Raw genomic sequence first — 108,802 nt, forward strand, 5'->3', positions numbered from 1 at the left:
GTCGACCTCGAGCCGCTCGACGCCGACGGCGTGCACGACCACGAAGTAGCGGTGCGCGCCGTGCCCGGCGGGTGGGAACGCACCGGTGTACTCGTGCAGGCCCGCGTCATTGCGCAGGTGGATGGCGCCGGCGGGCAGGGCGCCGCCCTTGCTGGCCTGCCCGCCGGCGAGGCTGGTGGTGGTCACGGGGACATTGGCGAGGACCCAGTGCCAGAAGCCCGAGGCGGTCGGCGCGTCCGGGTCGTACATGGTGATGGCGAAACTCTTGGTCTCGGCCGGGAAACCCGACCAGCTCAGCTGCGGGGAGATGTCCCGTCCGCCCGCGCCGCCCAGCGCGCTGACCTGATCCAGGTGCAGGGGCTTGCCGTCGCTGATATCGGTGGAGGTCAGGGTGAACTCGGGCAGCTGCGGCAGCGGCGCGTAGGGGTTGTAGGAGTAGTCGGGCACGGGTAGTCCTTTCGAATCGTCAGCTGTGCAACAGGAAGTGTTCCAGCACGCGGGTGCCGAATTCGAGCGATTCCACCGGAACCCTCTCGTCGACCCCGTGGAACAGGGCGGAGAAGTCCAGTTCGGGCGGCAGTCGCAGCGGCGCGAAACCGAAGCAGCGAATCCCCAACTTGGCGAAGGCTTTCGCGTCGGTGCCGCCGGAGAGCATGTAGGGCACGGTGCGCCCGTTCGGATCGTGGGCCAGGATGGCGTCGTTCATGGCGTCGACGAGGTGCCCGTCGAAGGTGGTCTCGTAGGAGTCGAGCTTGGTGATCCACTCTCGCTCCACATCCGGGCCGATGAGCGCGTCCACCTCCCGCTCGAATTCGGCCTGCCGTCCCGGCACCACCCGGCAGTCGACGACGGCCTCGGCGGTCTGCGGAATCACATTGGCCTTGTAGCCTGCCCGCAGCATGGTCGGGTTGGCGGTATCGCGCAGGGTCGCACCGATGATGCGGGAGATGGTGCCCAGTTTGGCCAGCTGACCCTCGATATCCGGTGAGCCGGGATCGAATTCGAGCCCGGACTCCTCGGCGACGGCGGCCAGGAACTCCGCGACCGAATCGGAGACCACCAACGGGAAGGTGTGGGTGCCCAGCCGCGCCACCGCCTGCGACAGGATCGTCACGGCGTTGTCCTCGTGCAGGAACGAGCCGTGCCCGGCACGGGCCTTGGCGCGCAACCGCATCCAGCCCAGGCCCTTCTCCGCGGTCTCGACCAGATACAGCCGCCGCTCGCTGCCGTCGGGCCGCGGCACGGTCAGCGAGAATCCGCCGACCTCGCCGACCGCCTCGGTGACGCCCTCGAACAGGTCGGGCCGGTGCTCGACCAGCCACTGGCAGCCCCAGCGCCCGCCGTTCTCCTCGTCGGCCACGAACGCCCACACGATGTCGCGCGGCGGCACCGTGCCCTCGATCTTGAACTGGCGGGCCACCGCCAGCATCATGCCGACCATGTCCTTCATGTCGATGGCCCCGCGTCCCCACACGTAGCCGTCACGCACCGCACCCGAGAACGGGTGCACGCTCCAGTCGGCGGCCTCGGCGGGTACCACGTCCAGATGCCCGTGGATCATCAGCGCCCCACGCGAGGAGTCCGCGCCCTGCAGCCGCGCGAACACATTGCCGCGCCCCGGCGCACCCGATTCGACGTATTCGGTGGTGTACCCGGCCTCCTCGAGCTGTGCGGCCACCCACTGCGCGCACTCGCGCTCGCCCTTGGTGGTTTCCAGTTCGCCGGTATTGGAGGTGTCGAACCGGATCAGCGTGCTGACCAGGTCCACCACTTCCGACACGGCGCGAGGGGTGCGGGTTTCGGCGGTTTCGGACACGCCACCTTTCCTACCACCTCCCCGGCACACCGTCGCCCACCGCCGCCCGCGCGATCCGGCTCGCCGCAGGTCGGCAGCCGACGACGAGTTGGAATCATCCGTGGCACAAGGGTTCCCGTACCCCGCGGGAATGTCAGCGCCCCGTGCGAATTCGATCGACGATGGCGACGCGCTCAGCGCAGGAAACGGATCGTGTTGGTCAGCGTGGCCAGCAGCGAATCCAGGTGCTGGTCGGCGATGCGGCGTTCGAGGACCTGGAGGTCGAGGCGGGTGGCGGTGGCCCACAGCTCGCCCACGTGGGCCTGGACATCGACATCGGTCGCGGCCAGCACCCACAGCAGCGGCGGCCACAATCGGGCGGCCTGGGCCAGCGCGGGCAGCATGAGCAGGGTCGGGGCGTCGAGGGTGGCCAGGCGCAGGCCCGCACGGCGGCGCACCTCGGTGGGAGTGCGCGCGAGGGGTTCGAGGACCCCGCGCCACACGGCCAGGTCGCTGTTGCCGTCGACGGCGTCGACGAGGGTCTCGGCGATCTCCGTCAGCACCGGGTTGAGGGCCAGCCGGGTCAGGGCGGTCGGGCTCAGTCGCCCGAAGAAGCGCAGCATGTCGTCGGTGGCGTCGGCGGCGAAATAGGTGGCGATCAGGTCCGCGACCGCCGAGGGCGGGGCCACGTCGAAGAGGATGTCGCCCACCGCGGCGATCACATCGGGGGCGCAGCGTGCGAACACCGACAGCGCCGCGAGCCGTAATTCCTTGGAACCATTGATGACCGTGCCCAGCAGCCGCGGCAGCCGCTGACTGCTGCCCGCGAGCAGCTGCCGCATCACCGCACTGAGGGACTCGCCCGAATACGCGTAGGCGGCCGAGCGGATGAGGCCCTCGTCATCGGAGACCCCCTCCTCGACCGCCTGGATCAATTCCGGTGTCGCATAGGCCAGGAACGGCCCCGCGGTGATGTAGTCGCGCCGGACGAGCAGCTCGTTCAGGATCGCCACCACCGGCGCGGGCGGCGCGTCGTCGGCGAGCTGGCCGACCGTGCGCGGATCCAGATACGGCGCACAGTCCGCGGCATACCCGACATCGAGCCGCAGCAGCGCCTCGATCGCCTTGGCGGGATACTTCACCCCGATCGCGCCGGCCGCGCGCCCGGTCATGGTGGGCGGCACCAGCCGCTGTACGATCGGCAGCGAGATGCTCAGGGGGATGACGGGGACCAGCTTGGCGATGCGCTCGAACACCGGTGCATGCTGGTCGAAGAGGTTGCCCGCCATGCGTTGTTGCAGCTCGTGCAGCCGATGCGGGCCGAGCCGTTCGAGGTGGGCGAGCCGTTCCACCGGCACGTGCAGGGTCCGGGCCAGCAGGACGAGCTGGGCTCGCGTCACCAGTTCGGTCATAAGCCCGGCCGCACCGTGTACGCGTGGCAACCCGCGAATTCGACTGTGGCGGACATACTTTCCCCGTTTCCCCGGGTGACCCGAGCTGGTCCTCCGGATGTCGACCGCCCATCATAGAGGTGACGAGCGGGCGAAAAGTGCAAAAAGTGCAGAGTCCCTGTACACCATTGGGATGCGGCCATGAGGGTGGTACCCCGAGCGCCCCGGATCCCCGGTGATCCGCTGGTGAGATGGCAGCCTCCGGCCTGGCCATCGACAGCGCCCTGAAACAGGATTCGCGCGGCTGGAACTGACCGCGCAAGCGGTGCGCAAGCCGACGCAAGCGCCCGGTAATCGGCCACCACCACAGTGATTCTCATGAACGAGACACGAGATGTGGTGGTGGCCGGGGCCGGACCGGTCGGGCTGATGCTGGCCTGCGAGCTGCGGCTGGCGGGGGTGGACGTGCTGGTGGTCGAGCGTCTCGCCGAACCGGATATGACGATCAAGGCGGGCGCGATCAATGTGCCCACCGCCCAGGCGCTGGGCCGGCGCGGCCTGGTGCCGGAGCTGCGGGCGGCCCACGAGGCGGCGCTGGCCCGCATGGGCCAGATGTTCGCGGGCGCAGCGGTTCCCACCGCGCCGCGGCGTAAACCGGCCGGTGCGCACTTCGCCGGGATCATGCTGTGGGCCGACAATATCGACGGCGAGGATCCGGCCTTCGCCGATCTGGGCCCGGCGGCCGAATACCGCTTTCTCGATCAGCAGACCATCGAGGCCGTCCTTGCCCGCCGCGCCGCGGACCTCGGAGTACCGGTGCGCCGCGGGGTCGAGGTGACCGGATTCGACGACGACGGAGTCGGTGTCACCGTCGACTGCGGCGGGCGGACCGTGCGCACGGGCTGGCTCGTCGGCTGCGACGGCGGCCGCAGCACCGTGCGCAAGCTGGCCGGATTCGACTTCCCCGGCCTGGACCCCGAAATCACCGGCCGCCAGGCGCTGGTCGAGATGACCGGCGCGGAGGCCGTACCCCTGGGCTGGCACACCACCCCCACCGGCATCTTCGTCCACGGCCCCCAACCCGGCCGCATCCTGACCGTGGAACTCGACGGCCCACCCGCCGACCGCGCCAACCCGGTCACCGCCCAGGAACTCGAGGACAGCTTCGAACGCGTCACCGGCGTGAGAGTGCAGATCTCCACGGTGGTTTCGGCCACCCGCTTCACCGACAACACCCGCCAGGTTCCCGACTACCGCAGGGGCCGGGTCCTGCTGGCCGGTGACGCCGCCCACGTGCACTCCCCGTTCGGTGGCCAGGGCCTGAACCTGGGAGTCGGCGATGCGGTCAACCTGGGCTGGAAGCTGGCCGCCGTGATCCGCGGCCGGTCCCCGGAGGCGTTGCTGGACACCTACACTCGCGAACGCCACCCGATCGGAGCCTGGGTGCTGGACTGGACGCGCGCGCAGATCGCACTCATGCGCACCGATCCGCGCAGCCGCGCGCTGCGGGCGGTCACCACCGATCTGCTCGACACCCCGGCGGCCACCACCCGGGTCGTGAAGCAGCTCTCGGGCGTGCTGCACCGTTACGACCTGGGCAGCGGTGACCCGCTGGTCGGTGCGGCCACACCCGATTTCGAACTGTCCGACGGCACGAGCGTGTCCTGCCACTTCGCCGACGGCCGTGGCCTGCTGCTGGATCCGTTCGACTCCCCCGCCCTGCGCGCCCAGGTCGAGCCGTGGGCGGATCGCATCCGGATCGTCACCGCCAAGTCCACCCGGCCGCACGAGCCGCTGTCGCTGCTGATCCGCCCCGACGGCATCGTCGCCTGGACCTCCGCCGAGCCGCATGCACTCGAAGAGGCCCTGGCCACCTGGTTCGGCAGCCCTGCGTGACCGCTCCCCCGGCACCGGCCCGCAGTGGGCAGCCCGCCGCACCACCGGAGCCGATGCCGGCAGCTCCCATGGCCGCGCCGGTGGTATCCGGTGAGTGAGACAGGCGTTTTCGGTCGGCGCGACGGACTGGGACCGTTCGCGGTGAACGAGATGGAAGGACGGTGCGGTCGTGGGCAACTCGGGTGTGGCGTGGGATGTCGAGGCCGATGTGGTCGTCGTGGGATTCGGCGGGGCGGGCTGCGCGGCCGCCGTCGCGGCCCACGATGCCGGGGCGCGAGTACTGGTGCTGGACAAGGAATCCGGTGGCCGGGCCGGTGGCAGCACACGGGTGTCGGGCGCGGTGTGGTTCGACAACCGGGATCCCGAGCGGGCCGCGGTCTACCTGCGCAACCTCAGCGCCGGACGGCCGATCCCGGAACCCGTGGTGGGGGTGTGGGCGCAGGAGACCGCCCGCAACAGCGCGTGGATGGAAAGCCTCGGCATCCCGGTCGGTTTGGCGGTGCCCGCGCCACCGGAATTCCCCGACCTCGACGGCAGCGATGTCATGCGCGGGTGGATCGGCGTCGAGGGCCGCATGGGTGACGGACTGCTGTGGGCGGCCCTGTCGGACGCGGTCCGCGCTCGCGGCATCGAGGTCCGGTTGCAGACGCCCGCACACGAATTGATCACCGGCGACGGCACGGTGCTCGGCGTCCTGGCCGCCGCGCCGGACGGGACCGCCCTGCGGATCCGCGCCCACCGCGGAGTCGTGCTGGCCACCGGCGGATTCGAGGCGAACCCGGAGATGGTGCGCGATCACCTGCGCCTGACCGACCCGGTGGTCTGGGGCACGCCCGCCGCCACCGGCGACGGTCTGCGCATGGCCGTCAAGGCCGGAGCCGACCTGTGGCACATGTCCAACATGATGACCCTGCCCGGATTGCGTGCTCCCGGTTACGAAGCCGGTTTCTACACCGCGTTCCCCAACACCAACAGCTTCGTCTACCTCGGCCTCGACGGTCGCCGCTACTGCAACGAACGGGTCGCCCTGAGCCACGGCCATGCCCGCATCAACGGCAGCTACCAGCTGTTCCCCACCGCCCCGATGCACATCGTCTTCGACGAATCCGCCCGCCGCGCAGGCCCGATCGTGCCCGGACGTGAGCGCCTCGCCGTCGGCTGGGCCAGCCTGATCGAAGGCTACGAGTGGAGCGCCGACAACAGCGCCGAGATCGGCAAGGGCTGGATCCACCGCGCCGACGCCCTCACCGAACTCGCCGGCATCCTGCACGTGGACGTGGACGTCCTGCAGCAGACCGTCGACCGCTACAACGCCGCCTGCGCCGCCGGCCACGACGACCAGTTCGGCCGCCCCGCAAAGACTCTCGCACCGCTGTCCGAGCCGCCCTACTACGCTTTCACCGCCGCCCCCATCCTGGCCTGGAGCAATGGCGGCCCCCGTCGCAACGAAAACGCCGAAGTGCTCGATCCTTTCGGCGTGGTCATCCCCGGCCTCTACGCCGCAGGCAATGTCAGCTCTACCTATTCCTGGTGCAAGGACGGCGGTTTCCACATCGCCGACGCCCTCGCCTTCGGCCGCATCGCCGGCCGGCACGCAGCCCACCGCGGCGGGCTCGCGTAGCTCGGATCCAGCGAGGAGTGCGGTCCGTTGCAGCCGTTTCGCCCCGCGCGGGGAACTCGTCCAAATCCGGCACGCCGTCCGGCTGACCTGAACACTCACGTTCGGGTTAGTAGCTGAGCAATTTGTGCGTACTTGTGGGACGCCTCCGTAACCGGCAGCCTCGAATTCAGCGCGCGCCGGAAACACTCGCCAACGAGCGACAAGGAGTTGTCCTGCAATGACGAACATCCAGCACAGCCCGGTGACCGTACTCGGTCTCGGTGCGATGGGGCGGGCGCTGGCGGCAGCGTTCCTGAAGGCCGGGGTGGCGACCACGGTGTGGAATCGCACACCCGGCAAGGACGTCGAACTGGTTGCCGCGGGCGCGGTTTCAGCGGAGACGGTCCGGCGGGCGGTAGGCGGCGGTGAGCTGGTCGTCACCGTGCTGCTCGATCACGCGTCCGTACACGAGACCCTCGATCCGATCGCGGCCGAGCTCCGCGGTAGACAGTGGCTCAATCTGACCAGCACCTCGCCGGAGCAGTCGCGGGAACTGGCGGCCTGGGCGGCCGGGCACGACATCGATTTCCTCGACGGCGGGATCATGGCGGTCCCGGACATGATCGGCGCGGCAGGCTCGAGCATTCTCTACAGCGGGTCGAAGACGATCTTCGACGCCCAGCGCCCCACCCTCGAATTACTGGGCTCGGCCGAGTATTTCGGCACCGACGCGGGTCTGGCCGCACTGTGGGATTTCGCGCTGCTGTCGACCATGTACGCCATGTTCGGCGGTTTCTTCCAGGGCGCGGCCCTGGTCGGTTCGGCCGGAATTCCGGCCTCGGAGTTCGCGATTCGCGCGGCGGGGTGGGTGGCCGTCATGTCCCAGACGCTGCCCGCCTACGGCCGCGTCATCGACACCGGCGACTACACCAGCCATGTCTTCCAGGACCTGGTCTTCACCAAAACCGCACTGGACACGTTGCGTCGAGCTGCATTCGATGCCGGAATCACCGCCGAACCGCTCGACGGGATCGCCGCCCTGGTGGACCGTCAGGTCGCCGACGGACATGGCGCGGCCGCTTTCGAACGCAGCATCGAGGCCCTGCGCGGGCAATGATGGACCGTGCGCCCGGGCGGTGACCGCGCCATCACCGAGTATCGAGGCCCGCCTGCGGGAACGGGCAGGTGCGGTGGGCGCTCGGCACTGTGCGCGCCGAAACCCGCTGCGGCCCTCGTGACTCGACTATCGCCGAGGGCCGCAGGGTCGGTGACATTACTGCGTGAGCTGCAAGGTTGCGATCAATGCCGTCAACTGCTCGCCCAGACCGAGATCGGCGATGCGCTGCTCGATCTCGTTGCGCTCCAAGGCCGGCAGCGGCGACCACAGCTCCCCGATCCGCGACTGCGCGTCCGGCTCGGCGGTGGCGAGGACCTTCAGCAGCGGCGGCCACAGGTGCGTGGTCGACGCCAGCCCCGGGAGCCCGGTCAGCGTCGCGGTGTCGAAATGCGAGATGGCCGCGCCGATCCGGCGTGAGATTCCCGGCTCGGTGCGCTCGGCCAGCTCCAGCAGACCCCGCCAGAGCGAGGCCTCGCTGCTGCCGTCGGCCGCGCCCGCGACGGCGTCGATGGACTCCGATTCGGCGAGAATCGGATTGGCCGCGAGCAGGTCCAGCGCCGCGGGGCTGAGCTGCCCGGCGAATCGCAGCGTCTCCGGGATCGCCCCGGCGGAAATGAAGGTCTCGACGAGGTCGGCGATCTCGTCGGCCGACCCCACATCGAAGAGGATGTCGCCGACCGCCACGATCACATCGGTGTCGCAGCGCGCGAACACCGACAGCGCCGCCAGCCGCAACTCCTTGGAGCCCTGCAGGATGGTGCGGGCCAGCTTCGGAATCCGCCGCCCCTCGCCGATCAGCAGGTGCCGGATGATCACGCTGATGTTCTCGCCGGAGAACGAGTACGACGCCGACCGGATCAGGCCCTCGTCGTCGTGGACGTCCCGCTCGACCGCTTGCACCAGATCCGGTGTCGCATAGGCCAGGAACGGTCCCGCCGTGATGTAGTCCCCGCGCCGCAGCAGCTCGTTGATGATCCGCATGACCGGCCCGGCCGGCGCGATATCGGCCAGCTGCCCGACGCTGTGCGGATCCATGTAGGGCGCGGCCTCGGCCGCGTAGCCCGGATCGAGCATGCCCACCGCCTCGGCTGCCTTCCTGGGGTGATCCACCCCGATAGCACCCGCGGCGCGACCGGCCATCACCGGCGGCACCAGCTTCTGCACCAGCGGCAGCGAGATGCTCAGCGGGATGATCGGCACCAGCAGCGACAGCCGCGAGAAGATCGCATTGTGCTCGGCGAACATGACCTGCGCCATGCGCTCCTGCAGTTCGTGCAGGTTGGCGGCGCCGAGCTTCTCGAGATGGGCGAGCTTGTCCTCGGAGACGTGCAGCGTCCGCGACAGCAGGGTGATCTGCGCGCGGGTGACCAGGTCGCTCATCGGCCCTACCCGAGCTTGTTGCCGAACATGATCTTCTTGGCGGCCGTGCGCAACGGCCACGGCAGCGCGCCGACGGTCTTGTCGACGGCCTCGACCATGGCGATGTTCTCGGTGCGCTGCGCCTGCTGGAAGATCGCCAGCAGATCGGCGGTCTCGGCCTCGGTCAGCAGATCGAGCGCGGCCAGCGACCCACCCAGTTCCCGTTCCAGTTCGGCTCTGGCACCCATTGATTCGTCCCCATCCTCCGGAATGATCCGGATCACCCCTTTTGTACTTATATCAATCTCTACCAAGATCACAGGTGGTGCGCCAGAGGGGTGACGGGGCGAATCCGGTCAATTGAGGTCGGCTGCAATCAGATCGGCGGCGCGCAGGGCGAAGGCCATGATGGTGACCTGCGGATTGACCCCCAGCGACGTCGGGACGACCGAACCGTCGGCGACATACAGACCGGTCGTGCCGAATACCCGATGGCCGAAATCCACCACCGCCGTCCGGGCATCGGGGCCCATCCGGGCGGTGCCCAGCGGATGCGGGCCCATCATGCGGAATTGCCGCGGACTCAACCGGATCGCCGCGACGGTGCGAGCCTGATCGAGGGTGCGGATCGGCGGGGTCCCCGCGATCGGCAACGCCACCGCCTCCGCTCCGCCGCGCAGGAACAGCTCGGCCAGGCTCGCGCAGGCGTGCTGCAACGCGGCCTGGACGCGCGGGGTCAGGTGATAGCGGATCAGGGTCCGCCCGCCCGGACCGTGATGCACGCTGCCGGTGCCGGTGTCACGCACCATCGCGCCGAACTGCTCGGTGTGGGTCCAATGGTTCATCCAGTCGGTGAGCCGCGCGCCGTGGAACGGCAGCGTGCCGGCCGCGAACTGCGGTGGGATGGCGACGCCTTCGAAGGTGACCAGCGGGTCGCCCAGTCCTTCCACCCGATAGCCCTGCGGGATCCCCGACCACGGTGTTCCGGGCGTCGGCATCATGGCCACCGCGCCCAGGGACGGATGCACCGACAGGTGGCGTCCCAGCGCGGGCAGGGTCAGGCCATTGCGGCGCAGCAGCAGCGGCGTCATGAGCGCGCCGGCCGCGACCACTACCGCGCGGGCGCGGATCTCCACCGTCCGCGGCGCGCCGTGCATGTCCTGGCCCTCGGCGAGCACACCGGTGGCGCGGCTGCCCGACAGCAGGATTCGGGTCACGGTCAGATTCGTGAACAGCTGCGCACCGCCCCGCAATGCCCGCGGCACCCAGCTGACATTGCTCGAGCGTTTGGCCTCGGTCGGGCAGCCGTGCACGCACTGGCCCTGCCCGTCGCAGCCCACCGCACTGCGCGGCAGCGGACCGTGCGCCGCACCCAGGGCGTCCGCGCCCGCGCCGATGATTTCCGCGACCCGGCCCAGATAGCGGGGATCGGCGGGGCCGATACCCAGTTCGGCGGCGACCTCGTCCAGATAGGGTGTGAACGCCTCGGGGGCGAAGTCACCGGGGAAGCCCAGGTCCAGCCATTCCCGCAGCACCGCGTCCGGAGTGCGGAAGGCGGTGCCGGAATTGATGGCGGTCGTCCCGCCCACCAGCCGTCCCGTGCTGACGCCGAGCACCGAATTGCCGAGCGCGAGGTTGTATCCGCCATCGCGCCAATACTTTTGGGTGCGCTCCCCCAGATCCCCGCGGAACTGTGCGCGACCGGCGTACTCGCCCTCCTCGACCATCACCACGCCGAGGCCGTGCTCGGTGAGCCGGGCGGCCGCGGCCGCACCGCCCGCGCCGGTGCCGATCACCACGACATCGCAGTCGATCGTCTCCCGCCGCGACAGCTCGGTCGGGGTGGTGACATTGGCCATCCAGCCCGGGCGCTGCTCGAGCACGGGTTCGTCATAGCGTGGCGCGCCGATCGCATCCAGATAGCGGCGGTCACCGAAATGCGCGATCCGCAACGGAGTCTCGACGGCATCGACCGCGTGGCGCAGGGTGCTGCCGCGCCGGGCCTCCTCCACCAGGGTGCGGCGTTGCGGAACCGTCAGCGCCGCAGCACGTTTGCCGTGCCTGGCGCGCGCCGCCGCATCGAGCCCGCGTAGGGCCGCCCGCAGTCCGGATTGCATGAGCGGGGTCATATTACCGATATAGGCGTCGACCCGATCGATGGTGGCGGCGTCGACGGCCGGCACCGACCCGCCCGGCTCGATCAGCACCTCGGCCAGCGCCGCGAGGGTCTCACGATGCCCCGGCGCGAGTATCCCCTCCGGACGGCGACCCTCGGGCAGGTCGGCGCGCAGCGACACCCACGGCTGAAACGAGCGCAGAAAACTCGGATAGTCATTGGCGAAGAACTGGATTCGTCCCTGCGCGACCTGCTCGCCCTCGCACGCCAGGGTGGTGGCGAGGTTGGTCAGGCCGGCATGCGCGCCGCGCAGCCAGCGCACATCCTTGCGGCCGCTGAGGTGCCAGGCGCGGCCCTCATCGTCGCGGAACTCGAGTTCGTAGCTCATCAGCCGCTTGGTCACCGGTAGCGCGATGAGGGTGCCGAGCACCGCCGCGCCGTCGGCCCACGGCAGGGCCCTGATGGTGCCGGTGATGCGGGCGCGCCCATTGGTGACGAATCCGCGCGCGTGTCCGGATTCGCAGCGCAGATCCATGGCCACGTGATGAGCCAGCCCGTCGGCGTCGTAGAGCTCGCCGCGCATGGTCTCGAAGAAGGTCAAAGGCATAGCGGGCTCTCTCAGACGGTCGGGGACACCGACGCAACCGGGTGCGGGACAAGGAATTCCAGCGCACCGCCGTGCGGGCTGCGCAGCTCGAAGGCATTGCCATTGATCGGGGCGACATGCACGGCGACGTCGGCCGTCTTGGAATTGAGGCAGTAGCTGGTGTCCCGCGCGGGGTTCCGGTAGGCCAGGCACACCATCTGCTCGGGCTCGGCGTGCATGCGCAGTTCCGCGGTGCCGTGGCGGCCGCGCATGCGCAGGGTCCAGGCGGGGAAGTCGAGCAGGGGGCGCTGCCGCCACAGGTCGACGATCCGGTCGAACCGGAATTCCTCGTCGCCGCGGCGGATGACCAGCATGGACAGCAGCGGCGAGGTGCGGCCCGCGATACGGGTGCGGCCCGAGGCCGCTTCCATCACGGCGAAGGGTTCGCCGCCCCGGGCATCGGTGAAAACGCACTGGCCCCAGGCGTATTCGGGGCTGTGTTCCCGGCCCCAGTTGTGGCCCTGCATCCCGTGCCAGCCGCTCAGGTCCCAGCGGTCGCCCTGCCACTCCAGCCGGCCCGTGCAGGTCAGCACCGGAAACGGGGTCACCAGTTTGTTGTTCGGGACCGGAGTATCGAGCAACCGGTTGCTGGGCAGCAGCGACATCGGCTCACCCAGGCCCGGCACCGTGCTGAAGCCCAGATCCCAGGCGACGGTCTGCGCGGCATCGGACAACGTGCCGGCGGTCGTACCGCCGCTCCCGGTCAACGACAGGGTCAACGGACCGACGGTGAGGTCCTGCCCGATCGAGTGCGCCTCGAATCGTGCCGCCGCCAATGGAATATCGAGACACCACGCGTGCGTGCGCCGCCCGTCGAAGACGCTGCACCACGCCTGCGCCAGCGCGGTCCCGCCGCGCGAGGTGAGCACGGTCGCCTTGATCCACACCGCGCGCGGCGATTGCGGGTCATTGGCGCGCACGAACCACGATTCGACGTGATCGGCCCCGGCCCGTAGCCGCAGAGCGTTCTGGGCGATGGCGGTCATGACCTGGTTGTTCACCGATTCCCGTCCTTCAGAGTTTCGGCTGCCGGCTGAGCATGCCCAGCAGCACGTGACCGGCCCGCCCGTATCCTCGCAGCCGAGCCGCCGCCCGCGGCGTGACCGCGCCGGAGGCCAGCGCCCGCATGGCGTCCTCGAGTTCGGGCCCGTACGGATACCACCAGGGCCGCTTCGGCCCGAACGCCGGGCCGCGCGGCAGATCCACGACCTGCACCCAGCTCGCATCCAGCAGCGCATCGACCCCGTGCGAGCGACCGAAGCCCGACCGGCCGACCCCACCCCACGGCAGCTCCGGCGTCGAATACATCGTCGCCGCAACATCATTGATCGACACCGCGCCCGCCCGCAGCCGCTGCGCCAGCGCGCGGGCGCGCCCGACATCGGCGGAGAACACACTGGCGGTGAGTCCGTACTCGGTCGCATTGTGCAGCGCCACGGCCTCGTCATCGGACCCGAACCGCGCGATCGCCGCCACCGGCCCGAACGTCTCCTCCCGCCACACCTCGGCCGCGGTGACACCCACACCGCTCACCAGTGCGGGCGAGAGGTGGCGGTCCCGCAACGGTTCTCCGCCGCGCACCTGCACGCCGCTCTGCCGCGCCGCCGCGAGATGGCGCTCCCACACCCGCTGCTGGCGGTCATCGACGGCCGGCGCCAGATCCCGCCCGGTGTCGATGCGCCGCACCTTGTCTTCGAGCCGGACCAGGAACGCGTCGTGCAGCGATTCGTGCACCAGCACCCGCTCGATCGAGCAACAGGCCTGTCCCCCATTGAAGTTCGCGCCCCAGGCCACCGCCGAGGTGGTGAACTCCAGGTCGGCATCGTCGAGCACGATCGCGGCGTCGATCCCGCCCAGTTCCAGCCCGACCGGAATCGGGAATCGCGCGGCCGCCGCCATCACCGTCCGCCCGGTGGCCACCGAACCGGTGAACAGCACCTTGTCGGGCCGCCCGGCGATCAACTCGGCCCCGACCGCCCCGTCCCCGAGCGCCAGTTGCAGCACCCCGGCGGGCACTCCGCAGTCGGAGATCAGCTCGACGAGCGCTTCGGCCACCCGCGGCGTGAGCTCGGAAGGCTTGAGCACCACCGCATTCCCCGCGATCAACGCGGGCAGCACCTGACTGAAAGGAATCAGGAACGGCAAGTTCCAGGGCGCGATGGCGACCACGACCCCGTAGGGCCGATGCGTGCGAATCGCCGTCCGATGCGGCACGGTCGCGGAGCTTATCCGGGTCGCGCCCAGGGTGGCGACGGCACTGTCGAGATGATGGCGCGCCAGGGCGATCGCCGGGACGACCTCGTGGGCCAGCGCTTCAGCGAGCGGCTTGCCGTTCTCGGTGACGATCTCCGCCGCCATCCGGTCCATCCGGTCGAACAGCAGCTGCGGCAGCGACCCCAGCGCCTGGACCCGTTCGGCGACCGTCAGCGCAGCCCACTCCGGCTGCACCTCCCGCGCCCACTCGAGCAGCACGGCCGGGGCAACCACGTCCGGCCGCTCGGCGCGAGCCTCGCGTTGCGATGGCACAGGGGGCGTCATGCACGTACCGCCTTGTCCAGACAGACGATCTTGGCCTGATGGCCAAGTGGTCAGACCAATATATCGATCCGGTGTCGAAACACAAGACCGCCGTCCGGATCCGTCAGCTGTGCCCAGCGGTCCCCCAGGTAAGGCTCGGCGAGCGCGGCGGTCTACCTGCCGCGGCCAGGCCAGTGCGGGCCGGGGGCGTCCTATGCGCCGGGTCGGGCCTGCCCCAGAAATGCGTCGAACGACTCCGCCGCGATCGCCAGCAGGGCATCCGCCGCTGCCCGCGCCTCCTGGATGTTGCCGGCGATGACCGCCTCGGCCAGCGCGCGATAGCGATCGATACTGCCCACCTCGCCGGCCATCACCCCCGCCAGTGCCTCCACCGCGGGTTCGTAGACCGCGCGCAGATCGTTGTAGAGCAGCCGGTACACGATGGAATCCGCACCGTCGACCAGGTGATCCCAGAAGGTGATCGCGGACATTTGCTGTGTCACCGGATTATGTTCCGCCGCAAGCGCTTCCACCGCCGCGTGCAGCGACTCGGCCAGCCCGGCCCCGGTGCGCTCGGCGGCCAGCCCCGCCACCTCCCGCCCGAGCACCCGCCGTGTCTCCAGGATCGACCGCACCACTGCGTGGTCCAGCTCCCCCTGCCGAATCAGCAACCGCGGCAACATCTCCAGCCCCGCGTGCCGCCGGAAGTCCTGCACCGTCGTCGACCCGCCCTGCCGCACCTCGACCAGCCCGGTGTGCGCCAACCTTTGCAGCGCCTCCCGCACCGTCGGCCGCGATACCCCCAGCGTCTCCGCCAAGGCCCGCTCCGCCGGCAGCGCCGCCCCCGGCGTCAACTCTCCATCCAGTACCTCACCCACGAGCTGCTCGAACACGGTGTCCGGTACCGTCCGCCGATCGATCCGCTTGAACGCCATCCCCGAACGCTAAATGCGCCCATCCAGCAGGTCAAGCGGCCAGACCAGTAGCCGCGCGCTACCCACACCCGAACCGCCCGCGGCGGCGGCCGAGGTCCTGAACAGCAAGGGAACCCTCGGGGATCAGGCGCTGCGCATGCGTCCGGCGGGCTGGACTTCGTCCTTGTCCTCGGCTGGTGTGTTGCCGGCCCCCGCCTTGATCTGGGCGATTTGCTTGGCGGCGTCTGCGGTGAAGTACCCGCCGACGACAACGCCTGTGAGCACGGTGAAGTTCGCAGTCAACGGATCCAGGGCATTCCCGTCTCGACCACCGATCAGATTCAAGAAGGCCGCCCAGGCGACGAGAACCAGATAGGTCACGACGAATCCGGCGGCGATGGCATCACGCATCGAGTTCCGGTTCGCCCGCCCCTGTGCGTGCTTGCGTTGGATGAGCCAGACCCCGAAAAAGGTCGCCGCCGCTATCACGCCGGCGCCGCCCGCGAGCGGGGCATGCTTCGTGCTGAAGTAGTAGTCCCATAGTGGGGCAGCAGCCGCGACCACGATGACCGAGGTCACGAGAACCATTGCGCCGACCGCGGTCGCGCTGAGTTTGGAAAGCTTGGGCATGGGTGTTCTCCCGAGGGTAGGTTCGCCCGGCTCGCTGTCAGCCACCGGTTCCGTTGAGGGCGTTGATGTCGGCGCGGAGGGCGGCGATGTCGATGAGGTGCGTGTTGGTGTCCTCCTGGGTGATCACGACCCAGGCCTCGTCCAGGCAGACCGCCGTCCAGGCGGTGGTGGACTGCTGCTGCGCGCCCCAGGTGACCCAGGTGTCGGTGCCGTTACCGTCGGCGGCCACCTTGAGGATGCAGTGGCCTTCGCTCGGGTCGGGCTGTTCACCATTGGCGACGGTCCACGGTCTTTGTCGGCTGAACAGCTGGTCGGCATCGTCGGTGAGGGAGACGCCGCAGTAGGTGCCGGTGAAGGCGGCCATTGCGGCGTCGACGGCAGCCGGGTCGGTGTGGTCGACGGGGGCGAAAGCGAGGATCTTGCCAGCCCGGTACCACGTGAGCAGCAGATGGGCGATGTTGGCCCCCTTGTCCACCCCATGGTCGTATGTCAGATATTCCGCGACGAGATCGTTGGAGCTTTCCCAGCTTTCGCTTTCCTGGCCGCGGGCCGCCTTGGCCATCCGATAGTGCTGGCGGCCGGCGAAGGTGCAGTCGCCGACCCCGTTCGGGTGACTGCTGCAGGCCGGGTCGGGTCCGTTGCCGAGCATGCCCCAGTCGGTGATGCCTTGACTGACATCGACCGGGTATTGGGGTGTGGGCAACGGTTGGCCCGGCCGGGTGTATTCGTGAAGATATTTCAGCGGGAACCGGTCGGCGGCTGCCAGTGCGGGGAGCCGGCCGCGTTTGCCGGGGGTGCGATGGTCAGACATGTGCTTCTGCCTTTTCGGTGACGAGTCTCGTGAAAGCCGGTGCGACGCCGTTGCCCGGGCCGCCTGCGAAGAAGTAGCTGCCCCAGCCGGCGCCGCTCTGCATGGTCTGGGCGATGTCGTAGTAGGTGGAATCCTCTTGGGAGGCACTGCCATTGAGGTCCGACATGGTGCCGTCGGTGACGGTTTGGACCTGAATGCCGTTCTGGAAGCAGGCATTCGGCCAGCCGGCCTCGGCGAATTCGCCGCTGCCCATCTGCGTCGTGGTCTGGGTGGGGTCGGCCAACGCGGAATACACCTCACCCCAGAACCCGGCCCAACCGGCGTGGTCGGCCAGGGCGGCGGTCCCGAACAGCGAAGCCGGATAGTAGCCGAGCCAGACGCCTTGCACCTGGAACCACCAATTGCCCTGCCACAGCTGGAATTTGATGCTCACGCCGATCTGCTGGCCGCCGATGATGCTGATGCCGTTGATCGCCGCGCCCGGGTGGGCGGTGGCGTCGTATTGGATCCAGCCCTGCACGGTCTCGTTGTAGCCGCCGAGGTTGTCGCCGTCCTTGGTGTAGCCGTTGGTGGTGTAGTAGGTGAAGATGTGTGGGTTGGCGTCGCCGTTGAGGCCCTGGTCGACGGTCCAGCCCGCCTCGAGCGACTGCGGCTGCGGATTGTCGTAATTCTGCAATCCGAATTGATTGATCGAGTGATCACTGCCGTTTTCGACCGATGGGTCGTATACCGCGAGGAAGGACTGGCAACCGTAGAACGTGCCCGACTGGCCGCTGGTGGCGTGGTAGTAACCGAACGGATTCGGGTCGGCGGCACCGGCATTCTGCCCTGCGCCGCGACGGTCGATCCCCTTTTTGTCAGCGCCGCGCCGGGCGACGCGACGAGCGTGGACGGCCAGGTCCCGCAGGATCGGCACGGTGCCCTCGGGTCCGCGTTCGGCGTTCGGGTCCTGCAACTCGAACGCGACCGCACCGAGTTCGCCGGGAAACGGGGCGGTCGTTCGCCGCGAACCGGAATATTCCGGGGCGGGCGGCGGTGTCGCGACCTGTCCGCCGGGAACCTGGGATTCGATCGGTACCCAGTCGATGAGCCGCCCGCCTGCGGTGGTGGTTGTCGCCACGGCCGCGGGATGCGGTGCCACATGCCGAGCGGCGATCGCCTCGGCGTCCTTGTTCGAACCTGTCTCGTTGTGCATGTCTTCTCCAGTGGGGAATCGGGTGCCCTCCACTACAGCCGCATACCGGACCTGCGGAAACGATCAAATCGAGCCAAGGTTTTCGCCAATTGCGATCACCACCGGAAAACGGCACGGCCGCCGGGAACGATGCCTGCCTCAGGCCACGTCGTCGGCTGGGGCCATCCACCCGCACCTGCCTGATACCGACTCCACGCAGCACAGACCGGGTGATGGAGAGTTTGCCCGGAATTGCGCGCTGCGGGCCTTCCGATCTTGGTGGTCCGGGTCGGGCGGGATTCGGGATGCGAGGTTCGGGTGGGCGGGTGCGAGGTGCCGACTACGCCGGGTTCGCTGGGTCTTTCGCGGGTGTTCATGTGGTGTTGGCGCCGGGGGTGCCGACGGTAACCCGTTGCCCTGCACGATCGGCCACGTGCGCATCGTTCAGCTGGCGAACTTCTATGGTCCGCGGTCGGGTGGATTGCGTACCGCGTTGCATCACCTGGGTGAGGGATACGCGGCCGCCGGGCACGAGGTGGTGCTGGTCGTGCCGGGGCCGAAGCGGGCCGAGGAGGTGCTGCCGACCGGGGTACTGCGGATCACGGTGCCCGCGCCGCAGATTCCGTGGACCGGGGGCTACCGGGCAGCGCACCCGCGCCGGGTCGCCGACACCCTGGCCGGGCTGCGGCCCGATGTGCTGGAGGTGTCGGACCGGTTGACACTGCGTGGCTTCGGCCGCTGGGCGCGCCGCCGCGACATCGCGGGCGTGATGATCTCCCACGAGCGCCTCGACCGGTTGCTGGGCCAGATCCTGCCCGGTCCGATCGCCCGCCGCGCCGCCGACGCCGCCAACCGCCGCACCGCCGAGGACTACGACGTGGTCGTCTGCACCACCCAGTTCGCGCGCGAGGAGTTCCACCGCATCGACGTCGAGAACGTCGAGCTCGTCCCGCTCGGAGTCGATCTGGACATGTTCCGGCCGGACCGCCACGACCACCGCCTGCGCACCGATCTCGGCGCCGACGACTACCCGTTGCTGGTGCACTGCGGCCGCCTCTCGGTCGAGAAACGGGTCGACCGCAGCATCGCCGCGGTGAGCGCACTGCGCCGCCGCGGACTCGAGGCCCGTCTGGTCGTCGCGGGTGACGGCCCCCGCCGTGACGCCCTCGAACGCCGCGCCCGCACGATCCCACCGCTCCCGGACGGCCGCCCCACTGTCCACTTCGCCGGATTCATCGACGATAGAACCGCTTTGGCCACCCTGCTGGCCACCGCCGACGTCTCGCTGGCCCCCGGCCCGCACGAGACCTTCGGCCTGGCCGCGCTGGAAGCCCTCGCCGCCGGCACCCCGGTGGTGGTCAGCCGCTCCTCCGCGCTGGCCGACATCATCACCGCCGAAGCGGGTGCGGTCGCCGCAGACCATCCGAGGGCTTTCGCCGAGGCCGTCACCGACGTGCTGTCCCGCCCGGCCGCCGAACGCCGCCGGGCCGCCCGCAGCCGCGCCGAGGAATTCACCTGGCCCGCAGCCGTTTCCGGCATGCTCGGCCTGCTCGGGCAGAGCTGACCGCTCACCTCGGGGTCGGGTGGTCAACGTGCCGGATGAGCAAGGCGCTCGCGCCGCTCACCCGGACCTCCGGGCACAACCCTCGTACAGCAGACCTGACTTTCGCTGAAGCCGGTCAGTCGCGCGACGGGTCGGGCTGCCAGGGCACGTAGGGCCGTCCCGACGCCTCCGCAGCATTTTTCGAGGAGTTCAGCTGATATGGCGTGATCCCGCCGGGCTGCCACGGTCCGGCCGAGCCCGCAGCGAGTGCCGACCCGGCCTTGGGGGCCAGGCCGATCTCATTGCGCACCACCGTGATCGGGCGGTCGGCGAGCGAGAACCAGTCCAGGTCGAGGAAGTCGTGGCTGCCCCGGGTGAGTGCGCCGCGCCGCATGGCGTCGCCGAGCCGTTCGGCCATGCCCCGGGTGCTGAGGTGGCCTTCGTCGGCCTCGAACAGGCCCGCTCCCGCACGCAGGTACCCGGTCTCGAACAGCGAAATCACCATGGCCAGCAGGCTGAACGCGCGCGGATCGTCATTGGCGCGGGCCATGAAGGCGAAGACCTCGATCTCGTTCTCGAGGGTGGTCCCGTACCCGGCGAGCACGTGCACCCAGTCGTGCTGGGCCAGCAGCGGCGGGGCGGAACCGGGCAGGCCGGGGGTGACGAAGCCGCGGTCGCGGTAGAAGTCGGCGACGCCGCGTCCCAGCGTGCCGATGGGCAGATCCCACAGTTCGGCCCAGCGCCCGGCCAGCACCGGATCGTCGGTGACCGCGCTCCACGAGCTGTCCAGGCCCTCGGTGTGCAGCGCGTCCAGCCGCAGCGTGTTCGTATTGCCCAGATAGCCGTTGCGGGTGAAGTCGACCGCGGCCAGATCCACCGCGCCCTCGGCGTAGCGCTGCGCGACGGCGATCATGTCGTCGTCGACGCCCAGCGCATCGGCGAACTCCCGCAGCCGGTTTCCCACTTCCGCCGGCAGCGGCCGCACCACCAGCGCCGCGAGCAGCATGGTCTGCACGATGCGTTCCCGGAAAACCCGATTGCGCCGCGCCATGCCGTCCGAGAACTCCGCCGCCCCGATCGGGCGCACCTCGGCCAGTTCCACCGGATGCCCGGTCATCGACAGGAACAGCGCCGGAATCAGCAACTCCTGCAGCGGTGTCAGCCCCGTCTCCCCCGCCGCCGCACTGACCACACCCCGCGCCAGGAACCGCACCTCGGCGGCATCCGGCGGCGTGAGCAGCACCTCGTCCATCTCCACCCTCCAGAACCTCGGGCCCCAGCGGCCCGCCTCATTCTCACCGCGAAACACCACCGCCGCGCGTTCATTTCACTGATGGCGTAGTCCACCCACCTCCGGCTCCCGCACGATTCCGAATCCTGCGAGAGGAGGTGATCCCGAATGAGCCTGCTGCAGATGCTGTGCAACTGGATGTGCGTCCGCGCTCAGCTGCGGGCGGGCGGCTGGCCGATCGACGACAGCTGGCCGGAGCTGTTGCGATAGCGCCGCAAACGCCGAAGATGCTTCGGTGTGACCCAGCTCGCACTCATGGATTTCGAGTATTCGGATAGTAGAGGTTGTATTCAGAGAATCTTATTCACCTCTATAGCGCTGATACCGCATAATCTTCATACTAACTCTCTGGCGGCGATCCCGCCGAAACCCCAGTCGAGAGAGTCAGGAGTGCGGATGAAGATCGGAATTCCCCGCGAGGTCAAGAACCACGAGTACCGGGTGGCCTGCACGCCCGCCGGCGTGCACGAGCTGGTGGCCCGCGGCCACGAGGTGGTCGTCGAGGCCGGTGCGGGCGTCGGCTCGACGTTCGAGGACGACGCTTACCGCTTCGCGGGTGCGCAGGTGCTCGACACCGCCGACGAGGTCTGGGGCATCGCCGATCTGGTGCTCAAGGTGAAAGAACCCGTCGCCGAGGAGTATTCGCGCCTGCGTCAGGATCAGGTGCTGTTCACCTACCTGCACCTGGCCGCCTCCCGGGAGTGCACCGACGCCCTGCTGTCCTCGGGCATCACCTCCCTCGCCTACGAAACCGTCACCGCCCCCGACGGTTCCCTGCCGCTGCTGGCCCCGATGAGCGAGGTCGCGGGCCGGCTGGCGCCGCAGGCGGGCGCGTATCACCTGATGCGCAGCGGCGGCGGCCGCGGCGTGCTCATGGGCGGTGTGCCGGGTGTGCGCCCGGCCCGCGTGGTGGTGATCGGTGCGGGCGTGTCCGGGCGCAATGCCATTGCCGTCGCGCACGGCATGCATGCCGAGGTCACGGTGCTGGACTTGAACATTCAGCGCCTGCGCGAGATCGACGATCTGTACCACGGCCAGGTGCGCACCGTCATGTCCAACCGGCTCGAGGTCGAGAACCTGGTGCGCGAGGCCGACCTGGTCATCGGCGCGGTGCTGGTGCCCGGCGCGAAGGCCCCCACCCTGGTCTCCAATGAACTTGTCGCCCAGATGAAGCCGGGTTCGGTGCTGGTCGACATCGCCATCGACCAGGGTGGCTGCTTCGCCGACTCCCGTCCCACCACGCACGCCGAGCCCACCTACCGAGTGCACGACTCGATCTTCTACTGCGTGGCCAATATGCCCGGCGCGGTGCCGCACACCTCGACGGTGGCCCTCACCAACGCCACCCTCCCCTATGCGGTCGCCCTGGCCGACAAGGGCTGGCGCGCCGCCGTCGCCGCCGACCCGGGCCTGGCCGCGGGCCTGAGCACCCACAAGGGCGAACTACTCTCGGAATCGGTTGCGGCAGCGCACGGTTACGCCGCGCACTCCCTGGCCGTCTGAGACGTCATCCGGAAAGGTTGACACGGTAATGCCCGGTGATGGTGACCGGCCATGACCACCGAACGATGGTTCCCGCCCGAAGGTGATGTTCACGTACGGATCTGGCTGGCCGGCGTGGTCTTCGATTACACGGTCACTGCGGCGGCAGTGCGTAACTTGATCCACGATTGGAGGCAAAAGCATTGGTTCACAATCGAATTCATACGCGACGCCATCGACGACTATCGGCTGCTGCCGCGCCTGCCGTGCGAACGACTGTTCCTCGGACCGTGACCGGCAGCACCAAGATGACGGTGGGTCGGGTTGATCAGCGCTGTACCCGGGCTGTTCCGTCGCACGCGGCTCCGCAGCGTGGCGCCGAGGGTTCCGCTTACTGAACCAACCTTTCCGGACATGGCACCAGCCCCCCGCCGCCGATCAGGAGGCGGAGCGATGCCCAGGGCGCACGTGCTCGAAGATGAGGATCGTCTCCGTGGACGCGACGGCGGGGTGCGCGCTCAGATGCTCGAGCACGAAGGTGCGTAGTTCGCCGGAGTCGGCGGTGGCGACATGGATCAGGTAATCGTCCGCCCCGGCAATGAAATACACGTTCTCGACCTCCGGCAGCGCGGCCATCTGCTCACCGAATTCGGCCAGCTGGCCGCGCGCCGACGCACGTACCCGCACCGCGATCATGGCCTGCAGATCGCGACCCAGCGCGGCCGGGTCGATGTCGGCGTGGAACCCGCGGATCACCCCGTGTTCCACCAGCGCCCGCACCCGCCCCAGGCAGGTCGAGGGTGCGATCCCCGCCGCCGCGGCCAGCGCATTGTTGGTCATTCGCCCGTCGCGGGCCAGCTCATCGAGCAGCAGCCGGTCGATGGCATCCAGCGGAACCGCCCCGCCCGACACATTCGATCCTGAAGAAACCTTCTTCATGGAGGAACTGTATCGAACTTCCTTCACGTGGAAGGGCGGATCACCCGAATATTCGTCCCTGAGCGGTCACGAGCCGACCCAGATGTTCCAGCTGGTGGCGCCGCGCTCCCGGTGCCCGCTCCGCTCCAGGTAGGGCACCTGCCGGCTGAAGTACCGCTTCGCCTCGCACTCCTCGCCGCACCGTGCGTGCTGCGTCAAGGCTCGTTGTGCCACTTCCAGATTCAGCACCGGGTGATCCGGCATGCTGTGCGTAACAGGTCGATTCACCGCATCAACTCCCTACGTGTGGAGCGTCGGCGGGCACCGGCGCCCCGCACGCGATGAGCCGACGCTTGGCCTGGTTCTTCACCGGACACACCGAAACCGGACAATTCCGGTGTGTCTGCATGGTCAGATGTGCGTATTCGATTGTCATCATTGGCAATTCGCTATGGTCGGTGACGGATGGGTTGGACACGAACTCAGATTTACTCCGATGCCAACGGATTTGGGACCGCCATGGGTGGCCGGTCGCGGCTATTGCGCCGAACTTCCACCACGGTGGGTTCCAAATTTCAGTGCCTTCGATAGAAAGGCTAGGAAAATGTCTGGCTCCACCCTCGCCGCCCGTGCCCTCGGTCGACTCTTGGCCGAATACCGCCAACGGGCGCAATTGACCAGATCCGCCGCGGCGCGGGTCGTGGACACCTCGATACAGACCATCGGCCGCCTGGAGGACGGACTCAAGACCAAGGTGTCCCGGGTCTGGATCAACGCGCTCGCCGACGCTTACGGGTGCAGCGACGACGAGCGCCGTCTATTGCTCGGTCTCGCCCAGGAAATGGCCTCGGCACAGCAGAATTGGTGGCGGCCGTACGAGGATACGATGAAACCTCGTTTCGATTACTACCTCGGATTGGAAGCTTCCGCCCGCCGCGTATCCTTCTGGCGACAGGCGGACGTGCCCGGGCTCTTCCAGACTCCTGAGTATCGTCGCGCGATCGAATGGACCGAGCACCCCACGATGCCACCGGAACAGGTGGAAAGGCGCGTTGAAATGGCCATGAGACGAAAGAACCGATTGGAAGACAAAGGGTTCGAGATCGATGTCGTCTTGTCGGAAGCTGCCCTGCGCGGTCAGATCGGCGGACCGGCAGTTCTGGCCGAGCAGCTCCGATACCTCGCCGATCTGAGCGAGCTGCCGAACGTGTCGATTCGGTATGTTCCCCACGACGCTCCGGGCCATCTTGGTTCGGTGGTGGAATCCTTTGTCCTGCTGGAGTTTCCCAAGCTTCCCGCTACCGGGATGGTTGAACCGCCTGTGGTCTACATCGAAGGTTTTGTAGGAGACCTCTACCTGGAACGAGAGCCCGAGGTGCGGCGGTATCGGCACGCGTTCGGCGAGATCGGCCGAGTAGCATTGGATCCGGCCACAACCAGGCAGATCATGTTGTCGAGAGCTAAGGAGTGTGGCGAATGAACATCGAACTGTCCGAAGCCGATTGGTTCAAATCCAGCTACAGCCATTCGGGCGGAGAATGCCTGGAAGCCGCCCACCTCAGCCACGCGAGGGTCGGAGTACGGGATTCGAAACTGGGAGACTCGACCCCGGTGCTCGTGTTCTCCCCGGCGGACTGGGACGTGTTCAACGCTGCCGTGCAGGCCGGGAAGTTCGATCTCGGCTGATGCCCGGGGAAGGTCGAGGGCTCGGTCCGTGGCATTTCGATGCCCATGCAGAGATCTACGACCGCGCTCGACCTGATTACCCGGCCGCACTGTGGAAACGGTTGTGGGAGTTCGGGTTGTTGCGGTGCGGCGTGCGGGTGGTCGAGCTCGGCGCCGGGACCGGATTGGCGACGGGTCCGATGCTGCAGGCCGGTGCCGCTGTCACCGCGGTGGAGCCGGGGCAGGGCCTGGCCGGCCGTCTGCAGCGTCGATGGCCGGAAGCGTCCGTGATCATCGACCGCGCCGAAACAGCGCCTTTGCCGTCCGCCGCCTTCGATCTGGCCGTCGCGGCGACGGCCATCCACTGGTTCGATCTCGACGTGGTGTTGCCGAGAATTCACCGCGCGCTGGTCACTGATGGTCATTTCGCGGTGTGGCGTCACGTCTTCGGCGACCCGTCGGCCGTTGCGACGCCATTTCGGCAGCGAATAGCCGAGATCGTCGCGCGTCGCGGCGACCTCACCCCGCCGCGCCGACCGGCGGACTTCGATACCGAGGCATGGGTGCGCCGCCTGACCGGCAGTGGGCACTTCGTCGCCGCCCATGTCGAACGGTTCTCCTGGACAATCGAACTGAGTGCCGACCAGATCCACGATCTGTTCACCACCTTCAGCGACTGGACGGCCGCCGAAGTCGACGAGGCGGCCCGCGCGGTTCACACCCTCGGCGGGCACATACTCGAGCACTACGTCACCCCGCTGATCATCCTGAAGCGCGCCGCAGCCCCCGGAACGGCCACCACCTGACGGACCGGGTGCGAGGCTGTTGGATAGTCTCGATCCATGGGTACGTTCTGGCACTCTGTCACGCCGCCGCCGGCCGCCTGATCGGGCGCAGCGGCAGACTTGCGTTTCGCGTTCCGGCTGACCTCCGACGGCAGCCCGGATTCGTCGTGCGCCCGTTTCGATTCCTTCCCCCTTCGGAATTCGACGACGGAGTACTCGACAGTGTCCGAACGCATGTCCACGCTGACCCCTGAACACACCCCTTCGACCTCCTGGCGCGGTAGTGCGCCGATCCTCGCCGCATCGGTGCTGTGGGGCACCACCGGTACCGCGGCATCGCTGGCTCCGGCCGGAACATCCGCTGCCGCAATCGGTTCGGCCGGCTTGACCCTCGGCGGACTGCTGCTGTTCGTCACCGGCCGCGGGCATCGGATGCGCGCAGCCGTGTCGGAACGGTGGCTGCTGCTACTCGGCGCGGGTGCCGTGGCGGGGTACCCGGTCACCTTCTATCCGGCCGTGGCCCGCACCGGCGTGGCCGTGGCCACGGTCATCGCCCTCGGGAGCGCCCCGGTCTTCGCGGGCCTGCTGGCCTGGCTCACCGGCCGAGGGCGACCGCCCGCGAGATGGTGTGCCGCTACCGGGCTGGCCGTAATCGGTTGCGCCGTACTGGTTATGGGGCCGCGATTCGGCAATGCGACCCCGATCGACCTGCTCGGCATTCTGCTCGCAGCTTGCGCGGGCCTGACCTACGCCGTCTACTCGCTGATCGGCGGCACCCTCATTACCCGCGGCCACACCTCCGGCTCGGTCATGGGCGTCATGTTCGGTCTCGCCGCCGTCCTGGTCCTGCCCGTGGTCGCAACCTCCGGCCCGATCTGGCTGACCACTCCGCGTGGCCTGGCGGTCGCCCTGCACCTCGCGTTCTTCACGACGTTCCTTGCGTACCGCCTGTTCGGGTACGGCCTGCGCCACACCACCGTCGAGTCCGCCACCACCCTCACGCTCGCCGAGCCTGCCGTCGCCGCCCTGCTCGGCGTCACCATCGTCGGCGAGCGCCTGCCCCTGCCGTCCTGGTGCGGCCTGATCGTCCTCGGTGCCGGTCTGGCCGTCCTGACATTCCCCGCAAGAAGGTGAAAGCCACCGCTCCCCAATCACTTCCGTCGCCTGTAACCGGGGCGGGGCAACTGCTGTCGGAGGTGCGGCGGGTCAGTCCTTGAAGTACACGAGCTGGTGACTGGTGGCCAGCGCGGTGCCTTCCTCGGTCCACAGGTGGGCCGACTGGTCGAAGAAGCCATTGCCGAAGTGTTGTGCCCGGGCGGTCGCGAGAACGAACCGTCCGGGATCGGCGAGCGGGTCGAGCTCGGCGTGGAAGTAGACGGTGAGCGAGACGGTGCCCGCGGGGACCATCCGGCCCAGGCGCAGTATGACGCGCGGGAAGAAGATATCGCTCATCGCCGCCACGGCCGGAAAGTCCAGCGAGCGTGCAGGCGTGTCCCGAACCCACAGGGTGGAGGTGGATGTCGGGGCCGGTGCGCCGTCATCGCCCCCGGCGAACGGCCCGCGGCCCGCCACGAAGCGCATCTCGTAATTCCGCAGCCATGCAGGCGATTCGGGTAGTTCCGCCACCTCGAGGGAGCGGGGCGCGGGCGCGGCGGGCGGGCTGATCTCGGTGTCGGACCAGGTCGGACGACGCAGCGCGGACACCACGGTCGCGGTGGTGGCCACGGTGTCGTCCTGCCGCATGGTCACGACCCAGTGCTGAGTGGTGCGATTGGTCCGCACGGGCTCGGCGTCGATGGTGAACGGTCCCGTGGCGATGGGCCCGGCGTAGTTGACCGTGAGCGACAGCGGACTGCCCGCGCAGCGCGGGTCGTCGAGAACGGCCCGCAGCATGGTGGCGGCCGTGATCCCGCCGAAGGGGCCCACCATGTTCGAGTAGTCGGCCGCGGTGTGGCCGAGAAAGCGGCCCTCCCCATCCGGCGTCAGCGCCGTGGCGGTATCGAACGGGTGCTCGAGGGTTGTGGTCGACCCCAAGACGAATTCTCCTTCGAACAGGTGCAGATTCGTGCGCGCGAGCGCGTGGCCCTCCGTCTCGTCGGAGAATAGCCTCCGTCGACTATAACGACCGTTATAGAGCGATCCGACAGGGGTCCTGCGGCTTGTGCGGCGAGCTCCGAGGTGCGGGAATTCCTTGCCCGCGACACGGATTCGAGGCATATTGCATGCCCGGCGTCTTGTGGTTATAACCAGCGTATGACGGTTGACGCCACGCTTGCCGCCCGCGGCCTCCTGCTCGATATGGACAGCACGCTCGTGAATTCCGAAGCCGTAGTGGAGTTGCTGTGGCGACGCTGGGCCGCCGAGCACGGCCTGGCGGCGGCCGATGTGCTGGCCGTCGCGCACGGCCGCCAGGGCTGGGCGACCATGGCCGAACTCCTGCCGGACCGCCCCGCCGAGCTCAACCGCGCCGACAACGACCGCATGCTCGCCGAGGAAGCCACCATCGTCGACGGCGTCGTACCCATCGCCGGTGCCCCGGAATTCATGGCCGCCCTCGCCGCCCTACCCCACGCCCTCGTGACCTCCGCCAACCACGTCCTCACCGAAACTCGGATGACCGCCGCCGGCCTCCCCATCCCCCGGATCCGCATCACCGCCGAATCGGTGACGGTGAGCAAGCCCGACCCGGAAGGCTTCCTGAAAGCCGCCGCCGAACTGGGCCTTTCAGCCGACGACTGCCTGGTCTTCGAGGACTCGCAAGCAGGCATCACCGCCGCCAAGGCAGCACGCATGCGTGTCATCGGCGTCGGCCCCCGCGCCGCCACCCTCGAGCCGACCGCCCACGTCCCCGACCTCACCCACATTCGAATCGAGCCGCTCCCCGGCGGCTCGATCGCTGTTCACGTATCAGCCTGACCCAGAAATGGTTTCACCGCAGGATCTCCACGCCTCCCCCAGTCCTTCATCGCACTCAGCGGTTGGTGTCGTCGGTGCCGAGGAGGACGGCGGAGCGGATACACGGGGTCGCCGTAGTACTCGCCGAGAATCGGGCGGATATCGAAGTAACCGCAGTTGAGGGTGCTATCGGTCGTGACGCCGGGTCCAAGGAGGCGCGACCGCTGGATGACCCCTACCAGGGGGTATTCCCGAACTTCGTTGAATTCTCGGCGATTGCTACCGGAACCACAGATAAAGGCAGCGATCAATTGCTCGGAAGAATCTGGCGGAGTTATGGTTGTGGCGCTGCCAGTGCTATTCGCCGTGCCGCGGATGTATCGGCCCGTATTTCCACCGCTGATTCGGTAGCAGTCGACCGAGTAGTCTTCCACGCACGTTGCACGCGGATAGCCTGGTGCAATCGAGTTGAATGGATCATCAGAAGGATCAGCAATGTTCGCAATGACCAGGCAAACGGTGGCTCGGGCCGTCCTCGCCGGTGCGATTGCGGTGGCTCCGGTCACCGCCGTGACCGTGCCTGCCCAGGCCGATGTGGTCACCAACTACACCCCCACCCCCGTCGATCAGCACTGGGACCACGGCTGGGACAGTAAGCATTTCTTCCCTGGCTGGAAATTCTTCCCTCCGGGCTGGGGGATCCCTCCGGGATGGTTCCACCATCTGCTGCCGTTCGAGCCGTTCGATTTCTTCGATTGGGACTAGGTTGTGGCTCCCAATGATTTGAGCCAGTCGATGATGAGGGCCAGGAAGAATCCGGCGCGGTAGGTGGTCGCGAGCTCGTCGTAGCTGGCGACCGCCCGCCGGCGCTCGGCCTTGTTGAAGGCGCGTTCGATGACGTTGCGCGTAGAGCTGCGCGTCGAGGCTCAGCGCCCGGCCACCCGCGCTGCCTTGTGGCCGGCATCGAGGCGTCGCAGACACTCCGGCTTGTCTGGGCCTGACAGCGAGGCGAACCCGCCGCCAAGTCCCGTCGCCACCCATCACCGCTTTTCCGCGAAAGCTACCGGGACCCCTACACGGCGCAACGAGGTCTGAGCCGGGGTCCGGGCGGCGCTGGCGTCGGGGCGCCGCCCGGAGTTTTTGCGGCTCAGGCGTTTTCGATCGCGGTCGGGTGGCCCAGGCGGGAATTGAAGCGGGAGTAGCCGAAGTACACGATGAGTCCGACCACCAGCCATGCCACGAAGCGCACCCAGGTTTCCCAGGGCAGCGACCAGATCAGATAGATGGAGAAGCCGATGCCTACGACGGGCACCACCGGCATGAGCGGCAGCCGGAATTCGCGCGGCTCGTCGGGCCGGGTGTAGCGGAGCACGATCACCGACACGCTGACCACGATGAACGCCATCAGGATGCCGATATTGGTCAGCTCCGCAACGGTATTGATGGGCAGCAGCCCGGCCAGGATCGCCGAGCCGGCGCCCACGATCCAGGTCACCCGGGTGGGCACCTTGCGGGTGGGATGGGTCTTGGCGAACCATTCCGGCAGCAGCCCGTCGCGGCTCATGGCGTACCAGACGCGGGTCACGCCCAGCATGAAGGTGAGCACCACGGTGATGATGCCGACGATGGCGCCGATCGCGATGATGTTCGCGATGCCCGGCATCCCCACGGATTTGAACGCGGTCGAGAACCCGGAGGTCGGGCTGATCTCGGTGTACTTCTGCATGCCGGTGAGCACCAGCGTGGCCAGCACGTACAGCACCATGGCGATGGCCAGCGAGTAGATGATCGCCTTGGGCAGATGCTTTTTCGCCTCGGTGGACTCCTCGGCCGCGGTGCTCATGGCGTCGTAGCCGAAGACGGCGAAGAACACGGTGGCCGCGCCCGTCCATACCGCGCCGGTGCCGAACGGGAAGTACGGGTGGTAGTTCGCGCTGTCGATCTTGAACAGGCCGAGCACGATGATCAGCAGCACGATCGCCACCTTGATCCCCACCGCGACGGTCTCGAACCGTCCCACGCTCTTGATACCGCGCGACAGCACCCACGCGCTGCCCAGACAGAACAGGATCGCGAACACGTCCACCACATGCCCGTCCCCGGTGCCGGAAGCCCCGAGCATCCAGTGCGGCAAGGTGATTCCGATCTGATCGAGCAGGAAGTTGAAGTACCCGGACACGCCGATGGCGACCACCGCCGCCACCGCCACGTACTCGAGCAGCAGATCCCACCCGATGAACCAGCCCGCCAGCTCACCCAGCGACACATACCCGTAGGTGTAGGCCGACCCCGCCCTGGGCACCATGCCCGCGAATTCCGCGTAGCAGAGTGCCGCACACGCACTGGCCACTCCCGCGATCAGGAAGGAGATGAGGACCGAGGGCCCGGTCGTATTGTGTGCGACCGACCCGGCCAGGGCGAAGATGCCAGCGCCGATGATGCCGCCCACCCCGATGGCCGTCAGCTGCCATAACCCGAGCTGCTTGGACAGCCGCTCGTCCGCGGGTGTGTCGTCCTCCACCTCAGAGATCGGTTTGCGACGCAAGATCTGGCCGCGTAACTCCGCAATGGACATGCGGGATCCTTTCGTTCCGCCGCGCCCCGCTCCGATGCGGTGGCGCAGGTCACACAAGAGCTAGATCAGCTAATCCGACCACGGCCCACGCTGTGATCGGGCTGTTGGTTAAATAAAGTTCAGAATCGTCGTCTGATCGGCCGAAGCGAAATCCTCAGCGTCCTGCGCCCGGTCCGAACGAGCGCAGGAAGAACGCGAGATTGGCCGGGCGCTCGGCCAGTCGGCGCATGAAGTAGCCGTACCACTGGTCGCCGTAGGGCACATAGGTGCGCAGGTGCGCGCCCGTGGCGACCAGCCGCTGCTGCTCGTCGTCGCGGATGCCGTAGAGCATCTGGAATTCGAAGCGGTCCGGCGCCCGCTGCGCCGCGCGCAGGTAGTGGGCGGCGGCGTCGAGCATGACCGGGTCGTGGGTGGCCACCATGGGATAGCCCAGGCCGCGCATGAGGATGTCGAGGCAGCGCAGATAGGACGCGTCCACCTCGTCGCGGCCCTGGTACGCGACCCCGGCGGGTTCGCGATAGGCGCCTTTGCACAGGCGGATTCGCGATCCGGGACCGGACAGGTCGCGGCAGTCGCCCTCGGTACGCAGCAGATACGCCTGCAGAACCGTGCCCACCCAGGGGAAGTCCGCCCGTAGCGCGTGCACGACGGACAGGGTGGAATCGGTGGTGGTGTGGTCCTCGGCGTCCACGGTGACCCAGACCCCCGCCGTCGCGGCCGCGGTGCAGATCTTGTGGGCGTGTTCGAGAGCGATGGCGTGACCGTCCCTCGGTAGCGCCTGTCCGAGCGCCGAGAGCTTGAGCGAAACCTCCAACGGCCGCACCTCTCCCGTGGAACCGGGCAGATCGCCCAGGGTTGCGAGCAGGGCGAGGTAGTGCGCGACGGTGGCACGCGCCTGCGCGAGGTCGGTGGTGTCCTCGCCCAGATAGTCGAGGCTGACGTACTGCCCGGAGTCGAGCAGCGTCCCGGTGGCCGCCGCGGCATCCGCCTCGGATTCCCCGGCGACGAAGCGCCGCACCATCTTCCGGGTCGACGGCAGCCCGGTCACCGTCCGTTCCACCCGCGGCGACCGCGAGGCCGCCAGCAGCGCCGGGCGCAGCACGGTCGTGAACATCAGTGCTCCCCCGCTTCCGTCGCCACGGTCTGATGCGGATACCGGTGATCGGTCGGCGGCACGAACGTCTCCTTGATCGTGCGCGCCGAGGTCCAGCGCAGCAGGTTCTGCGCCGACCCGGCCTTGTCGTTCGTGCCGGAGCCCCGCGAGCCGCCGAACGGCTGCTGGCCGACCACCGCGCCGGTCGGCTTGTCATTGATGTAGAAATTGCCCGCCGCGTACCGAAGTCGCTCGGACGCCTTCGCGACCGCCGTCCGGTCGTCGGCGATCACCGCGCCGGTGAGTCCGTACGACGACCCGCGATCGACCAGATCCAGCACCGCGTCGAACCCGTCCGGTGTCGCGTCGTCGTAGATGTGCACGGCCAGAATCGGCCCGAAGTACTCGGTCCGGAACGCCTCGTCACCCGGATCCTCGCCCAGCAGGACGGTCGGCTCGACGAAGTAACCCACACTGTCGTCGGCGCGACCGCCGGTGAGCACGGTCAGAGTGGGTGTCGCCTTGGCCCGGGCGAGGGCGTCCACATTGCGGTCGAAGGCGCGCCGATCGATCAGCGCCCCACCGAAATTCGTGAAATCGGTGACGTCGCCGTAGGTCAGCTCCGACACCTTGCCCAGGAAGTCCCCGGACATGCGCGACCACACCGATTTCGGGATGAACGCGCGCGACGCCGCCGAACACTTCTGCCCCTGGTAGTCGAACGCCCCGCGAATCAGCGCCGTACTCAACACATCCGGATCCGCCGAACTGTGGGCGATCACGAAATCCTTGCCACCGGTCTCGCCGACCAGCCGCGGATAAGTGTCGTACCCGGCGATGTTCTCCCCCACCGTGCGCCACAGCCGCTGGAACGTCCCCGTCGAACCCGTGAAGTGAATGCCCGCCAGCCGCCGATCCGCCAGCGCCACGGCCGATACCTCCGGACCGTGCCCGTGCACCAGATTGATCACGCCCGGCGGCAGGCCCGCTGCCTCCAGCAGCCGCATTGTCCAATACGCCGAAAACGCCTGTGTGGGCGAGGGTTTCCACACCACGGTGTTGCCCATCAGCGCCGGCGCGGTCGGCAGATTGGCCGCGATGGCGGTGAAATTGAACGGCGTGACCGCGTACACGAACCCTTCCAGCGGCCGGTACTCCACCCGATTCCACACCCCCGGCGTCGAGATCGGCTGCCCGGCCAGGATTCCGCGCGCGAAGTGCACATTGAACCGCCAGAAATCCACCAGCTCACACGGCGCGTCGATCTCGGCCTGATACGCGGTCTTCGACTGCCCCAGCATGGTTGCCGCCGACACCGTCTCCCGCCACGGTCCCGCCAGCAGATCCGCGGCGCGCAGGAATACCGCCGCCCGCTCGTCGAACGACAGCGTCCGCCACTCCGGAGCCGCAGCGGCAGCTGCCTCGATGGCGTCGGCCGCATCGTGCGCCTCGGCGACCGTGATGGTCCCGAGCACCGCCGAATGCCGGTGCGGCTGCACGACATCCACCACCTCCCCGGCACTCCGCCGCTCCCGTCCACCGATCACATGTGGAATCTCGAGCGGCGTCGCGGCGAGTTCGGTGAGCTCGGCCTGCAATCGCGCGCGCTCCGGGGTGCCGGGCGCGAAGGTCCCCACCGGTTCGTTCACCGGCGACGGAGTGACTGTGATGGCGTCCATGACAACCTCCTGGCGGATTGTGGCCCGTATCACCGGGCGAGTACGCCGAGTCAACCCCGAATCGCCCCACGGATATTGAGCCGATCGGCCAAAGAACCATCGAGCCTGTTGTACGTTCGGCTGAACATCGCTGACGCCCTCGTGCCCGGTCGATGGTGCTGTTCCGGCCCACGACCCCGCCTGGCCGAGCGTGTCGGTGCGGCAGTACCCAGGCTCGAGCACCGGAGACAGCATGACCGCAGATGAACGCCGCACCTCCACCGGTCTGCGGGCCGCCGAGTTCGACCGAACCGGAGTAGCGCTGCGGGAATTGCTCGGGGCACTGGGCACGACGCTCGTCGAACTGGTCGACGCACCGCTCGGGGACGAGGTGGCCATCCGGTCGGTGGCGCTGGTCGACAGTTCGGACCTGAGCTCGGAAACCGTTGCGCACGCCCCCATGTCGGACATGTACCTGCACGTGGGGATCGCCGAGGCCGAGGCCGTGCGGTGGCTCGAGGAGGTCGCCCAGTGGGCACCGGCGCAGCGACCCCGCGCGGTGCTGTCCAAGTCGGCGTCCGCGGCGGCCGGGTTGCGGCGGGCCGCGCTGCGGGCGGGGGTGGCGGTGGTCGGGGTGCATCCGCAGGCCCGGTGGGATCACGTCTACCCGCTGATCCGGCGGATGCTGGATCGCACCGGCCCGGCCCGCGACAGCGCGGACCAGGATCTGCTGGCTGCGGACACCGACCTGTTCGGGCTGGCGCAGATCATCGCGCAGAACGCGGGCGGCATGGTCACCATCGAGGACGCGCACTCGCACGTCCTCGCCTACTCGGCCTCCAACGATGCGGCGGACCGGCTGCGGGTCCAATCCATCCTGGGTCGGGAGGGGCCGCGCGAGTATCTGCGGATCCTGCAGCAGTGGGGTGTCTTCGACCGGCTGCGCCACACCGACGAGGTGGTCGACCTGCCCGCGCATGCCGAGCTCGACATCAAACACCGTCTGGCCGTGGGGATTCGGCGGCCGGGCGAGGGCAGCGCCGCCACCGTGCTCGGATCGATCTGGCTGCAGGAGGGCGAGCGGCCGTTCAAGTCCGACGCGGACGAGGTGTTGCGGGGCGCGTCGGCCATTGCCGCGCGGATCATCTCGCGCAGCCTGGACGCACCGTCCACCGAGGCCCTGCTGATCCAGCGTCTGTTCGGTGCGCGCGGCGGCGGGGTCGATGTGCCGTCGGTGGCGAGTGCACTGGGGATCCCGGTGACCGGCCCGGCCGCCCTCATCGGTTTCGCATCCACCGGCGCGACCCCCGCCGCCGCGGAGCTGTCGGCGCTGGGCAGCACACTTCGCTTGCGCGCCAGTGCCTTCCGTCGCGATTCGCTGGCGACTCTCATCGGCGACCGCGCCTACATCCTGCTCCCCCGCTACCACTCGGCCCGCGCGGTCACCGCCTGGACCCGACAGCTGGTCGACCAGTTGGAATCCACCGGCGCCCCGATCCTGCGCGCCTCCATCGCCGTTCCCGTCGCCGAGCTGACCGACGTCGCCCGGGCCCGCCTCGAGGTGGACCGCGTCCTGGACAGCACCGCGGCGGGCTTTCCGAAGGATCGGGTCACCACCCTCGCCGAATCCCGTACAGCCGTACTGCTCGGCGAGATCCTCGATCTCATCGCCGCCCGCCCCGAACTCGAGGACCCGCGCCTGACCGCCCTGTTCGACTACGACCGCGGGCACGCCGCGCAACTCGAGGCCAGCGTCGACCACTACCTGCGCCATCACGGCGACGTGCGGGCCGCGGCCACCGCGTTGCGTATCCACCCGAACACGCTGCGCTACCGCCTGCGCCGCGCCCAGGACATCACCGGCATCGACCTCGACGACCCGGCCGATCGCCTACTGCTCGAACTGCAACTGGCCCACCACCGCCTCGGCGTGGACCGGATTCGGCACCGGCCGCCCCAGCACTGAGCAACCATCCAGCGAAGTACGGCCTATTCCGTCAGCGCCGCTTCCGGAATCGGCCACGATTCATGGAGATCCTCTGGCCTCGAGGAGAAATCGTCACGCGCCGTCTGGTGCGCGGGCCGGATTTGCCTCGGCGCGGCGGTTCGGGACCGCGGGAAACGCGCGCAACCGACACATCGCAGGGTCGTTCTGGCACCCTGTCCCAATGAGGTGGTCAATCGTCCTGGTTGCTGTGCTCGTGCTGGCAGCCGGGTGTGCTGCGCGGCAATCGGATTCACCCTGGCGCGAGGTATCGCTGCCGCAACATGGGGCGCGGGTGCTGGAGTTTGCGCCGATCGCGGGCGGCGTGCTCGCACTGGGCTCGATTCCGGCCGGCGACGGTCGCGCCCCGGCCGCCTGGTCCTCCCCCGACGGCACTCGCTGGACATCGGTCCCCGTACGGCCCGACAGCCCGTACGGCGCACTGGCAGAACTGATTTCGGCGGGCACCGGCACGCACACCGTGGTGCTGGGTGAGGCTTTCGGTGGCGCGCACAGCAATCCGCGCATGACCATCTGGAGCGGCGACGGCCGGGGCCTCGCCGAACACGCTCAGGCCATGGAGATGTTCGGCGGCCCCCACGCCATTGCGGTGACCGCGGCGGCCGCGCGCGGCAGCACCGATCTGCTGGTGGGCGGCTGGGACGGCGACAACGGCCGCTACGGCGCCGCGTTCTGGACCTCCGCCGACGGCGCCGACTGGCAGCGGCACGCGGGCGATCCGGCGCTGTCGTCCGCACCCGGCGAACAGACCGGCGTGGCCGGGGTCGGTACCGGCACGCAGGGCTTCGTCATCGTCGGGGAAACCCTGCGCGACAACATCCTTCGGCCACTCGAATGGACCTCACCCGACGGCTTCGGATGGCAGCGTCACGAGCTGCCCGGCGCGAATGCCGTCGCCGCGCGCGTCGGCTGTGGCGATACCGGTTGCACGGTGCTCGGCCAATCCATCGGCGCCACACCGCATGTGCTGTGCTGGCCGTCGGCCGACGCCGATCCCGTACCCGTCCCGGGCACGGGATCGGTCGACGTTCTGCAGGTACTGGCGACCGCGTCACGCGTATTGAGTCTCGTGGCGCTCGACCACGTCGTGCAGTTGGCCTCGATGACGCCGAATTGCACTGGATGGCAACAGATTTACCTACCCGAGAGCGCTCCGGTCGCCCGCATGATCGCGCTGCCCACCGGCCTGCTGCTGGCCACCACCGAGGCCGACCGCAGCAGGCTCTGGCTGCATGCCCTGCCCTGACGGCAGGGCATCGGTCACCGCGTCACGAGGCGACGGGCAGCGACCGCACCCCGTACATCATGGCGTCGTAGTCGAAGACGACGTCGCCCATAGCCCTCGGGAATATGCAATCCGCGCTCCGACCACGCGCCACGGCTCCCGAGTCGAGTAATACCCTTGCCGCACAAGAGCTACAGGTCGGCCGACCTCAGACCGCGGCGAGTTCGTGCTGCAGCACTTCGCTCGCGGCACGTTCACCCGAGCGAATGGCTCCGTCGACCCAACCGCACATGACGGCCGAGCTCTCGGTTCCGGCCCAGTGGATCCGGCCGCACGGTTCGCGCAGCGTACGGCCGAACTGGGTGAGCACACCGGTCGGTGTGTGACTGAGCATCCCGCCACCGGAATAGCGCTCGGTACTCCAGTCCTGCTCGATGTAGTCGACCGGGAGACCGGCCTTTTCGCCGAATCGCGTGACCAATTCGTGGAGTATCGCCGTTCTGCGTTCGGCGGCATCGAGTCGACCGATCTGTCGTGCGATGGGCCCCTCGGAAATGACGCACAGGACCCCGGGCCGCCCGGTGTCGGTGCAGCCGTCGATGGTGACGGTGGCCGGCGACCCCGGCGCGAGCGACTGACCCGACAATCCGTCGCGCCGCCAGAACGGCTCGTCGTACAGGACGGAAATCTTGATGATCGCGCCACTGGGCACCCGCTGATGCAAGAGCGAGCGATCGACCGGCAACATCGGCTCGTACCGGATCTGACCGGCAATCGCCAAGGGGACGGCCACGATCGCCCGACGTGCACGCACCGTCGATCCATCCGCATGCACCCTCACCCCGGCAGCGTCCTGCTCGATACTGTGCACCGGCTGCGACAGGTGAATCGAGTCGCCGAGCTCGGCCGCCATCGGCCCGTAGATCGCACCCATGCCCCCGACGATCCGGGCGTCCTGGGCGCCGCCCTTGACGCCGAACATGAAGTTCGGCCCCCCTCCCGATGCCATCTGATACAGCGCGAAAAGCATCGACACTTCCGAGGCGGCCGAGGTGTAACTGCCCGCGATGGCGGTCTCGAGCAGATCGTAGGCGGGCTTGGACCAGACGGTGCGATCCAGCCACTGCGCCAGGCTGATCCGATCCCACTTGTCGGCCTTCTTCGCCTCCCACGGTGCCTCGAGCGGGATCGACTTGCACATGTGCCCCAGCTCGACAAAGCTCGCGCCGAGATTCATCGACGCCCAGGGGCTCATCGTCCACGGGATCGTGCCGGTGTAGCGGTGCTGCTTGCCGTCGACGACCATCATGGCCTCGCCGTCGGTGTACTGCCGGTAACTCCGTACCCCGAACTCGTTCATCAAGGCATGGATGCGGTCCTGTCCCGGCCCTATCCAGGCGCCACCACGGTCGATCCAGCAACCGTCCGCGCGCACCTCGGTGAAGGTGCGCCCGCCGAGCCGGTCGCGGGCTTCCAGCACCACCACCGATCGCTCCGCTTGTTTCAGCCGCAACGCAGCCGTCAACCCCGCGAATCCGCCACCGATTACGCAATAGTCGAAGTCTGTCATCGAGAGCCGCCTTCGTCTTGAAGTTCCCCTGGCCACCATCGGGCCACGGCACTGCTCGCACCCGCGACTCCACGGATGCGAACCACCTTCGATCGGACTCACACCTCAAACCGGCAATTCTATAGCAAATTGCACGGGCGGCTGCCGGCCCCCGCTCCGTTGGTGTCGAGAGCCGTTCGGTTCCAACACCTTCTTCTATGCGGGCCCGCGCACCACCGGCAGCAGCGCCCAGCGCTGTCCGCTGGTCGGACCGCAGTGGAACGGCCAAGCGTCCCAACGGTTCCGGCGACCGATTCCTTTCTCGGGTGGCGGCGGTCTACCTGGTGACAAGCCGAGAAGGAGTGCTGATCGCCATGAACATCCCCACCACCATGCGGGCTCTGCAGCAGACCTCGCTGCAGGGCCCGCAGGACCTGCGCCTGATCACCGACGCGCCGGTACCGGTTCCCGGTCCGGGCGAGGTCCTGATCCGGGTCGCTGCCGCCGGAGTCAACTTCGCCGACATCTCCCAGGCCCACGGCACATTCCTGGGCGGACCACGACCACCGTACACGGCGGGGTTCGAGGCCGCCGGTGAGATCGTCGCGATGGGAGACGAAGTGGCCGAACTGAATCCGCGGGCCCGCGTCGTCGGCGTCGGGGCTGGAGCATTCGCCGAATACGCGGTGCTGCGCGCCGCCTCGGCCGTGCCGATCCCGGCCGGGTGGACCGCCGAGCAGGCACTCGGACTGGTCGTGAACTGGCCCACCGCGCTCGCCGCATTGAAACCGTTGGGCCGCATAGCCACTGGTGAGACGGTCCTCATCCATGCCGCGGCGGGCGCGACCGGCCAGGCCGCAGTGGCCATCGCAAAGTACTACGGTGCGACCGTCGTCGCCACCGCCTCACCGGGCAAACACGAAATCGTGCGCGGACTCGGTGCCGACCACGTGCTGGACTCGCGGTCAGAGCACGTTGCCGCCCAGGTCCTGGAGCTGACCGGCGGCGCAGGAGCCGACCTGGTGCTCGAATCCGCCGGTGGCGTGACCTTCACCGCCAGCCTCGCCGCGGCCAAACGGGTCACCGGACGGGTCGTCGTCTACGGCATGGCAGGAGGCGATACCGCCGTCACCAACTGGGAGTTGGTGTACAAACACCAGATTCACCTCATCGGCCTCAACATCGGTGTGCTCATCCAGACCGCACCCCGCGTCTTCGGCGATATCGTGGCCGAAATGTTCGCGCTCATCGCCGCAGGTGTCCTCACTCCCACCAGGCCCACCACGCACGATCTCGCCGACGGCCCGAAGGTCCTCGCCGAATTGGAATCCCGCGCCACCGTCGGCAAATTGGCCCTGTTGCCCTGACCGCTCCGGACACCCGCTGACCTGGGTTTCGATTCCTTTGAACCGCCGTCCCGGTCGTCACCGGTGATAGCCCGATCAGCGGGTACACGATCCGGACAGGGAGCAGCCCATGACAACCAGACATTCCGCAGCCCAGCGGCAGCCTAAACTCGCGGCATGACGGCGCACCTGCTGGAGGCGGCCGACCAGGACCGCTTCGCCGCCGAAACCGAGCAATTCCGCCGGGAACTGCTGGCGCACTGCTACCGCATGGTCGGCTCGGCCCACGACGCCGAAGACCTGGTCCAGGAGACATACCTGCGCGCCTGGCGCTCCTACGCCGCTTTCGAGGGCCGGGCCTCGGTTCGGTCCTGGCTGTACAAGATCGCCACCAATGTCTGCCTGTCGGCGCTCGAACCGCGCCGCATCCGAGTACTGCCCTCGGGCCTGGGAGGTCCCGCCGACGGGTCCGAGGGAGCACCGAGTCGCGTTGCGCCGGGCGAGGTTTCGTGGCTCGAACCATGCCCCGGCGGCTGGATCGCCCCGGCCGCGGACGACCCGGCCACAGCGGTGGTCGCCCGCGAGTCACTCCGCCTGGCCCTCATCGCGAGCCTCCAGCATCTCCCCGCCCGCCAGCGCGCCATCCTCATCCTGCGTGAGGTCCTCTCCTTCTCCGCCTCCGAAACCGCCGAAATACTCGGCACCACAACCGCAGCGGTCAAGAGCGGCCTGCAGCGCGCCCGCGCCCGCCTGAACGAATTGCCCTCGGGCCCAGAGGAATTGCTCGAACCGTCCGATCAGCGGGCGCAGGCATTACTCAACGGCTACATCGCCGCCTTCGAGCACGCCGACGCGGCTCTTCTGGAGCAGGTGCTGCGCGCCGATGCCACGCTGGAGGCGACCCCGTTCCGCGATTGGCAGGCGGGCCGGGTGAACTGCATCAGCATGCTCGATGCCTATGTGATGGGCCGGCCCGGCGACTGGCGGATGCTACCCACCTCGGCCAACGGGCAGCCCGCCGCCATCGAGTACCACCGGGACATCGATGGTGTGCTCCGCGGTCACGGCATCGTGGTCCTGGCGCCGACCGCCGCCGGTGTCCGCGGTGTGATCTCGTTCCACGACCCGGCGCTCGTCGCATTGTTCGGCTTCCCCGAGGTGCTCGCGGAATGAGCCGGTAGAAAAGGGTTTCCGCCGGGCGCTGCTGCCGAGATTTCACGAACCCCGCACGGTGCAAATGTATTTCATACTCGGCGGGTAGATAGGGATACCCGCAATTCGCGGTTATAAAACATCGGCATAACTTTTCAATTGCGACAGCCCGAACTGGACAAATAACCCTTGCCGAGTAGAAGGGTTCGTGGCACTGTATACCAGGGTTTGGCTCAGTTCAACTCACGACGAGGAGTTTCGAAATGGGTAGCGAACTTTCGTGCGATGCCTCACTCGAGAACGCCTTCGACTTTCTGCAGCTTCAGCCCGACAATTCCGCACTGTTCGGCGCGGTCGATTCACGGAAGCGGTCGCTGCATATCGTTCTCGTCGCTCCACCGTATTTCGATATCCCCCCGGTCGGCTACGGCGGTGTCGAGGCCGTTGTCGCCACGCTGGCCGATGAGCTGGTCGATCAGGGTCACCGCGTCACACTGCTCGGCGCCGGCCGCGCCGGTACGAAGGCCCGATTCGTCCGGGTCTGGGACGATGTCCAATCCAGGCGGCTGGGCGAGCCGTACCCCGAGATCGTCAATGCCATGAAGGCCTGGCAGATCATCGAGGCACTGCACGTCGAGGACCCGATCGACGTCGTGCACGATCACACCTTCGCCGGCCCGGGCAACGCGGCCGCCTACCGGATGCTCGGGATTCCCACCGTCGTCACCGTGCACGGTCCGGTCGACCCCGAGATGCACGAGTACTACCAATCGTTCGATCGCAGTGTGCGGCTCGTGGCGATCAGTGACCGGCAGCGCGCGCTGGCGCCGGATCTGAACTGGATCGGCCGCGTGCACAACGCGATTCGCCCCTCGGAATGGCCCTTCCGCACCGAGAAGCTCGACTACGCCCTGTTCCTGGGCCGCTACGCGCCCTACAAGGGACCCCACCTGGCGCTCCAGGCCGCACACTCCGCCGGTGTGCGCCTGGTCCTGGCGGGCAAGCTCAACGAGCCGCCCGAGCACGAGTTCTTCCACAACTACATCGAGCCGCTGCTGACCGACAGCGACGATGTCTTCGGTGAGGCCGACGCGACCGCCAAACGCCATCTGCTCGCCGGCGCGCGCTGCCTTTTGTTCCCGATTCGGTGGGAAGAACCCTTCGGCATCGTCATGATCGAGGCCATGGTCTGTGGCACACCGGTGATCGCGCTGCGCGGCGGCGCGGTGGAAGAGGTCGTCGAACATGGCGTGACCGGATGGATCTGCGACGATCCCGACGAACTACCCGGATTCATCGCCCGCGCCGATGAGATCGACCCCTACGCCTGCCGGGAGCGTGTCGAAAGGCTGTTCTCCACCGACCTGCTCGCGCAGGGCTACGACGCGGCCTACCACCGGGCGATCGAACTGGCGGCCGAACGGGCGTCCCGACCGGGCGTCCGGCTGCGGTTACCCGCGGCGACCCGGATCCTCAGCACCCAGCTGCCGGGTGGCCGCCCGTGAGCGTATTCAATGCCGGCCCACCCATTCTCATCGAGGGTGGCGCCGGCGTGGTCACCCTCGTCGAGGCCGGAACCTTCTGCCTGTCCGACCGACTCGGGGACATTCACCCCGGCACCGCCCACGGTTTGTACTACCGGGACACGCGCATCCTGACCCGATGGGAGCTGCGCGTGGACGGCCTTCCGCCGGAACAGCTTTCGGTGGTCGTGCGCGAACCCTTCCGGGCGCGATTCGTGGCGCGCAAACCGCCACCGCACGGTGTCGCCGACGCGACGGTGCTGGTCCAGCGCCGGCGCGTCGTGGGTGAGGGCATGCAGGAGTTCATCAGCGTGCTCAATCTCGGCGACGAGGACACCGCCCTGACGGTGGTTCTCGATGCCGAGGCGGACTTCGCAGATCTGTTCGCGGTCAAGGAGGGCCGGGCGGGCGGTGGCGGCGGCGAGTCCGCCGCCACCGAACAGGGGCTGCGTTTCACCGACCGCAGTCAGCAGGGGCGTGGCGTCATCATCACCGCCGGCGAGGACGCCGAGGTTCAGCCCGGATCGCTGACCTGGCAGGTGCTGGTCCCGGCACACGGCAGCTGGCAGACGGTGGTGCACTGCCAGCCGATCAACGATCATCGGGCCGTCCCGATGAACTTCGACGACGACGACGAATACAGCCCGGCGGACAAGATCCGCCGCTGGCGCGCCTCGACCACCACCCTCACCGCGAGCGGCGCCGGCCTCAACGCCATCCTGCAGCGCACCGAGACCGATCTGGGTGCGCTGCGTCTCGACGATCCCGCCGACGGCACCTCGTATGTGGCCGCCGGCGCGCCCTGGTTCATGGCCCTGTTCGGCCGCGACAGTCTGCTCACCTCGTGGATGGCGCTGCTGCTGGATTCGGACCTGGCCCTGGGCACACTGCGCCAGCTCGCGAAACTTCAAGGCACCGAGTCGAATCCGCTCACCGAGGAGGAACCCGGCCGCATCATGCACGAGCGGCGTTACGGTCCCGGCAGTGATCGGGTGCTCGGCGGCACCGTCTACTACGGCACGGCCGACGCGACGCCGTTGTTCGTGATGCTGCTCGCCGAATGCCGTCGCTGGGGTATCGGCACCGCAGCCGTTCAGGAGCTGCTGCCGGCCGCCGACGCGGCACTGGCCTGGATCGACTCCGACGCCGACCTCGACGGTGACGGCTTCGTCGAGTACCGGCGCAAGACCGACCGCGGCCTCGCCAACCAGGGATGGAAGGACAGCTGGGACGCGATCGGATTCGCCGACGGCCGCCTCGCCGATCCGCCGATCGCCCTGTGCGAGGTACAGGGCTACGTGTACGCGGCCCGGATCGGCCGTGCCGAATTGGCCGAGGAGGCCGGCGACCATGCTCTCGCCGAGCGGTTGCGCGCCCAGGCGGCCGACCTCAAAGCCCGTTTCGACGAGGCCTTCTGGATGCCGAAGAGCAGCTGCTATGCCCTGGCCTTGGACGGCTCGAAGCAGCCGGTCGATGTCGGATCGAGCAATCCCGGCCACTGCCTGTGGACCGGTATCGTGCCCGATGAACGCGCGGCCGAACTGGTCGAGCGGCTGGGCGCGGCGGACCTGAACAGCGGATTCGGTTTGCGCACACTGTCTTCCACCGCTCGCCACTTCAATCCCATGGGTTACCACACCGGTTCGGTGTGGCCGCACGATACGGCCATCGCCGTGGCCGGTCTGATGCGCTACGGCCACATCCCCGGCGCACTGGACCTGAGTGTGAAACTCACGAGCGGACTGCTCGAGGCCATCCTGGAATTCGGCGCCCGGCCGCCCGAACTGTTCTGCGGCTTCGCGCGCTCCGAATTCAGTTCCCCGGTGCCGTATCCCACCTCGTGCTCGCCGCAGGCGTGGGCGAGTGCGGCACCTCTGCTGCTCATGCGATCGTTCCTGGGGCTGATGCCCGACGTTCCCGGGCGCACCCTCACGATCGCGCCACGCCTGCCCGACCGGGCGGGCACCATCCGGCTCGCGGACCTCCGCCTGGGTCCGGCCACGGTGACCATCGAGGCGTGCGGCACCGACGCGAAGGTGCAGGGGCTGCCACCGGATTGGCAGCTGAACCGGAAATAGCGACGAGCGGTACCGGCCGATGCCGGTACCGCCCGGTCCTCGGACGCAAAATGGCGGCCTGGTGGCCGCCATATTGTTGTTCAGTTGGTACTTGTGTCCGGAGGGGGACTTGAACCCCCACGCCCTAATACGGGCACTAGCACCTCAAGCTAGCGCGTCTGCCATTCCGCCACCCGGACCGGTGATGCTCAGCAAGGTTATCGGATCGGACCGCCTGGACCAAATCGGTCGATGTCCTGGGTGTTCACCGCGGACTCGGAGGCGGTGGGAGTGGTTGCCGCCGGGCCGGTTCGCGACCCGGCAGGCCACCCCCCGATCTCAAACCTTCAGCGCCTCCAGCAGCGCGGCACGCTGCCGGGAACCCAGGCCGCCGATGCGGCGGTCGGCGGGGATCTCGGCCTCGTCCATCAGCTTGGCCGCCTTGACCGGGCCGATGCCCGGGAGCGCCTTGATGACCGCCGCCACCTTCGTCTTCTTGACCAGGTCCTCCTTGTCGGCGCGCTTGAGCACGTCGGCCAGGCTGACCGACCCCTTCTTGACCTGCGCGATGAGTTCCGAGCGGGCCTTGCGAACCGCCGCGGCCTTCGCCAGCGCCTCGGAGCGTTGTTCGGGGGTCATGGTGGGCAGAGCCATATGTCCTTACCTTTCACTCGTTCGCTGGTACGTCGCCGACGATTCAACATGACACCAGGCCCTCCGCAAGTACGACACACCGCGTGGACGTGGCCTACACGTCGATCGACCAGCGAAACATGGACACCGGGCATCGGTCGGCCGCCCGGAAGGATGCCGGTCATGCGACCAGGAGTTTGCTGGATCGCGGAGCTGGCAAATCCGGGCCGCGGCGGGTGGCATCGGTACTACGGTGGGCCCGAACATCACCGGGCACCGGCGGAAGGCGGGGCAGATGAAGGGGTCGTATTCGTACGCCGAGCCGGGCACGACCGAACCAACGCTGGCGGACCGATACGACAGCGCAGACCCCGTGACCTGGAACGGAGCGCAGGTCTACCCCCTGCACTCGGAAGGTGTCGGCGGCTCCCCCACCGCGGTCCGGCTGACACTGCGCAGCGCCGCCCCGCGCCCCGGGGTGCGCAGCCTCGGTATCGGGCTCGCCGTGGAGCGCGGACATGTGTTGCTGGAGGGCCGCCGGCTCAGGGGGGTTGACGTCTGGAGCGATGCCATGTCGGGCGGCATCGAGCTCCAGGTATGCCCGGCCGAGACCGATGCCGCCATCACCCTCACCCCCGTCTGGGTGGACGACACCGAGGCCACCGTGTCCTGGACCGGCAACTACGGCATCCTCATCGCCCGCGAACCCGCCATGACGGTCCTGCGCTGCAGCACCGGCGTCGGCCCGCCCGACTTCGGCGAACTGGTCGTGGAGCTCGCCATCGGCCCTACCCCGCCGCGCCCGGCCCCGCCCACCGAGGCCAGCCGCTACCAGAACGCGCTCTACGACCTGGGCGTGGCCATGCAGCGCCGGGGCGACGAGGAGCAGGCCTGCCAACTATGGACGCAGGCAGCCGAATTCGGTCATCCGGCCGCCGCTTACGATCTCGGTGTCTTCCGCTATCGCCGGGGCGATTTCACCGAGGCCGAACACTGGTGGCGCGCCGCCGCCACCCACGGCGACCCCCGGGCCATGGCCGGTCTCGCCGAACTCCTCGATCGCCGCGGCAATCCCAGCGAGGCCAGGCTGTGGCGGGCCGCCAGCACCGCGGACGATCAGTACCCGTGACGCCTTTCGTCAGGCGGACCTGTAGCGCCGCAAATACTCCCCTGTCAACGAGGCCGGGTCGGTCAGCAGTTCGGCGGGAGTGCCGGTGAACACGACCTCGCCGCCGTTCTTGCCGCCGTCGGGCCCGAGGTCGATGACCCAGTCCGCGTGTGCGACCACGTCCAGGTTGTGTTCGATGACCACGACCGTGTTCCCGCGCTCGACCAGGTTGTCCATGAGCGTGAGCAGGGTGTCGACATCGGACATGTGCAGGCCGGTGGTGGGTTCGTCGAGGACGTAGACCGTGCCGGTGTTCTGCAGCTGCGTCGCGAGTTTGATGCGCTGGCGTTCGCCGCCGGAGAGGGTGCTCATGGCCTGGCCCAGGCTCAGGTAGTCCAGGCCGACCTCGTTCATGGTGCGCAACTTGGCATTCAGCGCCTTCTCGGGGAAGAACTCCACGGCCGCCTCGGCGGAGAGCTCGAGGACGTCGGCAATCGACTTGCCGCGCATGGTGAGCGCGAGGACCCGATCGGAAAACCGCCGCCCGTCACAGGACTCACAGTGGGTGGTGACCGGGTCCATGTAGGCGATCTCGGTGATGATGACGCCGCGGCCGCCGCATTCGGTGCAGGCGCCGTCGGAGTTGAAGCTGAACAGGCCGGCCGGTTCGCCGGTCGCCTTGGCGAACAGCTTGCGGATCGGATCCATGAGCCCGAGGTAGGTGGCGGGCGTGGACCGGGAGGACGCGGCGATGGCGGACTGGTCCACGAAGACCGATTCCGGGTAGCGGACCAGGAATTCATCGCGGATGAGGCTGCTCTTGCCCGAGCCCGCGACACCGGTGATGGCAGTCAGGATGCCGGTCGGAATGGCGACCGTGACATCTTTCAGGTTGTGCGCGTTGGCATTCGCCACCGTCAGCGCGCCCGTCGCGGACCGGAAGTTCTCCTTGACTCGGAAGTCGCGGCGCAATCCCGCTCCCGTGGGGGTGTCGGCCTGCCGCAACTCGGCGAAACTGCCGGTGAAGACGACCTCGCCGCCGTGGACGCCCGCGCGCGGACCGACATCCACGATGTGGTCGGCGATCTGGATGACATCCGGATCGTGCTCGACGACCAGGACGGTATTGCCCTTGTCCCGCAGCGCCTCCAGCATGTGGTTGAGCCGCCCGACGTCGCGCGGGTGCAGGCCGACGCTGGGTTCGTCGAAGATGTAGGTCATCCCGACCAGGGTGCTGCCCAGGTGCTTGATCATCTTCAGGCGCTGGCCCTCACCGCCGGACAGGGACGAGGTGGCGCGATCCAGGCTCAGGTAGCCCAGCCCGATATCGGCGACGCGTTCGAGCGCGATCCGGGTGGCCGCGGCCAGCGGGACGGCGGCCGGGTCGTCGATCTCCCCGAGGACCTCGATCAGATCGGTGATCTGCAGCCGCGACCAGTCGGCGATATTGCGTCCATTGATGGCGGTGGCCAAGGCTTTCGGATTCAGTCGCGCCCCTTGGCAGGCCGGGCATACGCCCTCGGTGAGGAAGCGCTGAATCTGCTCGCGGGTCTTCTCCGACAGCCCCGAGGTGTCGCGCTTGAGCCGGGTGCGGGTGAATTTATCGACCAGGCCTTCGTAATTGGCTTTCCAGGTGCCTTTCGCGAAAGACAATTCCACTTTGCCGCCGGTGCCATGCAGCAGGTCGTGCCATTCCGCGTCGTCGTAGTCGGCAAGTTTCTTGTCCGGGTCGAATCGTCCCGAGTTGACGTACATCTGCCAATCGCCGCTGCCGACGGTGTAGCCGGGCACCAGCAGTGCGCCCTCGTTGAGTGATTTCGTGCGGTCCACGAGTTTGCCCGGGTCGGCGGTGATGGCCACCCCGAGTCCGTCGCACTCGGTGCACATGCCCTGTGGGGTGTTGAAGGAGTAGTCGTAGACCAGTCCCGTGGACAGAGAACCGAAGCGCGCGAACAGGGCTCGGATCAGGGCGAAGATGTCGGTCATGGTGCCGACCGTGGAGCGTGGCCCGCCGCCGACCACTTTCTGATCGATGATGACGGGTGCGGTGAGGTTCTCGATGGCCTCGGCGTGCGGGCGTTCGTAGCGCGGCAGGAAATTCAGGACGAAGGCCGGGAAGGTGGCGTAGAGCTGCCGCTGGGATTCGATGGCGATGGTGTCGAAAACAATGGAGGACTTGCCGGATCCGGAGACCCCCGTGAAGACGGTGATCTTGTTCTTGGGAATGTCGATCGAGACGTTGCGCAGATTGTGCTCGCGGGCGCCGAGGATCCGAATTGTTTCGGTGGAGGCCAGGGACATGTCCCCCACCATGCCAGGCCGACCCCCCTCAATGTGCGGGGAAATGTGATGCAAATCACAGTGATTCGGATCGAATCTCCGGGTTCAGCCCCGATTGCCGAACGGTCGCACCCATCTACAGTGGCGGTCGATCGCGCGGTCGACACCGCCGCGCACGACCGACGAGGAACGCATGATGAACACCGCGCGATGGACGGCCGTGGCGGCCGCCGCACTGGCCGTAGCCCTGCTCTCGGGCTGCTCGGATGTCGAGAAGGCCCTCAACAAGGGCGGCGATACCAAGTGCAGCGACTACCTCGCCCAGAACGCCGACACCCAGCGCGTCACCATCACCAAGTTCATCAAGCAGCAGACCGGCAACGACCACGAGCCCGCCGGCACCCAGGTGGACCTCTCCATGGCCGCCGTCCAGGGCCTCTGTCAGGTCCAGGCCAACAAGGACACCCCGATCAAGAACGCCAACCTGGCGGGCATCCTCCACTAGCTCCCCAATCCCGCCCTTGCGCACCCTATTTCGCCTGGCCCAGCCCCGATTTCCGTTTCTTCCAACGTCTCCGCTAATCTTGTCCAGCATCACCGGTCCGGGTGGCGGAATGGCAGACGCGCTAGCTTGAGGTGCTAGTGCCCGTATTAGGGCGTGGGGGTTCAAGTCCCCCTCCGGACACAATCGGTACACACAGGGTGCCGGTGGCGGAAGTACTTCCGCTACCGGCATTTTTCGTTTGGTCGAGGTCAATTCCAGGCGAGCTCCCAGACGGTGATCAGGGTGCGTTCCATGGTGATCGCGACCCGGCCGTCGTCGGACAGTTGGATATCGGTCAGATTCGTGATCGTGTGCTCGGTGGCGCCGAACAGTTCGCCGCTCCGGATATCGAAGAGGCGCAGTCCGCTTCGGAACACGACGGCGAAGGCGCCGTCCGCCGACAGGGCGGCCGCGCGCACCGGGCCTGGGCCGAGTGTGTGACCGGCTCGTTCCTCCTCCGGGTACCAGACGAGCTGGGAACCGTCCTCCCCGGTCAGCAATGCGACTCGGCCGTCGCGACTCATCTGCACCGCCACTACGGCAATGTCACCGAGCGGGGACCAGGTGCCCAGCACGTCCCCGGCCACCGTGGTCCGGGTCAGCCGACCCGAGTCGGTGTCCAGCCGCGAGCCGTCGCGCAGCAGAGTCGACGCGTGGGGATGCGGGGGCATATCTCGAGCAGGCGTGATGTGTGCGGTGATGGTGTCCACCCACAGGCAGCCGGGATCCGCTCCGGTGCCGCGCAGGGGGCGCACCGCGACTCGACTGCCGTCGCGGTCGAGGCGGCCCTCGGCACATGGTCCCACCCCCAGCGGGCGCGGCCACAGGGCACGGAACGCACCACGGTCGTTTCCGAAGACCTCGCGGCGCAACGCAACCACGCCGAGGTCTCGGTCGGCGGCCGGAAGCTGCTGTGCCTGAAGCAGACTGACCCGCGCGCCGGCGTGGTCACCGCTGAGCAGTAGTTGACGCGTCCGGTGGAGCGCGGCGTCGACCGCCGACCGCCGCTGCCGCCAACCCGGAGGGGGCAAGAGCAATGTCGCGTCAGCGGGGCGGGAGATCGGGTACTTGGTGACCGCACCGTCCGCGCGAGCCACCACCACCGTCCGGTCGGCCAGGTACGTGTGAGTCACCGGTTCACCGGTGACGGCGAGCGTGCGGACAGTACGGCGTGTGGCTGCCTCCACCAGCAGTACCGCACCGTCGGCGGTACCGGCCACGGCGAGCAGGCCGTCCCGGCCGACGCCGGCAGCCACGGCCGCCGATCGGTCCACCGGCTCCCGGCTCGTCATGCCCCAGTCGCCGCCGGGTCCGAGCTGCCACGCTTCGCCCGCGCCGGATATCACCCATAGTGAGAAGCGAGCGTCGGACTCGACCTTGCCGATCTGGACGACATCGGCGATCGGCAGACGGTATTCCGTAGTGAGCGTGCCGGATTCGGCATCGTATACGTATGCCGAGTTGCCGGAGCCGATGAGCACGGCGCGGTCGGGTGGATTCAGCGCCACGACGACCGGTGCCGAACCGGGCGGCGTGATGACGGGTCCCCGGCGAAGCATCGGACCGTAGATGTGCACCGAACGACCGACCACGGCCGCGATCCACTCGTTCTCGGACACCACCAGTCGAGAGATCGCCGCGCCCAGGTGCGCCGTGGACGGCGTACCCAGCACCTGCCGGTCCCGGGCCAACGACCGCAGTCGCTCGGCCATGGGGTCGTGAGGCATCCGATAGGGCAGCAGCGCGAGCAGCTCTCGAGCCCGGTTCCCGTCGCACCGTTCCAGATCGACTGCCGCGAGCAGCAGATCGTGCACCGGGTCGAGCGGGCTGGCCCGCTGCAGTGCGAGGACGGAATCCCGCATCTCCAGGTCGGAGAGCAGACCGGACTTCCAGGCCAGCCGGTTGAGGTGGAACACCGCGTAGGGATGGACCGGATCCTGGCCGACCACCGTGGTCAGGATCCGGCGGGCCGCCTCGAGATCGCCCAACTCGACCCAGGACAGCGCCTCGTTGACGGCATTCTCGGACGATCGCGGTCCGGCCGAGATCGGAGGCCGGCGCCGGTAGGTGCCGCCGAAGATCCGTTGGTGGGCCACCGTCAGCCGGTCGGCGACCGCCGCGATGTCGCGCGGCCGATGCTCGTGCGGCTGAAGACAATCCGTGAGAATGTCGGCGATTTCGGGTGGTAGCGTCGGCACATCCGGGCCGGGCCGGACGCCGGGGAAGTAGCCGCCGCCGTTCGCCAATCGCGACAACACCGCGGGCGTCTCGGTGCCGAGCACGGTCGGCCGGTTACCGTGGAGCATCGCTACCACGGTGGCCGCCCAGGACCACACATCGGTTGCCCGGTCGAGCAGTTGCCCTCGGCCCGTGGACCATTCGTACTGTTCGGGGGAGCAATAGGCGGGCGTCATCCCGGCGTATCCGGCCGCGACCGTGCCCGCCAGGTCGATCGACTCGCGCCAACGCTCGACCACTCTCGCCGGTCCGACGGTCCACGCGCGGGCCAGTCCGATATCGGTGACCTTCGCCGCGGTCGTCCCGCCAGGTTCCAGTGCGAGCAGAATATTTCCGGGCTTCACGTCCTGATGTACGAGACCGCACGCGTGGATATGGGCGAGCCCCCAGGCGCTCTGGATGGCGATGTCGAGGATTCGTTCGAGGGCGATACGGTGCCCGTCCGCGTAGAGACTGCGGTTGTCGATCGCGTCGGCGAGACTGCCACCTGGCACCCACTCCGCGAATACCCTTGGCAGCCCGCGGTATCGGGAGACATAGGTGCAAGCGACGACGTTCGGATGCTCGCCGAGTTCGAGCCATGCGCGGGCCTCTGCCTCGAACGACTCGATGACCTCCGGGTCGGTGAACGAAGCCGCCCTCGGAGCCTTCACGGCGAGGTCGATGCCCCAGTCACGGTGAAAGACCCGGTACACCACACCCATACCACCGGCGGTGATGACGCCGGTCACCTCGTATCGGTCGGCCACCACTTCGCCGCGCGCCCACTCGTCGCCGGGCACCGCCGCCGCTTCGCGCGCGATCCCGACCTCGGTGCCCAGCTCTCGAATCACCTCGTGCACGATGCCGTCCGGATGCTCGAGCACGGCCAGGAACAGATGTACGACACGCGACTCCACCTCGCCGTCGGACCTCACGGCGCGCGGGTCCTTCCCCGCGAGATCCAGTGCGGCCTGGTGGATAAGGGACACCTGGGTGTGCGGACGGATGCGAGGCTCGTCCTCGCTCCAGGGCGCGGACCGATCCGCACACCATCTCCTCGCACCGACGCTGACGGCACGATCGGGATCGATTCCGGCGCGCCACACCATTTCCCGAAGTTCGCCGAGCTCCTCGGCCAGCCGGTCGGCGTCGAGGCCGACCGCGGCCGGCAGCGCCAGTGCGTCCCGACGGCCGGCCTGCAGCACGGCCGCCAGCAGCACCCCTGCCGGCCAGTAGCGCCGGAACCCGAGATCGCGCGCCGCCTGCTGGGTAAGGACCGAGACGAATTTCCTACCGACCGACATGTTTCGAGCCTAGCGAGAAGTCGATCACGCAAACGCCCCTGGGATCATCCACGAGGACCTCGGCCCAGCACAACGCCTCCGTCGTGTCGAACGTCGAATCATCCACCGACAAAGCAGCTTTCGGTGACCGTCGCTCAACTCGACGGGGTCGTCGGTGTTGAACTTGCCGGTGCGATCCTCGCTATGCCATTGGACGTGCGCGGCGGCATTCCCTCGCCCGAAGCTGGATAGTGCGGCCGGCGGCCTGGTAGATGATCCGGTCCAGCCCCGTGGTACCGTCCTAACCGTTGCCGCGCTCCCCGATGCGGAAGGGTATGTGGGACAGGGTGTGGTGGACCATGTTGGTGAGGGTCACGATGTCGAAGACCGGGATGTGCAGTAGCTGCTGGATGGCGTGACCGTACGGCACGAGGTCGGTGCATTCGATGACCAGCGCACCCATGTCGGGGTTGTTGGCGGCCAGTTGGGACACTTCTTCGAGGACTTCCGCAGCGAGGCGGTCTGCGTCGAGGTTGTCGCGGCGGCCTTCGAGGATGACTTCGCGAAATTCCGGGTGCCTGGCCATTCCGGTGACACAGATCGGAACGGACTCGCCGCCGATGGCTTCCAGGTGGCGGCGGGTGAGGGCCTGTTCGTCGGCGACGAACAGGCCCACGGTGCGATCGGTGGCGAGCATGCGGTGGACCATGGGCAATTGGATGAGGCTCGAGCTGTAGAGCGGGACTCGGACGGAATCGGCCAGCCGCTGCTGGAACAGGACCAGGAATCCGCAGGCGGCGGCGATCGCGTCCACGCCTTCGGATTCGAGCTTGCGGGCGGCGTCGATGAACGGCTCGAGCAGGGTCGGATCCGCCTCGCTCACCACCCGGCGCGGGGTCGCACCGGCGACGACCTGGTAGACGACCGGGAAGTCGAAGGTCGCCGGATTGCGGATGTGGCCGGGGAGCTTGGTGAACGCTGTGTCGAGACACAGGACACCGATCCTCACGTCCGTGCTGTCTGCCATGCCGTCGCCGCTTCAGGTGGGCGCGCCGAAACGATTCGGCCGCAACGGGATCGGGTCGGTGAATGGCTGCTCACCCGCCAGGAGCTGACCGACCAGTTCACCGCCGGCGGGCGCGAGCCCCATGCCGATATGGCCGTGTCCGGCGGCGACGAGGAGGTTGCGGAGATCACCGGCGGGACCGATCAGGGGCAGGCTGTCCGGGGTGCACGGCCGCAATCCACTCCAGCTCTGCAGGATCGATGTCTCCTCCAAGTCGGGCAGGAATTCGCGCACGGCGCGCCGCAGCGCCCGCAGCCGGTGTTCGGAGACCGCGCAGCTCATCCCGGTCAGCTCGAGCTGTCCGCCGATCCGCAGCCGGTCGCCGAGCGGGACCATCGCCACTCTGGCCTCGCTCAGCAGCACGGGCAGGCCGGGCGCGCTCGGCGGCATGGCCACGGTGAGGCTATGGCCTCGGATCGGTTGCAGCAGCAGATCCATTCCCGCCATGCGGGCGCACTCGGCGCTCCATGCGCCCGCCGCGATGACCACATTGCCGGGGCGTAGCTCCCCGCGAGTAGTGTTGAGCCGCACGATATTCCGATCCCGGATGCCGAAACCGGTGACCTCGGTGTGCTCGCGGATCTCTACGCCCGAATCGCGCAGGACCCGGCCGAATTCGACGAGGAATTCCGGGACGCGCAGATATGCACCCTCGGGGTTGTACAGTGCGCCGTGAATATCGAACGTCGTCTTCGGCGCGAGCTCGTCGAGCTCGCCGGATCCGAGGACCCGCAGCGGCACACCACCGGCAACAGTGCGCGCCACGGTCCGGCTCGCCTCGTCGAAGCCCGCCGGGGTCTTGAAAGCCAACACGATGCCCGGTGACTCGAGCAGAGCGGCCATGTTCTCCGAAGCGCACAGCTCGAGCAGGATCGCGAGACTGCGCGTCTTCATCCCGATCAGTGCCCGGAATCCGTTCGCCGCGGCCTCGGCCGAGCAGGCGCGCCGGAAATGCCGCAGCCAGTGCGACAATTCGGCGTCCACGCGCGGCTCGATGTACCAGGGCGCGTCCGGATCCGTCGCACCCGGAACGGCGATAGCGAGCATGCCGGGTGCGGCCAGGGGTGCGGCACCGTGGGTGCCGACGAATCCCGTGTTGCCGGCCGAGCACGATTGCGGTCCGCCCAGCGCACCGCGCTCGAGCACCGTGACAGTCGCCCCGCGCCGACGTAACTGCTGCGCACAGAACAGGCCGACGACTCCCCCGCCGATGACCACCACATCCGGGTCCTCGCGCACGGGAGTTCCCTCCTCGAGCGTCATGAGCGCGACCTAGACGCTGACGACGAAGAAGTTCGTCGGCAGATTGACCACGACCCGCTCGTAGATCTCGGCCTTCAGCGCGATCCCCGGCTCGGTGAAGGTGCCCGCGGGCGGCTCGGCGAATCGGATCACCGAACGTCCCGCGTCGAAAAGCTGTGCGCCGTGGCCGAAGTCGCCGACGATGGCGGTTCCCGGTTCGACCAGCCTGGTGCGGACGATGAACACACCGTTCTGTTCGAGGTCGTTCATCAGCCGACCCGTGCCCATGGCACGGTAGTAGTCGACCGGGTTGATGATCATGCCGTCGGCGGTGCCGCCCATCTGCTCGATCTCATTGCAGGCGCGCAGGATTGTCGAGGTGAAGGGTCCCCGCTCGGTCATCCGCTCGATTTCGGGCATGTTCAGCAGCCCGCCCCCGCCGCTGATAATGGTGTGGTTCTCGGCGGTGCACAAGCGCACGATCAGGCGGTAGTTGAGGAAGTTCTCGAAGGTGTCGGGGTCCTTCCACAGATCCGGCGGGACCTGCACCCACGCCGTGGTGGTGAGCAGCTCCGGAATCGGCGACTTGTGGAATCTGCTGGCCAGTTCGCGCCGGACGTCCGCACCCACGATGGAGGTGTCGCCCGGAGCGGGTGCGCTCTCGTGCCAATAGAACTGGCGCGGATCGCGCGACAGGTCGATGGTCTTGAGCATATTGCGGGCCGGATTGCGGGGTTTGCGCCGCGAGCTGGTCAGGGAATCGGTGATTGTCACGTCGTATTCGACCGCCGCGTCCAGCCCGTGCTGCCCGCATGCCTCGACGAACATCCGGCCCGGCGACAGCTCGTGTTTGCGGTCCGCGACGACCTGCGCCAGGGTCTGTTTGATCGAATCCGCCTTCAGCATGTCCCCTCCTGGGAAACGGTGTAATGCGATGAGGACGCGCCGAGCACGCTCGAGCCGCCGTCGATCAACTGGACGGTGCCGGTGATATAGCCGGCCCGTTCGCTGGCCAAAAACGCTGCCAAGGCGGCGATTTCGGCGGGCTGGGCGATGCGGCCCACCGCCGTCTTGCTGCCGACGGCGGCCAACTCCGCCTCGATCCGCCCGTCCGCGGAGCCCTGCGCCAGGACCCGTTCCAGCAGCGGAGTGCGGGTCGCGCTCGGCGCGAGCACATTGACGGTCACGCCGTCGCGCCCGATGTCCGCGGCGAGGGCCTGCGCGAACCGCACGATCGCCGCCCGGCTCACTCCCGACAGGGCCAGTCCGCCGATGGGGACCACCGCGGTCTCCGATGCCACCAGAAGGACGCGGCCCCACCGCGCATTCCGCAGGTGCGGCAAGGCCGCCAACGCCAGCTGGACCGCGGGCATCAGGACCGTGTCGACCGCCTCCCGGTACGCGGATGCCTCGAAGGCCGTCGCGTTCCCGGTGGGCGGTGTGCCGCCGCTGACGGCGACGATGTGGAGTCCACCGAACTCCGCGGCGACCTCGTCGACCCAGCGGAGAGCCGCTTCAGGGTCGGCGATATCCACGCGTGTTGCGTGGACTCGCCCACGTGCCATCGCTGTGATCGCGCGTTCGGCGGCGGCCAGTCGTCCCGGGTCGCGGGCTCCGATGGCGACATGCGCGCCCTCGGCGGCCAGCTCCTCGGCGATCGCCAGCCCGATGCCGCTCGATCCGCCCGCGACGAGTGCGACCTTGTCCGTCAGCCCCAGATCCACTGTCGCTCAACCTCTCCCATGTCGACCGGGGATCAGATACCCGTACCGGATCGCCAGCGGCCAGGACAGCGCCGTCACAGTCGCCTTGGCCGAGTTCGGCAGCGCGCCGCGCCAGGAGTCGTCGGTCGGTCGGATGACGGTGACGCCGGTGTTGAACCGGTCCGGGTTCCCGGTGACCGTGTGATTGGCGTGCAGCTCGATCGTCCGGTCGGTCATCGGGTTGGCCGCCGGATCGATCTCGCACAGTCGCAGCACCGTGTCGACCGTCCCCGCCGGATCGGCGATGAAGTCCTCATATCGCAGGAGCAGCGACCGCCGCGGATACCGGCGGCCGATCGCGTGCGACGCGAGGTTGAAGCCGCTCCAGTAACCGGTGCTCTTGCCCGCCGACATGGCGTACACGTATTCCTTCGGCTTGCTCCATGATTGGGCGACGGCCCGGGGATCGCGCACCAGATGCAGGTAGTACGGGGTGATCCCGTCGAGGTACGACAGCAGTGCCGCCTCCCCCGGCATCTTCGAGGTATCGACGATCACCCGCGACCGGCTGCGTTCGGCAATGGCGTGGTAGACCTGGGCCAGCAGGTCCGCATGCGCGCGAATCGGCTCATTACGCAGGCCACGCCCGAGCACCTGCCACGTGTGCCTGGTGCGGACGTAGCCGAGTTGGCGCCGGATCACCGTGTCCGCGTGGTCTTCCAGGGTGGCCCCGTCGGGCCTGCCGACCGGCAGGATGGTGGACCAGAACGGGCAGTCGACGAGCTTGTGCCCGCAGCCGCACAGCTCATTGACGCCGCGCCCGGCGGCGTTCTTCCACAGGAAATGCAGTTCCCCGACGTGGAATACGCCCGGAATCTCATTGAGGATATTGCCGAGAATGGTGCTGCCATTGCGGCACCATCCGGTGACGCACAGGACCGTGACCGGGGGCGCGCTGCTCATCTGCCGCCTCCTCTCTCACTCCGTTGGTGACCGATTGCCGAATCGTGTAGGCCATGACCGCGGCGGTGAACGCGCAGCCCGCGCCGACCAGATACACGGCGGGATAGCCGAGCCCGCTCGCGATGGCACCGGTCGCCGGGCCCCAGACGAACAGCCCCAGATCCCAGAACGAGGTGTAAGCCCCCAGTGCCGCACCCTGTTTCGAGCTCTCGGCGTTGTTCATGACCATCAACGCCAGCGAAGGGTGCAGCAGTGAGAAGCCGACCCCCATGACGATGACACCCAGCACCGCCACCGGCAGGTTCGGCGACCACGCGACGATCAGCAGCCCGGCCGCCTCGCCGATACCGGACCAGGTGCCCACACGCCGCGGTCCGAGCTGGTCCGGCAGCTTTCCGATGACCAGCCGCGTACCCGCGTACACCGCGCTGAAGACGGCCAAAACGACGGCGCCGGAACCGATCCCGCGCACTTGCAGGTCGCGGATGATGAAAGCGGCCAGCCCCACATAGCCCGCCGCGGCGAGGGCGAGGGCCAGACCGGGCAGCGCCGCGGGCTTCAGCATCAGCCCGCGACCCCCGCTCGACCGCGCGACCTCCGGCTCGGGCCCGGCAATGGTGATCAGGGCTAGTCCGGCGAGCGGCGCGGCCGCGCACAGCGTCCACACCGCCCCGATCCCGAAGTGCCGCAGGGTCGCACCGAGCGCCGTCCCCACCGAGATGCCGCCCCACATGGCTACCCCGTAGAGCCCGATCAGCTGGCCGCGCCGATTGTGTGGCGCGAGCGTGACGGTCCAGGCCGCACCCGCCACGAACAGCGCGGCCTCGCCGATACCTACCAGCAGCCGAATCACGATCAGCCCGGCCAGGCCGAGCGGCAGAAAGTACAGCAGCCCGCCGACCGCGATGGCGAGTGCGCCGAACCGCATGACCTGCCGATAGCCGTGCCGGTCGGCCAGCCCGCCGAACACGGGGCGGGTGAGCAGCGCGGTCAGGGCGGTGGCGGTCACCACGAGCCCCACGCTCAGATCGCCCGCGCCGAACCGGTCGCGAACATGGTCGGGCAGCGCCGGAATGGCCGCGGACAAGCCGAGATAGCCGCAGAACAATCCGCCGAACACCCCGGCGAGTGCGAGCCGCGGCAGCGTTCCGGCGCCGGGTGAGGCCGTCATGGTCGCCCTGCCCACGAGGAATTCGCGTCGACCTCCGTCGTGGTCAGGGCGGCCGCGACCTTCCGTACCGCGGCGACGAGATCATCGCAATCCGCTCGCGACAGCGTCGAGGACAGCGGAATGTCCACGGCCCGTTGCAGATAGCGGGTCGCATTGGGCAGGGATGCTTGCACGGCGGCGGTGTCTTTGCCGCGGAACAGGAATCGCCAATTCCAGAAGGCGCGAATATTGTGATCGGAGTCCGAACCGAGGTTGCGCGCCTCGATACCCTCCTGGCACAGCGCCCGCGCGAACCACTGCGCGCGACCCTCGGCAACCTGGAAGATGAAAGCCTCGCCCAGATACGCGCCCGGCGCCACCGGCTGCCGGATTCGAATGCCATCGAGGTCGGCCAGCTCCGCGGCGACATAGTCGTAGTTCTCACGGAAGGCGGCCAGCCGGATCGGCAGCCGTTCCAGTTCGGATCGCAGCAGCGCGGCCCGGATCTCGTCCATTCGGAAGCTGTACAGCGGCAGATCCAGATCGGTGGCCAGCGGCGACCGACCGTCGGCGAAATGCCGCCGCAGCCGGCCCTCGTATGCGCCGGAAAGCACGGTGGCCCGGGCGAACAGGGTGCTGTCATCGGTAATGAGGAAGCCGCCCTCTCCGCTGTTGAGCGACTTGTCCGACTGGGTGCTGAATGCGCCCGCCAGGCCGAAGGTGCCGAGCTTGCGTCCGTCGAACTGCGCGCCGAGCGCGGGGACGGCATCCTCGAACACCGGAACGCCCTGCTCATCCGCGAATCGGAGCAACGCGCCCATATCCCCGGCGAAGCCACGCATGTGCACCACCACGATCGCCCGGATTCGCGGTGTCCACCGCCGGCGCAGATCGTCCACGTCGAGGTGGAGGTTCTCGTCGGCGTCGACCAGGAACGGCGTGCATCCGGCGAGCAGGATGGCGCTGGGTGTGGCGGCGAAAGTGAAACCGGGACAGGCGATCAGGTCTCCCGGTTCGACTCCGGAGGCCATGATCGCCAGCGCCAGCGCGGTGGTACCGCTCGAGGTGGCCAGCGCGTGTGCGGTCCCGAAGTAGCGGCATAGTTCCGCCTCGAATCGCGCGCACTCGGTCTCATTCGGCGGGCGATGGTCGTATCGGAAATAGAGATGACTACGAATCGCGCGCAGCGCCGCTTCCTCGTCCTTGGGATGGACGCACACCGCGCCCCGGTCATAGGTCGGCCAAGGTATGTGCCGTACCGGATCGCCGCCGTTCAGGGCCAGCCGCGCACCATGGGCCGGCTGTGTTTCCGGTGCCGTCGGGGCCGATGCCGAATCATCGATCACATTGTCCGCCATCATATTTATGGCACCGACCGACCAGGAATCGGCGGTACTTGCCTACTTGCCTGCCGAGACTCTCAGAACCGGGAACTCGGTGAATGTTCAAGGAACGCTACGCCGCACCTGCGGGATTCATGACCGAAATATCATTAAATTCTGGTCACGCGTCCGAAATTGACAGATATCCGCAATCGACTGTGCCCCAACGGAATCAGTGCTTCACTGGGTGCAGGTGGCCCGGCATGAGATGAGCGTGGCCGTCGGATGCGCGGTGCGAGTGGCGGATTCGTCATATCGAAAGATGCCCACCCTTTGGGCGATCTTGAATCCGTTGCACGGCAATAGTTGTCGGGCAACGCTTGTCCCCGACGTCCCTGCCGACATCGGTCAAGGGGATTCGGATCGGATCACCAGGCGCGCAGGCGATCTCGATGCAGTTACGGCCTCGCCTGGAAGTCGTACAGGGCGCGCCAGGCCGGCCTGTACGCGGGTGGTCAGGATTCGGTGGCGTGGCGGTGGCCCTCGGTGAAGAAGGTGAGCAGGGCGTCCGCGGTGCCCAGGTAGGTCAGGGATTGTGCTGCGCCGAAGGATTCGTTCCAGAAGGGGCCCGTGTGGGGATCCCAGGGGCCGACGTACGCGTAGGGCTCGGGGATGTGGGGGTCGCCGGGTGAGACGCCGAAGTTGATGCGGTCTGCGGTGATGCCGAGGTCGAAGTGTTCGGGCCAGAGGACGGGGGTTTCGGTGGGGTTCAGGCGGCGGAGGGCTCGGTCACCCCAGTCGAATGCTCGGGCGATGGTATGGGCGTGGTCGAGGTCGACGTGGATGGTGTCGGTGAGGGTGCAGCCGGAGCTGTCGGAGTACAGGTCGGCGGGTGCGCCGGCGTCGATGCCGGCGTGGGAGGCCAGCTCGGCGAAGGTGGTGCCGCTGAGCTTTCCGGCCACCGAACCGTTGACCAGCAGCATATCGCCGTCGACCGCGACCAGTGGGGGATGGATCGTGCTGAACCCGCCCGGGGCTGGGCGCAGTTTGATCGTGCCGTGGGCGCGGAACTGCGGGCCGGCCATCAGTAGTTCGGCCACACCGTGGAGACTGCGGCGAGTGCGGGTGTAGTCGTCGGGTTCCATGGGGATGTCCTTCTTCCGGGGCCGCCGAGGGACAGGGTCGAGAATATTCCACGGATTTTGCCCGATGCGGTCAGTGGGTGGCGGGGGGGTGGCAGGCGATGAGCTCGGTGCGGGCGATGCCCGACTCGCGGTGCCGGTGGATGCGCTGGTATTCGGGGGCGCTCACCATGTCGAGAAATGCTCGGCGGCTGGGGTATTCGACGAGGGCGACGTAGTCCCAGTCGGCGCCGCCGATCAGGGTCTGCTGCGGTTCGCCGTGCCACAGGAGACGGCCGCCCTGCTGTGCGACCAGGGCGAGGACGGCCGCGCCGTAGGCCGCGTATTCGGTGCGGTCCTGGAAGGTGATGAGGTTGAGCATGACGACGGGGCCCTCGTCCCCGGCGGCGAAGCGGGTGAACTGATCGGGATCGGGCGTGATTGCCATGGGGTGGCTCTTTCTTCGACAGCCCGCTCAGCCGGTGAGCAGGCGGGTGAGGACGGTCGTGACCGCCGCGCGGGCGGCGGTGACGGACAGGGACTGATGGCGGCGTAGAACATCCCAGGTTTCCCAGGAGCAGAGGGCGTAGGCGGCCTCGCGGGCCGGGGGGTCGAGGTCCGCGAGCTCGGGCAGGTGGGTGCGCAGGTGGGCGCGCAGCGCGGCGCGGCTCTCGTCCAGTCGTTCGGACAGGACGACGGATTCGTGTTCACGCAGCAGGGCGGCACGGCGGGTGCCCGCGACGCGCTCGAACAGTTCGGCCCGCAGCGCCACCAGGCGATCGATGCGCTCGTCCAGGTCGCCGCTGACGGGTTCCATGAGCAGCACCCAGTGCCGGGAGATCTGGGTCTGCGCGGCATCGAGATACAGCGTCTCCAGGTCGCGGAAGTGGTGATACACCGAGCGGGTCGCGACTCCCGCGCGTTCGGCCACCGCCTGCGCGGTGGGCTGCAGGTTGCCCTCCTCCATCAGCGCCAGCGTGGCGTCGAGCACCGCCTGACGGTTCTTTGCTCCACGTGCGGTCCGTCCGTCCATCGTCGGCCACCTTACACACGCGAAAGGGTAGTTGCACGACGCATGCAACAATATTATCGTCGCCCTCATGCACGCATTGCGGACACCGGACGAGCGGTTCGCCGCCCTGCCCGACTTTCCCTTCGAACCCTGCTACCTCGAGGTCGAGGCGGGCGACGGCAGCGCTACCCGCCTGCGGTTGCACTACCTCGACGAAGGCCCACGCGACGGTGAGATCGTCCTGCTGCTGCACGGCGAACCGTCCTGGAGTTTCCTGTACCGCCATATGATTCCGCCGCTGGTTGCGGCCGGGAAGCGTTGCGTCGCACCGGATCTGATCGGTTTCGGCCGTAGCGACAAGCCCGCCGACCGCGCCGACTACACCTATGCCCGCCACGTCGAATGGCTGCGCGAGGCGCTGTTCGATCATCTGGACCTCTCGGGCGTCACCCTGGTCTGCCAGGACTGGGGCGGGCTGATCGGTTTGCGACTGGTCGCCGAGCATCCCGACCGCTTCGCCCGGGTGGTGGTCGCCAATACCGGCCTGCCCACCGGGGAGACGAAACTGACCGACGCCTTCGCCGCCTGGCAGCGGTTCTCCCAGGAGACACCGGAATTCCCCGTCGGCGGGGTCGTCGCGGGCGGCTGCCGCACCGAGCTGTCCCCCGCGGTGGTGGCCGGATACGACGCTCCGTTCCCCGACGAGACCTACAAGGCGGGCGCACGCGCCTTCCCGATGCTGGTCCCCACCCGCCCGGACGACCCCGCCGGCCCCGCCAACCGGCGCGCGTGGGAACAGTTGGCGCACTTCGGGAAACCGGTGCTCACCGCGTTCTCCGACGGCGATCCGATCACCGCGGGCGGCTACCGCGTCTTCCAGGAGCGGGTGCCCGGCGCGGCCGGTCAGCCGCACATCACGATCACCGGCGCCGGTCACTTCCTGCAGGAGGACCGCGGCCCGCAGCTCGCGACGTTGGTGGCCGAGTTCATCGCCGCCAACCCGGCGTCCGACACCACCGGAGGTTCCGCGAAATGATCAGCAGGCGAGGATTTTTCGGCACCGGTGCGATGGCCGGCGCCACCGCTGCGGCGGTCGCCGCCACCGGTCCGGCCGCCGCGACCCCGCGACGCATGGACGATCATCCGGACCGGCCCAATATCCTGGTGGTCCTGGTCGACGAGATGCGCAGCCCGATGTGGTTCCCCGAGCAGTCGGTGCTCGACACCATCCTGCCGAATATCGCCGCGCTGCGGGACAAGTCGGTCTCCTTTCAGCAGCACTACACGGCCGCCAACGACTGCACGCCTGCGCGCGGCGCGCTGGTGACGGGCCTGTACTCGCATCAGACCGGCTGCCTGTCCACCTCGCAGTCGGAGCTGGCGGCGGGCTTTCCGACCTGGGGGTCCATGCTGCGCGAGCAGGGCTATCGCACCACCTGGTGGGGCAAATGGCACCTGGGCCACTACGCCGACACCACCCCGGGCGGCCTGGACCGCTACGGCTTCGACGGCGGCACCTACCCCTCGCCCAACGGCGCGCCCGAACAGGGCCTGCAGATGGACGGGCGCATAGTCGACCAGTTCGTCGACTGGTTCAATACCGATGCGGGACAGGGCCCCTGGTGCACGACGGTGTCACTGGTCAATCCGCACGACATCCAGTGGTGGCCGCGCTGGACGCGACGCACGCTGGCGTTCAACAACATTCCACGCTGGATGAACGACCTGCCGGGCAATTTCGAGACCCTCGACCAGCTCTCGCGCAAGCCTCGGTTGCAGAAGGCCCTGGTGGAGGTCTCGGCGGTGACCTTCGGGCTGGCGCCCTACGGCACGCCCGGGGCCGATCAGGAGTGGATCGACATGCGCAACCTCTATCTCTGGTTCCAGCAGCAGGTCGACATCCAGATCGGCCGCGTGCTCGCCGAATTGGCGACCCAGCCGGAGGTCGCCGCCAACACCGTGGTGGTGTTCACCTCCGACCACGGTGACTACGCCGGTTCGCACGGGCTGCACGGCAAGGGCGGCGGCGCCTACGACGAGGCCATCCGCGTGCCGCTGTTCATCCACGATCCACGCGGTCAGCTGACTCCCGCGCCCGGCACCCGCGATCAGCTGACCTCCAGCATCGACCTGGCCGCGCTACTGCTGACCATCGGCACCGGCGGCAACGGCTGGCGGGCCGACGACCGCTACGCGCACCTGGCCGGCCGGCACGACATCGCGGCCGTCGCCGCCGATCCGGGCGCAGCCGGGCGGCCGTGGATCCTGCACACCACCGACGAGCATTCCATCGAGGAGGCGGCCGTCCGGTTCAACGACGACGCACCCGGTCATGTGATCGCACTGCGGACCGCGGACGCCAAGTTCGTCCGCTATTCGCACTGGGTGCCGGGCTCCGCGCAGATCGACCCCGCCGAGCAGGAGGAGTACGAGCTCTATGACTACTCGACCAGCGACGGACAGCTGGAGCTGGACAATGTCGCGGCCGTCGGCGGCGACCTGCGCGACACAATGAGCCGGTTGCACGACGAAGCCGTCAGCACCGAACTGCACCAGCCGCTACCCTCCTACCTACAGCAGGCCCAGCAGGACGGGTGGACCGACTACAACACCCAGACCGCGAAACCCTTCGGGGAGCAGCTCTCCGACTTCCTGCGGGACGGCATCGGTGCGAAATAGCGTGCGGGCCAAGCTCGTCACCGGCGCCGCCGCCGGGCTGCTCGCCACGATGGCCGGTGTGATCCCGGGCCTGATCGCAGTCCACGACCGCTGAACGATCGAGAGCCGCTGCACGGCAACGGCTCTCGATCCACCGGCACGCCTCAGGCGTCCGCCACCGCCGCCCACGGGTTGACCGGCACCACACCGACCGCGTGCCCCGAACTGTCGAGCAGCCGCCCCCATGACTTGAACGCCCGGAGCACGAGGCGCTGATCGACGACGACCGCATCGGTCAGTGCCGTGGCAATTCTGCCGAGGATGGCGCTCAGATCCGCGATGCGATGCACCTGCGCCATCATCATGATGTTCGCCCGCCCGACCGTGGACAGGCAGATCCGGGTTTCGGGCCAGGACGCGATCTCGGTCCCCGCCGCGTCCAGGTCCCCATACGGAACGGACAGCCAGAGCACGTACTCGGTCGGCCAGCCGCCCGCGCCCCGCGCGAAATCGGTTCGGAAGGCCAACATTCCGCGGCGGACCAGGGCGTCGAGCCGGCGGCGCACGAGATGCTCGGAGGTGTTCAGCTCGCGGGCCAGATCCCGGTACCCGGCCCGGCCGTCGTGCTGGAGCGCGAGGAACAGGTCCCGGTCGCCGGGCTCGAAAGTGCGGTAGCGCACTGCTTTTCGCAACTCTCCACTCCCCTCCTCGGTGACCGACCGCTGCTGATCGCTGTCGATCGCGCCGAGACGCCAGTGCACGCCGCTGTGCCACTGCAGCGCCACCGTGGAACGCACCCGTGCGATGCCCGGCACCGCGGGCAGTCGCTCGAGCAGCAGGGTACTCGAGGCCGCCGGGCTTTCGGCCAACACCAGGGTGTGGAGGTCGAACTCGCCGTCGGTGCCGTAGACACTCATGACCTGCGGGATCGACGCGAGCCCGGCGGCGACCGCCACCACCCGGCCCGGTTGTGCCCGCACCTCGCACACCGCGCCGACCAGCGCCACCTGCGGACCGGGCACCGACGACACCCACGCCCGCCCGGAATCCGACAGTCGCTGCCAGCGGCGGGCGGCCGTGGCCGCCGAAACCCCGAGCGCCGGGCCGAGCCGTTCGAAGCTGACCCGGGGGTTGGCGTGCAACGCGTCGAGCAGCATCAGGTCGACCTCGTCGAGGTTGTTTTCCCGCACCACCCATGTCCATTCCGTCGATTCCCCGCACCGGATCTACCTATTGTGCGACTCCCTCGCAATTTCGAGGACAGGCGGGTGGCCTGCCGTTCACTGAGGACATGAGCGAATCGACGACGACGGGCGTCACCCTACCGCTGGCTCGGTGGGTCGAGCAGTTGACGCCCGAGCAGATCCCCGAGCGGGTGCGGACCCGCGCCAAGCACCTGCTGCTCGACGGTGTGGCCTGCGGTCTCGTGGGTGCCCAGCTGCCCTGGTCCCGGGTCGCCACCTCGGCAGTGCTGGACCTGGAAGGCGCGGGTGCGGCGACGGTGATCGGAACCGGGGTCACCACCGGCGGGCCCGCCGCCGTCCTGCTGAACAGCACCTTCATCCAAGGCTTCGAGCTCGACGATTTCCATCCGCTCGCGCCCCTGCACAGCACCTCCCTGATCCTGCCGGTGCTGCTCGCAACCGCCCAGCAGCTGGGCGGCGTCTCCGGCGCCGCGGCCCTGACCGCCGCAATCGCCGGGTTCGAGGTCGGCCCGCGCGTCGGATTGGCCCTGCACGGCTCGGAGATGCTCTCCCGTGGTTGGCACAGTGGTCCGGTCTTCGGAACCCACACCGCCGCAATGGTTGCCGGAAAGCTGCGGGCGCTCGACGCCGCCCGACTCGAGGACGCGCTCGGCATGGCGGGCACCCAGTCCGCCGGTCTGATGGCCGCCCAGTACGAGGCGATGTCCAAGCGCATGCAGCACGGGTTCGCCGCCCGCAACGGCTATTACGCGGCCGGTCTGGCCGCTGCCGGGTACACCGGGATCAAGCAGGTCTTCGACCGACCCTACGGCGGCTACCTGTCGGTATTCGGCGAGGGCCACGACCCGGACCCCGCCCAGGTGATCGCCGGTCTGGGCGAGGGCTGGCACACCGAGCTCATCATGGTGAAGTCGTATGCGGCCCAGGGCGGGCTGCACGGCACCGTCCAGGCGGCGCTGGAGCTGCGCGCCCGCCACCACATCGACCCGAAGTCCGTCGCGCACATCGAGATTCGCGTCGGGCACACCGTCTACCACCACGGCTGGTGGGAGCCGCAACGGCCGTTGACGGCCATCGGCGCGCAGATGAATCTCGGCTACGCCGCGGCGGTCGCGCTGCTGGACGGCCAGGTGCTGCCGGCGCAGTTCACCCCGGCCCGGCTGGACGCCGACGATGTCTGGGAGCTGCTCGGCAAGGTCGAGGTGAAACTCGACGAGAACATCCAGAACGGCCCTGTCCTTGAACGTTTCGCCACCGAACTGGTGATCACCCTCATCGATGGCACGGTGCTCTCTCACCGGATCGTTCAACCGCACGGCGGCCCCGCCGAACCGGTCACCGACGACGAACTCGTCGCCAAGTACCGCTCCCTCGTCGGTCCCCTGGTCTCGTCCGATCGACTCGACGCCATCCAGCGGGCAGTGCTCGGCATCGACGAACTCGCCGATCTGTGCGAGCTGGCCGACCTGCTCGCCGCGCCCGTCGCCGGCGCCCTCGACAACCTGGAACAGGATCACCACCGATGACCACCCCGTCGCGGGCGCGACTGCGCGCCGCCCTCGCCGACTGTGCCGAAATGATCGTCGCCCCGGGCGTATTCGACGGCCTGTCCGCCTCCCTGGTCCGCCGGCTGGACTTCCCCGCCGCCTACCTCACCGGTGCGGGCGTGGCGGCCAGCGGTTTCGGGCTCCCCGATATCGGACTGGTGACCCAGACCGAAATGGTCGAGCGCGCCCGGATGCTGGTGCGCGTCCTCGGCGATATCCCGTTGCTCGCCGACGCCGACACCGGATACGGCACCGCGCTCAATGTCGTTCGCACCGTGCGCGAATACGAGGCCGCCGGCGTCGCCGCGATCCAGCTCGAAGACCAGGCCTTCCCCAAGAAGTGCGGGCACCTGCCCGACAAGGAGCTGATCGAGCCCGAGGAGTTCGTCACCAAACTCACCGCCGCATTGGAGGCGCGCACGGATCCGGACCTGGTCGTCATCGCCCGCACCGACGCGCGCGGCCCACTCGGTATCGATGCCGCCATCGACCGGGCAAACGCCTACGCAGCGGCGGGCGCGGACGTGATCTTCGTCGAGGCGCCGCAGGGTACTACCGAGATCGAGCGCATAGCGCGGGACGTGTCCGCGCCCCTGCTCATCAATCTCGTCCTCGGCGGCCTCACCCCGATCGAATCCGCCACGCGCCTGCGGGAACTGGGCTATTCGATCGCCATCCACCCCTCGCTCCCGCTGGGCGCCGCGGCATACGCGATGCTCACCGGCCTGGCCGAGCTCGCCGGCCGCGATCCCGGGCCGCTGCTGCCCGCGACACCTGCCGAGTTCTTCGATCTCGTCGGTCTGGCCGAATGGTCGGAACTGGGCGAACGCTACCGTGAAGGAGCCTGACCCATGGGCATGACCATGATCGAGAATCTGCTGGCCCGCAAGGCCGGGGTGCCGCGGGTCCGCCCCGGGGACATCGTGACCGTCGAGGTCGACATGTGCGTGCTGATCGATCTGCAGTTCGCCACGCTGTGGCAGCAGCCCCGGCGCATCCACGATCCCCGCAAGGTCGCGGTCGTCATGGACCACGCCGTGCCGGCGCCGTCGCTCCAGGACGCCGCGGGTGGTCCGAAGGCGCGGAAGTTCGTGGCGGACTTGGGTATCGAGCACTTCTACGATGTCGGCTGGCACGGCATCTGTCACCAGGTCATCGCCGAGAACAGGCTGGCCCGCCCCGGCGAGGTGCTCGCCTGCACCGACTCGCACACCTGCGCGGGCGGCGCGTACAACACCGCTGCCCGCGGACTCGGCCCGGCCGAGGTGTATTCCATCCTGTGCACCGGCGCCACCTGGTTCGAAATTGCCCCCACGGTGCGTTACGAACTCACCGGCGCGCTCCCACCGGAGGTCAGCGGCAAGGACGTCTTCCTCCATCTCGCCGACACCTATGGTGACGCCACCAACCAGAATCTCGAATTCGGCGGGCCGGGCCTGCCCACGGTCCCGCTCAACGACCGACGCACGATCGCTACCCAGGCCGCCGAAATCTCCGCCGACTTCGCCACTTTCGGTGTCGACGACTTGCTGCGCGAGTTCTTCGCCGCGCACGGAATGACGGATTATGTTGCCGCCGAAGCAGATCCGGACGCCGAATACGCCGACATCCACACCGTCGATCTGTCGGGTCTCGAGCCGTATGTCGCCCGCCCGGGCACGGTGAGCCGCAACGGGGTTCCGGTCTCGCAGATCGAGCCCCGGCGCATCGACCAGGCGTTCATCGGGTCCTGTGCCAACGGCCAGCTCGAAGACCTCCGCATCGCCGCGCAGATCCTGCGCGGCCGGACCGTCGCCCCCGGCGTCCGGCTGCTGGTCACGCCCGCCTCCCAGCAGGTCTACCGGGACGCCCTGCGACTGGGATACCTGCAGGACATCGCCGATGCCGGTGGGGTGGTGACCAATTCGACCTGCGGCGCCTGCTTCGGCTATCACATGGGCGTGGTCGGCCCCGGCGAGGTCTGCCTGACCTCGAGCACCCGCAACTTCACCGGCCGCATGGGCAGCACCGAAGCCGAGATCTACATGGCCGCACCCGCCACCGTCGCGGCCTCCGCGATCACCGGCTACATCACCGACCCCCGGAGCATCACCGCATGAGCACCACCATTACCGGCCGTGTCTGGGTCTTCGGCAACTCCCTCGACACCGACGCGATGTACCCGGCCTTCGCCATGAAGCTGGAGCTGCCCGAGGCGGCCCGGCACATCTTCTACCAGGTGCGGCCCGGCTGGACCGATCTCGTCGTCCCTGGCGACATCGTCATCGCCGGAACGAATTTCGGTGTCGGCTCCTCCCGCCCGGTCGCCGCCCTGTTCCAGCATCTGGGTGTCGCGGCCGTGGTCGCGGAGAGCTTCAACTCGCTGTTCTTCCGCAACGCCGTGAACGCGGGACTGCCCGCGATCACCGCACCCGGAATCACCGAGCACTTCCAGGACGGCCAGACCGGTTCCTTCGACCTCGCGACCGGCGAGTATCGCAACGAGTCCACCGGTATCAGCGGTCTGGCCCGCCTCCTTCCCCCGCTGCTGCTGGAAATCATCAGCAGCGGAGGGATTCTCGCGCGCCTGGCCGAGCAGGGCTTCCTGTCGTGACCGCAACCGACCCCCACAGAATCGGGCCAACCATGGCAACTCGTTCGATCGGAAGACTTCTACGTCCGGTGCGAGCCGGAATCGGCCGCACCGCGTGGTTCGATCCGGCCGTCCAGCACGCACCCGAAACGCTGACGGTGGGCAGTGCCGCCTTCGCTGACGGCGGGGACATTCCGCGCCTGCACGCGGGAACAGGCGTGGGAGACAACCTATCCCCACCACTGCATTGGTCCGGTGTGCCGTTCGAGGCCGCCGAGCTGGTCCTGATCGTCGAGGACCCCGATGCGCCGCTCCGCCGTCCGGTTGTGCACGGCGTGTTCACCGGAATCGATCCGCGCATCACCAGCCTTCAGGAGGGAGCGCTCGGCTCGAACGACGGCGCGACGAGCAGCAGCATCAGGGTGGGCGCCGGGAGCTTCGGCCGCCGGGGCTACGCCGGTCCGCGCCCCGTCCCCGGTCACGGACCACACCGCTACGTCTTCCAGCTCCTGGCGCTCGACCAACCGAGCGGATCGACCGATGGCGCAACGTTGTCCACCGTCCTCGCGGCCGTCACCGGACACGTGATCGCCCGCGGCAAACTCACCGGCCGCTACGAGCGGCCCTGATACCCGAACCATCCGGATCGACCGGGTCGGCCGGCAGCGGAATCGGCCGGTGGCAAATAATCAGCTATGGCGACGTCTTCGATCGGAGGAGAGCGCACAGGGCGCCACCGAGGTGGTCGCCGAGGGCATCGCTTCCCGCACGCCGCAACGACGATGCGCGTCACGCCTTGTCGGGCGGGACACATTGGCGCGTCGGAGACAACGCCCCGTGACGCCGGTACGCGGCCGGCCAGGGTGTGATCGGCGCGCCTCGGCCGAGGTCAGCGACCGATAGGCACGACCGACAGCCGCGCATCGACCGCTCGTAACCGGCGATTTCGACACTCCCGAACGGTCCGCACGCGCCGGGGCCGGGTGGCGATCGGGTGGGCCCGTCACTACGGTGGGGCGGGCAATCGGAAGCCCGGAAGCGGGGGTGTGTGGATGCCGTTGTCGACGGCCGAACAGGTGATGGCCACGAATCGGGCTGTGCCACAGCGGCGCTCGATTCCGCTGGTCGTGGTGTGGCTGGTAGGGGTGCTGGGTGGACTGGCCGGGTGGTACTACCTCGGTCAGATGCTGGCCGCGCCGCGCGCGATGCTGCACCTGGTCGATCTCGGCGTGTATCAGATCGCGGCAGACCGTGTGGTGCACGATGTTTCGGTGTACGACACCCCGTTGCGGGGTCACACGCGCGGGGTGTGGGAGTTCGTGTACACCCCGTTCGCGGCGCTGATGTTCGTGCCGTTGGCGTGGTTGCACGGGTCGGTCTTCACCTGGGCCGGGGGACTCGCGAATTTCGCCATGCTCACCGGATCTGTTTGGGCGGCACTGTCGGTGCTCGGTTATCGGCGCGACCGCCGCATGCTGATCGTGGGCCCGGCTGCTGCCTGTCTGCTGCTGTTGTGTGAGCCGATCCGGGAGACCGAGGCCTTCGGGCAGGTCAATATCCTGCTGCTGCTCCTGGTGCTGGCCGATATGGCGCTGCCCGACTCCTCCCGCGGCAAAGGCGTGCTGACCGGTATCGCGGCCGGCATCAAGCTGACCCCGGCGTTCTTCATCGTCTACCTACTGGTCACTCGTCGATTCCGGGCGGCCGCCACCGCCGCCGGCGCGCTCGTCGCCACGATGGTTATCGGCCTGGCCGTGCTGCCGAAGGATTCGCTGACGTTCTGGAGCGGGGCCTTCGCCGACCCTGCCCGGGTCGGTGTCCCCGAGAACCCGCAGAACGAATCCCTGCGTGGCATGCTCGCCCGTACCCTGGGCGCGGCCAGTAGCATCCAATTGCTGTGGGCCGCAGCCGCTCTCGCCATCGCGGTGGTCTGCCTGATCCTGGCCCGCCGTCTCTCGGTCACCGGCAGTGAACTTCCCGCCGTGGTTCTGTGTGGTCTGACCAGCACGGTCGTCTCCCCATACAGCTGGATCCACCACTGGGTCTGGCTGGCTCCCCTGCTCATCTGCCTGGCCGATCTCGCCCTGCGCCACCGCTCCCTCCCGACCGTGGCGGGACTGCTCGCCGTGTTCCTCGTCTGCTCGGGCGGCGTCTTCGATCTCCTGGACCTGCACTACGGCAGCATTTTCGACCTCCCGAACCACGGCCTCTTCGCGTTCCTCGACCACAATGCCTACATCTGGCTCACGCTCGCCCTCTTCGCTGCCACGGCCGTGCTGACACGGCGCGGTTCCGCGCGGGTCGGACCCGTCCTCACGCCCGGTATCGGGCGACGAAGCGCCGCAGGATCTCCTGCGGCACCATGATGTGCTCGCGGTGCCCGAGTTCGGTCAGGGAGTCGGCCTCACTCGGGTCGAAATAGCCCTCGTGCCGATAGATTTCGATACGCAGCGCCAGGCCCCGGCCGTCGAGTTCGGGGTGGAACTGGGTGGCGTAGACGTTCTCCCCGACCCGCACCGCCTGTACCGGGCAGACAGCCGAACGCGCGAGTAGCACCGCGCCCGGCGGAACGTCCTGGCAGGACTCCTTGTGCCCGACAAAGGCGCGGAAGTTCTCCGGAAGCCCTTGCAGCAGCGGGTCTTTCGCCGCGCTCTCGGTCAGTTCGATGGTCGTCGCGCCGGGCGTCTCGCCGTAGCGCTCGGTGCCGACCAGCCCGCCCAGCACGTCGGCGAGCATGCTCAACCCGTAGCACGCGCCCAGGTACGGGATGTCGCGGCGCACGATCTCGATGAGCAGCTTCTTCAGCTCGGGTTCGAAGACCCGCTGGTAGTCGTACTTCTTGGGCTCGGGGTAGCTGAGGTTGCTCGGCCCGCCGCCGACGATCACCGCCCAGTGGTTCTCTAGTTCGAGATCGGGCATGCCGCGATTCATCTCGACCCGCATCACGTCCGTGGCCGTGAGCCCGCCCGCGTCGAGGATCGCCTCGTACTCCTGATCGGAGGCCGCTTGCTCGGGTCGCAGCTGCAGCAGCAGGCAAGACTTGGGCATGTCCACATTGTGGGCGGTCGGTCCGCTCCGGTTGGGGGCTATGCGGGGATTGACCTCGAGTGCGCTCGAGGTTGCAGGGTGGAACCATGACTCGACCAGTAGAAATCTGGAACACCGTCTACGACGAGGACACCGCGCCCTGGGTGATCGGCGAACCTCAGCCCGCCCTCGTGGCACTGGAACGCGCCGGTGAGATCAGCGGCCGCGTCCTCGAGCCGGGGTGCGGCGCGGGTGAGCACACCATCCTGCTCACCCGCCTGGGCTACGACGTCCTCGGCGTCGACTTCTCCCCCAGCGCAATCGAATACGCCCGCGCGAATGCCGCCGCCCAGGGCGTCCCGGCCGTCCAGTTCGAGGTCGCCGATGCCCTCGCCCTGGGCGGCAATGCCGACTTCGCGGGTGATCCTCCGGGCTCCGCGCCCGCGTTCGACACCGTCGTCGACAGTGCCCTGTTCCACGTCTTCGGCACTGAATCCGAGGCCCGCGCCGCCTACGTCCGCAGCCTGCACGCCGTCTGCAAGCCCGGTGGCGTGGTCCACGTCCTGGCGCTCTCCGACGCCGAACCCGGCTTCGGCCCCCGCATCAGCGACACGGTGATCCGGACATCCTTCGGCGCGGGCTGGGAACTGGAAAGCCTGGAACCCACCCGCTACCGCGGCCGGGTCACCGCCACCGTCGCCGATCAAGCGGTGGGCCTCGAGGTGTCCCCCACGGGCCTGGTGGATGTTGCGGCCTGGATGGCACGCATCCGGAGGCTCTGATACAGTTCCGCTACCTCATCAGAAATTCTTCCGAAAAACAAAGTACGTGTAACCCTGGGTTACACGTACTTTGTTTTTTCACCCCTACCGCTGCCTTCAGCCCCGATGCACCCGATCGCTCACCAGCGCCCGCAGCGCCGGGTCCTCCTCGCCCACGTGCAATGACCGAATCCGTTGCACCGCAAGCGCGTCCGTCCCGGTGACCCGCTGGCTCAGGCGCTCGTGCTCCACCCACGACGGGCTCATGAAGGTCTCGACGTGACGGTCCGGGTCGACCGGATCGGAGTACATCGCCCAGTGCATGGCCCCGTCGCGGCGGCGGGAACGCCGCAGGTCGGGGATGGCGGCATGGAAGTCGGCCAGGTGCTCGGCGGGGATGCGGTATTCGACGGTGAGCATGATCGGGCCGTCATCGGGGGCCAGGGACAGGGGCACGTACGGTTCCAGCACATGCGCGGCCCGGACATCGATCTGCTCGGCGGCCGCGAGCCGGAACCACAGACCCAGTGCCGTCTGCGCCGCGAGCGCCACCCCGGCCGCGGTGAGTGCCGTGGGCAGTCCCATGGTGCCGGCCACCGCACCCCAGCCGGCCGCACTCACCGCGAAGCCGAGCTGGAACACCAGCTGGAACACCGCCAGTCCACGGCCGCGAATCCAGCTGGGCAGCACCGATTGTGCCGCGATATTGAGCGTCGACATGACACCCATGCCCGCCATGCCGGCGAGGAACAGCACCGGCAGCGCGGGCGGGAAGGCAGTCAGCTGCGCGAGCGTCAGCAGGCAGGCGGCGTAGAGCAGGCTGCAGGCCAGTGCGATCCGATCGGGGGAATAGCGGTGCCGGATCCGCGGCAGCACCAGTGCGCCGCACACGCCACCGACCCCGAGCACACCGAGCAGCAGACCGTAGGTGGTCGCCGTCTGATGCAGACGCACGCGGGTGACCACGGCCAGCAGGGACGGCAGCGCGCCGTAGCAGAGTACGAAGGCGGCGGCGCGAACCAGCACCGCGCGCAGTTCGGGCGCATTGGCGACATAGCGCAGGCCGGTGCGGATGGCGGTGGTGAGATGCTCGGGCGGCAGTGCTGTCGCGGTGGGACGGCGTCGCCAGACATACACCACCGCAAGCACTCCCAGGAACGACGCCGCGTTGAGCAGGAAGACGCCGCCGGAGCCGACCGCGGCCACCAGCACGCCGCCGATGGCCGGTCCGATCGCCTGCGAGGCCGTCATCGCCACCGAATTGAGGCTGATCGCGGCGGGCAGCTGCGCGGTGGGCACTAGCTCGGGGGTGATCGAGCTGAAGGCCGGCATGCCGAGCGTCGCGCCGGTGCCCAGCAGCAGCGTCGCGGTCAGCAGCAGCGCCGGATTCACGCTGTGCGACAGCGTGAGTGCGCCGAGGAGTGCCGCCACCACCAGCTGCCACGCCTGGGTGAACAGGATCAGGCGGCGGCGGTCGAGGATGTCGGCGAGCGCACCCGCGGGCAGGGCCAGCACGAAACTGGGCAGGGCACTGGCAGTGGACAGCAATGCCACCAGCGCGGCCGAGCTGGTCAGCGTGGTCATCAGCCAGGAGGCGCTGACCAGGTGCATCCAGGATCCGACATTGGAGGCGATCGAGGCGATCCACAGGGCCCTGAAAGTATTGATACGCAAGGGTGTCCACGGTGAGGTCGCCGAGGGTGTGCTCATCCGTCAGAGGGTACGGATCTGTCCTGGCATCGGCGCGTCGGTTCGCGATGGGCCGAACGGTTGGGGCCGCACCCGGCCACGGCTCCAATTCCGGCAAATCTCAGCGGAGTTCGTTCGGGGCGCGCAAGATTGACAGGCTCGGAACGGTTCCCGAGGACAGGATCGCAGCACCATGGCGGTACGCACCCGACTATCCCCAGACCAGCGCAACTCCTTCATCGCGGCCCAGCTCGGCTGGACCATGGACGCTTTCGACTATTTCCTCGTGGTGTTCGTGTACGCCGATATCGCCAAGAGCTTCCACATGCAGAAGAGCGAGGTCGCGTTCATCACCACGGCCACGCTGATCATGCGCCCGGTGGGCGCGCTGCTGTTCGGACTGTGGGCCGACCGGGTCGGGCGGCGGATTCCGCTCATGGTCGACGTCGGGTTGTATTCGATCGTCGGGTTCGTGTGCGCGTTCGCGCCGAACTTCACGGTGCTGGTGATCCTGCGCATGCTCTACGGCATCGGCATGGGCGGTGAATGGGGACTGGGCGCCGCACTGGCCATGGAGAAGATCCCCGTCGAGCGACGTGGCTTCTTCTCCGGCCTACTGCAGGAAGGGTATTCGTTCGGCTACCTACTGGCCTCGCTCGCCTCACTGCTGGTGACCAACTGGCTCGGTCTGTCGTGGCGTTGGCTGTTCGGGCTGTCCATCATTCCCGCCCTCATCATTCTGATTCTGCGTGCGCGCGTACGGGAATCGGAGGTGTGGGAGTCCACCCGCGAGCGCCTGGTCTCGACGCGCACCTCGTTCAAGACCATCATCACCAACCCGGTCATCGTGCGCCGGTTCGTCTACCTGGTGATCCTGATGACGGCCTTCAACTGGATGAGCCACGGCACCCAGGACATCTACCCCACGTTCCTGTCCGCCACCCAGCACGGAGGTGCGGGCCTGTCGACGGCCACCGCCAAGTGGATCGCCGTCATCTACAACATCGGCGCGATCATCGGCGGTCTGGTCTTCGGCAGCCTCTCACAACGCTACGGCCGCCGCTACACCATCATCTTCTGTGCCCTGCTGGGCCTGCCGATCGTGCCGCTGTTCGCCTATTCGCGCACCGCGGCCATGCTGTGCCTGGGCTCCTTCCTGATTCAGGTTGCCGTCCAGGGCGCCTGGGGCGTCATTCCCGCGCACCTCACCGAGATGTCGCCCGACGCCATCCGCGGCTTCTATCCGGGCGTCACCTACCAGCTCGGCAATCTGATGGCCTCACTGAACCTGCCGATCCAGGAGCGCCTGGCCGAATCCCACGGTTACCCGTTCGCCCTGGCGATCACGGCCGTCCCCGTCTTCCTGGCCGTCGCCATCCTGACCGCGATCGGCAAGGAGGCCAAGGGGATTCGCTTCGGGACCACCGACAGCCCCGCCACCGCGCCGGTGACATCGGGTTGACGCTCCCGCTCCGAAGGTTCGGGAGCACCGGGCGCGGCGGCCGGAATCGATTCTGCGCCTGGGTGATCGCAGCCGTCTAGCGATCGCGGTGTGCCATCAGCCGGGCCAGGGCGGTGAGATCGTCGGAGGCGAGATCACCGGGCAGGGCCGCGAACGCGACATCCAGGGCGGCGTCCGCGCGGCGCAGGGTGTGCTGGCGGCCGCCCGCCTGCTCGATCAGGTCCGCCGCCCGGGCCGCTCGGGCCGCGGTCATGGGATGGCGGGCGTGATAGAGGCGGGCCAGTTCGCGGCCGGCCGCGGTGCCCGATTCCAGGGCGCACACCACCGGGAAGGACTGCTTGCGGTGAATCAGGTCGCTGTACGCCGGTTTTCCGGTGACGTCCGGATCGCCCCAGATGTCGATGAAGTCGTCGACGAGCTGGAACACGAGCCCGATCTCGATGCCGAAGGTATGCATGGCCGACACCACGCGGTGGTCGGCCCCGGCGCACAGCGCGCCCAGCGCGCAGGCACAGCCGAGCAGCGCGCCGGTCTTCCCGGCGGCCATGGCCAGATACTCGTCGCCGCTGACGGTGCGCCAGGTCTCGAAGGCGCAGTCCGCGTACTGGCCCCGGCACAACGCGACCATGGCCTCGGTCAGGCGGATGACCGCCTCGGCGGTGACGGTCTCAGGAGCGCCGTCACACAGCACGCCGAGCGCGACCGCCTGCAGAGCGTCGCCGAGCAGTGTCGCATTGGTCTCGCCCCAGATGCGCCAGACGGTCGGCCGGCCGTGCCGGAACGCATCGGTGTCCATGACATCGTCGTGGACGAGTGAGAAGTTGTGCAGCAGTTCGACGGCCGCCGCGGCGTGTACCGACGCCTCGACGTCACCACCGCAGGCCGCGGCAGCAGCGAAGGCGAGCGCCGGGCGCAGCGCCTTGCCCTGCGCGCCGCTGGCCGTCCTCCCTTCGGGATCACACCACCCGAAGTGGTACCCGGCCATCACATTCAGGGGTTCGGCCAGCGCCCCGACCGCCGAGCGCAGCACCGGCTCGATGGCGACCCGCGCCTCGGACAGGCGGCCGTGGGCTCTCCGCTCGGTGCCCGCGTCGAGCGGGCGGGATATGGATTCGGGTGCGCGGGCGCAGGTTTCGTCATGCCCGGCCAGGACGGCCGCGGCCGGGCGGGACAGTCCCCATCGGCGCTTGCCCTCGGCGTGCTGTCCTACGGTGAATCGGATCGGTTTCGACGCTCGCATAATCGGCCCCGCTCGCTCGGACACGGTTGCCGCACCCGGTGGCGGCTGGGCAGCCATGCTCAGAAGAAGCTCATGGTCCCATCACAGTCTGAAACCTGGAGGCTGCCTGCGGATTTCATTTCGGCAACGTCGGTAGGTTTGCTGCTTCAGGTGAGTGGCAAGCCGTGCTCGAGCGCCTCCGCGGGTGCGCTTGTATAGCGGGCCGCCTGATAGTGGTAGTCGTGGTTGGCACGTACATAGACGGTGTAGTTCTGGGCGGTGACCAGGGCGTCCACGCGTTCGCGGCCGGTGAGGCCGGCGTCGTCGAGCTCGGTCGGCAGGCGTTGCATCGCCTCGATCATGTGCTCGACGCACTCGGAGAGCATGCCGTTGACCAGTTGCCGGGCCTGCGCTTTGTTGTATCCGTGGTGATACTGCGCGAGCAGTACCGAGTTGTAGAGGTAGCCGGAGGCCTCGTCCGAGGCAACCGACAGCACATCATTGAACAGACCCATGTGCTCCACGGCCGCCATACGCAGGCTGTGCATGGCGGGTAGGTGCCGGACGGCGGCGGACAGGTCCACGCCCTCGGCGCGTTCGCTGATATCGAGAAACACGAACAGCGCCACGCCGTCTCGCCGATGTGCGCGGTAGGTCTCGAGGTCGGGCAGATTGCCCGAGAGTCTGCCGACGCTCTCGGTGTAGTAGGTCCACAGCCAGTCGTGGATCTCCCGGCGCACGCTCCGTTGCCAGGCCGCCGACCGGCCATGGCACAGGCGTGGCCACAGCTCGGCCAATGCGACCGCCAACACGCCGGAAGGTGTTGCCGTACCGTCCAATACGGCCTCGATAGCGGTTATGGCCCCCAGACACCTGCGCGGATCGGGGATTTCGATATCGAACTGATCGTCTACGATGAAAGCCCATGCGGTGTACTGGCTCAGCAGCGTGAGCTCGTCGGCGTTCGCGTTCGGGCACCACAGGGCGTACATGCGCGCCGGGCGGGTGCGTTCCATGCGACGCCGGGTGGGCTCGGTGGGAACCAGTCCGTAGGCCTCCAGCCAGGACCACATCCCCGCTTCGGCTTCCGGCTCCGCCGGATTGACGCCCGCGGCGGCGAACGGCATGAAGAACTCGATTGCTTCCATGCGAAACTACCTATCCCCCAAGCATTTTACGGAGAACATCGTAACGATAACGGCATTTCAGACGTTTGAACTCGCATTTGAAATCTCACTCATCAGGACTCTGCGAGCCGGACGGTTGTCAGTCGGGCAGCCGGACGAGGCGCTGCGCACCGTCGAAAAGGGTTCGCTCGGCCACCCGAGTGGCCGCCAGAGCGGCCAGGGTCGTGGCCGCGAGCAGCATGTACATCACGACGATCTGATAGCGGATGGCCGTCAGCGGATCCACGCCCGCCAGAATCAAACCCGTCATCGCGCCCGGCAGACTGATCAGACCGACCACCTTGGTCGAGTCGATGGCCGGGATCAGCGCGGTGCGCAGCGCCGAACGCTGATTCGGCAGGAACGACTGGTACGCCGAAAGGCCCAGTGCCAGCCGGGCTTCCACGGCATCGCGGGCCCGGCGCGCATCCTCGACCAAGCGGCGCAGCGCGATTCCGGTCGACTGCATCGCCGACGACACGATCATGCCGCCCACCGGCACTACCACCCGCGCCTGCGTGGAGATGATGCCGAGGGCGATCAGCGCGCCCAGGGTGATCGACGCGCCGAACGCCACGCCGATGGTCGCCGAACGCGTCGCATGTGGCAGCCCCGCCCCGCGTCGCCCGGCCACCTGCCCGGCGATGACGATCATCAGGACCACCCAGCCCAGCGCGCCCGGCAATCCGGTGTGGCGGAACAGGATCAGCAGAATCGCGCCCACCGCGACGAGCTGCACGCCGGCCCGGGCCGCCGCGATCAGCAGTTCGCGGGTGAGATGCAGCTGCTGCCGGTAGGCGATGGCCGCCGCCAGCGCGACCAGGACCAGCGACGCGCCGACGCCCGTCCAGTCGGGCACCGAAAGTCCCTGGGTCATGGCTGATTCTCCGCTTCCGCACCACGCGTGAGCCGCCCGGCGGCCAGCGTCCATACCTCGTCCGCCACCTCGGCCACGAATCCCGGATCATGGCTGACCAGCACCACACTGCCGCCGGCCGCCACATGCGCCCGGATCAACGCGCCGATCGCCACCGCCGACGCCCCGTCCAGCGCCGAGGTCGGCTCGTCGAGCAGCAGCACCCGCGGCTCCACCGCCAGCGCCCGCGCCAGGCAAACCCGTTGTGCCTCACCTCCGGACAGCTCGGCGCAGCGGCGCACCGCGAACCCGTCGGGCAAACCGACCGCCCCGAGCAATTCGCGCACGCGCTCGGAATCGACGGCCCGCCCCACGCACACCTCCTCGGCGACCGTACCGGTGAGCAGCACCGGCCGCTGCGGCACCAACCCCACCTGCCGACGCAACGCCAGCACATCCAGGTCGGTCACCGGGACCCCGTCCAGCAGTACCCGGCCGCTGTCGGGCTCCCCGAACCGATTCAGCAGTCGCAGCAGGGTCGTCTTGCCCGCCCCGCTCGGTCCGACCACGGCCGTACACCGCCCGGCCGCGAAGGTCGCATCGACCTCGACGAGTACCGAGGTCGATCCGTGGCCGAGGCTGACCCGGTCCAAGACAATGCTGGGCACCGCCTCACCCTGCCCCACTCCGGATCGGCGGCGCGGCGCGGGGTCGCCTACGCGCCGGAAGTCGCCGGCAACCCGGCGATCCGCCGCAGCCCCTCCGCGAGTTCAGCCCCGGTGGGAGCGGTTCCGGGGTCCATGAGCGCCTGCGCCGCGATGCCCACCAGCAGCGCCTGATAGAGCGCACCGACAGTCCGTCCGGTGTCGCCGAAGAGCCGGGCCAGCCCCGACCGGGATTCATCGGTCTGCTCGGCGAGCTGAGTCCGGGTTTCGGGATGGGAGAGCGCGTCGAAGGTCGCTCCCCACAGTCCGCGGTGGCGGTGATGGACTCTCGGACTGCATCCCAGCGAGAGGGGTCCCAGTAGTAACCGCCGCAACGGATATGGCGTAGCCGCAGGTAGCCGGACTGTCGAGGCTACGGAGTCGTCTTGTTGAGGTGTCGGTGGATGGTGGGGCGGGTGACGCCGAATTCGGCCGCGGGTGCGTTCGGACATGAGGGTGTGTTCGAATTCGGCTATCGCGCCGAGGATTTGGAAGAACATGCGGCCGACGGCGGTAGAGGTATCGATGCCCTGGTCGAGCACCACCAGATCCACGCCCCGGTCCTGGAGAGTCTTGGACAGCTCGATCAGGTGCCCGAGGGAGCGGCCTAGCCGGTCGAGCTTGGTGATCAGTTGATCTTTGGGCCGTTTGGCCACCAGCAGTGCCTTGCTCAGCTCGGGCCGTGAGGCGAGCTTGCCGGAGGCCTTGTCGATGAATATCTGTTCGCATCCGGCGGCGGTGAGTGCGTGGTGTTGGGCTTCGGGGTGCTGGTCGAGGGTGGAGACCCGCCCGTAGCCGATTCGCATGGCGCGGAGTGTATTGCGAACTCCCGACAGGTTGCCGTTGGCGCGTACACGGCAACCATTACAGATCTGGCGTGCGGAAATCTGCTGCGGCGGAGGGTGTCTCGTGAACGAACGTTTTCGAGCCACTGTGTCACCGGGAGCAGGTGCACCGCGTCCGTAATCTGGATGGTCGGAACCAACTGAATGAGGGGGACGTGTTGAACGACTACGGCAGTTTCGCGACACAGCCGTTGCCGATCCAGCGATTACCGCACCGCTCCACCGAACCGGTCAAGCTGAAAGGTGTTGGCGGGGAAGGCAGCGCGGACGCTGCCGGGCTCGCCCGCGCGGGCGGGCACGTGGCTCTGGCCGGCGTGGTGAGTCGGGTCACCGGGTTCGCCCGAACGATCGTGGTGGCCGCTGTCCTTGGGACCGCGGCGGTGGGAGATGCCTACAACGGCGCGAACAATCTGCCATGCTGAGCCGTTCGTGACGTCGCGGACGCTGGGTGAATGCCTTCAGAACAGGGTGTCGCCACGTTTTATCTTTCGCTCCAGTCGTCCGGCCATTGGGTGCTTGGTGCTCCAGGCGCGTCCGCAGGCCCATCGGCGCAGGTAGCATGGCCTGTGCCCTCGCGTGTGATGTGCAGTTCGCACGATGTCGCGCTGCGGGGTGTCTGCTGCAAGTTCGGTTCTTCTCCGGATCTTCCCGACCACGTGGCCGCACGGCCTGGATACAGGGAGGTATTCATATGAAGGCAATCGTGGTGACGGACCAGGCCGCCGGAACGGCCGGGATGACGTTGGTGGAGCGGGCCGAGCCGGATGCGGCGAGGTTCGCTAGCCTCTCGGGCGCGAGCTACGGCGATGTCGTCGTCGAGGTTCATGCGTCGGGGTTCACCGCGGATGAGTTGGAGTGGCCCTCGACCTGGATCGATCGGCTCGGCCGGGACCGGACGCCGTCGATCCCCGGGCACGAGCTGGCCGGGGTGGTCAGCGTTCTCGGCTATGGCACAACCGGCCTGTCGGTGGGGCAGCGGGTGTTCGGGCTCACCGACTGGACTCGCGACGGCACGCTGGCGGAGTACGTAGTCGTCGAGGCACGTAATCTCTCGCCGCTGCCGGGCGACATTGACTTCACGGTGGGCGCGGGCGTCACGATGGCGGGCTTGACCGCCTGGCAGGGGCTGTTCGAGCACGGCCGTCTTCAGGCGGGGCAGAGCGTCCTCGTGCACGGTGCGGCCGGCGTAGTTGGGTCGATGGCAACCCAGCTCGCACGTGAGGCCGGCGCCTACGTCATCGGCACCGGGCGCGCGGCCAGCCGGCAGACCGCGCTCGACTTCGGGGCGCACGAGTTCGTCGACCTTCAGAACGACTCTCTGGACGACATCGGCGGAGTCGATCTGGTCTTCGATGTCATCGGCGGAGACATCCAGAAGCGGTCCGCGGATCTCGTTCGAGCCCGAGGAACGCTGGTGACCGTCACCGGGCCGCCCGAGGCTCGCCCCGCCCACGGACTGGCGATCGACTTCATCGTCGTATCCGACCGCACCCAACTCAGTGAGATCGCCCAGCGGGTGCGCGACGGACGAGTGCGGACGAACATCGGCACAGTTGCGACCCTCGACGACGCCGTCGCCGCCTTCAACCCGACCGAGCGACGCAAGGGGAAGACGGTCATCCGCGTTCGTCCGTGAGGACCCTGGATAGCGCCAGGCCCGCGACCTGCTGACCCGTCCCGACGAGTCGAGGTTCCGGTAGTAGTCGCGCGAAAAACAACGACAATGGCTTGACCAGTAGCGATGTGGATGTGCAGGCTGAGTGCATGCGGGCCCGCGACGTCGTGGTCGGGCAAACCTATGTGGTGCTGATTCCGCACCGGATTTCGCGGGGACGCCACCTCGACCGTGATCAACCCGGCACGCCGGCGTCGGCGTGGTGGTGGATGACCGGTACTCGTTTCCGGCTTACCGTCACCGCAGTGGACTCGACCAGTAGTCCGGCCATGGTGGAGGGGCGACCGCTCACCGAAGGCCCCAGCATCGAGGTCGCGCTGACCGCCGAGCAAATCGCTGCGCTCACTGCGCTGGGTCTGCCTCAAGGCGAATATCGCGTGCGCGGACGGTTGTTGGACCACCGGGACCGAATCGTCGGTTTACCCGAGCCGCTGCGTGTCCCGGCTCGCTGGCTGCGGCCCGCCGAGGGGTTCGACGACCGCACGCACCTCGATCTCGATCCCTATTCGGGGTGACCGTGTCAGCCTTCCGGGTGCCTTAGCACTGATCAGCGCTATGCCGGACTTCGTTGGATTCTCGGCGAGTTCTACCGCGACCCCTCCTTGTTCGCATGTACCCACTACAGCCTCGTTCGCGGCCTCGTACGCTTCGCGGCCCGCCTCATCGAAGTGAATCATTCGCACCGTTGCGCGTTAGCTGTCGTGGCGGAGGTCAGGCGAGTCGGACATCTGCGGTGGCGAGGCCGAAAACCTTGCGGCCGGCCGCCTTCGCGACGATGACGACGACAGCCGTTCTGGTGTCGGGATCGACCGACTTGATGCGTCCGGTGAACTCCACCGTTCCCGCGGAGGCGGCTTCGATGACCGTGTAATTCGACAGCCGGACCCCATACCGGATCATCGCACCCGGGTCACCGAGCCATCCGGTGACAAATCCCGCCCCCAAGCCCATCGTGAGCATGCCGTGAGCGATCACATCCGGAAGACCCGCGAGCACAGCGATCTCGTCATGCCAATGGATGGGATTCACGTCCCCGGAGACCCCGGCATAATTCACCAGGTCGCCGCGGGTCAGGCGCACGGACCGAGCGGGAAGTTCGTCACCGACGGCGATGTCCTCGAAGCGGAACACGGTGCGCGGGATACGCGTGCGTGAGATCGGCGAAAGACGGGCGGTGGTCCAGGGATCCGGTTCTGTCACCAGCAGCGCGTCCTCGTCGGCCGAAGCGGCGGTGGTTGGGGAGGTCGTGTCGAGCCCGCTCATGATGACGCGCTCGATCGTGTCGCTGATTTCGGCGTTGACGTCCTCGTCGGTGAGGCCGAGGACGGTGGTGTGCATGATCTGCACGATGTCACCGGTCTGGTCGGTGAAAGTGTTGGTGATGGTGAGCAGGTCCTTGCCCCCGATACGACGCGTCGAGGACAGCTCGACATCGCTGACCAACCGGTCGCCGGTGAGCACCGGCTTGTACATTTCGAAAACCTGATCGGTCTGCACGACCACGTCGTAGCCGGTCATGACGATCTCGAGCAGCCTGCGGTTGGCCAGCATCGCGGCAATGGAGATGAACGTGGTCGGCGCGATCAGACCGGCGTATCCGAGCTCACCAGCAGCCCCTTCGCTCCAGTGCGCCGGGTGGAAGTCCTGCACCGCTCGCGCGTACTCGCGGATCTTCTCCCGCCCCACCTCGTAAAAGTCATCTGTGCGATAGCGATGCCCTACCAGCCCAGCCGCATCGAACGCTGCTTCCACCAAGCCCCTCCTCCATCCGGATCCATTCCACACTCGTAACCGGCACCGGCAGTACCGAATTCACGAGTGAAACCCCACCTTCTCACAAGGCGCGGCGCTACGCCGAGAAAAACAAACGTGGGTTCGCGAGACGCGTTGAGTTGCTGGAGATTTCCGCACGACGAACGAGGCAAACACCGCTACACCGTCGACCAGATCGCCGCCGAGTTCGGCGTCACCCGCCCCACCATCCACCGACACCTCAACAAGACGACCCTGTAGCCTCGCCGCGTCGACTCCTGCGGTTACGTCATATCCGTTGGCTTTTCGGGGATTACTCTCGGAACCCCTCCCCACCCTTACCGCGGCGGTGCCGAACGTCGGTTCGGTGGCCGGCGGGATGGCGGTCGTGCTCGCCGGGACGAACCTGGTGCGACCACGGTGAGTTTCGGTGGCACACCGGCAATCTCGTTCACCGCCGACTCCGCAATCCAGATCACCGCCGTCGCCCCGGCGGAGGCGGCCGGCCATAATCCGGTTGATCCCTGGCTCCGGTGTGGCCGACAGCGGTGACGCTGTGGCCCCAATCCAGCGCCGGCACACTGCTCAGCAGCTCCGGATGCAACTGATCCACAACTGTCACCGGGTGGCCGCTGACGTCGGCCACCCGGTGACGATGTGTGGTTGTGGTGTGGGCTCTACACGACCACGGGACGCCGGGCGGCGTTTTCGGCGATGGCCGAGATGATTTCGCCGAACAGCGGCGCGGGGATGTCATGCCCCATCGCCTCGAGTGGCAGGTAGCTCGATCCGGGGATCGCCGCATGGGTGGCCTCGCCGCCGACGATCTTGATCAGCGAATCCTCCGCGCCATGGATCACCAACGTGGGCACCTGCAACCGCTGGAGGTTTCTCGTGCGGTCGGGGGCGATGACGGCTGCGGTTACCTGACGAGCCGCCCCCTCGGGATGGCGCGCGCGGTCGTAGGCGTGGGTCGCCAGGGCGTAGCGGCGTTCACGCTCGCTCTCGGCGTAGGTCTTCGACCCGATGAGGGCGTACAGGGCGACGATCTGCTCGATCGCGTCGTCGCGATTCGGCGGAAGCGGCTTCATCAGCTCCTGGAGCACGTCGCCGTCGGCCATGCCGATGCTGGCGTGCGGAGTGCTCATCATCGAGCACAGCGACCGTACCCGCGCCGCGTGCTCGATCGCGACCAGCTGAGCGACCATCCCGCCCATCGACGCGCCGACCACGTGCGCGTGGTCGATACCCAGGTAATCGAGCAACTCGACACTGTCGCGCGCGATCGCCCTGAGGTAGTACTGGCTCGGAGTGACCTTCCACTCGGTCAGGCCGCTGTCGCGGTTGTCGGGACGGATGACGCGGTAGCCGCGCGCGCCGAGACCATCGACGATCTCCTGAGGCCAGTGGATCAGCTGCGAGCTGAGCCCCATGATCAGCAGCATCGGTTGCCCCGCCGGATCACCCTCGTCGCGGTAGCACATCCTGACCTCGGACAGTTCAGCGAATCGGTCGATCCCATTGCTCATGACAAACCTCCCGAAGTTGTGGCCGACGATTGCAAACATCGAGCATTGCAAGACGAACTGCACCCGGGTGTTCATGAAGCTTTCGACTGCGACAGGCCTGTTCATCGATCCGACGGCCGTCGCCAGTCCATGATCCCACCCGAGGCTCATCGCGCATCAAGTTTCGCCCAGTACAGCCGGACACCGGCCACAGTGGGCCGCTCAGCGGCGGGATCGCGGAAGCGGCGGGATCGCGGAAGCGGCGGGATCGCGGAAGCGGCGGGCTCATGCCCGACGGGCCCGAGTGGCACGCGCGATCGGCGCGGTGGCGGGCAGTTCGGCGATCAGTTCGTCGACGCGGGCGCACCGCACCCGCGCGTTCGGCGAGCATCCAACCGTTCTTGCGTTCCAGCCCCGCGGTCAACCTCGTCACGTACTCTCGTGCCCGAGCCCGTGGCTCCGCACGCGTGAACCGGGACCCGACCCTCGGCATCAACGAATTCAACTCGGCCACAACATGTTCCAACACCACATCTACCAGCGCAGACCCAGACGAGTGCCGTTGCGGTCGGTCAACGGGTGAGGCGCAGAAATCGGTGGTTGCCAGTAGGGCGCGGTAGCGACCGGCAGGTCGTCAGCGACCAGACCCCTGCTCCGGACAGCTGGCGTGACGCCGAACTCGGCGGTTCTCATTCGCCCGCAATATCTTTCGGAAACGGCAGGATCAACGCCCGCCTCGCCGTACGCTGGCCCACCGTCCCTGAACAGTTATCGGCACCACTCGGAGGCACCATGCTGTCCCTGCAGGAGATTTCGGACCGCCTGGAAATAGCGGACCTCATGGTCCGCTATTCCCACGCCGTGGACACCCACCAATGGGAACTGCTGGACGAGATCTTCACCCCCGACGCCCACATCGACTACACGGCCATGGGCGGCCCGGCCGGCGACGTGGAATCCACCAAGAAGTTCCTCGCGACCGTCATGCCGAATTTCTCCGCCTTCCAGCACATGATCAGTAACTCCTCCATCCGCGTGGAGGGCGATCACGCCACCGCGCGCACCATGTGCCACAACCCCATGCTGGTCACCGCCGCCGACGGCACCCGCCAGCTCATGCTGTGCGGGCTCTGGTACCACGACACCTTCGTGCGCGTGGACGGCGAATGGCGCATCGAGCAGCGGGTGGAGGAGAAGAGCTACATGTTCATCGCCCCCGACGCGGTCCCGGGCACCTGAATCCTATGGGGTCACTCCCCCTTCAGTAGCTCGATGAGCGGGCCGAACCGGTCCATGTTGTGCTCGAGCACCGTGATGTAGTTGAACCCGAACCGTTCCCGGCGTTCACGCAGGGTCTCGGCCATCTGCGCGGCGGTGCCGACCAGCAGCACGGGCAGGTCCTCGAGCGCGCCGGTGTAGCCGAAGGGCAGGTGCTCGGTCAGGTAGGCGATCGCGGCCTCGCGATCGGCGGGTGCGGCGATGCCCTGCACCAGCAGGTTGAATTCGACGGCGCCGGCCCGGTTTCCGAGCAGCCCGCGCACGTAGGCCGTCTTCTTCGCGGTCGAGTCGGCGTCCGCGAGCGTGAGCAGGCCGCTGTCGGCCGAGGTCGCGCCGGTGAAGGCGACGATGTCGGCGTACTCGGCGGCCAGCCGCAGCGCCCGCTCACCCCAGCCGGCCAGGAGCAGCGGCGGCCCGGAAGGCTGCGCCGGACGCGGCTGATACTCAGGATCGGCGAAGAGGCGGCGCAGCGTCGTGACCGTCTCCTCGAGGTGCCCGACGCGCCGGCCCGCCGACGGGAACGGCATTCCGGCGGCCTCGAATTCGGACCGCACGTACCCGGCCCCCAACCCCAGCTCGAACCGCCCTCCGGTGAGCTGATCCAGGCCGGCCACGTCGCGGGCCAGCAGGACCGGGTTGTAGAAGGGCGTATTGAGCACGAAGGTGTTCAGCCGCGGCCGTTCGGTGACATCGGCGGCCAGCATGAGCGCCGGGAACGGAGCGGGCAGCCCGAGATGGTCGGGCACTCCGATGACGTCGTAGCCGAGTCCCTCGGCGCGACGGCACTTCTCGATCCATTCCGGGCGGGACGCGGGGGTCAGCAGGTTCACGCCGAAGCGGAAAGGGAGGACCATGACTTCTTGTCTACCAGTGGAATCCGGGACCGTTCGAGGGCGCGGGACCGGGCGGCGAACGCTGCGAAGCCGCCCGGAACGAATTAGCGCACGGACTGCGGCGAATGCGGCCCGCGCGATGCGACCGCGCGCCATCATGGGATATCGCTCGGTCCGGTCGCACCGCGAGGAGTTTGCGCCATGACACAGCTGCCAGTCCCTGCGCACCAGCGTGCGGAGTTGGAGAAGGCCTGGGTGCGGTGGACCACGGCCTCCTCCGGCCGCCCGCCCGGCACCGAGGTGGTGCTGCGCAACGAGGTGGCGGAGTCGTGGGAGCGGTCGCTGCGCACGGTCGATCCGACGCGCACGGCGGCGCCCGGAACCGATCGGGACGAATTGGGTTCGCGCTGGGCCGAATCACCGCTGCGGACGCCCATCACCGAGATGGCGGGTGAGCTCCGGGCATTGGCGGAGGATTCGGGCATGGTCGCGGTGGTCACCGACGATACGGGGACCGTGCTCTTCAGCTGTGGCGACCGCTCGGTCCAGCGGCGCGCGGAATCGGTCAATCTCGCCCCCGGCGGCTGCTGGGACGAGCCGTACATGGGCACCAGCGGCGTCGCGCTGTCGCTGCACAGCGGCCGCCCCGCCTCGGTCTGGGCCGCCGAGCATCTGGTGGAGGCGCTGCACGGCTGGGTCTGCTACTGCGCGCCCATCCGCGCCGCCGACGGCCGTCAGCTCGGCGTGCTGGATCTATCGACGTATTGGGATCGCTCACATCCGCTCATCCTCACGACGGCCCGAGCCCTGGTGACAGCCATCGAAGCCCGAGTCCATGCCGGACAGTTCCGCCCTGCCCGCAATACCCGGCTGGAATCGCTGGGGGTGCCGCACCTCTACAAGCAGGGCAAGCAGATGGCCATGCGGCCACGCCAGCTGGAGATTCTGACCCTGCTCGCCCTGGAACCGGAGGGCTTCACGCCGGAACGCTTGCACGAGGCCGTCTATGGCGACCGGTCGGTGTCCTCCAGCACCCTCAAGGCCGATGTCTCCCGCCTGCGCGCCGCCACCGACGGCCGCATCGCCGACCGCCGCTACATGCTCACCGAGCCTCTCGCCTGCGACGCCGTCGAACTGCTCGCTGCCCTCGAAGCGGGCGACCTGACCACCGCCGTCCGCCTGTATCGCGGTCCGCTGCTGCCTGATTCGGACGTTCCGGGCATCGTGCAGTGGCGCGAACACCTCGACGTCTGCCTGCGCACCGCCGTGCTCGCCGACCGCAACCCCGAGCACGCCTTGCGTTTCGGCCAGCGCTGCCCGGACGACATCGAGATCCACGAGCACGCCCTGCGCCTGCTCCCCCACGGCGACAGCCGCCGCGCCCTGGCGACCGCGCGCCTGCACACCGCCTTACGCGCGTAGTCGATGCCGGAGCGCGTGCGCAGGTGCACGCCATGCCATGAATATGTCGGCCTTGTCCGGAATGTTCATTACCGCAGTCGTATTCGACAGCAGTGACTCAGCAACGTTTCGCCAACCCGGCGCCAACCTTGCGCCAACCTTCGCGGTTCATAGTGACCCCCGTCACCGCAGATACGGGATCAGGAGCCGCGCCATGATCTACGCCAAACCCGGCACCGCCGGGAGCATCGTCAGCTTCAACCGCCGCTATGACAACTTCATCGGGGGCGAGTGGAAAGCGCCGATCGAGGGCAGATACTTCGACAATCCCTCCCCGATCGACGGTGAGACCTTCTGCCAGGTGGCGCGTTCGAGTGCCGCGGACATCGATATGGCCCTGGAGGCGGCGCATCGGGCGGCCGACGCCTGGGGTGCCACGTCGGTAACGGATCGTGCCAACATCCTCAACAAGATCGCCGACCGGATCGAGACGAACCTGGAGCGTCTCGCCGTCGCCGAAACCTGGGAGAACGGCAAGCCGGTCCGTGAAACCCTCGCCGCCGACCTGCCTTTGGCGGTCGACCACTTCCGCTACTTCGCCGGGGCGGTGCGCGCGCAGGAGGGTCATCTTTCCCAGATCGACGCCGACACCGTCGCCTATCACTTCCAGGAACCGCTGGGTGTGGTCGGGCAGATCATTCCGTGGAATTTCCCGATCCTCATGGCGGCCTGGAAGCTGGCCCCCGCGCTCGCCGCCGGTAACTGCGTGGTCATCAAGCCCGCCGAGCAGACCCCGGCCTCGCTGCTGCTGGTCATCGAGCTCATCGCTGACCTGCTGCCACCCGGCGTCGTCAATGTGGTCAACGGTTTCGGTGTCGAGGCCGGCAAGCCGCTGGCCTCCAGCCCGCGCGTCGCCAAGGTCGCCTTCACCGGCGAGACCACCACCGGCCGGCTCATCATGCAGTACGCCAGCGAGAACATCATCCCGGTCACCCTGGAACTCGGCGGCAAGAGCCCCAACATCTTCTTCCCCGATGTCATGGCCGCCGACGACGCCTTCCTGGACAAGGCCGTCGAGGGCTTCGTGATGTTCGCGCTCAACCAGGGCGAGGTCTGCACCTGCCCGTCGCGGGCGCTGATCCACTCGTCCATCTACGACGAGTTCATGGCCCGCTGCCTCGAGCGCACCAAGGCCATCAAGGGCGGCAATCCGCTCGACGACACGACCATGATCGGCGCACAGGCCAGTAACGACCAGTACGAAAAGATCCTGTCCTACATCGACATCGGCCGCAAAGAGGGTGCGACGGTCCTCACCGGCGGCGAGATGCGCAAGGTGGAGGGCTTCCCCAATGGGTACTACATCGAACCGACGATCTTCGAGGGCCGCAATGACATGCGGATCTTCCAGGAGGAAATCTTCGGTCCGGTGGTAGCGGTGGCCCGCTTCGACAACGAAGTCGAAGCGGTAACCATCGCCAATGACACGCTCTACGGCCTCGGCGCCGGCCTGTGGACCCGCGACGGCAGTACCGCCTACCGGGTGGGCCGCGCCGTCAAGGCCGGCCGGGTGTGGACCAACTGCTACCACGCCTATCCCGCGCACGCGGCGTTCGGCGGCTACAAGAAGTCCGGCATCGGCCGGGAGAACCACCGTATGATGCTCGACCACTATCAGCAGACCAAGAACCTGCTCGTGTCCTACTCCCCGAATAAGCTCGGATTCTTCTGAACCGCAAGCAATTCAATTCATTCAGAACTGCCAGTAATTCGAAGTCGGACAGGCCGGACGGTCTGCGAGGAGCGTGATGAAAGCAGGTTCCGTATCCAGGGTGACCATCACCGAGGCCGCCGCACACGTGCTGCAGGACCTCATCGTCCACCACGGTCCGGTGATGTTCCACCAGTCGGGCGGCTGCTGCGACGGCAGCTCCCCGATGTGTTACCCCCTGGGCGAGTTCCGGGTGGGCGCGGCCGATGTGCTGCTCGGCCGCGTCTTCCCGGACACGGCGTTCTGGATCAGCGCCGACCAGTACGAGTATTGGCGCCACACCCATCTGACCGTCGACGTGGTCCCCGGCCGCGGCGGTGGCTTCTCCCTCGAGGCCCCCGAGGGAGTCCGATTCGTCATCCGGTCACGCCTGTTCACCGATGCCGAGACAGCGGCGTTGGAAGCGGCTCCCGCTCCGCTGCGCGGCAACGAGCTGGCCGGATGAAGGAAGGTGGCGCGGCCGGTTTCTCCGGGTCGGCCGCGCCATCGTAAACCTCCGGAGCCATCGGACCGCTCCGGATCCGAAAGTCCCTACCGCGGAACGCGACCGGTGCCCAGCCACGCGGTCGTGGACAGCGGTGTGCCCGGCACGTAGTGCTCGCGCAGATAGCCGATCATGACCTTTTCCTGGGCTGCCCAGGTGGCCTTGTCGGTGCGCCGGCGGGTGGCCTGTAGCGGGGCGCTGCCCCGGGTCAGCCGGTCCCACATCTGCTCGGCGCTGTCGTAACTGAACGATTCGGAGTGCGGTCGCAGCACCACCTCGGTGAAACCGGCCGCGAGCAGCTCCTTCTCGAACACGTTCGGGTTCTCGAGGCTCTCCGGATTCGGCTGGGGCGCGGGGAATCCCGGAATCCCGGCCTGGAACGCCTCGAACAGCAACGTCATCAGCGGCGAGTCCGTGATCGGGGCCCAGCTGGACACCACCGTGATACCGCCCGGCCGCAGCACCCGGTGCAGCTCGGCGAACCCGCTGGCCCGGTCCGGGAAGAACATGAGTCCGAACATCGAGAACGCGGCGTCGAAAGTGTTACTGGCGTAGCGCAATTCCTGCCCGTCACCGACGCCGGTGAGCACATTGCCGACCCCGGCCTGCATGATGGCGCGCCGCAGCCGCCGGATCATGGCCTCGGAGAAGTCGACCGCGACCACCTCCGCGACTCGCGGCGCGGCCAGCAGCGCGAGCACGCCGGGCCCGGTGGCCACATCGATGACCCGGGACCGGTCGCTCAGCTCGGCCGATTCCAATGCGCGAATCGCGAACGGCCGCATCATGTCCGATACGACGTCGTCATAACTCTCAGCGACCTGGTCCCACGCGCCCGGCGCGGCAAGCGGATTCTCCGGCATTCGACCACCCTTCCGACGGGTACAGTGTACGCACGCCGGACGGGCGGTCCAGCGGGAAGATCAGCGACCCGGCAGGAACCGGATGCCGCGGGCGATGGCCATGAGGAACGGCTGCCACTTGGTCTGCGGGATGAAGGGCGGGGCGTCCAGGTTCAGGAACCGCGTGACCACGATGGACTGGGGTTCGGTGAACTTCAGCAGGCCGTCGGGACCGTGGCGGCGGCCGACGCCAGAGATGCCCATGCCGCCCATCGGCGCGCCGGTGGTGCCCCACGCGGGCGCGTAGCCCTCGTCGACATTGACCGTGCCCGCGTGCAATTGCTCCGCGATGCGCTCGCCCTCGGCCTTGCTGCCCGCCCACACGCTGGCGTTCAGTCCGTACTCGGTGTCATTGGCGCGGGCGACGGCCTCCTGCACCGAGTCGACCGGGTAGATCGACACCAGTGGGCCGAAGGTCTCGTTGCGGCCGCATTCCATCGCGTCGGTGACCTCGGACAGGACGGTCGGTTCGAAGAACAGCGGGCCCAGGTCCGGGCGGGCATTGCCGCCGGCGAGCACCTTCGCGCCCTTGGATACCGCGTCGGCCACATGCTTGGTGACCGTCTCCAGCTGGGCCTCGGAGATGAGACTGCCGATATCCTGCGAGAAGTCGTACGCGGCACCGAGTTTCGCCGCCCGCACCGCCGCGACGAACTTCGCGGTGAACTGGTCGGCGACCGCGCGCTCGACATAGAGCCGCTCGATGGAAATGCACAGCTGGCCCGCATTGGAGAAGCAGGCGCGGACCGCGGCCTTGGCCGCCTTGTTCAGATCGGCGTCGCGGGTGACGATCATCGGGTTCTTGCCGCCGAGCTCGGCCGAGAAACCGATGAGGCGGCGCCCGCACTGCTCGGCCAGGGTGCGGCCGGTGGCAGAGGAACCGGTGAACATCAGGTAGTCGCAGTTCTCGACGATGGCCGTGCCGACCACTGTGCCCGGGCCGGGAACCACCGCGAACAGATCGCGGGGCAGCCCGGCGCGCGCGAACAGCTCGGCATTGACCAGCGAGGAGTACGGGGTCTGGCTGTCGGGCTTGACCACCACGGCATTCCCGGCCAGCAGCGCAGGAATCGAGTCGCCCACCGAGAGCAGCATCGGGTAGTTCCACGGCGCGATCACCCCGACCACGCCCTTGGGCACCACGCGCACCGAGGCGCGGTTCAGCAGCGGGAACGCGCCCGCCGCACTGTGCGGGGCGAGCAGCTGCGGGGCCACCCGGGAGAAGTAGCGGGCCGCGAACATCAGGCCGATGATCTCCTCCTGGGCCGCCCACCGGGCCTTGCCGGTCTCGGCCTGGAGGATGTCCATCAGGTACTCGCGGTTCTCGACCACGAGCGCCCGGTACCGATCCAGCACCTCGGCCCGCTGCTTGGGTGTGCGCGCGGCCCATTCGGCCTGCGCGATACGCGCTTTGGCGATGGCGGCCGCGACATCGGCGGCGGTCCCGACCGGCACCGAGCCCAGGGACTCGCCGGTGAACACCTCGGTGATCGCTCGGGTCGCATGGTCCTGGGTGGTATCCACGGCCGCGAACGAGCGCAACCGCTCGAACACCGTGGCAGCCGGCACCGGCATCATCGCCTCCTACTTACGAGTAACTTCCAGGTACACACAATCTACTCCGCTGCGCACGCGCCGGGCCGGGACTGCGAGATTCCGCCCGCTCGGATCGGGTTCCGGGCGAATTCTTGGCTCGGCCGAAATATCGTGATTGCCCAAATTTCGGCTTCTACCTGCGAAAATCTGTAACTGATCGTGAACGCGGAACGAAGAAACAGCCAGCAGTACCCGGGCAGGAATCCACCGCCGGTGAGACAGCACCGGCGACAGTGCCCGATCCCGCGCACGCACGAGGGGTGCGTGCGCGGGATCATGAAAAGCGCTGCGGGAACAGGCTATTCGTTGACCAGTACCGGAATCGACAGCACTACGGCGGAGATCGGCGCATCGGCCGGGGATGCGGTGATAGTGAAGCTGCACTTCGTCTCCTCCGTCCGCGCGTCCCCGATCACCGGGCGCGGCCCGCTGTCCCGGGCGCAAACGAAGCTAGTGCTGAAAGTTTGCCCGCTCTGGTCTCGAGGGAGGCTCACAGCCGACTCGAAGGCAAATGAATTCTAAAGAAAATTGCAGAAAGCTTGGCAAACCCCCGGCTTACGCGACTCGTCTCGTCAGTGTCAAATCCCGTCCCGCACAAAAGGACTCGACTCGCCGAGCGTATCACGACGCAGTTACGTTGCAGCGATGCGCTTTCCGACGCTCGGGGTCCGGACCCGGATCCTGGCCATCGCGCTGGTACCGAGCGTGGCGTTGGCGGCCATCGGCCTCGGCGTGGCCGGCACCCTGATCGACCGCTCAGACCAGGCCCGGACCTGGGCCGACGAGATGCAGGCCGGCATCGCGCCCACCCGCGAGCTGATCGAGGCCGTGCAGGCCGAACGGCAGCTGACCCTGTGGCGGGTGGCCGGGATGGATTCCGATGTGCGCCGCCTGACGACGGCGCGCCAGCGGCTCGACAGTGCCGTGCGACTGATCGCCCCGGCCCAGTCGGCGCTGTCGCGGATCGGACCCGCGTCCATGGGCCAGGCCACCGGCGCCCTCGGCGAAATGAGCAAGCAGCTGGCCGGAATTCGCGCCGGCGTCGATGCGGGCACCCTCGGACTGTCCGACGCCTACGTCTTCTACAACCACATTCCCGAGGCCGTCATGGCGGGCGTGCAGGTCGCGCAGAAGACCGCGCCCGATGCCGCCACCGCCGTCGAGCTCACCCAGGCCGCGGACGTACTGCACTGTCTGGAGGCCATGAGCCGCGCGAACGCGCTGGGCGCGGCCCTCGTCGACAGCAACAACCTCTCTCCCGAGCTGGGCGCCGAATACCTCAGCCTGGTCGGCTATTACCGCACCCGGGTCGACGGCATCGTCAGCGCGCCCGACGAGAAACAGGCCGCCGCGGCGCGGGCGCTGGTCTCGACCGCCGCCTGGCAGCAGCTGGGCGTGGTTGAGCCGGTCCTGGCCCAGCACACTTTGGTGCCGGCGGACGGCTCGGCCAAACGCTCGGCGCTGCAACCGCTTCCGATCTCGGTCGCGGAATGGCAGCACAGCGCCGGGGAGGTCACGCACGGTCTGGCGAACCTCTGGCAGGCGGAAAACGCCGAGGCCCAGCACCTGGCCGGGGCCGCCGCGGTCGACACCACCAGGAAATCGCTGGCGGCCGGGGCGGGCATGGTCGTGGTCGGGATGGGCGCGATCCTGGTCGCGCTGGCGTTGGCCAATCGCATCATCCGCAGGCTCCGGCGTTTGCGTGACCGCACCTTCGCCCTGGCCGACGAGCAGCTGCCCGAGACGATGAGTCGGCTGGCCGCCGGTGAACACCTCGATATCGAGACCGAGACCCCCGTCCTGGACTTCGGCCGCGATGAAATCGGCCAGGTCGCCGAGGCTTTCGGCCACGCCCACGGGACGGCCGTCGCCGCCGCGGTCACCGAGGCGCGCACCCGCGAAGGCGTGAAGTCGGTCTTCCTCAATATCGCGCACCGCAGCCAGGTGGTGGTGCACCGGCAGCTGGAGATCCTCGACGAGGCCGAATCCCAGCAGGAGGATCCGGAGCTGCTGGACATCTACTTCCGGCTCGACCACCTGGCCACCCGCGAACGCCGCAATGCCGAGAACCTGATCATTCTCGCGGGCGGACGGCCCGGCCGCCATTGGCGCAATCCGGTGCCGCTGCTGGAACTGGTGCGGTCCGCGGTCGGCGAGACCGCCGACTACACCCGGGTCCGAACCGGCCGCCTGCCAGCGGCTTTCATTGCCGGTCGGTCCGTCGCCGACCTCACCCACCTACTGGCCGAGCTGATCGACAATGCCGCGTCCTTCTCCCCGCCGCAGTCCCGCGTCGAAATCTCCGGCGCCTCGGTGGCCCGCGGGGTCGCGGTCGAGATCAGCGATCAGGGCATGGGCATTCCCGAGTCCGACCTGGCACGGCTCAACGAGCTGCTCTCTGGTCCACCGGATTTCGCCGTCACCAGCCTGTCCTCGGATTCCCGCCTGGGCCTGTTCGTGGTGTCGCGGCTGGCCGCCCGGCACGGCGTCTCGGTGCGCCTGTCCGATTCCGATTACGGCGGCACGCGCGCCATCGTCCTCATCCCGTCCGGGCTGATCGAGGGCGAGCTCGGTGCGGTGGAACCGCGGACGGCGGACAGGCCCCCGCAGCGCCGCGTCGAACTCGAGCGGGCCTCGACCGCGTCGCCGGAATTTCGCGAGGCCGCAGCATCATTCGATGCGTGGCATCCGGGCGGGCAACAGCCGGACTTCCCCGCACCCGATCCGCAGGTCACCGTCGATCTCCGGCCCGAGCTGCCACGGCGGCGCCGCCAGGAGCATCTCGCGCCCGAGCTGGCCGAGAACCCTGCCATCGAGCATTCCCCCGCCGTGGCCCCGGCGCCCGGCGAACGCAGCGCCGAGCAGGCGCGAGAGCTGTTCTCGGCAATCGAGAACGGCACCCGACAGGGGCGGCAGACCGATCCTGGCGCACCGCCCGCCGCCCGACAGGAAGGCGATGGTGAAAACCTCCCCCGCTGGTGATCTCGACTGGCTACTCGACGATCTCGTCGGCAAACTCGCGGGCGTGCGGCACGCGGTGGTGCATTCCGCCGACGGGCTGCTGCTCGGCCGGTCGGCCCGAATGAGCAGGGAGGACGCCGAGCACTTCTGCGCCATGTCCTCGACCCTGTTCGGGCTGTCCCGCAGTGCCGGGCACCGATTCGACGCGGGCGGGGTGCGGCAGGCCGTGATCGAACTCGACCGAGCGGTCCTGTTCGTCACCGCGGCGGGCGCCAATGCCTGCCTGGCACTGCAGGCCGGGGCCGACGCCAACCTGGGCATGGTCGCCTACGAGATGAACCTGACCGTTCAGCGGGTCGGATCCTTCCTTTCTGCTGCACCCCGCCAACGTGTGTGAGAGTCGCGAATCGTGCTGTCCTGCCACCGATTCCGATTGCCAGATGATAGCTGGACCATGGGGGACTTTGCGATGTGTACGCATACATGAATAAAGAAGTCAATTTCAGTCCCGCTCAACGGGATCGGTGGGGTATATGTGACTTACACCCCGTTACCTTTGCCGGATGTTCAGAGCGAGGCTCGGGGTCCGGACCCGCGTGCTCGCCATCGCACTCGTCCCGAGCCTGGCGCTGCTCGTGATCGGCGTGGGTGGCGCGGGGTACCTGGTGGTCGAGGGCAAGCACGCGCGGGATTGGGCGGACGCGTTGTCCGCCGCGGGACCGCCCACCGGAGAAGTGATCGCCGCGGTGGAGCAGGAGCGCCAGCTCTCCCTCGCCGAGATGGGTGGTGGCGACGACGCGAATCCGAAGTCGTTGGCGCAGGCACGCACCCGTCTCGACGGCGCGTTGCAGGGCATGGCCCCGGTCAGCGCCGCCATGGAGAATCTCGGCCCGAAATCCGTCACCGGCGACGTCGGCGGGCTGCTCACCCTGGTCCGCCAGCTGGCCGGTCTGCGCACCCAGATCGACACCAATGCGGTGTCGGTTTCCGACGTCTACTACTTCTACGGCAAGCTGCTCGAGTTCGTCTGGATCGGCACCCGCATCGTCGCCGACACCGCGCCCAGTTCCGAAGTGGCCCTGGAGGTCGCCAACGGCCTGCAGGTCGTGCAGGCCGCCGAGATGCTCTCCCGCGAGGCCGCGGTCGGCGAGGTCCTGCTCGCCGGCGGGACCCTGCCGCCCGAGCTGGCCATCGAATTCTCCCGGGTGGCAGGCACCTACCGGGTGAACCTCGGCGTGCTGGCCGGCGGCGACGGCACCAACGGTGACGTCGACATGCAGGCCCTCATGAACGATCCGGACTGGACGAAGATCGTCATGATGGAGAACGTGCTGCTGTCGCGGGCACTCGATCCCATGACCGTGCCGCCCGCGAAACCCGGTGGCACGCCCCAGGTCGCGCCGCTGACCTTCACCGCGCAGGAGTGGCGCGACACCGTTGCCCGGCTCAACACCCAGATCCTGCACCTGTGGGAGAAGATGAGCCGCCACAACGAGAAGATGGCCGCCGACGTGGCCGACAGCAATCAGCGCAACTCCGCGCTCGCCGGCGGCGGCATGCTGGCCGTGTCCACGCTCGCCTTCCTGGTGTCGCTGGTGCTCGCGAACCGGATCATTCGCCGCCTCAAGGGCCTGCGCAACGAGACGCTGGTGCTGGCCGACGAGCGGCTGCCCGAGATCATGGCCAAGTTGCGCGCGGGCCAGCCGGTCGACCTCGCCGCCGAGGCCGCGGTGCTGGACTTCGGCCACGACGAGATCGGCCAGGTGGCAAAGGCGTTCACCCACGCCCACTCCGCCGCCGTGTCGGCCGCCGTCACCGAGGCCCGCACCCGTGAGGGTGTCAAGGCGATGTTCCTCAATATCGCCCACCGCAGCCAGGTCATCGTGCACCGCCAGCTGGAGATCCTCGACGCCGCGGAGTCGTCGCAGGAGGATCCCGCGCTGCTCGACATCTACTTCCGCCTCGACCACCTGGCCACCCGCGAACGCCGCAATGCCGAGAACCTCATCATTCTCGCGGGCGGCCAGCCCGGCCGGCAGTGGCGTAATCCGGTGCAGCTGCTCGAGATCGTGCGCTCCAGTGTCGGTGAGACGCTCGACTACACCCGCGTCAAGATCGCGCGGCTGCCCGAGGTATCCATCGCGGGCAGCGCGGTCGCCGACCTCGTGCACCTGCTCGCCGAACTCGTCGACAACGCCGCCCACTTCTCGCCGCCGCAGTCTCAGGTCGAGGTGCGCGGCAACGTGGTCGGCAAGGGCGTCGCCATCGAGGTGATCGACCAGGGCATGGGCATGCCCGAGGAGGAGCTGGCGCGGATCAACGAGATCCTGCGCGACGCACCCGATTTCGGTGTCGCCATGCTGCCCGACGACTTCCGCCTCGGCCGCTTCGTGGTCGCCCAGCTGGCGGCCCGCAACGGGATCTCGGTGCGGCTCACCGAGTCCGACTACGGCGGTGTGCGGGCCATCGTGCTGGTACCCAACAGCGTGGTCGTGCAGCCCTCGGGCCGTACCGGTGAGATCCCGGTCGTGCCGCGGCAGCTGGATGCCGCCGAGCCGTCCGCGGCCTCGCTGGCGGTGGCCGCGCTGCCGCAGCTCCCCGCGGCGCCGGCGGTTCCCCCGTCGATGATCTCGAGCTACGAGCTGCCCATCGTCGGCTACGAGGCCTACACACCCCCGCCCGCACCGGAACCGCCCAACGCGCCGGTGGCTCCGGTCGCGCCCCAGCCGGAGCCGTTCGGGCCGTCCACCGGCTCGCTCGTGCCGCCGGTCATGTCCTTCGGAGCCGCAACGCCGTTCGACCCGCCGACCAACCCGCGGCCGAACCCGAATCCGCCGGTCGAACCCGTCCCGCCGGTGGAAAACGGGTTCCGGTCTCGCGAATTCGGGCGATCCCATTACACTGGCTCCGACGCCCGGCCCGCGCTCCCGCGTAGGCGCCGGCAGGCAAGTCTCGCACCGGAATTGGCGCAGGAGCAGTCGGCCCCCGAGTCGACGGTCCAGGCCACCCGCACGGCCGAGCAGGCCCGAGACCTTTTCTCCGCCATCGAAAACGGAACCAGGCAGGGCCGCAAGGCCGACCCCGGTTCGTTCGGGCCTGAGTCCCAGGCCTTCTTTGAAGGCACACAGTCGGAACGACAGGAAGGCGACGGTGACCACCTCAAACGCTGGTGATCTCAACTGGCTACTCGATGATCTGGTCGACCGGCTCGCAGGCGTCCGTCACGCGGTGGTGCACTCCACCGACGGGCTGCTGCTGGGCCGCTCCTCCGCCATGAGCCGCGAGGACGCGGAGCACTTCGGTGCCATGTCCTCCACCCTCTACGGCCTGGCGCGCAGCGCCGGAGGCAGATTCGACGGCGGCGGCGTCCGCCAGGCGGTCATCGAACTCGAGCGCGCGGTGCTGTTCGTGACCGCCGCCGGCAGCCACGCCTGCCTCGCGCTGCAGGCCACCGAGCAGGCCAACCTCGGCATGGTCGCATACGAGATGAACCTGACCGTGCAGCGCGTAGGCAACTACCTGTCCACCACCCCGCGCCACAACCTGGCCGGACAAGGCAACCCCCGACTGTCATGAGGCCGGGTCCGGGGGAACAGTGGTTCGATGACGCGGCCGGTCCGCTCGTGCGTCCCTACGCACGGACCGGTGGCCGAACCATGGGTGCGGGGCACGATCTGGACATGCTCACGGTGGTGGTGGTACCCAATGCCGCCCCACCGCTGCGTCGTGCCGAACCGGAGTACGCGGAAATCGTCCGGTTGTGCCGGCTGCCGCTGTCGGTGGCCGAGGTGTCGGCCGCCCTGCGGCTGCCGCTGGCGGTGACCAAAATCCTGGTGGGGGACCTGATTTCAGACAACATCCTCAACTTCCGGGCCCCGGCCTCCCCCGAGGCTGCGCCCGGTGACCTCAACATTCTGCGAGCGGTACTCGATGGCATTCGAAAACTCTGATACCGCCCAGCCCATGGCCGCCTCGGTGAAGATCCTCATCGCGGGCGGCTTCGGCGTGGGCAAGACAACGATGGTGGGGGCGATCAGTGAGATCACTCCGCTCCGCACCGAAGAACTCATTACCGAATTGTCCGCCGGCGTCGACGATCTGCGCGGCGTGGAGGGCAAGACCACCACCACGGTGGCGCTGGACTTCGGTCGTATCACCATCGACCAGAACCTGGTGCTCTACCTGTTCGGTACGCCGGGCCAGGACCGCTTCTGGTTCCTGTGGGACGAACTGGCTCGTGGTGCGCTGGGTGCGGTCGTGCTGGCCGACACCCGCCGCCTGGAGGGGTCGTTCGCGGCGATCGACTTCTTCGAACGCCGCGGCGTCGCATTCACGGTGGCCGTCAACTGTTTCGAGGGCGCGCCCCTGTACACGCCGTCCGAGGTTCGCGACGCTCTCGACCTGGACGAGCGAATCCCGGTGCTGCTGTGTGACGCCCGCGACCGCGGCTCGTGTAAGAACGTGCTGATGACGCTGGTCGAATACCTCATCGACCGGGCTGCCACCGCCGGCGTGCGCTGACAGCTGTCCCGAACGCGAGGCGAGCCCGCCCGGAGAAATCCGGACGGGCTCGCCTCGTCTTCGCTTGTGCAGCAGGTCAGTTGGGCACGACGTCGGCGAAGTCGCCGATCCAGCGGTGCGGGCCGCGCGGGCTGTTCGGCTCGCCCGGGCGGGTGACGCCGATGGCCTGCCAGCCCGCCGCCACGGCGGCGTCCACCTCGTCGGGGTGGTCGGACAGGAACAGGATCCGGTCGGCGGGGACGCCGATGGCGCTCGCGATCTTCTCGTAGGAGGAGGCTTCGCGCTTCGGGCCCGCCGTGGACAGGTCGAAGTGCCCGCTGATCAGCGGGGACAGATCGCCGTCCCGGGCGAACGCGAACCAATCCTTCTGATTGCGAACCGAACCCGAGGAGTAGACGTAGAGCTCCAGACCGGCGTCGCGCCAGGCGCGCAGCACCGGCGGCACGTCGGGGAAGAACTCACCGTGCAGGGACCCGTTGCGGAAGCCCTCGGCGCAAATGATGCCCTGGGCGGCCTTGAGCGGCTCCGACTTCACGTCGGTGTCGAGCCACTCGATGAGGATCCGGGCCACCTCGGCAGCGTCGGCGTCGGGGCGGTTCGCCTGGGCGCGGGTGGCCTCGAGGATGGGATCCGCTGCGCCGCCGGTGTTCTCGGCCAGCCAGGCCGGGAGCCGGTCGCGGGTGTAGCCGTAGAGGTCCTCCCGCACCGAACTGGTCGGGCTGGTGGTTCCCTCGATATCGAGCACGACCGCCTTGATCATGCCGGGGCCAGCAGCTCGTCGAGGGTCGGGAAGCCGGACGAGATCTTGTCGCCGGTGAAATCGCCGATCCAGCCGTCCTCCTCCTCGAAGAAGCGCACGGCCACGAACTCCGGCCGGGTGCCCATGTCGAACCAGTGCAGGGTGCCCGCCGGCACCGAGACCAGATCGCCCGCGGTGCACACGGTGGCCAGCACCTCCTCGCCCAGGTGCAGATAGAAGCAGCCCGCGCCGGCCGCGAAGAAGCGGACCTCGTCCTCGGCGTGGCGGTGCTCGTCCAGGAACTTGGTGCGCGCGGCGCCCGCCTTGGCGGGCCACTCCGGATCGCTGTCGTCGGGGTGGATACGCGCCACGTCGATGAACTTGTAGCGGCCGTCGGCATTCAATTCGTCGATGCGGCCCTGGTATTCGGCCAGCATCTCTTCGGTGGTGGTGGCGGGGCTGAAACCCTCGAGCAGCGGCCAGCGCTCGAAGGTGATGCCGCGCTTGCCCAGCTCGGCGGCGATCACCGCGTCATCGTCGGTGCGCAGGACGACATCACCGGCGTCCTTGTCGGACATGATCTGCAACAGAGTCATCGGAGGTCCCTTTCTCGGAACGCTGTATTCAGTTCAAACATGGTCCCCCACCGGGATCTCGCGGTGTCCGGTCAATGTGGTCAGCTCGCACATGGCCTCGAGGCACTCCGCGCGATCGCGCGCCTGCGCCAGGCTCGAACCCCAGGCGGTGATGCCGTGCCCGGCGATGAACAGCACCGGCGGGGCCTCCGGATGCTCGGTCAGGTACTTCTCGATATCCGCGCCGATCTGCGGGACATCAGCGTGGTTCGGGAACACCGGGATGTCGATGACATCCGGTCGGGCCGAACCGAGGCCCTTGATCAGCTCATAGCCCGCGAAACGCGCTGTGGTGACGCCCGATCCGGCGGTCGTGATCGAGACGGCCGTGGCGTGCGGCGGGTGCACGTGCACCACCGCGTCGGCGCCGCGGGTGCGGTAGACGGCGGTGTGGATGGTGGTCTCCGCCGAGGGCTTGCGGCCGGAAGCATCGACGGGCTCGGAGTCGACCACGGCGACGCTCACCATGTCGGAGGCGGTGAGCTCGCCCTTCGACAACCCGCTGGCGGTGACGAGGGCCGTATCGCCCTGGCGCACCGAGATATTGCCGGCTGTGCCGGGCATCCAGCCGCTGGCGTAGAGGCCGCGCGCGATCTCCGCGATCTCCGCGCCCGCCGCCGACTTCAGGGTGGTGGCCGCCGAAGCGGAAGTCCGTGCGGCGGCCGGATGCTCGAGCACCCCGAACTCGGTGACCACGGCGGTCACCAGCTCGGCCGGGGTGACGTCGAAGGCCGGGTTGAACGTTTTCGTGCCCTCGGGAGCCGTTGCGACGCCGCCGAATCCGGTCACCTCGGCCGCGGTGCGCTGCTCCACCACGATGTCCGAGCCCGTCGCGGTGGAGATGTCCCGCGTCGATTCCGGCGCGACCACGATGAACGGAATGCCGTGGTGCTGCGCCGCGATGGCCAGCATGTAGGTGCCGATCTTATTGGCGACGGACCCGTCCGCGGTGATCCGGTCCGCGCCCACGATCACGGCGTCCACCTGCTCGGTGGCCATGGCCCACGCGGCGGCGGAATCGATGGTGAGCCGGTGCGGGATACCGGCTTCGGCCATCTCCCACGCGGTCAGGCGCGCGCCCTGCAGCAGCGGGCGGGTCTCGTCCACGATCACCTCGGCGAGCGCGCCCCGCTGATGCAGGACCCGCAGCGCGCCGATGGCGGTGCCCCACGCGGTGGTGGCCAGGCGGCCGGTATTGCAGTGAGTGAGCAGCCGCAGCGGGCGGTCCGCGCACAACCGCTGGATCAGGTCGGCGGCCGCGGTGGCGGCGGCCAGGTTCACCCGCCCGTCCTCGGCCAGCATGTCGAGGGCTTCGTCGAGCATGGCCTGCAGTCCCTCGGGGAGCCTGGCCAGCGTGCGCTGCACACCCCAGGCCAGATTCACCGCGGTCGGCCGAGCGTCCGCGATACGCGCGGCCTCGGCCTCGACGCGCCCGGTGTCGACCACGCCATCGGTGGTGGCGGCACGGGCCGCGATCACCACACCGAACGCGCCGCACACGCCGATCGCAGGCGCGCCGCGCACGGCCAGGGTCTTGATCGCATCGATGACCTCGTCGACCGTCGTGATCCGAAGCTCCCGCATCTCGTGCGGTAGCGCCCGCTGGTCGATGGTGACGAGCGCACCGTCGGCCCACGCGATCGAACTCTGATCCATCTAGTTCTGTCCTCTTGACTGGAGAATTGCGTCGACGCCCACGGCTGTGGGCACACTCCACCGTATCGAACTCGGACCCGCGTCTGACCGGTAGGTTTCGGATCAGCGCAATCCGAATGGCCGGTTTTCGTGCGGGATGTGCCGGGAGCGGGTATTGCATCTCTCGGCGATGTCAGCTCGCGTCCGCGGGCCATACCGCTCTACCATCGCGGTATGGCGAGACCGCGTCGTACCCGCAAGATCACCGTGACGGTGCCGGAGGAGATCGCCGCCACCCTCGACGATTGGCGCAGTGCCGGCCGCATCGCCTCGATTTCCGCGTTCGTCGCCGAATCCGTGAAGGCCCGGGTCGATCGGGCCGAATCCCTGGCCCGCCTGGAGAACGCGCTCGGCGGCCGCCCGCCGCTGGATCTGATCAATCGCGCCCGTGCCGTCCAGGGGTTGCCACCCTTATCGGATAAGGAGGATCCCGGCGACCGCGCCGGCGCGGCATGACCCCCGCCGCCCCGACGCTGGGCGGTGTCGTGTTCGACACCGCAGCGCTGACCGCCTGGGCGCATCGTGTGGCGTACGTGCAATCGGTGGTGTGGGCGACCGCGGACGCGGGCCACACCATCATCGTCCCGGCCACTGCGCTCGCCGCGGCCCGCGCCCTGATTCCGCCCGGCCGCCTGGACATCCTCTCGGTGCTGCTGGACCTGCCGAACACCGTCATCCAGCCGCTCGACCGCCCGGCCAGTGATCATCTGGGCGACACGCTCGCCGATCGCCCAGACGCCGACGCACTCATTCCGGCGGGCCATGCGACGCTCGAAGCGGTGAGCCGGGATTGGCCGTGTCTGACCGACCGCCCCGATACGCTGCGCAAGCTGGACCCGCGTGTCCAGACGGACAAGTTGCCCTGAGCTTTCGAATCGAGCTTCGGCCCAGGGATTATCGATCAGGCGCGTCCCAGCGCGAGGGTGACATTGTGGCCGCCGAAGCCGAAGGAGTTGCTCAGCGCGTACCGGAGCTCCTGGTGGCGCGGCTTGTCGGCCACCACATCCAGCTCGGTATCGGGGTCCGGGGTCTCGAAATTCAGTGTGGGCGGGACGATCTGCTCGTTCAAGCTGCACAGGGTGAGCATGGCCTCCAGGGCGCCGACCGCGCCGATGGAGTGGCCGAGGGCCGACTTGGGCGCGTATACCGAGGCATGCGGCGCAACCGTCATGATGGCCTTCGCCTCGGAGGCGTCGCCGATCTGGGTGCCGGTGGCGTGGGCATTGATGTGGTCGATATCCGGGCCGGTCAGGCCGGCCGTGGCGAGGGCCTTGCGCATGGCGCGGGCGGCGCCGTCACCGTCGGGCGCGGTGCCGGTGATGTGGTAGCCGTCGGAGGTGATGCCCGCGCCGAGGACCCGGCCGAGCATCCGCGCACCCCGCGCCCGCGCATGCGCTTCCGACTCCAGCACCAGCAGCGCGCCCGCCTCGCCGAACACGAACCCGTCCCGGTCCTTGTCGAAAGGCCGTGAGGCGCGCTCGGGTTCGTCATTGCGGGTGCTCATGGCCCGCATCATGGCGAAACTGGCGATCGGCACCGCGTCGATGTGCCCCTCGACGCCGCCCGCCACCACCACGTCGGCCTCACCGGTGGCGATCAGCCGCCAGCCGTGCGCAATGGCCTCCGCGCCCGAGGCGCAGGCCGAAACCGGTGCGTACACGCCGCCTTTCGCCCCGATCTCCAATCCGACGGTGGCCGCCGAGCCGTTGGGCATGACCATGGGCACCGTCATGGGCGGCACCTTCCGGTAGCCCCCGGTCTTCAGCAGGTCCACGGCATTGACCAGCGCCTCGCCGCCGCCGAGTCCGGTGCCCACGGCGACCGCCAACCGTTCCGCCTCGACCCCGGGCGCTCCCGCCTCCCGCCAGACCTGCCGGCTCAACACCAGTGCCAGTTGCTGCACGAACGACATCCGCCGCTGCTCGATCCGGGTCAACTGCTCCCCCGGCTGCGCGACCAGTCGCCCGCCGATCCGCACCGGTAGGTCGTTGTCGGTGACGAAATTGTCCGTGAGCGTGCCGATCCCGCTGTCTCCCACCAGCAGTCGCGACCAGGTGGTGTCGAGATCGGCCCCCAGGCAGGTGGTTGCCGCCATTGCCGTCACCACGACGCCCCTGCGAGTTTCTGTACCAATCGCTACACTCATGCTGACATGGATACCTGTACCACCCGATACAGTCAACCCGTGCCCCGCCCACTCGACCACGCCCGCCGCGCTCAGCTCCTCGAAGGCGTCATCGCCTACATCGCCGAGTACGGCCTGGCCGAACTCTCCCTGCGCCCGCTGGCGGAATACCTGGGCACCAGCTCCCGCATGCTGATCCACTACTTCGGGACGAAAGAGGCAATGCTGGTCGCCGCGTTGGAAACCCAGCGCCCCGACATCGCCGCCCTCTTCTCGGGCGTCGACTCCGCGGAGGTCCTCCGCGAGCGACTCTCGGCGTCCTTCGCGATCAATACCGCGGGCCAGTTCGCGACCAGCCTCCCGGTGCTGCTTCAGGTTCTGGGAGCCGCCACAGTCCCCGACAGCCCGTTCAAGGCCTACGCGACCGACGCCATCCTGGTGCTCGTGACCGCAATGAACCGGTCCCTCAGCCGAATCGACCCCACCATCCCCGATCCCGAGGCCTCCGCCACCCTGCTCATCTCGGGCATGCGCGGCCTGATCCAGGACTGGTGGGTCACCGGCGACACCACTCGGGTCCACCGCGCCGTGAACCTGCTCATAGCCCAGGCCATCCCCACGCCCTCGTGAACGGCGACCATGTCTTGGTGCGACACCGGAAGCGGTGTTGCGCCAAGGCATGCCGGCGGGTCAGGCGGGGGTGAGGGCAGGGCGATTGCGCAGGATTGCGGCGGCGGCCAGCACCGACAGTGTCAGCAGGGTCAGCGCGAAGGTCGTCGCGCCGGTGGAGAGGCCGACGGCGTCGCTGAGGTAGCCGGCGCTGACGGGCAGCAGGCCGGC

The 108,802-nt window shown here is 68.2% G+C and carries 97 protein-coding genes, 2 tRNA genes and 1 pseudogene (1 of these 100 running past the window's edge); 48 read left to right on the forward strand and 52 right to left on the reverse strand.

Features of this window, described 5'->3' with window-relative positions; translation table 11 throughout:
• The 3 genes from ABZ909_RS29310 to ABZ909_RS29320 form a co-directional block, all read right to left on the reverse strand.
• A protein-coding gene (locus ABZ909_RS29310) for a YbhB/YbcL family Raf kinase inhibitor-like protein (RefSeq protein WP_357005712.1) crosses the window boundary here: on the reverse strand, positions 1-447 show its 5' portion. Its footprint begins 90 nt before the window's first position; 447 of the gene's 537 nt are visible here — the first part of the coding sequence; it begins with the start codon at positions 445-447; the stop codon falls past the left edge of the window.
• 19 nt (positions 448-466) lie between these two features.
• Positions 467-1,816 (reverse strand): M20/M25/M40 family metallo-hydrolase, encoded by a 1,350-nt coding sequence (locus tag ABZ909_RS29315; RefSeq protein ID WP_357005715.1) that lies wholly within the window; start codon positions 1,814-1,816, stop codon positions 467-469.
• Between the two features lie 173 nt (positions 1,817-1,989).
• Complete coding sequence (locus tag ABZ909_RS29320) at positions 1,990-3,207, reverse strand: hypothetical protein (RefSeq protein ID WP_357005718.1); 1,218 nt, start codon at positions 3,205-3,207, stop codon at positions 1,990-1,992.
• Positions 3,208-3,564: 357 nt separating this feature from the next.
• Here ABZ909_RS29320 and ABZ909_RS29325 point away from each other — a divergent pair, with 357 nt between their 5' ends.
• From ABZ909_RS29325 to ABZ909_RS29335, 3 genes are all read left to right on the forward strand, one after another.
• A complete protein-coding gene (locus tag ABZ909_RS29325; protein ID WP_357005721.1) occupies positions 3,565-5,082 on the forward strand; it encodes an FAD-dependent monooxygenase in 1,518 nt (505 codons plus the stop codon).
• A gap of 169 nt (positions 5,083-5,251) precedes the next feature.
• Positions 5,252-6,703, forward strand: coding sequence for an FAD-dependent oxidoreductase (locus ABZ909_RS29330; protein WP_357005724.1), 1,452 nt, complete (start codon positions 5,252-5,254; stop codon positions 6,701-6,703).
• Positions 6,704-6,920: 217 nt separating this feature from the next.
• Positions 6,921-7,799: an NAD(P)-binding domain-containing protein gene (locus tag ABZ909_RS29335; RefSeq protein WP_357005727.1), complete on the forward strand. Its 879-nt coding sequence runs from the start codon at positions 6,921-6,923 to the stop codon at positions 7,797-7,799.
• A 156-nt stretch (positions 7,800-7,955) separates the two neighbouring features.
• On the opposite strand, the gene ABZ909_RS29340 is transcribed toward ABZ909_RS29335, so the two are convergent.
• From ABZ909_RS29340 to ABZ909_RS29380, 9 genes are all read right to left on the reverse strand, one after another.
• Entirely contained in the window at positions 7,956-9,179 is a 1,224-nt protein-coding gene (locus tag ABZ909_RS29340; RefSeq protein ID WP_357005730.1) for a hypothetical protein, read from the reverse strand.
• A 5-nt stretch (positions 9,180-9,184) separates the two neighbouring features.
• Positions 9,185-9,406 carry a hypothetical protein gene (locus ABZ909_RS29345; RefSeq protein WP_357005732.1) on the reverse strand — a complete coding sequence of 74 codons (222 nt, stop codon included), beginning with the start codon at positions 9,404-9,406 and terminating at the stop codon, positions 9,185-9,187.
• A 108-nt stretch (positions 9,407-9,514) separates the two neighbouring features.
• Positions 9,515-11,881, reverse strand: coding sequence for a GMC family oxidoreductase N-terminal domain-containing protein (locus ABZ909_RS29350; RefSeq protein ID WP_357005735.1), 2,367 nt, complete (start codon positions 11,879-11,881; stop codon positions 9,515-9,517).
• Between the two features lie 11 nt (positions 11,882-11,892).
• Complete coding sequence (locus ABZ909_RS29355) at positions 11,893-12,921, reverse strand: hypothetical protein (protein ID WP_357005738.1); 1,029 nt, start codon at positions 12,919-12,921, stop codon at positions 11,893-11,895.
• 13 nt (positions 12,922-12,934) lie between these two features.
• Positions 12,935-14,458, reverse strand: coding sequence for an aldehyde dehydrogenase family protein (locus tag ABZ909_RS29360; protein ID WP_357005741.1), 1,524 nt, complete (start codon positions 14,456-14,458; stop codon positions 12,935-12,937).
• Positions 14,459-14,649: 191 nt separating this feature from the next.
• Positions 14,650-15,372: a GntR family transcriptional regulator gene (locus ABZ909_RS29365; protein WP_357005744.1), complete on the reverse strand. Its 723-nt coding sequence runs from the start codon at positions 15,370-15,372 to the stop codon at positions 14,650-14,652.
• Between the two features lie 123 nt (positions 15,373-15,495).
• The gene (locus ABZ909_RS29370; RefSeq protein WP_357005747.1) at positions 15,496-15,981 is read right to left on the reverse strand and encodes a hypothetical protein; all 486 of its coding nucleotides are present in this window, start codon (positions 15,979-15,981) and stop codon (positions 15,496-15,498) included.
• A 37-nt stretch (positions 15,982-16,018) separates the two neighbouring features.
• A complete protein-coding gene (locus ABZ909_RS29375) occupies positions 16,019-16,792 on the reverse strand; it encodes a hypothetical protein (protein WP_357005750.1) in 774 nt (257 codons plus the stop codon).
• A complete protein-coding gene (locus ABZ909_RS29380; RefSeq protein WP_357005753.1) occupies positions 16,785-17,987 on the reverse strand; it encodes a neprosin family prolyl endopeptidase in 1,203 nt (400 codons plus the stop codon). The genes ABZ909_RS29375 and ABZ909_RS29380 overlap by 8 nt, the downstream gene beginning before the upstream one ends.
• Positions 17,988-18,399: 412 nt before the next feature.
• Between ABZ909_RS29380 and ABZ909_RS29385 the strand changes: the two genes are divergently transcribed.
• Complete coding sequence (locus ABZ909_RS29385) at positions 18,400-19,530, forward strand: glycosyltransferase (RefSeq protein WP_357005756.1); 1,131 nt, start codon at positions 18,400-18,402, stop codon at positions 19,528-19,530.
• Between the two features lie 115 nt (positions 19,531-19,645).
• Here the strand turns inward: ABZ909_RS29385 and ABZ909_RS29390 are convergent, their stop codons facing one another.
• On the reverse strand, positions 19,646-20,767 hold the full coding sequence (locus ABZ909_RS29390) for a hypothetical protein (protein WP_357005759.1): 1,122 nt from the start codon (positions 20,765-20,767) through the stop codon (positions 19,646-19,648).
• Between the two features lie 429 nt (positions 20,768-21,196).
• Between ABZ909_RS29390 and ald the strand changes: the two genes are divergently transcribed.
• Both ald and ABZ909_RS29400 read left to right on the forward strand, forming a co-directional pair.
• Positions 21,197-22,303, forward strand: coding sequence for an alanine dehydrogenase (gene ald, locus ABZ909_RS29395; RefSeq protein ID WP_357005761.1), 1,107 nt, complete (start codon positions 21,197-21,199; stop codon positions 22,301-22,303).
• Positions 22,304-22,354: 51 nt separating this feature from the next.
• Positions 22,355-22,576, forward strand: coding sequence for a hypothetical protein (locus ABZ909_RS29400; RefSeq protein ID WP_357005764.1), 222 nt, complete (start codon positions 22,355-22,357; stop codon positions 22,574-22,576).
• Positions 22,577-22,720: 144 nt separating this feature from the next.
• On the opposite strand, the gene ABZ909_RS29405 is transcribed toward ABZ909_RS29400, so the two are convergent.
• Positions 22,721-23,221 carry an Lrp/AsnC family transcriptional regulator gene (locus ABZ909_RS29405; protein WP_357005767.1) on the reverse strand — a complete coding sequence of 167 codons (501 nt, stop codon included), beginning with the start codon at positions 23,219-23,221 and terminating at the stop codon, positions 22,721-22,723.
• Between the two features lie 66 nt (positions 23,222-23,287).
• Complete coding sequence (locus ABZ909_RS29410; RefSeq protein ID WP_357005770.1) at positions 23,288-23,488, reverse strand: hypothetical protein; 201 nt, start codon at positions 23,486-23,488, stop codon at positions 23,288-23,290.
• 316 nt (positions 23,489-23,804) lie between these two features.
• Here ABZ909_RS29410 and ABZ909_RS29415 point away from each other — a divergent pair, with 316 nt between their 5' ends.
• From ABZ909_RS29415 to ABZ909_RS29430, 4 genes are all read left to right on the forward strand, one after another.
• On the forward strand, positions 23,805-24,680 hold the full coding sequence (locus tag ABZ909_RS29415; protein WP_357005773.1) for a helix-turn-helix transcriptional regulator: 876 nt from the start codon (positions 23,805-23,807) through the stop codon (positions 24,678-24,680).
• Complete coding sequence (locus tag ABZ909_RS29420) at positions 24,677-24,886, forward strand: DUF397 domain-containing protein (protein WP_357005776.1); 210 nt, start codon at positions 24,677-24,679, stop codon at positions 24,884-24,886. The genes ABZ909_RS29415 and ABZ909_RS29420 overlap by 4 nt, the downstream gene beginning before the upstream one ends.
• Positions 24,886-25,671: a class I SAM-dependent methyltransferase gene (locus tag ABZ909_RS29425; protein WP_357005779.1), complete on the forward strand. Its 786-nt coding sequence runs from the start codon at positions 24,886-24,888 to the stop codon at positions 25,669-25,671. Before ABZ909_RS29420 ends, ABZ909_RS29425 begins: the two co-directional genes overlap by 1 nt.
• Positions 25,672-25,872: 201 nt before the next feature.
• Positions 25,873-26,784, forward strand: a complete 912-nt coding sequence (locus tag ABZ909_RS29430; protein WP_357005782.1) for an EamA family transporter — start codon at positions 25,873-25,875, stop codon at positions 26,782-26,784.
• A 72-nt stretch (positions 26,785-26,856) separates the two neighbouring features.
• Here ABZ909_RS29430 and ABZ909_RS29435 read toward each other — a convergent pair whose 3' ends face one another.
• On the reverse strand, positions 26,857-27,684 hold the full coding sequence (locus ABZ909_RS29435) for a thioesterase family protein (RefSeq protein WP_357005784.1): 828 nt from the start codon (positions 27,682-27,684) through the stop codon (positions 26,857-26,859).
• Positions 27,685-27,903: 219 nt separating this feature from the next.
• Here ABZ909_RS29435 and ABZ909_RS29440 point away from each other — a divergent pair, with 219 nt between their 5' ends.
• Together ABZ909_RS29440 and ABZ909_RS29445 are read left to right on the forward strand one after the other, a co-directional pair.
• Positions 27,904-28,566, forward strand: coding sequence for an HAD-IA family hydrolase (locus ABZ909_RS29440; protein WP_357005787.1), 663 nt, complete (start codon positions 27,904-27,906; stop codon positions 28,564-28,566).
• A 483-nt stretch (positions 28,567-29,049) separates the two neighbouring features.
• Complete coding sequence (locus ABZ909_RS29445; RefSeq protein WP_357005790.1) at positions 29,050-29,310, forward strand: hypothetical protein; 261 nt, start codon at positions 29,050-29,052, stop codon at positions 29,308-29,310.
• Positions 29,311-29,692: 382 nt separating this feature from the next.
• Here the strand turns inward: ABZ909_RS29445 and ABZ909_RS29450 are convergent, their stop codons facing one another.
• The 3 genes from ABZ909_RS29450 to pruA form a co-directional block, all read right to left on the reverse strand.
• Complete coding sequence (locus ABZ909_RS29450) at positions 29,693-31,120, reverse strand: amino acid permease (RefSeq protein WP_357005792.1); 1,428 nt, start codon at positions 31,118-31,120, stop codon at positions 29,693-29,695.
• 154 nt (positions 31,121-31,274) lie between these two features.
• On the reverse strand, positions 31,275-32,234 hold the full coding sequence (locus ABZ909_RS29455) for a proline dehydrogenase family protein (protein WP_357005795.1): 960 nt from the start codon (positions 32,232-32,234) through the stop codon (positions 31,275-31,277).
• A complete protein-coding gene (gene pruA, locus ABZ909_RS29460) occupies positions 32,234-33,892 on the reverse strand; it encodes an L-glutamate gamma-semialdehyde dehydrogenase (RefSeq protein ID WP_357005798.1) in 1,659 nt (552 codons plus the stop codon). Before pruA ends, ABZ909_RS29455 begins: the two co-directional genes overlap by 1 nt.
• Positions 33,893-34,124: 232 nt before the next feature.
• On the opposite strand from pruA, the gene ABZ909_RS29465 reads away from it, so the two are divergent.
• Entirely contained in the window at positions 34,125-35,837 is a 1,713-nt protein-coding gene (locus tag ABZ909_RS29465) for a helix-turn-helix domain-containing protein (protein WP_357005801.1), read from the forward strand.
• A 202-nt stretch (positions 35,838-36,039) separates the two neighbouring features.
• Complete coding sequence (locus ABZ909_RS29470; RefSeq protein ID WP_357005803.1) at positions 36,040-37,122, forward strand: hypothetical protein; 1,083 nt, start codon at positions 36,040-36,042, stop codon at positions 37,120-37,122.
• A gap of 187 nt (positions 37,123-37,309) precedes the next feature.
• Here the strand turns inward: ABZ909_RS29470 and ABZ909_RS29475 are convergent, their stop codons facing one another.
• Positions 37,310-38,671, reverse strand: a complete 1,362-nt coding sequence (locus ABZ909_RS29475; protein WP_357005806.1) for an FAD-dependent oxidoreductase — start codon at positions 38,669-38,671, stop codon at positions 37,310-37,312.
• 353 nt (positions 38,672-39,024) lie between these two features.
• Between ABZ909_RS29475 and ABZ909_RS29480 the strand changes: the two genes are divergently transcribed.
• The 4 genes from ABZ909_RS29480 to ABZ909_RS29495 all read left to right on the forward strand — a co-directional run bounded on the left by ABZ909_RS29480 (position 39,025) and on the right by ABZ909_RS29495 (position 44,749).
• Positions 39,025-40,017, forward strand: coding sequence for an NADPH:quinone oxidoreductase family protein (locus ABZ909_RS29480; RefSeq protein WP_357005809.1), 993 nt, complete (start codon positions 39,025-39,027; stop codon positions 40,015-40,017).
• 156 nt (positions 40,018-40,173) lie between these two features.
• Positions 40,174-41,169 carry an RNA polymerase subunit sigma-70 gene (locus ABZ909_RS29485; RefSeq protein ID WP_357005812.1) on the forward strand — a complete coding sequence of 332 codons (996 nt, stop codon included), beginning with the start codon at positions 40,174-40,176 and terminating at the stop codon, positions 41,167-41,169.
• Between the two features lie 242 nt (positions 41,170-41,411).
• Positions 41,412-42,653, forward strand: a complete 1,242-nt coding sequence (locus tag ABZ909_RS29490) for a glycosyltransferase family 4 protein (RefSeq protein ID WP_357005815.1) — start codon at positions 41,412-41,414, stop codon at positions 42,651-42,653.
• Complete coding sequence (locus tag ABZ909_RS29495; RefSeq protein WP_357005818.1) at positions 42,650-44,749, forward strand: glycogen debranching N-terminal domain-containing protein; 2,100 nt, start codon at positions 42,650-42,652, stop codon at positions 44,747-44,749. The genes ABZ909_RS29490 and ABZ909_RS29495 overlap by 4 nt, the downstream gene beginning before the upstream one ends.
• Positions 44,750-44,843: 94 nt before the next feature.
• Here ABZ909_RS29495 and ABZ909_RS29500 read toward each other — a convergent pair.
• Positions 44,844-44,928: transfer RNA gene (locus ABZ909_RS29500), tRNA-Leu, on the reverse strand.
• A gap of 139 nt (positions 44,929-45,067) precedes the next feature.
• Entirely contained in the window at positions 45,068-45,382 is a 315-nt protein-coding gene (gene mihF, locus ABZ909_RS29505; RefSeq protein ID WP_357005822.1) for an integration host factor, actinobacterial type, read from the reverse strand.
• 274 nt (positions 45,383-45,656) lie between these two features.
• Here mihF and ABZ909_RS29510 point away from each other — a divergent pair, with 274 nt between their 5' ends.
• Positions 45,657-46,490 carry a hypothetical protein gene (locus tag ABZ909_RS29510; protein ID WP_357005825.1) on the forward strand — a complete coding sequence of 278 codons (834 nt, stop codon included), beginning with the start codon at positions 45,657-45,659 and terminating at the stop codon, positions 46,488-46,490.
• A 9-nt stretch (positions 46,491-46,499) separates the two neighbouring features.
• Here the strand turns inward: ABZ909_RS29510 and ABZ909_RS29515 are convergent, their stop codons facing one another.
• Positions 46,500-48,770, reverse strand: coding sequence for an excinuclease ABC subunit UvrA (locus ABZ909_RS29515; protein ID WP_357005828.1), 2,271 nt, complete (start codon positions 48,768-48,770; stop codon positions 46,500-46,502).
• 175 nt (positions 48,771-48,945) lie between these two features.
• Here ABZ909_RS29515 and ABZ909_RS29520 point away from each other — a divergent pair, with 175 nt between their 5' ends.
• Both ABZ909_RS29520 and ABZ909_RS29525 read left to right on the forward strand, forming a co-directional pair.
• Positions 48,946-49,254 carry a hypothetical protein gene (locus ABZ909_RS29520; protein WP_357005831.1) on the forward strand — a complete coding sequence of 103 codons (309 nt, stop codon included), beginning with the start codon at positions 48,946-48,948 and terminating at the stop codon, positions 49,252-49,254.
• 95 nt (positions 49,255-49,349) lie between these two features.
• A tRNA-Leu gene (locus ABZ909_RS29525) sits at positions 49,350-49,434 on the forward strand.
• 68 nt (positions 49,435-49,502) lie between these two features.
• On the opposite strand, the gene ABZ909_RS29530 is transcribed toward ABZ909_RS29525, so the two are convergent.
• From ABZ909_RS29530 to ABZ909_RS29580, 11 genes are all read right to left on the reverse strand, one after another.
• A complete protein-coding gene (locus ABZ909_RS29530) occupies positions 49,503-52,817 on the reverse strand; it encodes a serine/threonine-protein kinase (protein ID WP_357005834.1) in 3,315 nt (1,104 codons plus the stop codon).
• Positions 52,818-53,097: 280 nt separating this feature from the next.
• A complete protein-coding gene (locus ABZ909_RS29535; protein WP_357005837.1) occupies positions 53,098-53,823 on the reverse strand; it encodes an aspartate/glutamate racemase family protein in 726 nt (241 codons plus the stop codon).
• Between the two features lie 12 nt (positions 53,824-53,835).
• Complete coding sequence (locus ABZ909_RS29540; RefSeq protein ID WP_357005840.1) at positions 53,836-55,125, reverse strand: FAD-dependent oxidoreductase; 1,290 nt, start codon at positions 55,123-55,125, stop codon at positions 53,836-53,838.
• 9 nt (positions 55,126-55,134) lie between these two features.
• Positions 55,135-56,010, reverse strand: a complete 876-nt coding sequence (locus ABZ909_RS29545; RefSeq protein ID WP_357005843.1) for a family 3 encapsulin nanocompartment shell protein — start codon at positions 56,008-56,010, stop codon at positions 55,135-55,137.
• The gene (locus ABZ909_RS29550; RefSeq protein ID WP_357005846.1) at positions 56,004-56,828 is read right to left on the reverse strand and encodes an SDR family oxidoreductase; all 825 of its coding nucleotides are present in this window, start codon (positions 56,826-56,828) and stop codon (positions 56,004-56,006) included. Before ABZ909_RS29550 ends, ABZ909_RS29545 begins: the two co-directional genes overlap by 7 nt.
• A 6-nt stretch (positions 56,829-56,834) precedes the next feature.
• Complete coding sequence (locus ABZ909_RS29555) at positions 56,835-57,770, reverse strand: sulfotransferase (RefSeq protein WP_357005848.1); 936 nt, start codon at positions 57,768-57,770, stop codon at positions 56,835-56,837.
• Complete coding sequence (locus ABZ909_RS29560) at positions 57,685-58,941, reverse strand: MFS transporter (RefSeq protein ID WP_357005851.1); 1,257 nt, start codon at positions 58,939-58,941, stop codon at positions 57,685-57,687. The genes ABZ909_RS29555 and ABZ909_RS29560 overlap by 86 nt, the downstream gene beginning before the upstream one ends.
• Positions 58,938-60,278, reverse strand: coding sequence for an aminotransferase class I/II-fold pyridoxal phosphate-dependent enzyme (locus ABZ909_RS29565; protein ID WP_357005854.1), 1,341 nt, complete (start codon positions 60,276-60,278; stop codon positions 58,938-58,940). The genes ABZ909_RS29560 and ABZ909_RS29565 overlap by 4 nt, the downstream gene beginning before the upstream one ends.
• A 479-nt stretch (positions 60,279-60,757) precedes the next feature.
• The gene (locus ABZ909_RS29570; RefSeq protein ID WP_357005856.1) at positions 60,758-61,387 is read right to left on the reverse strand and encodes a hypothetical protein; all 630 of its coding nucleotides are present in this window, start codon (positions 61,385-61,387) and stop codon (positions 60,758-60,760) included.
• A gap of 70 nt (positions 61,388-61,457) precedes the next feature.
• Positions 61,458-61,811 carry a DUF1330 domain-containing protein gene (locus ABZ909_RS29575; protein ID WP_357005859.1) on the reverse strand — a complete coding sequence of 118 codons (354 nt, stop codon included), beginning with the start codon at positions 61,809-61,811 and terminating at the stop codon, positions 61,458-61,460.
• A 27-nt stretch (positions 61,812-61,838) separates the two neighbouring features.
• Entirely contained in the window at positions 61,839-62,396 is a 558-nt protein-coding gene (locus tag ABZ909_RS29580) for a TetR/AcrR family transcriptional regulator (RefSeq protein ID WP_357005862.1), read from the reverse strand.
• A gap of 67 nt (positions 62,397-62,463) precedes the next feature.
• Between ABZ909_RS29580 and ABZ909_RS29585 the strand changes: the two genes are divergently transcribed.
• The gene (locus ABZ909_RS29585) at positions 62,464-63,411 is read left to right on the forward strand and encodes a haloalkane dehalogenase (protein ID WP_357005865.1); all 948 of its coding nucleotides are present in this window, start codon (positions 62,464-62,466) and stop codon (positions 63,409-63,411) included.
• Positions 63,408-65,054: a sulfatase-like hydrolase/transferase gene (locus tag ABZ909_RS29590; protein ID WP_357005868.1), complete on the forward strand. Its 1,647-nt coding sequence runs from the start codon at positions 63,408-63,410 to the stop codon at positions 65,052-65,054. Before ABZ909_RS29585 ends, ABZ909_RS29590 begins: the two co-directional genes overlap by 4 nt.
• A 143-nt stretch (positions 65,055-65,197) precedes the next feature.
• Here the strand turns inward: ABZ909_RS29590 and ABZ909_RS29595 are convergent, their stop codons facing one another.
• Positions 65,198-66,223: an Lrp/AsnC family transcriptional regulator gene (locus ABZ909_RS29595; protein ID WP_357005870.1), complete on the reverse strand. Its 1,026-nt coding sequence runs from the start codon at positions 66,221-66,223 to the stop codon at positions 65,198-65,200.
• Positions 66,224-66,324: 101 nt separating this feature from the next.
• Between ABZ909_RS29595 and ABZ909_RS29600 the strand changes: the two genes are divergently transcribed.
• The 6 genes from ABZ909_RS29600 to ABZ909_RS29625 all read left to right on the forward strand — a co-directional run bounded on the left by ABZ909_RS29600 (position 66,325) and on the right by ABZ909_RS29625 (position 72,723).
• Complete coding sequence (locus tag ABZ909_RS29600) at positions 66,325-67,764, forward strand: MmgE/PrpD family protein (RefSeq protein ID WP_357005873.1); 1,440 nt, start codon at positions 66,325-66,327, stop codon at positions 67,762-67,764.
• Positions 67,761-68,633 carry an isocitrate lyase/PEP mutase family protein gene (locus ABZ909_RS29605; RefSeq protein ID WP_357005876.1) on the forward strand — a complete coding sequence of 291 codons (873 nt, stop codon included), beginning with the start codon at positions 67,761-67,763 and terminating at the stop codon, positions 68,631-68,633. Before ABZ909_RS29600 ends, ABZ909_RS29605 begins: the two co-directional genes overlap by 4 nt.
• A 3-nt stretch (positions 68,634-68,636) precedes the next feature.
• A complete protein-coding gene (locus ABZ909_RS29610) occupies positions 68,637-69,884 on the forward strand; it encodes an aconitase/3-isopropylmalate dehydratase large subunit family protein (RefSeq protein ID WP_357005879.1) in 1,248 nt (415 codons plus the stop codon).
• A gap of 8 nt (positions 69,885-69,892) precedes the next feature.
• The gene (locus ABZ909_RS29615) at positions 69,893-70,378 is read left to right on the forward strand and encodes a 3-isopropylmalate dehydratase (protein WP_357005990.1); all 486 of its coding nucleotides are present in this window, start codon (positions 69,893-69,895) and stop codon (positions 70,376-70,378) included.
• Between the two features lie 32 nt (positions 70,379-70,410).
• Positions 70,411-70,986 carry a YbhB/YbcL family Raf kinase inhibitor-like protein gene (locus tag ABZ909_RS29620; protein WP_357005881.1) on the forward strand — a complete coding sequence of 192 codons (576 nt, stop codon included), beginning with the start codon at positions 70,411-70,413 and terminating at the stop codon, positions 70,984-70,986.
• 423 nt (positions 70,987-71,409) lie between these two features.
• A complete protein-coding gene (locus ABZ909_RS29625; protein WP_357005884.1) occupies positions 71,410-72,723 on the forward strand; it encodes a glycosyltransferase 87 family protein in 1,314 nt (437 codons plus the stop codon).
• Here ABZ909_RS29625 and ABZ909_RS29630 read toward each other — a convergent pair.
• Positions 72,671-73,405 (reverse strand): glutamine amidotransferase, encoded by a 735-nt coding sequence (locus ABZ909_RS29630; RefSeq protein WP_357005887.1) that lies wholly within the window; start codon positions 73,403-73,405, stop codon positions 72,671-72,673. The two genes, ABZ909_RS29625 and ABZ909_RS29630, sit on opposite strands and share 53 nt — an antisense overlap.
• An 86-nt stretch (positions 73,406-73,491) precedes the next feature.
• Here ABZ909_RS29630 and ABZ909_RS29635 point away from each other — a divergent pair, with 86 nt between their 5' ends.
• Positions 73,492-74,166 (forward strand): class I SAM-dependent methyltransferase, encoded by a 675-nt coding sequence (locus ABZ909_RS29635; RefSeq protein ID WP_357005890.1) that lies wholly within the window; start codon positions 73,492-73,494, stop codon positions 74,164-74,166.
• Between the two features lie 96 nt (positions 74,167-74,262).
• Here the strand turns inward: ABZ909_RS29635 and ABZ909_RS29640 are convergent, their stop codons facing one another.
• Entirely contained in the window at positions 74,263-75,855 is a 1,593-nt protein-coding gene (locus tag ABZ909_RS29640; protein WP_357005893.1) for an MFS transporter, read from the reverse strand.
• A 172-nt stretch (positions 75,856-76,027) separates the two neighbouring features.
• Here ABZ909_RS29640 and ABZ909_RS29645 point away from each other — a divergent pair, with 172 nt between their 5' ends.
• Positions 76,028-77,296 (forward strand): MFS transporter, encoded by a 1,269-nt coding sequence (locus tag ABZ909_RS29645; RefSeq protein WP_357005896.1) that lies wholly within the window; start codon positions 76,028-76,030, stop codon positions 77,294-77,296.
• Positions 77,297-77,372: 76 nt separating this feature from the next.
• On the opposite strand, the gene ABZ909_RS29650 is transcribed toward ABZ909_RS29645, so the two are convergent.
• From ABZ909_RS29650 to ABZ909_RS29670, 5 genes are all read right to left on the reverse strand, one after another.
• Positions 77,373-78,536 (reverse strand): polyprenyl synthetase family protein, encoded by a 1,164-nt coding sequence (locus tag ABZ909_RS29650; RefSeq protein WP_357005899.1) that lies wholly within the window; start codon positions 78,534-78,536, stop codon positions 77,373-77,375.
• 146 nt (positions 78,537-78,682) lie between these two features.
• Positions 78,683-79,663: a hypothetical protein gene (locus ABZ909_RS29655; protein ID WP_357005902.1), complete on the reverse strand. Its 981-nt coding sequence runs from the start codon at positions 79,661-79,663 to the stop codon at positions 78,683-78,685.
• Positions 79,664-79,781: 118 nt separating this feature from the next.
• A complete protein-coding gene (fetB, locus tag ABZ909_RS29660) occupies positions 79,782-80,558 on the reverse strand; it encodes an iron export ABC transporter permease subunit FetB (RefSeq protein ID WP_357005905.1) in 777 nt (258 codons plus the stop codon).
• A complete protein-coding gene (locus tag ABZ909_RS29665; RefSeq protein ID WP_357005908.1) occupies positions 80,555-81,205 on the reverse strand; it encodes an ATP-binding cassette domain-containing protein in 651 nt (216 codons plus the stop codon). The genes fetB and ABZ909_RS29665 overlap by 4 nt, the downstream gene beginning before the upstream one ends.
• Before the next feature lie 47 nt (positions 81,206-81,252).
• Positions 81,253-82,047 (reverse strand): recombinase family protein, encoded by a 795-nt coding sequence (locus ABZ909_RS29670; RefSeq protein ID WP_357005910.1) that lies wholly within the window; start codon positions 82,045-82,047, stop codon positions 81,253-81,255.
• Positions 82,048-82,241: 194 nt separating this feature from the next.
• On the opposite strand from ABZ909_RS29670, the gene ABZ909_RS29675 reads away from it, so the two are divergent.
• The 3 genes from ABZ909_RS29675 (at position 82,242) to ABZ909_RS29685 (ending at position 84,276) form a co-directional block, all read left to right on the forward strand.
• Positions 82,242-82,508 (forward strand): hypothetical protein, encoded by a 267-nt coding sequence (locus ABZ909_RS29675; protein WP_357005913.1) that lies wholly within the window; start codon positions 82,242-82,244, stop codon positions 82,506-82,508.
• Between the two features lie 269 nt (positions 82,509-82,777).
• A complete protein-coding gene (locus ABZ909_RS29680) occupies positions 82,778-83,722 on the forward strand; it encodes an NADP-dependent oxidoreductase (protein WP_357005916.1) in 945 nt (314 codons plus the stop codon).
• A gap of 92 nt (positions 83,723-83,814) precedes the next feature.
• The gene (locus ABZ909_RS29685) at positions 83,815-84,276 is read left to right on the forward strand and encodes a hypothetical protein (protein WP_357005919.1); all 462 of its coding nucleotides are present in this window, start codon (positions 83,815-83,817) and stop codon (positions 84,274-84,276) included.
• A gap of 196 nt (positions 84,277-84,472) precedes the next feature.
• Here ABZ909_RS29685 and ABZ909_RS29690 read toward each other — a convergent pair whose 3' ends face one another.
• Positions 84,473-85,516: a fused (3R)-hydroxyacyl-ACP dehydratase subunits HadA/HadB gene (locus ABZ909_RS29690; RefSeq protein ID WP_357005922.1), complete on the reverse strand. Its 1,044-nt coding sequence runs from the start codon at positions 85,514-85,516 to the stop codon at positions 84,473-84,475.
• A gap of 114 nt (positions 85,517-85,630) precedes the next feature.
• Between ABZ909_RS29690 and ABZ909_RS29695 the strand changes: the two genes are divergently transcribed.
• On the forward strand, positions 85,631-85,774 hold the full coding sequence (locus ABZ909_RS29695; protein WP_357005925.1) for a TetR family transcriptional regulator: 144 nt from the start codon (positions 85,631-85,633) through the stop codon (positions 85,772-85,774).
• Between the two features lie 416 nt (positions 85,775-86,190).
• Here ABZ909_RS29695 and ABZ909_RS29700 read toward each other — a convergent pair whose 3' ends face one another.
• Both ABZ909_RS29700 and ABZ909_RS29705 read right to left on the reverse strand, forming a co-directional pair.
• Positions 86,191-87,117: an alpha/beta hydrolase gene (locus tag ABZ909_RS29700; RefSeq protein ID WP_357005928.1), complete on the reverse strand. Its 927-nt coding sequence runs from the start codon at positions 87,115-87,117 to the stop codon at positions 86,191-86,193.
• A gap of 268 nt (positions 87,118-87,385) precedes the next feature.
• Positions 87,386-87,553: pseudogene (locus ABZ909_RS29705) on the reverse strand (IS701 family transposase); the annotation flags it as partial.
• 260 nt (positions 87,554-87,813) lie between these two features.
• Here ABZ909_RS29705 and ABZ909_RS29710 point away from each other — a divergent pair.
• Positions 87,814-88,260, forward strand: a complete 447-nt coding sequence (locus tag ABZ909_RS29710) for a nuclear transport factor 2 family protein (protein ID WP_357005931.1) — start codon at positions 87,814-87,816, stop codon at positions 88,258-88,260.
• A gap of 11 nt (positions 88,261-88,271) precedes the next feature.
• Here ABZ909_RS29710 and ABZ909_RS29715 read toward each other — a convergent pair whose 3' ends face one another.
• Complete coding sequence (locus ABZ909_RS29715) at positions 88,272-89,153, reverse strand: LLM class F420-dependent oxidoreductase (protein ID WP_357005933.1); 882 nt, start codon at positions 89,151-89,153, stop codon at positions 88,272-88,274.
• A gap of 180 nt (positions 89,154-89,333) precedes the next feature.
• Between ABZ909_RS29715 and ABZ909_RS29720 the strand changes: the two genes are divergently transcribed.
• From ABZ909_RS29720 to ABZ909_RS29730, 3 genes are all read left to right on the forward strand, one after another.
• Positions 89,334-90,554: a transcriptional regulator gene (locus ABZ909_RS29720; protein WP_357005936.1), complete on the forward strand. Its 1,221-nt coding sequence runs from the start codon at positions 89,334-89,336 to the stop codon at positions 90,552-90,554.
• A gap of 193 nt (positions 90,555-90,747) precedes the next feature.
• Positions 90,748-92,265, forward strand: a complete 1,518-nt coding sequence (locus ABZ909_RS29725) for an aldehyde dehydrogenase family protein (protein WP_357005938.1) — start codon at positions 90,748-90,750, stop codon at positions 92,263-92,265.
• Positions 92,266-92,341: 76 nt separating this feature from the next.
• Complete coding sequence (locus ABZ909_RS29730) at positions 92,342-92,749, forward strand: DUF779 domain-containing protein (protein WP_357005940.1); 408 nt, start codon at positions 92,342-92,344, stop codon at positions 92,747-92,749.
• Positions 92,750-92,835: 86 nt separating this feature from the next.
• Here ABZ909_RS29730 and ABZ909_RS29735 read toward each other — a convergent pair whose 3' ends face one another.
• Together ABZ909_RS29735 and ABZ909_RS29740 are read right to left on the reverse strand one after the other, a co-directional pair.
• Positions 92,836-93,651 (reverse strand): methyltransferase domain-containing protein, encoded by an 816-nt coding sequence (locus ABZ909_RS29735; protein ID WP_357005942.1) that lies wholly within the window; start codon positions 93,649-93,651, stop codon positions 92,836-92,838.
• A gap of 60 nt (positions 93,652-93,711) precedes the next feature.
• A complete protein-coding gene (locus ABZ909_RS29740; RefSeq protein ID WP_357005945.1) occupies positions 93,712-95,265 on the reverse strand; it encodes a succinic semialdehyde dehydrogenase in 1,554 nt (517 codons plus the stop codon).
• A gap of 666 nt (positions 95,266-95,931) precedes the next feature.
• On the opposite strand from ABZ909_RS29740, the gene ABZ909_RS29745 reads away from it, so the two are divergent.
• The 6 genes from ABZ909_RS29745 (at position 95,932) to ABZ909_RS29770 (ending at position 102,768) form a co-directional block, all read left to right on the forward strand.
• Positions 95,932-98,268 carry a sensor histidine kinase gene (locus tag ABZ909_RS29745; RefSeq protein ID WP_357005947.1) on the forward strand — a complete coding sequence of 779 codons (2,337 nt, stop codon included), beginning with the start codon at positions 95,932-95,934 and terminating at the stop codon, positions 98,266-98,268.
• On the forward strand, positions 98,246-98,644 hold the full coding sequence (locus tag ABZ909_RS29750; protein ID WP_357005993.1) for a roadblock/LC7 domain-containing protein: 399 nt from the start codon (positions 98,246-98,248) through the stop codon (positions 98,642-98,644). Before ABZ909_RS29745 ends, ABZ909_RS29750 begins: the two co-directional genes overlap by 23 nt.
• A 166-nt stretch (positions 98,645-98,810) precedes the next feature.
• Complete coding sequence (locus tag ABZ909_RS29755; protein ID WP_357005950.1) at positions 98,811-101,420, forward strand: nitrate- and nitrite sensing domain-containing protein; 2,610 nt, start codon at positions 98,811-98,813, stop codon at positions 101,418-101,420.
• The gene (locus ABZ909_RS29760; protein WP_040857697.1) at positions 101,398-101,823 is read left to right on the forward strand and encodes a roadblock/LC7 domain-containing protein; all 426 of its coding nucleotides are present in this window, start codon (positions 101,398-101,400) and stop codon (positions 101,821-101,823) included. Before ABZ909_RS29755 ends, ABZ909_RS29760 begins: the two co-directional genes overlap by 23 nt.
• The gene (locus tag ABZ909_RS29765; RefSeq protein ID WP_357005953.1) at positions 101,820-102,197 is read left to right on the forward strand and encodes a DUF742 domain-containing protein; all 378 of its coding nucleotides are present in this window, start codon (positions 101,820-101,822) and stop codon (positions 102,195-102,197) included. The genes ABZ909_RS29760 and ABZ909_RS29765 overlap by 4 nt, the downstream gene beginning before the upstream one ends.
• Positions 102,178-102,768: an ATP/GTP-binding protein gene (locus tag ABZ909_RS29770; RefSeq protein ID WP_040857695.1), complete on the forward strand. Its 591-nt coding sequence runs from the start codon at positions 102,178-102,180 to the stop codon at positions 102,766-102,768. The genes ABZ909_RS29765 and ABZ909_RS29770 overlap by 20 nt, the downstream gene beginning before the upstream one ends.
• A 76-nt stretch (positions 102,769-102,844) precedes the next feature.
• Here the strand turns inward: ABZ909_RS29770 and mtnC are convergent, their stop codons facing one another.
• From mtnC to mtnA, 3 genes are read right to left on the reverse strand one after another with little or no spacing between them, the layout of a single operon-like run.
• Positions 102,845-103,528 carry an acireductone synthase gene (gene mtnC, locus ABZ909_RS29775; RefSeq protein WP_357005956.1) on the reverse strand — a complete coding sequence of 228 codons (684 nt, stop codon included), beginning with the start codon at positions 103,526-103,528 and terminating at the stop codon, positions 102,845-102,847.
• Positions 103,525-104,103: a cupin gene (locus ABZ909_RS29780; RefSeq protein ID WP_357005959.1), complete on the reverse strand. Its 579-nt coding sequence runs from the start codon at positions 104,101-104,103 to the stop codon at positions 103,525-103,527. Before ABZ909_RS29780 ends, mtnC begins: the two co-directional genes overlap by 4 nt.
• Before the next feature lie 33 nt (positions 104,104-104,136).
• On the reverse strand, positions 104,137-105,798 hold the full coding sequence (gene mtnA / locus ABZ909_RS29785; RefSeq protein ID WP_357005962.1) for an S-methyl-5-thioribose-1-phosphate isomerase: 1,662 nt from the start codon (positions 105,796-105,798) through the stop codon (positions 104,137-104,139).
• A 213-nt stretch (positions 105,799-106,011) separates the two neighbouring features.
• Between mtnA and ABZ909_RS29790 the strand changes: the two genes are divergently transcribed.
• Positions 106,012-106,293, forward strand: coding sequence for a hypothetical protein (locus ABZ909_RS29790; RefSeq protein WP_357005965.1), 282 nt, complete (start codon positions 106,012-106,014; stop codon positions 106,291-106,293).
• Complete coding sequence (locus ABZ909_RS29795; protein ID WP_033091132.1) at positions 106,290-106,703, forward strand: hypothetical protein; 414 nt, start codon at positions 106,290-106,292, stop codon at positions 106,701-106,703. The genes ABZ909_RS29790 and ABZ909_RS29795 overlap by 4 nt, the downstream gene beginning before the upstream one ends.
• Before the next feature lie 35 nt (positions 106,704-106,738).
• Here the strand turns inward: ABZ909_RS29795 and ABZ909_RS29800 are convergent, their stop codons facing one another.
• A complete protein-coding gene (locus ABZ909_RS29800; protein WP_357005969.1) occupies positions 106,739-107,983 on the reverse strand; it encodes a KasA/KasB family beta-ketoacyl-ACP synthase in 1,245 nt (414 codons plus the stop codon).
• Positions 107,984-108,022: 39 nt separating this feature from the next.
• Here ABZ909_RS29800 and ABZ909_RS29805 point away from each other — a divergent pair, with 39 nt between their 5' ends.
• A complete protein-coding gene (locus tag ABZ909_RS29805; RefSeq protein WP_357005972.1) occupies positions 108,023-108,592 on the forward strand; it encodes a TetR/AcrR family transcriptional regulator in 570 nt (189 codons plus the stop codon).
• Positions 108,593-108,802 lie beyond the last annotated feature (210 nt).

The sequence above is a fragment of the Nocardia sp. NPDC046763 genome (genome assembly GCF_040645495.1).
Classification (GTDB): Bacteria; Actinomycetota; Actinomycetes; order Mycobacteriales; family Mycobacteriaceae; genus Nocardia.

Excerpts from the sequence above, each read along its gene's own strand:
- ABZ909_RS29320 (WP_357005718.1), bottom strand. The coding sequence starts at position 3,207 with ATGACCGAACTGGTGACGCGAGCCCAGCTCGTCCTGCTGGCCCGGACC.
- ABZ909_RS29325 (WP_357005721.1), top strand. The coding sequence starts at position 3,565 with ATGAACGAGACACGAGATGTGGTGGTGGCCGGGGCCGGACCGGTCGGG.
- ABZ909_RS29335 (WP_357005727.1), top strand. The coding sequence starts at position 6,921 with ATGACGAACATCCAGCACAGCCCGGTGACCGTACTCGGTCTCGGTGCG.
- ABZ909_RS29340 (WP_357005730.1), bottom strand. The coding sequence starts at position 9,179 with ATGAGCGACCTGGTCACCCGCGCGCAGATCACCCTGCTGTCGCGGACG.
- ABZ909_RS29345 (WP_357005732.1), bottom strand. The coding sequence starts at position 9,406 with ATGGGTGCCAGAGCCGAACTGGAACGGGAACTGGGTGGGTCGCTGGCC.
- ABZ909_RS29350 (WP_357005735.1), bottom strand. The coding sequence starts at position 11,881 with ATGCCTTTGACCTTCTTCGAGACCATGCGCGGCGAGCTCTACGACGCC.
- ABZ909_RS29360 (WP_357005741.1), bottom strand. The coding sequence starts at position 14,458 with ATGACGCCCCCTGTGCCATCGCAACGCGAGGCTCGCGCCGAGCGGCCG.
- ABZ909_RS29365 (WP_357005744.1), bottom strand. The coding sequence starts at position 15,372 with ATGGCGTTCAAGCGGATCGATCGGCGGACGGTACCGGACACCGTGTTC.
- ABZ909_RS29370 (WP_357005747.1), bottom strand. The coding sequence starts at position 15,981 with ATGCCCAAGCTTTCCAAACTCAGCGCGACCGCGGTCGGCGCAATGGTT.
- ABZ909_RS29375 (WP_357005750.1), bottom strand. The coding sequence starts at position 16,792 with ATGTCTGACCATCGCACCCCCGGCAAACGCGGCCGGCTCCCCGCACTG.
- ABZ909_RS29380 (WP_357005753.1), bottom strand. The coding sequence starts at position 17,987 with ATGCACAACGAGACAGGTTCGAACAAGGACGCCGAGGCGATCGCCGCT.
- ald (WP_357005761.1), top strand. The coding sequence starts at position 21,197 with ATGAAGATCGGAATTCCCCGCGAGGTCAAGAACCACGAGTACCGGGTG.
- ABZ909_RS29400 (WP_357005764.1), top strand. The coding sequence starts at position 22,355 with ATGACCACCGAACGATGGTTCCCGCCCGAAGGTGATGTTCACGTACGG.
- ABZ909_RS29405 (WP_357005767.1), bottom strand. The coding sequence starts at position 23,221 with ATGAAGAAGGTTTCTTCAGGATCGAATGTGTCGGGCGGGGCGGTTCCG.
- ABZ909_RS29415 (WP_357005773.1), top strand. The coding sequence starts at position 23,805 with ATGTCTGGCTCCACCCTCGCCGCCCGTGCCCTCGGTCGACTCTTGGCC.
- ABZ909_RS29420 (WP_357005776.1), top strand. The coding sequence starts at position 24,677 with ATGAACATCGAACTGTCCGAAGCCGATTGGTTCAAATCCAGCTACAGC.
- ABZ909_RS29425 (WP_357005779.1), top strand. The coding sequence starts at position 24,886 with ATGCCCGGGGAAGGTCGAGGGCTCGGTCCGTGGCATTTCGATGCCCAT.
- ABZ909_RS29440 (WP_357005787.1), top strand. The coding sequence starts at position 27,904 with ATGACGGTTGACGCCACGCTTGCCGCCCGCGGCCTCCTGCTCGATATG.
- ABZ909_RS29445 (WP_357005790.1), top strand. The coding sequence starts at position 29,050 with ATGACCAGGCAAACGGTGGCTCGGGCCGTCCTCGCCGGTGCGATTGCG.
- ABZ909_RS29450 (WP_357005792.1), bottom strand. The coding sequence starts at position 31,120 with ATGTCCATTGCGGAGTTACGCGGCCAGATCTTGCGTCGCAAACCGATC.
- ABZ909_RS29455 (WP_357005795.1), bottom strand. The coding sequence starts at position 32,234 with ATGTTCACGACCGTGCTGCGCCCGGCGCTGCTGGCGGCCTCGCGGTCG.
- pruA (WP_357005798.1), bottom strand. The coding sequence starts at position 33,892 with ATGGACGCCATCACAGTCACTCCGTCGCCGGTGAACGAACCGGTGGGG.
- ABZ909_RS29465 (WP_357005801.1), top strand. The coding sequence starts at position 34,125 with ATGACCGCAGATGAACGCCGCACCTCCACCGGTCTGCGGGCCGCCGAG.
- ABZ909_RS29470 (WP_357005803.1), top strand. The coding sequence starts at position 36,040 with ATGAGGTGGTCAATCGTCCTGGTTGCTGTGCTCGTGCTGGCAGCCGGG.
- ABZ909_RS29475 (WP_357005806.1), bottom strand. The coding sequence starts at position 38,671 with ATGACAGACTTCGACTATTGCGTAATCGGTGGCGGATTCGCGGGGTTG.
- ABZ909_RS29480 (WP_357005809.1), top strand. The coding sequence starts at position 39,025 with ATGAACATCCCCACCACCATGCGGGCTCTGCAGCAGACCTCGCTGCAG.
- ABZ909_RS29485 (WP_357005812.1), top strand. The coding sequence starts at position 40,174 with ATGACGGCGCACCTGCTGGAGGCGGCCGACCAGGACCGCTTCGCCGCC.
- ABZ909_RS29490 (WP_357005815.1), top strand. The coding sequence starts at position 41,412 with ATGGGTAGCGAACTTTCGTGCGATGCCTCACTCGAGAACGCCTTCGAC.
- mihF (WP_357005822.1), bottom strand. The coding sequence starts at position 45,382 with ATGGCTCTGCCCACCATGACCCCCGAACAACGCTCCGAGGCGCTGGCG.
- ABZ909_RS29510 (WP_357005825.1), top strand. The coding sequence starts at position 45,657 with ATGAAGGGGTCGTATTCGTACGCCGAGCCGGGCACGACCGAACCAACG.
- ABZ909_RS29515 (WP_357005828.1), bottom strand. The coding sequence starts at position 48,770 with ATGTCCCTGGCCTCCACCGAAACAATTCGGATCCTCGGCGCCCGCGAG.
- ABZ909_RS29520 (WP_357005831.1), top strand. The coding sequence starts at position 48,946 with ATGAACACCGCGCGATGGACGGCCGTGGCGGCCGCCGCACTGGCCGTA.
- ABZ909_RS29530 (WP_357005834.1), bottom strand. The coding sequence starts at position 52,817 with ATGTCGGTCGGTAGGAAATTCGTCTCGGTCCTTACCCAGCAGGCGGCG.
- ABZ909_RS29535 (WP_357005837.1), bottom strand. The coding sequence starts at position 53,823 with ATGGCAGACAGCACGGACGTGAGGATCGGTGTCCTGTGTCTCGACACA.
- ABZ909_RS29540 (WP_357005840.1), bottom strand. The coding sequence starts at position 55,125 with ATGACGCTCGAGGAGGGAACTCCCGTGCGCGAGGACCCGGATGTGGTG.
- ABZ909_RS29545 (WP_357005843.1), bottom strand. The coding sequence starts at position 56,010 with ATGCTGAAGGCGGATTCGATCAAACAGACCCTGGCGCAGGTCGTCGCG.
- ABZ909_RS29555 (WP_357005848.1), bottom strand. The coding sequence starts at position 57,770 with ATGAGCAGCGCGCCCCCGGTCACGGTCCTGTGCGTCACCGGATGGTGC.
- ABZ909_RS29560 (WP_357005851.1), bottom strand. The coding sequence starts at position 58,941 with ATGACGGCCTCACCCGGCGCCGGAACGCTGCCGCGGCTCGCACTCGCC.
- ABZ909_RS29565 (WP_357005854.1), bottom strand. The coding sequence starts at position 60,278 with ATGGCGGACAATGTGATCGATGATTCGGCATCGGCCCCGACGGCACCG.
- ABZ909_RS29570 (WP_357005856.1), bottom strand. The coding sequence starts at position 61,387 with ATGGAACCCGACGACTACACCCGCACTCGCCGCAGTCTCCACGGTGTG.
- ABZ909_RS29575 (WP_357005859.1), bottom strand. The coding sequence starts at position 61,811 with ATGGCAATCACGCCCGATCCCGATCAGTTCACCCGCTTCGCCGCCGGG.
- ABZ909_RS29580 (WP_357005862.1), bottom strand. The coding sequence starts at position 62,396 with ATGGACGGACGGACCGCACGTGGAGCAAAGAACCGTCAGGCGGTGCTC.
- ABZ909_RS29585 (WP_357005865.1), top strand. The coding sequence starts at position 62,464 with ATGCACGCATTGCGGACACCGGACGAGCGGTTCGCCGCCCTGCCCGAC.
- ABZ909_RS29590 (WP_357005868.1), top strand. The coding sequence starts at position 63,408 with ATGATCAGCAGGCGAGGATTTTTCGGCACCGGTGCGATGGCCGGCGCC.
- ABZ909_RS29600 (WP_357005873.1), top strand. The coding sequence starts at position 66,325 with ATGAGCGAATCGACGACGACGGGCGTCACCCTACCGCTGGCTCGGTGG.
- ABZ909_RS29605 (WP_357005876.1), top strand. The coding sequence starts at position 67,761 with ATGACCACCCCGTCGCGGGCGCGACTGCGCGCCGCCCTCGCCGACTGT.
- ABZ909_RS29610 (WP_357005879.1), top strand. The coding sequence starts at position 68,637 with ATGGGCATGACCATGATCGAGAATCTGCTGGCCCGCAAGGCCGGGGTG.
- ABZ909_RS29620 (WP_357005881.1), top strand. The coding sequence starts at position 70,411 with ATGGCAACTCGTTCGATCGGAAGACTTCTACGTCCGGTGCGAGCCGGA.
- ABZ909_RS29625 (WP_357005884.1), top strand. The coding sequence starts at position 71,410 with ATGCCGTTGTCGACGGCCGAACAGGTGATGGCCACGAATCGGGCTGTG.
- ABZ909_RS29630 (WP_357005887.1), bottom strand. The coding sequence starts at position 73,405 with ATGCCCAAGTCTTGCCTGCTGCTGCAGCTGCGACCCGAGCAAGCGGCC.
- ABZ909_RS29635 (WP_357005890.1), top strand. The coding sequence starts at position 73,492 with ATGACTCGACCAGTAGAAATCTGGAACACCGTCTACGACGAGGACACC.
- ABZ909_RS29640 (WP_357005893.1), bottom strand. The coding sequence starts at position 75,855 with ATGAGCACACCCTCGGCGACCTCACCGTGGACACCCTTGCGTATCAAT.
- ABZ909_RS29645 (WP_357005896.1), top strand. The coding sequence starts at position 76,028 with ATGGCGGTACGCACCCGACTATCCCCAGACCAGCGCAACTCCTTCATC.
- ABZ909_RS29650 (WP_357005899.1), bottom strand. The coding sequence starts at position 78,536 with ATGCGAGCGTCGAAACCGATCCGATTCACCGTAGGACAGCACGCCGAG.
- ABZ909_RS29655 (WP_357005902.1), bottom strand. The coding sequence starts at position 79,663 with ATGGAAGCAATCGAGTTCTTCATGCCGTTCGCCGCCGCGGGCGTCAAT.
- fetB (WP_357005905.1), bottom strand. The coding sequence starts at position 80,558 with ATGACCCAGGGACTTTCGGTGCCCGACTGGACGGGCGTCGGCGCGTCG.
- ABZ909_RS29670 (WP_357005910.1), bottom strand. The coding sequence starts at position 82,047 with ATGCGAATCGGCTACGGGCGGGTCTCCACCCTCGACCAGCACCCCGAA.
- ABZ909_RS29680 (WP_357005916.1), top strand. The coding sequence starts at position 82,778 with ATGAAGGCAATCGTGGTGACGGACCAGGCCGCCGGAACGGCCGGGATG.
- ABZ909_RS29700 (WP_357005928.1), bottom strand. The coding sequence starts at position 87,117 with ATGAACACCCGGGTGCAGTTCGTCTTGCAATGCTCGATGTTTGCAATC.
- ABZ909_RS29710 (WP_357005931.1), top strand. The coding sequence starts at position 87,814 with ATGCTGTCCCTGCAGGAGATTTCGGACCGCCTGGAAATAGCGGACCTC.
- ABZ909_RS29715 (WP_357005933.1), bottom strand. The coding sequence starts at position 89,153 with ATGGTCCTCCCTTTCCGCTTCGGCGTGAACCTGCTGACCCCCGCGTCC.
- ABZ909_RS29720 (WP_357005936.1), top strand. The coding sequence starts at position 89,334 with ATGACACAGCTGCCAGTCCCTGCGCACCAGCGTGCGGAGTTGGAGAAG.
- ABZ909_RS29725 (WP_357005938.1), top strand. The coding sequence starts at position 90,748 with ATGATCTACGCCAAACCCGGCACCGCCGGGAGCATCGTCAGCTTCAAC.
- ABZ909_RS29730 (WP_357005940.1), top strand. The coding sequence starts at position 92,342 with ATGAAAGCAGGTTCCGTATCCAGGGTGACCATCACCGAGGCCGCCGCA.
- ABZ909_RS29735 (WP_357005942.1), bottom strand. The coding sequence starts at position 93,651 with ATGCCGGAGAATCCGCTTGCCGCGCCGGGCGCGTGGGACCAGGTCGCT.
- ABZ909_RS29740 (WP_357005945.1), bottom strand. The coding sequence starts at position 95,265 with ATGCCGGTGCCGGCTGCCACGGTGTTCGAGCGGTTGCGCTCGTTCGCG.
- ABZ909_RS29745 (WP_357005947.1), top strand. The coding sequence starts at position 95,932 with ATGCGCTTTCCGACGCTCGGGGTCCGGACCCGGATCCTGGCCATCGCG.
- ABZ909_RS29755 (WP_357005950.1), top strand. The coding sequence starts at position 98,811 with ATGTTCAGAGCGAGGCTCGGGGTCCGGACCCGCGTGCTCGCCATCGCA.
- ABZ909_RS29765 (WP_357005953.1), top strand. The coding sequence starts at position 101,820 with ATGAGGCCGGGTCCGGGGGAACAGTGGTTCGATGACGCGGCCGGTCCG.
- ABZ909_RS29770 (WP_040857695.1), top strand. The coding sequence starts at position 102,178 with ATGGCATTCGAAAACTCTGATACCGCCCAGCCCATGGCCGCCTCGGTG.
- mtnC (WP_357005956.1), bottom strand. The coding sequence starts at position 103,528 with ATGATCAAGGCGGTCGTGCTCGATATCGAGGGAACCACCAGCCCGACC.
- ABZ909_RS29780 (WP_357005959.1), bottom strand. The coding sequence starts at position 104,103 with ATGACTCTGTTGCAGATCATGTCCGACAAGGACGCCGGTGATGTCGTC.
- mtnA (WP_357005962.1), bottom strand. The coding sequence starts at position 105,798 with ATGGATCAGAGTTCGATCGCGTGGGCCGACGGTGCGCTCGTCACCATC.
- ABZ909_RS29790 (WP_357005965.1), top strand. The coding sequence starts at position 106,012 with ATGGCGAGACCGCGTCGTACCCGCAAGATCACCGTGACGGTGCCGGAG.
- ABZ909_RS29795 (WP_033091132.1), top strand. The coding sequence starts at position 106,290 with ATGACCCCCGCCGCCCCGACGCTGGGCGGTGTCGTGTTCGACACCGCA.
- ABZ909_RS29800 (WP_357005969.1), bottom strand. The coding sequence starts at position 107,983 with ATGAGTGTAGCGATTGGTACAGAAACTCGCAGGGGCGTCGTGGTGACG.